This is a genomic window from Streptomyces sp. NPDC039609, assembly GCF_055596705.1.
The window spans coordinates 55,539-159,409 of sequence record NZ_JBVIUJ010000015.1 but is presented as its reverse complement, the minus strand read 5'-3'; the positions used below and the strand labels follow the sequence as shown (position 1 = coordinate 159,409).

98 protein-coding genes, 7 tRNA genes, 1 other RNA gene and 6 pseudogenes (1 of these 112 only partly in view) are annotated in these 103,871 nt (G+C 70.8%); 52 read left to right on the top strand and 60 right to left on the bottom strand.

The window, feature by feature from the left end; genetic code table 11:
- Window positions 1–284: 284 nt before the first annotated feature.
- Window positions 285–662, top strand: coding sequence for a DUF5958 family protein (locus ACZ561_RS34670; RefSeq protein WP_471002920.1), 378 nt, complete (start codon window positions 285–287; stop codon window positions 660–662).
- A gap of 110 nt (window positions 663–772) precedes the next feature.
- Here the strand turns inward: ACZ561_RS34670 and ACZ561_RS34665 are convergent, their stop codons facing one another.
- Together ACZ561_RS34665 and ACZ561_RS34660 are read right to left on the bottom strand one after the other, a co-directional pair.
- On the bottom strand, window positions 773–1,180 hold the full coding sequence (locus ACZ561_RS34665; protein WP_471002917.1) for an amphi-Trp domain-containing protein: 408 nt from the start codon (window positions 1,178–1,180) through the stop codon (window positions 773–775).
- 162 nt (window positions 1,181–1,342) lie between these two features.
- Window positions 1,343–2,227, bottom strand: coding sequence for a bifunctional DNA primase/polymerase (locus tag ACZ561_RS34660; protein WP_471002914.1), 885 nt, complete (start codon window positions 2,225–2,227; stop codon window positions 1,343–1,345).
- Between the two features lie 342 nt (window positions 2,228–2,569).
- Here ACZ561_RS34660 and ACZ561_RS34655 point away from each other — a divergent pair, with 342 nt between their 5' ends.
- From ACZ561_RS34655 to ACZ561_RS34620, 8 genes and pseudogenes are all read left to right on the top strand, one after another.
- On the top strand, window positions 2,570–2,878 hold the full coding sequence (locus ACZ561_RS34655; RefSeq protein ID WP_471002911.1) for a hypothetical protein: 309 nt from the start codon (window positions 2,570–2,572) through the stop codon (window positions 2,876–2,878).
- A 237-nt stretch (window positions 2,879–3,115) separates the two neighbouring features.
- Window positions 3,116–4,294, top strand: a complete 1,179-nt coding sequence (locus tag ACZ561_RS34650) for an acyl-CoA dehydrogenase family protein (protein ID WP_471002908.1) — start codon at window positions 3,116–3,118, stop codon at window positions 4,292–4,294.
- A gap of 68 nt (window positions 4,295–4,362) precedes the next feature.
- Window positions 4,363–5,295 (top strand): bifunctional MaoC family dehydratase N-terminal/OB-fold nucleic acid binding domain-containing protein, encoded by a 933-nt coding sequence (locus ACZ561_RS34645; protein ID WP_471002955.1) that lies wholly within the window; start codon window positions 4,363–4,365, stop codon window positions 5,293–5,295.
- 1 nt (window position 5,296) lies between these two features.
- Complete coding sequence (locus ACZ561_RS34640; protein WP_471002905.1) at window positions 5,297–6,325, top strand: acyl-CoA dehydrogenase family protein; 1,029 nt, start codon at window positions 5,297–5,299, stop codon at window positions 6,323–6,325.
- A pseudogene (locus ACZ561_RS34635) lies at window positions 6,322–6,699 on the top strand (MaoC family dehydratase); the annotation flags it as partial. The gene ACZ561_RS34640 and the pseudogene ACZ561_RS34635, both read left to right, overlap by 4 nt.
- 158 nt (window positions 6,700–6,857) lie before the next feature.
- The gene (locus ACZ561_RS34630) at window positions 6,858–8,024 is read left to right on the top strand and encodes a lipid-transfer protein (protein ID WP_471002902.1); all 1,167 of its coding nucleotides are present in this window, start codon (window positions 6,858–6,860) and stop codon (window positions 8,022–8,024) included.
- Between the two features lie 525 nt (window positions 8,025–8,549).
- Window positions 8,550–9,119 (top strand): SigE family RNA polymerase sigma factor, encoded by a 570-nt coding sequence (locus ACZ561_RS34625; protein WP_376443126.1) that lies wholly within the window; start codon window positions 8,550–8,552, stop codon window positions 9,117–9,119.
- Window positions 9,120–9,449: 330 nt separating this feature from the next.
- Window positions 9,450–11,102 (top strand): long-chain fatty acid--CoA ligase, encoded by a 1,653-nt coding sequence (locus tag ACZ561_RS34620; protein WP_471002898.1) that lies wholly within the window; start codon window positions 9,450–9,452, stop codon window positions 11,100–11,102.
- A gap of 96 nt (window positions 11,103–11,198) precedes the next feature.
- On the opposite strand, the gene ACZ561_RS34615 is transcribed toward ACZ561_RS34620, so the two are convergent.
- Together ACZ561_RS34615 and ACZ561_RS34610 are read right to left on the bottom strand one after the other, a co-directional pair.
- Window positions 11,199–14,918, bottom strand: coding sequence for a PAS domain-containing protein (locus tag ACZ561_RS34615; protein WP_471002895.1), 3,720 nt, complete (start codon window positions 14,916–14,918; stop codon window positions 11,199–11,201).
- A 159-nt stretch (window positions 14,919–15,077) separates the two neighbouring features.
- Entirely contained in the window at window positions 15,078–15,503 is a 426-nt protein-coding gene (locus tag ACZ561_RS34610; RefSeq protein WP_471002892.1) for an SSI family serine proteinase inhibitor, read from the bottom strand.
- Between the two features lie 204 nt (window positions 15,504–15,707).
- Here ACZ561_RS34610 and ACZ561_RS34605 point away from each other — a divergent pair.
- Window positions 15,708–15,798: transfer RNA gene (locus tag ACZ561_RS34605), tRNA-Ser, on the top strand.
- Between the two features lie 240 nt (window positions 15,799–16,038).
- Window positions 16,039–16,111, top strand: a tRNA-Arg gene (locus ACZ561_RS34600).
- A gap of 87 nt (window positions 16,112–16,198) precedes the next feature.
- Here the strand turns inward: ACZ561_RS34600 and ACZ561_RS34595 are convergent.
- From ACZ561_RS34595 to ACZ561_RS34565, 7 genes and pseudogenes are all read right to left on the bottom strand, one after another.
- Complete coding sequence (locus ACZ561_RS34595) at window positions 16,199–16,651, bottom strand: replication initiator (RefSeq protein WP_471002952.1); 453 nt, start codon at window positions 16,649–16,651, stop codon at window positions 16,199–16,201.
- Window positions 16,652–16,716: 65 nt separating this feature from the next.
- Window positions 16,717–16,899 carry a hypothetical protein gene (locus ACZ561_RS34590; protein ID WP_471002889.1) on the bottom strand — a complete coding sequence of 61 codons (183 nt, stop codon included), beginning with the start codon at window positions 16,897–16,899 and terminating at the stop codon, window positions 16,717–16,719.
- A gap of 89 nt (window positions 16,900–16,988) precedes the next feature.
- A complete protein-coding gene (locus ACZ561_RS34585) occupies window positions 16,989–17,174 on the bottom strand; it encodes a hypothetical protein (protein ID WP_471002886.1) in 186 nt (61 codons plus the stop codon).
- A 1-nt stretch (window position 17,175) separates the two neighbouring features.
- Window positions 17,176–17,523 (bottom strand): SpdD-like protein, encoded by a 348-nt coding sequence (locus ACZ561_RS34580; protein ID WP_471002883.1) that lies wholly within the window; start codon window positions 17,521–17,523, stop codon window positions 17,176–17,178.
- A gap of 12 nt (window positions 17,524–17,535) precedes the next feature.
- Window positions 17,536–17,694, bottom strand: coding sequence for a hypothetical protein (locus tag ACZ561_RS34575; protein WP_376440169.1), 159 nt, complete (start codon window positions 17,692–17,694; stop codon window positions 17,536–17,538).
- Between the two features lie 20 nt (window positions 17,695–17,714).
- Window positions 17,715–17,906, bottom strand: a complete 192-nt coding sequence (locus ACZ561_RS34570) for a mobile element transfer protein (RefSeq protein ID WP_383556147.1) — start codon at window positions 17,904–17,906, stop codon at window positions 17,715–17,717.
- A gap of 14 nt (window positions 17,907–17,920) precedes the next feature.
- Window positions 17,921–18,585, bottom strand: a pseudogene (locus ACZ561_RS34565) (DUF2637 domain-containing protein).
- Window positions 18,586–18,665: 80 nt separating this feature from the next.
- Between ACZ561_RS34565 and ACZ561_RS34560 the strand changes: the two are divergent.
- The 3 genes and pseudogenes from ACZ561_RS34560 to ACZ561_RS34550 all read left to right on the top strand — a co-directional run.
- Window positions 18,666–19,445 (top strand): annotated as a pseudogene (locus ACZ561_RS34560) (protein phosphatase 2C domain-containing protein); the annotation flags it as partial.
- Window positions 19,446–19,612: 167 nt separating this feature from the next.
- The gene (locus tag ACZ561_RS34555) at window positions 19,613–20,182 is read left to right on the top strand and encodes a ferredoxin (RefSeq protein ID WP_471002878.1); all 570 of its coding nucleotides are present in this window, start codon (window positions 19,613–19,615) and stop codon (window positions 20,180–20,182) included.
- Between the two features lie 743 nt (window positions 20,183–20,925).
- Window positions 20,926–21,060, top strand: coding sequence for a hypothetical protein (locus ACZ561_RS34550; RefSeq protein ID WP_471002875.1), 135 nt, complete (start codon window positions 20,926–20,928; stop codon window positions 21,058–21,060).
- Window positions 21,061–21,263: 203 nt separating this feature from the next.
- Here the strand turns inward: ACZ561_RS34550 and ACZ561_RS34545 are convergent, their stop codons facing one another.
- Entirely contained in the window at window positions 21,264–21,845 is a 582-nt protein-coding gene (locus ACZ561_RS34545; RefSeq protein WP_471002872.1) for a hypothetical protein, read from the bottom strand.
- Between the two features lie 361 nt (window positions 21,846–22,206).
- Here ACZ561_RS34545 and ACZ561_RS34540 point away from each other — a divergent pair, with 361 nt between their 5' ends.
- Complete coding sequence (locus tag ACZ561_RS34540) at window positions 22,207–22,647, top strand: DUF5959 family protein (RefSeq protein ID WP_471002869.1); 441 nt, start codon at window positions 22,207–22,209, stop codon at window positions 22,645–22,647.
- Window positions 22,648–22,654: 7 nt separating this feature from the next.
- On the opposite strand, the pseudogene ACZ561_RS34535 reads toward ACZ561_RS34540, so the two are convergent.
- Window positions 22,655–23,330 (bottom strand): annotated as a pseudogene (locus ACZ561_RS34535) (site-specific integrase); the annotation flags it as partial.
- Between the two features lie 605 nt (window positions 23,331–23,935).
- On the opposite strand from ACZ561_RS34535, the gene ACZ561_RS34530 reads away from it, so the two are divergent.
- The 4 genes from ACZ561_RS34530 to ACZ561_RS34515 all read left to right on the top strand — a co-directional run bounded on the left by ACZ561_RS34530 (window position 23,936) and on the right by ACZ561_RS34515 (window position 27,318).
- Entirely contained in the window at window positions 23,936–25,564 is a 1,629-nt protein-coding gene (locus ACZ561_RS34530) for an ice-binding family protein (RefSeq protein WP_471002866.1), read from the top strand.
- 257 nt (window positions 25,565–25,821) lie between these two features.
- Complete coding sequence (locus ACZ561_RS34525) at window positions 25,822–26,187, top strand: hypothetical protein (RefSeq protein ID WP_471002863.1); 366 nt, start codon at window positions 25,822–25,824, stop codon at window positions 26,185–26,187.
- A 145-nt stretch (window positions 26,188–26,332) separates the two neighbouring features.
- Window positions 26,333–26,773 carry a DUF6086 family protein gene (locus ACZ561_RS34520; RefSeq protein WP_471002860.1) on the top strand — a complete coding sequence of 147 codons (441 nt, stop codon included), beginning with the start codon at window positions 26,333–26,335 and terminating at the stop codon, window positions 26,771–26,773.
- A 329-nt stretch (window positions 26,774–27,102) separates the two neighbouring features.
- Complete coding sequence (locus ACZ561_RS34515; protein WP_471002857.1) at window positions 27,103–27,318, top strand: hypothetical protein; 216 nt, start codon at window positions 27,103–27,105, stop codon at window positions 27,316–27,318.
- Window positions 27,319–27,537: 219 nt separating this feature from the next.
- Here the strand turns inward: ACZ561_RS34515 and ACZ561_RS34510 are convergent, their stop codons facing one another.
- A complete protein-coding gene (locus ACZ561_RS34510) occupies window positions 27,538–27,813 on the bottom strand; it encodes a hypothetical protein (RefSeq protein WP_471002854.1) in 276 nt (91 codons plus the stop codon).
- Window positions 27,814–28,031: 218 nt separating this feature from the next.
- Here ACZ561_RS34510 and ACZ561_RS34505 point away from each other — a divergent pair, with 218 nt between their 5' ends.
- The 9 genes from ACZ561_RS34505 to ACZ561_RS34465 all read left to right on the top strand — a co-directional run bounded on the left by ACZ561_RS34505 (window position 28,032) and on the right by ACZ561_RS34465 (window position 38,755).
- Window positions 28,032–28,397, top strand: coding sequence for a PH domain-containing protein (locus ACZ561_RS34505; RefSeq protein ID WP_362360184.1), 366 nt, complete (start codon window positions 28,032–28,034; stop codon window positions 28,395–28,397).
- 113 nt (window positions 28,398–28,510) lie between these two features.
- On the top strand, window positions 28,511–29,353 hold the full coding sequence (locus ACZ561_RS34500) for a DUF2797 domain-containing protein (RefSeq protein WP_471002949.1): 843 nt from the start codon (window positions 28,511–28,513) through the stop codon (window positions 29,351–29,353).
- 286 nt (window positions 29,354–29,639) lie between these two features.
- Window positions 29,640–30,545 carry an amidohydrolase family protein gene (locus ACZ561_RS34495; RefSeq protein WP_471002850.1) on the top strand — a complete coding sequence of 302 codons (906 nt, stop codon included), beginning with the start codon at window positions 29,640–29,642 and terminating at the stop codon, window positions 30,543–30,545.
- A gap of 40 nt (window positions 30,546–30,585) precedes the next feature.
- Window positions 30,586–31,323: a response regulator transcription factor gene (locus ACZ561_RS34490; RefSeq protein WP_376443148.1), complete on the top strand. Its 738-nt coding sequence runs from the start codon at window positions 30,586–30,588 to the stop codon at window positions 31,321–31,323.
- A gap of 8 nt (window positions 31,324–31,331) precedes the next feature.
- On the top strand, window positions 31,332–32,858 hold the full coding sequence (locus ACZ561_RS34485; RefSeq protein WP_471002846.1) for a sensor histidine kinase: 1,527 nt from the start codon (window positions 31,332–31,334) through the stop codon (window positions 32,856–32,858).
- 26 nt (window positions 32,859–32,884) lie between these two features.
- Window positions 32,885–34,144 carry a bifunctional glycosyltransferase family 2/GtrA family protein gene (locus tag ACZ561_RS34480; protein WP_471002843.1) on the top strand — a complete coding sequence of 420 codons (1,260 nt, stop codon included), beginning with the start codon at window positions 32,885–32,887 and terminating at the stop codon, window positions 34,142–34,144.
- Window positions 34,141–36,342: an ArnT family glycosyltransferase gene (locus ACZ561_RS34475; RefSeq protein WP_471002840.1), complete on the top strand. Its 2,202-nt coding sequence runs from the start codon at window positions 34,141–34,143 to the stop codon at window positions 36,340–36,342. Before ACZ561_RS34480 ends, ACZ561_RS34475 begins: the two co-directional genes overlap by 4 nt.
- A 77-nt stretch (window positions 36,343–36,419) precedes the next feature.
- Window positions 36,420–37,943: an MFS transporter gene (locus ACZ561_RS34470; protein ID WP_471002837.1), complete on the top strand. Its 1,524-nt coding sequence runs from the start codon at window positions 36,420–36,422 to the stop codon at window positions 37,941–37,943.
- 44 nt (window positions 37,944–37,987) lie between these two features.
- Window positions 37,988–38,755 carry a TetR/AcrR family transcriptional regulator gene (locus tag ACZ561_RS34465; protein WP_471002834.1) on the top strand — a complete coding sequence of 256 codons (768 nt, stop codon included), beginning with the start codon at window positions 37,988–37,990 and terminating at the stop codon, window positions 38,753–38,755.
- A gap of 6 nt (window positions 38,756–38,761) precedes the next feature.
- Here ACZ561_RS34465 and ACZ561_RS34460 read toward each other — a convergent pair whose 3' ends face one another.
- The 3 genes from ACZ561_RS34460 to ACZ561_RS34450 all read right to left on the bottom strand — a co-directional run bounded on the left by ACZ561_RS34460 (window position 38,762) and on the right by ACZ561_RS34450 (window position 42,919).
- Window positions 38,762–39,565, bottom strand: a complete 804-nt coding sequence (locus tag ACZ561_RS34460) for a YceI family protein (protein ID WP_471002831.1) — start codon at window positions 39,563–39,565, stop codon at window positions 38,762–38,764.
- Between the two features lie 236 nt (window positions 39,566–39,801).
- Window positions 39,802–42,192 carry an MFS transporter gene (locus ACZ561_RS34455; RefSeq protein ID WP_471002946.1) on the bottom strand — a complete coding sequence of 797 codons (2,391 nt, stop codon included), beginning with the start codon at window positions 42,190–42,192 and terminating at the stop codon, window positions 39,802–39,804.
- A gap of 250 nt (window positions 42,193–42,442) precedes the next feature.
- Window positions 42,443–42,919, bottom strand: a complete 477-nt coding sequence (locus tag ACZ561_RS34450) for a MarR family winged helix-turn-helix transcriptional regulator (protein ID WP_471002828.1) — start codon at window positions 42,917–42,919, stop codon at window positions 42,443–42,445.
- A 374-nt stretch (window positions 42,920–43,293) separates the two neighbouring features.
- Between ACZ561_RS34450 and ACZ561_RS34445 the strand changes: the two genes are divergently transcribed.
- Together ACZ561_RS34445 and ACZ561_RS34440 are read left to right on the top strand one after the other, a co-directional pair.
- Window positions 43,294–43,521, top strand: coding sequence for a hypothetical protein (locus ACZ561_RS34445; RefSeq protein ID WP_471002825.1), 228 nt, complete (start codon window positions 43,294–43,296; stop codon window positions 43,519–43,521).
- Window positions 43,522–45,249: 1,728 nt separating this feature from the next.
- The gene (locus ACZ561_RS34440; RefSeq protein WP_471002822.1) at window positions 45,250–45,588 is read left to right on the top strand and encodes a DoxX family protein; all 339 of its coding nucleotides are present in this window, start codon (window positions 45,250–45,252) and stop codon (window positions 45,586–45,588) included.
- 27 nt (window positions 45,589–45,615) lie between these two features.
- On the opposite strand, the gene ACZ561_RS34435 is transcribed toward ACZ561_RS34440, so the two are convergent.
- From ACZ561_RS34435 to ACZ561_RS34425, 3 genes and pseudogenes are all read right to left on the bottom strand, one after another.
- The gene (locus tag ACZ561_RS34435) at window positions 45,616–45,999 is read right to left on the bottom strand and encodes a hypothetical protein (protein ID WP_471002819.1); all 384 of its coding nucleotides are present in this window, start codon (window positions 45,997–45,999) and stop codon (window positions 45,616–45,618) included.
- A gap of 2 nt (window positions 46,000–46,001) precedes the next feature.
- Window positions 46,002–46,106, bottom strand: a pseudogene (locus ACZ561_RS34430) (DUF397 domain-containing protein); the annotation flags it as partial.
- Window positions 46,075–47,019, bottom strand: a complete 945-nt coding sequence (locus tag ACZ561_RS34425; RefSeq protein WP_471002816.1) for a helix-turn-helix domain-containing protein — start codon at window positions 47,017–47,019, stop codon at window positions 46,075–46,077. The gene ACZ561_RS34425 and the pseudogene ACZ561_RS34430, both read right to left, overlap by 32 nt.
- 119 nt (window positions 47,020–47,138) lie before the next feature.
- Here ACZ561_RS34425 and ACZ561_RS34420 point away from each other — a divergent pair, with 119 nt between their 5' ends.
- On the top strand, window positions 47,139–47,540 hold the full coding sequence (locus ACZ561_RS34420) for a hypothetical protein (RefSeq protein WP_471002813.1): 402 nt from the start codon (window positions 47,139–47,141) through the stop codon (window positions 47,538–47,540).
- On the opposite strand, the gene ACZ561_RS34415 is transcribed toward ACZ561_RS34420, so the two are convergent.
- From ACZ561_RS34415 to ACZ561_RS34395, 5 genes are all read right to left on the bottom strand, one after another.
- A complete protein-coding gene (locus ACZ561_RS34415) occupies window positions 47,521–48,243 on the bottom strand; it encodes a hypothetical protein (RefSeq protein ID WP_471002810.1) in 723 nt (240 codons plus the stop codon). The two genes, ACZ561_RS34420 and ACZ561_RS34415, sit on opposite strands and share 20 nt — an antisense overlap.
- Window positions 48,244–48,293: 50 nt before the next feature.
- A complete protein-coding gene (locus ACZ561_RS34410) occupies window positions 48,294–49,196 on the bottom strand; it encodes an RNA polymerase sigma factor SigF (protein ID WP_329118247.1) in 903 nt (300 codons plus the stop codon).
- Window positions 49,197–49,431: 235 nt separating this feature from the next.
- On the bottom strand, window positions 49,432–50,337 hold the full coding sequence (locus ACZ561_RS34405; RefSeq protein WP_471002806.1) for an RNA polymerase sigma factor SigF: 906 nt from the start codon (window positions 50,335–50,337) through the stop codon (window positions 49,432–49,434).
- A gap of 210 nt (window positions 50,338–50,547) precedes the next feature.
- A complete protein-coding gene (locus tag ACZ561_RS34400; protein WP_329118243.1) occupies window positions 50,548–50,841 on the bottom strand; it encodes a Dabb family protein in 294 nt (97 codons plus the stop codon).
- 23 nt (window positions 50,842–50,864) lie between these two features.
- A complete protein-coding gene (locus ACZ561_RS34395) occupies window positions 50,865–51,029 on the bottom strand; it encodes a hypothetical protein (protein ID WP_175439350.1) in 165 nt (54 codons plus the stop codon).
- A 423-nt stretch (window positions 51,030–51,452) separates the two neighbouring features.
- Between ACZ561_RS34395 and ACZ561_RS34390 the strand changes: the two are divergent.
- Window positions 51,453–51,629, top strand: a pseudogene (locus ACZ561_RS34390) (tyrosine-type recombinase/integrase); the annotation flags it as partial.
- A gap of 49 nt (window positions 51,630–51,678) precedes the next feature.
- Here ACZ561_RS34390 and ACZ561_RS34385 read toward each other — a convergent pair.
- From ACZ561_RS34385 to ACZ561_RS34360, 6 genes are all read right to left on the bottom strand, one after another.
- On the bottom strand, window positions 51,679–51,951 hold the full coding sequence (locus ACZ561_RS34385; protein WP_471002802.1) for a hypothetical protein: 273 nt from the start codon (window positions 51,949–51,951) through the stop codon (window positions 51,679–51,681).
- Window positions 51,944–52,207 carry a hypothetical protein gene (locus tag ACZ561_RS34380; RefSeq protein ID WP_471002799.1) on the bottom strand — a complete coding sequence of 88 codons (264 nt, stop codon included), beginning with the start codon at window positions 52,205–52,207 and terminating at the stop codon, window positions 51,944–51,946. The genes ACZ561_RS34385 and ACZ561_RS34380 overlap by 8 nt, the downstream gene beginning before the upstream one ends.
- A gap of 198 nt (window positions 52,208–52,405) precedes the next feature.
- A tRNA-Ser gene (locus tag ACZ561_RS34375) sits at window positions 52,406–52,490 on the bottom strand.
- A 68-nt stretch (window positions 52,491–52,558) separates the two neighbouring features.
- Window positions 52,559–52,987 carry a tRNA adenosine(34) deaminase TadA gene (tadA, locus tag ACZ561_RS34370; RefSeq protein ID WP_471002943.1) on the bottom strand — a complete coding sequence of 143 codons (429 nt, stop codon included), beginning with the start codon at window positions 52,985–52,987 and terminating at the stop codon, window positions 52,559–52,561.
- Window positions 52,988–53,034: 47 nt separating this feature from the next.
- Window positions 53,035–53,562: a tRNA adenosine deaminase-associated protein gene (locus ACZ561_RS34365; protein ID WP_471002797.1), complete on the bottom strand. Its 528-nt coding sequence runs from the start codon at window positions 53,560–53,562 to the stop codon at window positions 53,035–53,037.
- Window positions 53,563–53,779: 217 nt separating this feature from the next.
- Entirely contained in the window at window positions 53,780–53,977 is a 198-nt protein-coding gene (locus ACZ561_RS34360) for a hypothetical protein (protein ID WP_376442942.1), read from the bottom strand.
- Between the two features lie 87 nt (window positions 53,978–54,064).
- On the opposite strand from ACZ561_RS34360, the gene upp reads away from it, so the two are divergent.
- Window positions 54,065–54,700 (top strand): uracil phosphoribosyltransferase, encoded by a 636-nt coding sequence (gene upp, locus ACZ561_RS34355; RefSeq protein ID WP_260230861.1) that lies wholly within the window; start codon window positions 54,065–54,067, stop codon window positions 54,698–54,700.
- Between the two features lie 58 nt (window positions 54,701–54,758).
- On the opposite strand, the gene ACZ561_RS34350 is transcribed toward upp, so the two are convergent.
- Together ACZ561_RS34350 and ACZ561_RS34345 are read right to left on the bottom strand one after the other, a co-directional pair.
- Window positions 54,759–55,364: a LytR C-terminal domain-containing protein gene (locus ACZ561_RS34350; RefSeq protein ID WP_471002793.1), complete on the bottom strand. Its 606-nt coding sequence runs from the start codon at window positions 55,362–55,364 to the stop codon at window positions 54,759–54,761.
- 129 nt (window positions 55,365–55,493) lie between these two features.
- On the bottom strand, window positions 55,494–55,790 hold the full coding sequence (locus tag ACZ561_RS34345) for a type II toxin-antitoxin system VapB family antitoxin (RefSeq protein ID WP_009067182.1): 297 nt from the start codon (window positions 55,788–55,790) through the stop codon (window positions 55,494–55,496).
- 97 nt (window positions 55,791–55,887) lie between these two features.
- Between ACZ561_RS34345 and ACZ561_RS34340 the strand changes: the two genes are divergently transcribed.
- Window positions 55,888–57,444, top strand: a complete 1,557-nt coding sequence (locus tag ACZ561_RS34340) for a helicase HerA-like domain-containing protein (RefSeq protein ID WP_471002789.1) — start codon at window positions 55,888–55,890, stop codon at window positions 57,442–57,444.
- A 44-nt stretch (window positions 57,445–57,488) separates the two neighbouring features.
- On the opposite strand, the gene ACZ561_RS34335 is transcribed toward ACZ561_RS34340, so the two are convergent.
- From ACZ561_RS34335 to ACZ561_RS34320, 4 genes are all read right to left on the bottom strand, one after another.
- Window positions 57,489–59,051 (bottom strand): M28 family metallopeptidase, encoded by a 1,563-nt coding sequence (locus tag ACZ561_RS34335; protein ID WP_471002786.1) that lies wholly within the window; start codon window positions 59,049–59,051, stop codon window positions 57,489–57,491.
- A 115-nt stretch (window positions 59,052–59,166) separates the two neighbouring features.
- Window positions 59,167–59,760 (bottom strand): HhH-GPD-type base excision DNA repair protein, encoded by a 594-nt coding sequence (locus tag ACZ561_RS34330; RefSeq protein WP_376442929.1) that lies wholly within the window; start codon window positions 59,758–59,760, stop codon window positions 59,167–59,169.
- Window positions 59,761–59,854: 94 nt separating this feature from the next.
- Entirely contained in the window at window positions 59,855–60,415 is a 561-nt protein-coding gene (locus ACZ561_RS34325; protein WP_471002783.1) for an RBBP9/YdeN family alpha/beta hydrolase, read from the bottom strand.
- A 135-nt stretch (window positions 60,416–60,550) separates the two neighbouring features.
- The gene (locus tag ACZ561_RS34320; RefSeq protein ID WP_471002780.1) at window positions 60,551–62,821 is read right to left on the bottom strand and encodes an ATP-binding cassette domain-containing protein; all 2,271 of its coding nucleotides are present in this window, start codon (window positions 62,819–62,821) and stop codon (window positions 60,551–60,553) included.
- A gap of 98 nt (window positions 62,822–62,919) precedes the next feature.
- On the opposite strand from ACZ561_RS34320, the gene ACZ561_RS34315 reads away from it, so the two are divergent.
- Complete coding sequence (locus ACZ561_RS34315; protein ID WP_471002777.1) at window positions 62,920–63,708, top strand: TetR/AcrR family transcriptional regulator; 789 nt, start codon at window positions 62,920–62,922, stop codon at window positions 63,706–63,708.
- On the opposite strand, the gene ACZ561_RS34310 is transcribed toward ACZ561_RS34315, so the two are convergent.
- On the bottom strand, window positions 63,680–64,468 hold the full coding sequence (locus tag ACZ561_RS34310) for a TetR/AcrR family transcriptional regulator (RefSeq protein ID WP_471002774.1): 789 nt from the start codon (window positions 64,466–64,468) through the stop codon (window positions 63,680–63,682). The genes ACZ561_RS34315 and ACZ561_RS34310 overlap by 29 nt on opposite strands.
- 172 nt (window positions 64,469–64,640) lie before the next feature.
- On the opposite strand from ACZ561_RS34310, the gene wrbA reads away from it, so the two are divergent.
- Window positions 64,641–65,249, top strand: a complete 609-nt coding sequence (gene wrbA, locus ACZ561_RS34305) for an NAD(P)H:quinone oxidoreductase (protein WP_471002771.1) — start codon at window positions 64,641–64,643, stop codon at window positions 65,247–65,249.
- A gap of 15 nt (window positions 65,250–65,264) precedes the next feature.
- On the opposite strand, the gene ACZ561_RS34300 is transcribed toward wrbA, so the two are convergent.
- From ACZ561_RS34300 to ACZ561_RS34275, 6 genes are all read right to left on the bottom strand, one after another.
- Window positions 65,265–66,479, bottom strand: a complete 1,215-nt coding sequence (locus ACZ561_RS34300) for an RNA polymerase sigma factor (protein WP_471002768.1) — start codon at window positions 66,477–66,479, stop codon at window positions 65,265–65,267.
- Between the two features lie 2 nt (window positions 66,480–66,481).
- The gene (locus ACZ561_RS34295; protein WP_471002766.1) at window positions 66,482–66,907 is read right to left on the bottom strand and encodes a YciI family protein; all 426 of its coding nucleotides are present in this window, start codon (window positions 66,905–66,907) and stop codon (window positions 66,482–66,484) included.
- Between the two features lie 22 nt (window positions 66,908–66,929).
- Window positions 66,930–68,060 carry an ATP-grasp domain-containing protein gene (locus ACZ561_RS34290; protein WP_471002763.1) on the bottom strand — a complete coding sequence of 377 codons (1,131 nt, stop codon included), beginning with the start codon at window positions 68,058–68,060 and terminating at the stop codon, window positions 66,930–66,932.
- 29 nt (window positions 68,061–68,089) lie between these two features.
- Window positions 68,090–69,271, bottom strand: coding sequence for a winged helix DNA-binding domain-containing protein (locus tag ACZ561_RS34285; RefSeq protein WP_471002760.1), 1,182 nt, complete (start codon window positions 69,269–69,271; stop codon window positions 68,090–68,092).
- Between the two features lie 139 nt (window positions 69,272–69,410).
- A complete protein-coding gene (locus ACZ561_RS34280; RefSeq protein WP_471002757.1) occupies window positions 69,411–70,466 on the bottom strand; it encodes an aldo/keto reductase in 1,056 nt (351 codons plus the stop codon).
- A gap of 335 nt (window positions 70,467–70,801) precedes the next feature.
- On the bottom strand, window positions 70,802–71,809 hold the full coding sequence (locus ACZ561_RS34275) for an ArsR/SmtB family transcription factor (protein WP_471002754.1): 1,008 nt from the start codon (window positions 71,807–71,809) through the stop codon (window positions 70,802–70,804).
- 79 nt (window positions 71,810–71,888) lie between these two features.
- Here ACZ561_RS34275 and ACZ561_RS34270 point away from each other — a divergent pair, with 79 nt between their 5' ends.
- On the top strand, window positions 71,889–73,079 hold the full coding sequence (locus ACZ561_RS34270) for an MFS transporter (RefSeq protein WP_471002751.1): 1,191 nt from the start codon (window positions 71,889–71,891) through the stop codon (window positions 73,077–73,079).
- A gap of 262 nt (window positions 73,080–73,341) precedes the next feature.
- Here the strand turns inward: ACZ561_RS34270 and ACZ561_RS34265 are convergent, their stop codons facing one another.
- The 4 genes from ACZ561_RS34265 to ACZ561_RS34250 all read right to left on the bottom strand — a co-directional run bounded on the left by ACZ561_RS34265 (window position 73,342) and on the right by ACZ561_RS34250 (window position 78,564).
- On the bottom strand, window positions 73,342–75,627 hold the full coding sequence (locus ACZ561_RS34265; RefSeq protein WP_471002748.1) for an FtsX-like permease family protein: 2,286 nt from the start codon (window positions 75,625–75,627) through the stop codon (window positions 73,342–73,344).
- On the bottom strand, window positions 75,624–76,283 hold the full coding sequence (locus ACZ561_RS34260; RefSeq protein WP_471002745.1) for an ABC transporter ATP-binding protein: 660 nt from the start codon (window positions 76,281–76,283) through the stop codon (window positions 75,624–75,626). The genes ACZ561_RS34265 and ACZ561_RS34260 overlap by 4 nt, the downstream gene beginning before the upstream one ends.
- A 65-nt stretch (window positions 76,284–76,348) precedes the next feature.
- Window positions 76,349–76,768, bottom strand: coding sequence for a hypothetical protein (locus tag ACZ561_RS34255; RefSeq protein WP_471002742.1), 420 nt, complete (start codon window positions 76,766–76,768; stop codon window positions 76,349–76,351).
- 221 nt (window positions 76,769–76,989) lie between these two features.
- Window positions 76,990–78,564 carry an MFS transporter gene (locus ACZ561_RS34250; protein ID WP_471002739.1) on the bottom strand — a complete coding sequence of 525 codons (1,575 nt, stop codon included), beginning with the start codon at window positions 78,562–78,564 and terminating at the stop codon, window positions 76,990–76,992.
- 240 nt (window positions 78,565–78,804) lie between these two features.
- On the opposite strand from ACZ561_RS34250, the gene ACZ561_RS34245 reads away from it, so the two are divergent.
- The gene (locus ACZ561_RS34245; RefSeq protein ID WP_471002737.1) at window positions 78,805–79,524 is read left to right on the top strand and encodes a TetR/AcrR family transcriptional regulator; all 720 of its coding nucleotides are present in this window, start codon (window positions 78,805–78,807) and stop codon (window positions 79,522–79,524) included.
- A gap of 212 nt (window positions 79,525–79,736) precedes the next feature.
- Here ACZ561_RS34245 and ACZ561_RS34240 read toward each other — a convergent pair whose 3' ends face one another.
- Window positions 79,737–80,480 (bottom strand): DUF4232 domain-containing protein, encoded by a 744-nt coding sequence (locus ACZ561_RS34240; protein ID WP_471002734.1) that lies wholly within the window; start codon window positions 80,478–80,480, stop codon window positions 79,737–79,739.
- Window positions 80,481–80,751: 271 nt separating this feature from the next.
- Between ACZ561_RS34240 and ACZ561_RS34235 the strand changes: the two genes are divergently transcribed.
- From ACZ561_RS34235 to ACZ561_RS34225, 3 genes are all read left to right on the top strand, one after another.
- Window positions 80,752–82,182, top strand: coding sequence for a helix-turn-helix domain-containing protein (locus ACZ561_RS34235; protein WP_471002940.1), 1,431 nt, complete (start codon window positions 80,752–80,754; stop codon window positions 82,180–82,182).
- A 275-nt stretch (window positions 82,183–82,457) separates the two neighbouring features.
- On the top strand, window positions 82,458–82,835 hold the full coding sequence (locus ACZ561_RS34230; protein ID WP_471002731.1) for a hypothetical protein: 378 nt from the start codon (window positions 82,458–82,460) through the stop codon (window positions 82,833–82,835).
- A gap of 104 nt (window positions 82,836–82,939) precedes the next feature.
- Complete coding sequence (locus ACZ561_RS34225) at window positions 82,940–83,695, top strand: S8 family serine peptidase (RefSeq protein ID WP_471002728.1); 756 nt, start codon at window positions 82,940–82,942, stop codon at window positions 83,693–83,695.
- Window positions 83,696–83,808: 113 nt separating this feature from the next.
- Here ACZ561_RS34225 and ACZ561_RS34220 read toward each other — a convergent pair whose 3' ends face one another.
- Complete coding sequence (locus ACZ561_RS34220; RefSeq protein WP_471002725.1) at window positions 83,809–85,083, bottom strand: M23 family metallopeptidase; 1,275 nt, start codon at window positions 85,081–85,083, stop codon at window positions 83,809–83,811.
- A 270-nt stretch (window positions 85,084–85,353) separates the two neighbouring features.
- Window positions 85,354–85,441, bottom strand: a tRNA-Ser gene (locus ACZ561_RS34215).
- A 108-nt stretch (window positions 85,442–85,549) separates the two neighbouring features.
- Here ACZ561_RS34215 and ffs point away from each other — a divergent pair.
- The 6 genes from ffs to ACZ561_RS34185 all read left to right on the top strand — a co-directional run bounded on the left by ffs (window position 85,550) and on the right by ACZ561_RS34185 (window position 94,183).
- An RNA gene (gene ffs, locus ACZ561_RS34210) (signal recognition particle sRNA small type) lies at window positions 85,550–85,648 on the top strand.
- 36 nt (window positions 85,649–85,684) lie between these two features.
- On the top strand, window positions 85,685–87,823 hold the full coding sequence (locus ACZ561_RS34205; protein WP_471002722.1) for a DNA polymerase III subunit gamma and tau: 2,139 nt from the start codon (window positions 85,685–85,687) through the stop codon (window positions 87,821–87,823).
- Window positions 87,824–87,884: 61 nt separating this feature from the next.
- Window positions 87,885–89,183 carry a phosphoribosylamine--glycine ligase gene (purD, locus tag ACZ561_RS34200; protein WP_471002719.1) on the top strand — a complete coding sequence of 433 codons (1,299 nt, stop codon included), beginning with the start codon at window positions 87,885–87,887 and terminating at the stop codon, window positions 89,181–89,183.
- A 217-nt stretch (window positions 89,184–89,400) separates the two neighbouring features.
- Window positions 89,401–91,458 carry a M48 family metalloprotease gene (locus tag ACZ561_RS34195; protein WP_471002716.1) on the top strand — a complete coding sequence of 686 codons (2,058 nt, stop codon included), beginning with the start codon at window positions 89,401–89,403 and terminating at the stop codon, window positions 91,456–91,458.
- Window positions 91,459–91,670: 212 nt separating this feature from the next.
- Complete coding sequence (locus tag ACZ561_RS34190; protein ID WP_471002713.1) at window positions 91,671–93,131, top strand: N,N-dimethylformamidase beta subunit family domain-containing protein; 1,461 nt, start codon at window positions 91,671–91,673, stop codon at window positions 93,129–93,131.
- A 152-nt stretch (window positions 93,132–93,283) separates the two neighbouring features.
- Window positions 93,284–94,183: a phosphoribosylaminoimidazolesuccinocarboxamide synthase gene (locus ACZ561_RS34185; protein ID WP_471002710.1), complete on the top strand. Its 900-nt coding sequence runs from the start codon at window positions 93,284–93,286 to the stop codon at window positions 94,181–94,183.
- A gap of 54 nt (window positions 94,184–94,237) precedes the next feature.
- Here ACZ561_RS34185 and ACZ561_RS34180 read toward each other — a convergent pair.
- The 8 genes from ACZ561_RS34180 to ACZ561_RS34145 all read right to left on the bottom strand — a co-directional run bounded on the left by ACZ561_RS34180 (window position 94,238) and on the right by ACZ561_RS34145 (window position 98,711).
- A tRNA-Gly gene (locus ACZ561_RS34180) sits at window positions 94,238–94,313 on the bottom strand.
- 22 nt (window positions 94,314–94,335) lie between these two features.
- A complete protein-coding gene (locus ACZ561_RS34175; RefSeq protein ID WP_471002707.1) occupies window positions 94,336–94,953 on the bottom strand; it encodes a response regulator in 618 nt (205 codons plus the stop codon).
- The gene (locus ACZ561_RS34170; protein ID WP_471002704.1) at window positions 94,950–96,176 is read right to left on the bottom strand and encodes a sensor histidine kinase; all 1,227 of its coding nucleotides are present in this window, start codon (window positions 96,174–96,176) and stop codon (window positions 94,950–94,952) included. Before ACZ561_RS34170 ends, ACZ561_RS34175 begins: the two co-directional genes overlap by 4 nt.
- A gap of 16 nt (window positions 96,177–96,192) precedes the next feature.
- Entirely contained in the window at window positions 96,193–96,957 is a 765-nt protein-coding gene (locus tag ACZ561_RS34165) for an ABC transporter permease (protein WP_471002701.1), read from the bottom strand.
- The gene (locus ACZ561_RS34160; RefSeq protein ID WP_471002698.1) at window positions 96,954–97,871 is read right to left on the bottom strand and encodes an ABC transporter ATP-binding protein; all 918 of its coding nucleotides are present in this window, start codon (window positions 97,869–97,871) and stop codon (window positions 96,954–96,956) included. The genes ACZ561_RS34165 and ACZ561_RS34160 overlap by 4 nt, the downstream gene beginning before the upstream one ends.
- A gap of 149 nt (window positions 97,872–98,020) precedes the next feature.
- Window positions 98,021–98,093: transfer RNA gene (locus ACZ561_RS34155), tRNA-Gly, on the bottom strand.
- 80 nt (window positions 98,094–98,173) lie between these two features.
- Window positions 98,174–98,245 (bottom strand) — tRNA-Gly (locus tag ACZ561_RS34150).
- A gap of 112 nt (window positions 98,246–98,357) precedes the next feature.
- Window positions 98,358–98,711 carry a histone-like nucleoid-structuring protein Lsr2 gene (locus tag ACZ561_RS34145; RefSeq protein ID WP_471002695.1) on the bottom strand — a complete coding sequence of 118 codons (354 nt, stop codon included), beginning with the start codon at window positions 98,709–98,711 and terminating at the stop codon, window positions 98,358–98,360.
- Window positions 98,712–99,034: 323 nt separating this feature from the next.
- On the opposite strand from ACZ561_RS34145, the gene purS reads away from it, so the two are divergent.
- From purS to ACZ561_RS34120, 5 genes are all read left to right on the top strand, one after another.
- Window positions 99,035–99,280 (top strand): phosphoribosylformylglycinamidine synthase subunit PurS, encoded by a 246-nt coding sequence (gene purS / locus ACZ561_RS34140; protein ID WP_015035032.1) that lies wholly within the window; start codon window positions 99,035–99,037, stop codon window positions 99,278–99,280.
- Window positions 99,277–99,957, top strand: a complete 681-nt coding sequence (purQ, locus tag ACZ561_RS34135) for a phosphoribosylformylglycinamidine synthase subunit PurQ (RefSeq protein ID WP_385143758.1) — start codon at window positions 99,277–99,279, stop codon at window positions 99,955–99,957. The genes purS and purQ overlap by 4 nt, the downstream gene beginning before the upstream one ends.
- Window positions 99,957–102,206 carry a phosphoribosylformylglycinamidine synthase subunit PurL gene (purL, locus tag ACZ561_RS34130; protein ID WP_471002690.1) on the top strand — a complete coding sequence of 750 codons (2,250 nt, stop codon included), beginning with the start codon at window positions 99,957–99,959 and terminating at the stop codon, window positions 102,204–102,206. The genes purQ and purL overlap by 1 nt, the downstream gene beginning before the upstream one ends.
- 112 nt (window positions 102,207–102,318) lie before the next feature.
- Window positions 102,319–102,825, top strand: coding sequence for an ArsR/SmtB family transcription factor (locus ACZ561_RS34125; RefSeq protein WP_471002687.1), 507 nt, complete (start codon window positions 102,319–102,321; stop codon window positions 102,823–102,825).
- Window positions 102,826–102,851: 26 nt separating this feature from the next.
- The gene (locus ACZ561_RS34120; RefSeq protein ID WP_471002684.1) at window positions 102,852–103,679 is read left to right on the top strand and encodes a M23 family metallopeptidase; all 828 of its coding nucleotides are present in this window, start codon (window positions 102,852–102,854) and stop codon (window positions 103,677–103,679) included.
- Here the strand turns inward: ACZ561_RS34120 and ACZ561_RS34115 are convergent.
- Window positions 103,667–103,871, bottom strand: partial view of a nuclear transport factor 2 family protein gene (locus tag ACZ561_RS34115; protein ID WP_471002681.1) — the 3' portion only. Its footprint extends 200 nt past the window's final position; 205 of the gene's 405 nt are visible here — the last part of the coding sequence; its start codon lies off the right edge, out of view; its stop codon occupies window positions 103,667–103,669. The genes ACZ561_RS34120 and ACZ561_RS34115 overlap by 13 nt on opposite strands.

Genomic DNA, 103,871 nt, shown 5'->3' with positions numbered 1-103,871 from the left:
CGGCGCACTACCGGTCGCGCCACCCGGCGCACTCTGCCGATCGGGTGGCGGGCCCGGGTAACGGCCGTTCTGCACGTTTCTTCGCACAGCCGACACGCACTCGAACGGGGAAGCGGCTCTGCGGCGAGATGCTGAGCGCCACGCGCGCATCCGGGGCCATGAGATCGCCGGGTTCGAGGGGGGCGGATCACTGGCGTGCGCGACGATGTGCGGCTCGCGGGCGGTCATGGACGTACGGTCGGACTGATCGCATGGGGCGGGAGGCTGTGTTGTACGCACATGAGGTGATCCTCAACGAACTCGCGCAAGGCCTCAGACCGACGGCTGAGGGTGTCGAGTGGTTCGAGGGCCTTTCGGAGGAGGACCAGCGCAAGGCCATGCACGCGCTGGTGCTGTTCTGTGGTCAGGCTCGTGCTCGCGAGGACGATGTGCCGGAGAGCATCGCGCGCTCTGGCATTCGCCCCACCCACACGCCTGCGGTGATGCTCACGAAGTGGCGCTTCGGGATGGAACACCTTCCCGCTTACGAACTCACGAAGTCGTTTCGCCTGCTCGTCGCCCTTTTCGGCATCGCCGATACGCGCCGACGGGCGCTGCACTGCGCCGGCGGATGCGGTCACGAGTGGCACAACTTGTCAGCACAGCCACAAGATCCAACCTAGGGCGCAGCCAACGGCGCCTCCTGGCGTTGGCTCCCTCGTCAGCCAAGCGGCTTGGCGCGTACCTCTACGCTCTGCCCGGCGGGGATGACGCCCTCCTTTCACGAACCGATTCAGGACGTCTTCTTGGCGGGACGCTTGGCGGTTCTGGTCCCGCTGGTCCCGGTGGTTCGTGCCGGCTTCGCGGACGTGCTCTTCGGCTTTCGGGGAGCCGCCTTCTTGGCGGGTGCGGTCTTGGTCGTCCCGGTCGCCGCGCTCTTGGCGGTCTCGGTCTTCGAGGGTGCCGTCCGGGATCGACCTGTCGACCAGGTGAGTTCGATCTCCAGCTCGATCTCCCCGTCCTCGACCTCGATCTCCACCTCGCTCTCGAGGTCGTCGGGGATCCGCAGGCTCAGGCTTCCGAAGCCGAGTTCCAGTTCGGCCTCCCCGCCCTTCCGCAGCGCGTCCGCGAGCGCGGTGAGCTGGTCGGCCGCTTCGAGGCGCGACAGCGAGCGCTTCTGCTCCAGCTTGAGGTCCGTCATGGTGACTCCGGTCGGCAGAAACAGTGGGTCGAATCAAGTCTGCTGCCAGACATCGAAGGGGACATCTCGAAGCCCGCCCGATCTGCCGTCCGATCTGCCGTCCGAAGAGCGGGACGATGACGGCCGCCCCGCGAAGGAGCGGCCGGTGCTGTCGGCGTCGGTTCAGTGGGCGGTCAGGCGGGCCGCCGACATGATCGTGGCTCGGGCCTCGCGTTCGGTCAGTCCCGTACGGATCGCCGCCGTGGTGAGCTCGTCCGTGAGCGCGTCGCCGAGGCCGTTCTCGTACGCCCGGCAGGCCGCCCAGAACAGGCGGGTGTTGCGCTGGCCCTCGTGGGCCGTCAGGACGAAGTGGACCAGGCCCCGGCCGTGGCGAGTGCCCCGGCGTGGGCCGGTCGGGTCGTCGTCGGGGCGTGGGGGTGGTGTGGGGGGCGCGATCAGGCTCAGGAGGGCGCGTGGGCAGGGAGCCGGGTCGAGGTTCGCGCTGCCCGGAGCCAGCCGGTACGCGCCCTTGGCGGTCACCGAACCAGGCCCCACGAGGTAGCCGCCGGCGCCGCGGATGTCGATGCCGGGGGCGAGGCGGCTCGCCGAGTTGGGGACCACGACGCCCGGCGGGCCGGTGAGCCACAGATGGCGGCCGCCGCTCGGGGTGAGCACCGTGACCGTGGGCGGAAGGGTGAACAGGTGCTGGAGGGCCAGGTGGCGCAGCTCGGCCGTGGCGTCCGCGGGCGTGTCCGAGTGGGTCACGTCGAGGTCGACGCCGATGAGGTGGTGTGGCGGGCGCCCGCACGCGATGCCGTAGCCGGTCGCCCAGGGGGCGGCGGCGAACAGCGCCCGTACAGCGGCGGGGTCGGTGGTCGCGTCGTGCACTCCGTGTCCCGGCCGGCCGCATTCCCCGTGGCAGGGGGCCGGGCGCGGGTCGTCCCGGTGCGGTGAGCGCAGGGCCGGGAGTTTCGTGGCGGACAGGGGGATGACGGGGAGCCCGCGCTCTGCAGCAGACAGGGCGTGGGCCAGGGCCAGGGTGGCGGAGCGCCGGTCAGAGGTGGCCATGCACCCAGTTTCGTACAAGCGTTCGAAGAAAGGAAGAGGGGAGGATTGGCTGAAAATCTGCCGGAACGCTTCCTCCCTTGCCGTGGCGCGGCTCGCGGTGGCGTGACCTCGCCATAGGGGCGGTGAGCTGGGCTTTTGGGTGCGTGAAGGGGGTTTATCGACTTGTCCTCACGCTTGAGGGGGAATCAGTCGCTGAAGGGTGGTTCGCCGGGGATTGTGTGGGCAACTCTGGAGTCGCGACGTCGAGCCCAACGACCGAGGCGGTCGGCCAACTGCCTTGGAGCAAGCCGTATTTGAGTGCTTCCGAACTTCAGCCGCAGTTCCGTTTCTGGAGGAAATGACATGGCAAGCATCCGTACCGCCCGCGTCCTCGCCGCTGCCGCCGCCCTGCCCCTGGCTGCCGCGCTCTTCAGCGGTGTGGCGCACGCCGACAACGGTGGCTTCGCGGACGACGGATCGAACACGAGCGTTGCCACCATCGTCGGCAGCGGCGTGGGTGGCGACAACTTCGGCAATTCGACCACCACGCAGCAGGTGGCCACCGGCTCCGGCGCCTCGAATCAGAACAACACCGCGAGTGTGAACGGCTCCGGGTTCACCTCCATCGGCCAGTCGAACTCGGTCGTCAACTTCCATCCCTGGTGGTACTAGCCGACAGTCGGCGGGGTCCGGCCCGACGGGGGGTATGACTGAGGGGTGAACGGCGGCCCGCGCGGCGGCACTTCGGTGCCTCGCGCGGGCCGTTCCCGTGCGTGCCGACGGTTCGGGCGGGTGCGGGCCGTCGGTGCGCGCGCCCCTGCGTGCGTCCCCCTCTCCGTGACCTTGACACGGCCAGGTTATCTGACGGACAGTCAGAAACCTTAGTCATCACCCCGGGAGGCCGTCGTCGTGCACCTCGCCCCGACCGAGCGGCAGCTACGGCTGCGCGCCGAACTCCGCGCGTACTTCCGCGACGTGATGCCCGACGGCCCGCCCTCCCCCACCGACGCCGAGGGCCAGCGCCGGCTCCTCCGCAGGATCGGCGGCGACGGCCGTCTCGGGCTCGGCTGGCCGGAGGAGTACGGAGGGCAGGGGCGCGGGCCCGACGAGCAGTTCGTCTTCTTCGACGAGGCCTACCGGGCCGGCGCGCCCGTCTCCATGGTCACCCTCAACACCGTCGGCCCGACCCTGATGCGGTACGGCACCGAGGAGCAGAAGGCGTACTTCCTGCCCCGGATCCTGCGCGGCGAGACCGTCTTCGCCATCGGGTACAGCGAGCCGGAGGCCGGCACCGACCTGGCCTCGCTCCGTACGAAGGCGGTGCGGGACGGGGACTCCTGGCGGATCGACGGGCAGAAGATCTTCACCTCGAACGCCCACAATGCCGACTGGATCTGGCTCGCCTGCCGCACGGACCCCGAGGCCCCCAAACACCGCGGGATCTCCATCGTCCTGGTCCCGACGGATTCCCCGGGGTTCTCGTGGACGCCGATCGAGACCGTCGGCGGACTGACGACGACGGCGACGTACTACGACGGGATCCGCGTCTCGGCCACGAACCTCGTCGGGGAGGAGAACGGCGGCTGGGGGCTGATCACCAACCAGCTCAACCACGAGCGGGTCGCGCTCGCCGCGATCGGGATGCAGGCCGAGGACTTCTACGAGGCGGTGCTCCGCCGGGCCGCCACACCCGATCCGGTGACGGGGCGGCGCCGCATTGACGAGCCGTGGATACGGATCCGGGCGGCCGAGGCACATGCCCGGCTCGCGGCAACACGCCTGCTCAACTGGCGTTTGGTGGGGGATGTGGGGGCGGGCCGGCTGGCCCCCGGAGACGCGAGCGGCGTGAAGTTCGCGGGAACCGAATCGGCGGTCGAGGTGTACCGAATATGTCAGGAGATCGCGGGCGGGGCGGGGACGGTGCGGGCGGGGTCGCCGGGAGAGGTCGACGGCGGTGAGCTCGAGCGGATGAACCGCGCCGCGCAGATCAACACCTTCGGGGGAGGGGTGAGCGAGGTGCAGCGCGAGATCGTCGCGACGATGCGACTCGGCATGAGCGGTACGAAGCGGGAAGGGGGGCGGCGGTGAAGGACATCCACAGCGGGGCGAAGGAGAGCCATGGCGGGGCGAAGGAGAGCCACGAAGGGGCGAAGGAGATCCATGGCGGGCTGAAGGCCTACGAAGGGCGGCCGGCCGCCACCGCGGGGGCCGGCAAGGACCTGGTCAACGAACCCATGATCAGGCACTGGTGCGAGGCCATGGGCGACACCAACCCGGCGTACGCGGGACCGGAGGCCGTCGCCCCGCCGACGATGCTCCAGGCGTGGACGATGGGTGGACTCTCCGGGCACACCGGCCGCTCCGGGGCGTACGACGAGCTGCTCGCGCTCCTCGACGTCGCCGGATACACCTCCGTGGTCGCCACCGACTGCGAGCAGGAGTATCTGCGGCCGCTGCGGCCCGGCGACGCGATCACCTTCGACGCGGTGATCGAGTCGGTGTCGGAGCGCAAGACCACCAAGCTGGGGACGGGGTACTTCGTCACGACCCGGATGGACGTCCGGGCGGACGGCGAACTCGCGGGCACGCACCGCTTCCGCATCCTCAAGTACGCGCCGGCGGCACCGAAGCCGAAGGGAGGCGGCGCGCCCGCGGCGAAGCGGCCCCGCCCGGTGATCAACCGGGACAACGCCGGATTCTGGGAGGGCGTCGCCGCGCACCGTCTGCTCGTCCAGCGCTGCGGGGACTGCGCGACGCTCCGCTTCCCCTGGCTCCCGGGCTGCAACGCCTGCGGCTCGCGGGAGTGGGACACCGTCGAGGCGAGCGGCTCGGGGACCGTCTTCTCGTACGTGGTGATGCACCACCCGCCGTTCCCCGCCTTCACGGTGTCCGATCATGCCGCTGACGCGGCGGGTCCCTACGCGGTCGGACTGATCGAACTGGCCGAGGGCGTCCGGATCGTCAGCAACGTGGTCGGCGTGCCGTACGACAAGGTCCGGATCGGGATGCCGGTCCGGCTGGAGTTCCTCCGCGTGGACGAGGAGCTGGAGCTGCCCGTGTTCCGGGCGCGGGACGGGGGTGAAGGCTGAGATGGACTTCACGCCCACGGAGGAGCAGGCCGCCGCCCAGGAGCTGGCGGCGCGGATCTTCGGCGATCTCGCCACGCACGAGCGGCTCACGACAGCCGGCACGGACACGGACGCCGAGCTGTGGAAGGCCCTGTGCGGGGCCGGGCTGCCGGGCGCGGTCGAGGAGACCGGGCTTCTCGGCCTGGTGCTGATCGCCGAGGAGCAGGGGCGGACGACGGCGCAGGTGCCGTTCACCGCGAGCTGTGTGTACGGGGTCCTCGCCGTCGCCCGGCACGGCACGGAGGAGCAGCGCGAGCGGCTGCTACCGGGGCTCCGGGACGGTACGACGGTGGTGACCGGCGCGTTCCCTCCCTCGGGGCATGTCCGGGCCGCGTGCGACGGCTCGCTCACCGGGGCCGTGGAGTGGGTGCCCTGGCTCAGGGACGCCACCCATGTCCTCGTGGCGGACGACGACGGCGCCCTCCGGCTCGTGCCGACGGCCGAGGCCGCCGTGGCACCCGTCGAGCTCACGGCGCCCTGGGCCGCCGGCCGACTCGTCCTCGACGGCGCCCGCGGCGAGCGGATCGGCGGCGCCGACGCCCGCGCGGGGGTGCTGACGGCGGCCCGGATCGCGTTTGCCGGGCTCCAGGCCGGGGTCTGTGCCGGGTCGCTGGCCCGGGCGGTGGCGTACACGTCGGTACGGCAGCAGTTCGGGCGCCCGCTCGCCACCCGTCAGGCGGTCCAACTCCGTGCCGCCGACGCCTACATGGACACCGAGGCGATCCGGGTCACCGCCTACGAGGCGGCATGGCGGTACGACCAGGGCCTGCCGGGGGCCGAACACGCGCTGACCGCCGCCTGGTGGGCGTCCGAGGCGGGCAAACGGGTCGTCCACGCGGGACAGCATCTGCACGGCGGCATGGGCGCCGACCTCGACCACCCCGTCCACCGGCACTTCCTGTGGGGCAGGCAGCTCGACGCGTATCTCGGCTGCGGTACCGAACTCCTCGCCGAACTCGGCGACCTGATCGCGAACGGAGACCTGTCGTGAAGGCCGGGGACGCACTGCCACCGCTGACCATCCCGATCACACGCACCCTCATCGTCGCCGGGGCCGTCGCATCGCGGGACTACCAGGACGTGCACCACGACGCGGAGCTGGCGAGGGAGAAGGGCTCCCCGGACATCTTCATGAACATCCTGACGACCAACGGTCTGGTGGGGCGGTACATCACCGACCACTTCGGCCCCGACGCGGTGCTCCGGAAGGTGGCGATACGACTCGGTGCACCCAACTACCCAGGCGACACGATGACGTTGACGGGGACGGTGACGGTGATCGACGGGGTCACGGTCCAGGTGCGGGTGATCGGCGCGAACGGCCTGGGTCACCACGTCACGGGCACGGTGACGCTCGACCTGCCGGGGCGTGAGCTCATGCCGGCGCGCGAGGTCACGCCGGGGCGGGAGCTCAGGCCGGAGCCGGGGGCCGGGCCTGGGTCAGGGCTGGGTCCAGGGCCAGGGCCAGGCCCTGGACCGGCGCCAGAGGCAGGGCCGGAGTCGCGAGCGAACGGAGCGGGCGTATGAGCATCCGCAGTGCTGACCGTCTCGGCGGCCGCGCCGCCATCGTCGGCATCGGGGCGACCGAGTTCTCCAAGGACTCCGGCCGCAGCGAGCTCACGCTCGCCGTCGAGGCCGTGCAGGCGGCACTCGACGATGCCGGGCTCACCCCCGCCGACGTCGACGGCATGGTCACCTTCACCATGGACACCAACCCCGAGATCACCGTCGCCCAGGCGGCCGGCATCGGCGAGCTGTCCTTCTTCTCCCGCATCCACTACGGAGGCGGGGCCGCCTGCGCCACCGTCCAGCAGGCCGCCCTCGCCGTCGCTGCCGGGGTCGCCGACGTCGTCGTCTGCTACCGGGCGTTCAACGAACGTTCCGGGCGGCGCTTCGGCTCCGGGGTCCAGCAGCGCGAGCCCTCCGCCGAAGGCGCAGCGCTCGGCTGGCAGCTCCCCTTCGGACTGCTCACCCCGGCCTCCTGGGTCGCCATGATCGCCCAGCGCTACCTCCACACGTACGGGCTGACCCCGGACGCCTTCGGGCACGTCGCCGTCACCGACCGCCGGCACGCGGCCCGTAACCCCGCCGCCTACTTCTACGGCAAACCGATCACCCTCGCCGACCACGCCGCCTCGCGCTGGATAGTCGAGCCGCTCCGGCTCCTCGACTGCTGCCAGGAGACCGACGGCGGACAGGCGATCGTCGTCACCTCCGCCGAGCGCGCCCGCGACCTGCGCCGGCCGCCCGCGGTGATCGTCGCCGCCGCCCAGGGAGCCGGCCGCAACCAGGAGGCGATGACCAGCTTCTACCGGGACGAGCTGACCGGCCTGCCGGAGATGGGGGTCGTGGCAGGACAGCTGTGGCGGACGGCGGGGCTCGCGCCCGGTGACATCGACGTGGCCATCCTCTACGACCACTTCACCCCGTTCGTCCTCATGCAGCTGGAGGAGTTCGGCTTCTGCGGACGGGGGGAGGCGGCCGACTTCGTGGCGGCGGACGCGCTGCCGCTGAACACGCACGGAGGCCAGCTGGGGGAGGCGTATCTGCACGGGATGAACGGCATCGCGGAGGCCGTGCGTCAGGTGCGGGGCACGTCCGTGAACCAGATACCCGGCGCGTCCAGGGCGCTGGTCACGGCGGGCACAGGGGTCCCCACATCGGGCCTGATCCTGGGCGCCGACGACTGAGGCCGGACAGAGGGCCCGCCCGCGCGCCGGCACCGGGCCGCCCGCGCTGACACCCGCACCCGCCCCGCGTGGCATCCGCACCCGCCGCGCCGCATCCGCCCTCGCTGGCACCCGCACCCGCCCTCGCATCCGCCCCGCGCTGGCACCCGCACCCGCCGGCGTCGGCATCCGTCCGTGCCGCACCGCATCCGCCCGTGCCGCACCGCACCCACCCGCGCCGCACCCGCCGGCGTCGGCACCCGCCCGTGCCGCACCCGCATCCGCCCCCGCCCGCGTCGGCATTCGTCCGCGGCCGGCCCCGCGCCCGACGACGTGGCCCCCCCATGGGCGCCCCGCGGCCGACGACTCACCGCCCGCTCGGCGCCGTGCCCGATGACGTGCCCGCCCGCCCCGACCCTGAGGCCCTCGTACCCCCCTCTCCACCTTCAGGAGGTCCAACCATCCCCACCCCTACAACCTGAGGCGGAGTGCGGGTCGGTCCCTGGGGCCGATCCCCGGACGAGTCCCCGCTCCTAGCGTGGAGTCATGACTCCGCCACCTTCTGGCCCCGTCTGCGCCGGCGCCTCCACGGCCGCCCTCGGGACCGCCGTGACGACCGCCGGCTACCCGTCGTTCTCCTCGTACGTCCGGGCCCGCGGGCCCGTCCTGCTGCGCACGGCGCGCTCCCTCACCGCCAACCCCTGCGACGCCGAGGATCTGCTGCAGACCGCCCTCACCAAGACGTTCGTGGCTTGGGAGCGGATCGAGGACCACCGCGCGCTGGACGGCTACGTCCGCCGGGCCCTGCTGAACACCCGGACGTCCCAGTGGCGCAAGCGCAAGGTCGACGAGTTCGCCTGCGAGGAGCTGCCGGAGCCCGCCGGGCTGCCCGAGCCGGATCCGGCCGAGCGGCAGGTACTCCACGACGCCATGTGGCGCGCGGTCATGAAGCTCCCCGACCGCCAGCGGGCGATGGTCGTCCTGCGGTACTACGAGGACCTCAGCGAGGCACAGACGGCGGAGGTGCTCGGCGTCTCGATCGGCACGGTCAAGAGCGCCGTCTCCCGCGCGCTCGGCAAGCTCCGCGAGGACCCGGAACTGACGCCCGTACGGTGACCGCGAGCACCCGTACGGTGACGGCATGCGCCCCGTACGGTGCCGGCGTGCACTTTGCACTGCGGTGACGGCACGCACCCCGCACGGTGCGGCACGCACCCCGCACGGTGCGGCACACCCCCCGCACGGTGCGACACACCCCCCGCACGGTGCGACACCCGCCCCCGAACCGTGCTGGCACGCGCCCCGTGCCGTGACCGCGCGCGGAGGACACCACATCCGCCAGTAATCACTGGCAATTTCCCTACTCCCGGGTAGTGACATACCGAGCGGTACGTGCGCAGAATCTCCACACCCTTACTGCCACGTAGCGCCCACCGGGAGGACGCCGTGCTGAGCACCATGCAGGACGTACAGCTGACCGTGACCCGCATCCTGAAGCACGGGATGACGATCCACGGGAAGTCACTGATCACCACCTGGACGGGTGAGCCCGAGCCGCAGCGCCGCACGTTCGCGGAGGCGGGAGCCCGCGCGAGCCAGCTGGCGAACGCCCTGCGCGACGAGCTCGGCGTGACCGGCGACCAGCGCGTCGCCACCCTGATGTGGAACAACGCGGAGCATGTCGAGGCGTACTTCGCGATCCCGTCCATGGGCGCGGTCCTGCACACCCTCAACCTGCGGCTTCCCCCCGAGCAGCTGGCGTTCATCGTCAACCACGCCGACGACCGGGTCGTCCTCGTCAACGGTTCGCTGCTCCCCCTCCTCGTGCCGCTCCTCCCCCACCTGCCGACCATCGAGCACATCGTGGTCGCGGGCCCCGGAGACCGCTCCGCGCTGGACGGCGTGACGCCCCGCGTGCACGACTACGAGGAGCTGATCGCGGGCCGCCCCACCACCTTCGACTGGCCCGAGATCGACGAGCGTTCGGCCGCCGCCATGTGCTACACCTCCGGCACCACCGGCGACCCGAAGGGCGTCGTCTACTCGCACCGCTCCATCTACCTGCACTCCATGCAGGTCAACATGGCCGAGTCGATGGGCCTGACGGGCAAGGACACGACCCTGGTCGTCGTCCCGCAGTTCCACGTCAACGCCTGGGGCCTGCCGCACGCCACGTTCATGACCGGCATCAACATGCTCATGCCGGACCGCTTCCTGCAGCCCGCCCCGCTCGCCGAGATGATCGAGCGCGAGAAGCCGTCCCACGCCGCAGCCGTCCCCACCATCTGGCAGGGCCTGCTCGCCGAGGTCACCGCCAACCCCCGCGACCTCTCCTCCATGAAGCAGGTCACCATCGGCGGCGCGGCCTGTCCGCCCTCCCTCATGGAGGCGTACGACAGGCTCGGCGTCCGCCTCTGTCACGCCTGGGGCATGACGGAGACCTCCCCGCTCGGCACCATGGCCCACCCGCCGGCCGGGCTGACCGCCGAGGAGGAGTGGCCGTACCGCATCACGCAGGGCCGCTTCCCGGCCGGCGTCGAGGCCCGCCTGGTCGGCCCGGGCGGCGAACACCTGCCCTGGGACGGCGAGTCGGCCGGTGAGCTGGAGGTGCGCGGTACCTGGATCGCGGGCGCGTACTTCGGCGGCGCCGACGGCGAGCCGATCCGTCCCGCCGACAAGTTCAGCGAGGACGGCTGGCTGAAGACCGGCGATGTCGGCGTCATCAGCCCGGACGGCTTCCTCACGCTCACCGACCGCGCCAAGGACGTCATCAAGTCCGGCGGCGAGTGGATCTCGAGCGTCGAGCTCGAGAACGCGATCATGGCGCACCCCGAGGTCGCCGAGGCCGCGGTCGTGGCCGTACCGGACGAGAAGTGGGGCGAGCGCCCGCTCGCGACCGTCGTGCTCAAGGACGGTGCCACGGCGGACTACGAGACGCTGAAGGCCTTCCTCGCCGACGAGGGCGGGATCGCCAAGTGGCAGCTCCCGGAGCGCTGGGCGATCGTGTCCGCGGTGCCGAAGACGAGCGTCGGCAAGTTCGACAAGAAGGTCATCCGCAGGCAGTACGCGGAGGGTGAGCTGGACGTGACCCAGCTGTAGGCCCTGAGGAAGGTCTGACGGAGGGTCTTACGGAAGGCCTGACGGAGGGTCTTACGAAGGAGGGGGAGCGGTGGTGAACACCGCTCCCCCTCCTTCTCAGTTGGTCCCTATCTTCGCGAGCAGGTCCACGATCCGGGCCTGCACCTCGTTGCTGTTCGAACGCTCGGCCAGGAAGAGGACCGTCTCGCCGGACGACAGCGTCGGCAGCTCGGCCTCGTCGAGGTCCGACGAGGTGTAGACGACGAGCGGCGTGCGGTTCAGCTGCCCGTTCGCCCGCAGCCAGTCGATGATCCCGGCCCGGCGACGGCGCACCTGCATCAGGTCCATCACCACCAGGTTCGGCCGGATCTGCGTGGCCAGTGTGACCGCGTCGGTGTCCGCCGCGGCCCGGGCCACCTGCATCCCGCGCCGCTCCAGGGTCGCCCCCAGCGCCTGCGCGATGTGGTCGTTCTCCTCGATGAGCAGCACGCGCGAGGGGTGCTGCTCGCTGTCGCGGGGCGCCAGCGCCTTGAGCAGTACGGCGGGATCGGCGCCGTACGCAGCCTCCCGCGTCGCCTGTCCGAGCCCGGCCGCGAGCAGTACGGGCACCTCTGCGGCGACCGCCGCCTGGCGCAGGGACTGGAGCGCGGTACGGGTGATGGGCCCGGTCAGCGGGTCGACGAAGAGCGCGGCCGGGAAGGCGGCGATCTGGGCGTCGACCTCCTCGCGGGAGTGGACGATCACCGGGCGGTAGCCGCGGTCGCTCAGCGCCTGCTGCGTGGAGACGTCCGGCGCGGGCCAGACGAGCAGCCGGCGCGGGTTGTCCAGCGGCTCCGGGGGCAGCTCGTCGTCGACGGGCTGCGGCAGCGGCTTGTTGGCGACCTCGACCGCGCCGCCGGGACCGTCGAGCGGTTCGGGGCCCTCGGCGGCACCCTCTGCGGGCGCCCCTATGGCGTAGGAACGGCCTTCGGGGGCCGCCTGGGCGAGCGCGGCGAGCTTCGGCTGCGCCTTGGCGGCGGGTTCCGCGGACGTCGCCGGGGCGGCAGGGGCTGCCGGTACGGGCGCGGGCGCCGGGACCGGACGGTCGCCCTCGGGCGGGGTGGCGAGCTTGCGCCGCCGCCCGGAGCCGTTGCTCTGCCCGTTCTGCGACGCACCGCCCTGCGACGCACCGCCCTGCGACGCACCGACCTGCTGTGCACCTGCCTGCTGTGCGGCGATCTGCTGGGCGAAGGGCACGCCCTGCCCGAGCGTCCGCACGCTGAACGCCCGCCCGCTGTGCGTCACGTCCTTCGGAGCGGCCGGCACCGCCGTCGCGGCGGGGGCTGGGGGCGCGGCGGGAGTAGCGGCTGCGGGTACCTCAGGAGGCAGCGGTACGGATCCGGTGCCGGTACGCGTCTCCTCGGCGACGCCCGGCCCACGACGCCGACCGGTCGGCTCGGGAAGAGGCTGCGGGTGCGGGTGGAGCTGCGGGTGGGGCTGCGGAGGTGTCTGGTCGGCGTCCGGTGCGGACTGCGCGGCGTCGTGCCGACCCTCGTCGCTCACCTGCATCGGCTGCGGGAGGGGCATGGCCTGCGGTACGGGGATGGCCTGCGGTACGGGCTGTGCCGCGGGCTCCGGAGCACGGTCCGCGTCCGCCGGGGGCAGCGCGAACGGCGTACGCGGCCCGGCCTCGGCGGCAGCGCTCCGCTCCTGCGCGGCGAGAGCGCGACGCGCCCGCCGACCGGTGGGCCGCTCCTCGGCCGCCTGATCGCCGCTCGCCACGGCAGGCAGGGCCGCCCGGGCAAGGGCGGGGGCTTCGGCGGGAACGCCCTGGGCGGGCACGGGAACACCCTGCGGAGGCACGGCGTCCCCGAGCGCGGCACGTCCCTGCGCGCCCTCGGCTGCGGTCACCACGGAGCCCTCGGCGGGCCGGCCGCGACGGCGCCCGGTCGGCTCGACAGCAGGGGCACCGCCCGCGCTCTGGGCGGGGATCAGCTCGGCGGGGGCGGCCGGAGCCTCCTCCGTACGCCCGCGGCGACGCCCGGTCGGCTCGACGGCACCGGTTCCGGCACCGGCGCCCTCGGGGGCCACCGGGCTTTCCAGGAAGGCATCGGTGGACGCCCGGCGGGCGCGCCGCCGTCCGCCGCCCTGGGTGTCCGAGGCCTGCGCGGGCAGCGCGAGCTGCGCACCGACCGGAGCGGCCTGTGCCTCGGCCTTCGAATCAGTCGCCGTCGCCGTCTCCGGGGCCGTCGGAGCGGGCGGAGCGGTGACCGTGCCCCTGCCGGCGCCGAGCGGCACCTCGAGGACGTACGCGCCGCCGCTCGTACCCGGCACTTCATGCGTCTGCACGACACCGCCGTGCGCGGCCACGATCCCGCGCACGATCGGCTGGTGGACGGGGTCGCCGCCGGCGTACGGGCCGCGCACCTCGATCCGTACGACGTCGCCGCGCTGCGCCGCCGCCACCACGATCGTCGAGTCGGCGTATCCCGCACCCGGTACGACCCGGGCCTTGCCGGTGGAGTCGACGCCTGCGACGTCCGCGACGAGATGCGCGAGCGCGGTCGCGAGCCGTCCCGCGTCCACCTCCGCTTCGATCGGCGGCGCGTGCACGGCGAACTGTGCCCGGCCGGGCCCGATGAGTTCCACGGCCCCGTCGACGCCCGCGGTCACGACCCCGTCGAGCAGGACGACGGACGTGCCGAGGGTCTCCGCCCCGGCGTCCAGCCGCTGATAGCCGAGGACGTTGTCCACGAGCGTCGTCATCCGGGCGTACCCGGCGGCCAGGTGGTGCAGGAGCTGGTTGGCCTCGGGCCACAGCTGGCCCGCGTCGTCGGCGGCGAGCGTGGCGAGCTCCGTGCGCAGCTCCTCCAGGGGCCCGCGCAGCGACTCGCCGAGGACGGCCGTCAGCTGCTGGTGCCGGCCGGCCAGGGACTCGTACCGCTCCTTGTCCGCCTTCGCGCGTTCTTCGTGGCTCTTCTTGAGCTCGGCGAGTTCGGCGGCGTGCTTCTCGGCGAGGCCGGCGCGCTCGGTCTCCTGCTCCTTGGCGAGCTGCTCGTAGGGCCGGCGGTCGGTGAAGGTCATCACCGCGCCGACGAGCTGGTCCCCGTCACGTACCGGCGCGGTCGTCAGGTCCACCGGCACCTGCGCACCGTTCTTCGCCCACAGCACCTGCCCGCGCACGCGGTGCTTGCGCCCCGACTTGAGCGTGTCCGCGAGCGGCGAGTCCTCGTACGCGAACGGCTCGCCGTCCGCCCGCGAGTGCAGGACCAGCGGGTGCAGCTCCTTGCCGCCGAGATCGCTGGCGCGGAAGCCGAGGATCTGCGCGGCGGCGGGGTTGACGAGGACGACGCGCCCGTCGGTGTCCGTGCCGACGACGCCTTCGGCGGCGGCGCGCAGGATCATCTCGGTCTGGCGCTGCGAGCGGGCGAGTTCGGCCTCGGTGTCGAGGGTGCCGGTGAGGTCTCGGACGACGAGCATGAGCAGTTCGTCGCCGGTGTACGCGCTGTACGAGTCGTAGGCCTCGCGCCCGTCCTCCAGATTGGCGCTGGTGACCTCGACGGCGAACTCGCTGCCGTCCGTCCGGCGGGCGATCATCCGGGTCGGCTTCGTACGGCCGCTCTCGTCGGTTCCCTCGGGGCGCCGCATGGAGCCGGGGATCAGGCGCGAGTCGAAGCCGGGCAGCAGATCGAGCAGCCCGCGCCCGACGAGCGCGGTGCCGGGGGTCTCGAACATGCCGAGGGCGATGGTGTTGGCGTTGACGACCGTGCCGTTGCAATTGACGAGCACGAGGCCGTCGGGGAGGGCGTCAAGTATGGCTGCGAGGCGAGCAGCGCCTCGGGATGGCCTGCTGCTCACGACGACGCTTCCTCCCTGACCCACTGCACCTTGCCCGGCTGGCCGGCCCCATCTTGCCCCTCGGGCCGCAGCCTGTCACTGCGAGGAGTCTAAAGGCAGCGCCGACGGTCGCGGGGGGAGGTCTCATGCCCCCGGCAACATCCGAACGTCATCCTCACCTCATCCCCGCACGCGGGGCAGTACGGGCTCCAGGTTCTCCCAGCGGTCGATCTCGCATCCGTTGGCCCGGGAGAAGTCGGCGTCGACGGAGCGCCCCTGCCAGTCGCCGGTGATGTGGGCGACGACGGGACCGCCGTACTGCTGCCCGCAGAAGGCGTCCTTGGTGACCGGCTTGAAGGGGTTCTGCCCCTCCTTCGCGAGCGTGGTGAGCCGCTCGCAGGCGCGGGCGGCCGCGGGGTGGTCGCCGCCGGGCTCGCCCTCGCAGTCGAGCCGGAACGTGCCGTCGGCCTTCGGGTGCCCGCTCTTGCTGATCGTCACGGTGAGCACGTCGGGCGACGACAGCAGCGACAACGGCGGCACGGGCCCGAGTCCGGTGGCGCCGGCGGCGGTGGTGGCGAGGGTGGCGAGTACGAGGCGGCGCAGCATGCGAACTCCAGGGAGGCGAGTGGGGGCCATGGGCTCGGGCCCGTCTCCTCTAACGCTCCGTACTGCCGTTCGTTGCGCAACCGGGATGGGCCGAGGGGCTTTGCTCTCGGCCCGGGAGGGCTAGTACGGTGAGAAGCGATTGGTGACACCCGGCTCGCCTGTGTCATCATCTGCACGCACCACTCGCGCCCGCGCGAGGTGCATGGAGGCGTCGCCTAGTCCGGTCTATGGCGCCGCACTGCTAATGCGGTTTGGGTCTTAAAGCCCATCGAGGGTTCAAATCCCTCCGCCTCCGCCCCACCCCGAAGCCCCGGCCCACACGGCCGGGGCTTCGGTCGTTCCGGCCCCCCTGCGGGCCCGCTGCGCCCTTGCGCGGGTCACCCACCCGGCGGAGTGCACGGATCCCGGGATGAGCCCCCAGATGGCGTTTCCGCAGGTCAGATGGGGTCTAGCTAATGGATTTCGCGCTACGGCGCAGGTCATGTAATGTTGTCCACGCAACGCCGACCGGCAAGAAAAAAGCCGAGAAGCACAAGCACTCGTAGCTTAACGGATAGAGCATCTGACTACGGATCAGAAGGTTGCAGGTTCGAATCCTGCCGAGTGCACACAGGTGAGAGGCCCGGACGAGAGTCCGGGCCTCTTGCGTTTCCAGGCGATACAGCAGCGAAGTACAGCAACCGCGTTGATCGCTGTCAGCCGGTGCCGCCCATGGCGTCGGACAGCTTGCCGATCGCGGCGCGTACAGCTTCCTCGCTCGCTTCGGCGTAGACCTCCATCGTCATTGCGATCTGCGAGTGCCGCAGGATGCGCTGTGCCACCTTCGGGTGGACCTTGAGGGCGACCAGGAGTGAGCTGCAGGTGTGACGGGTGTTCCGGAGCGGGATCACCCGGAGGCCGGCGCGGATGAGGGGGTAGGTGTCCCCGGCGTAGGTCCAGGCGCAGGCGGGGCAGCGGGAGGCACGGCGGTTGCCGCAGGCGACCCGCAGGACGCCGCCCGGTTCGGCGTCGGTGTTGTAGGCGTGGAGCACGGTCTTGGTGGCGGGGTCGAGGAGCTTGGTGCCGCCGGAGAGACGGATGGGGGCGGCGCAGCCTCCGGTGCGGCGGATCTGGTCGGTGAGGCGGTCGAAGCCGGGGGACCCGGCCACCCGGAGCAGGTCGCTCAGGGTGGCCGGGTTCAGGCCCGCCGCGGTGGCGGTGTCGGTCAAGGGGGTCACTTCCCGGCGCGGACGAGGACGGCGGGGGCGGTGCGGGTGCCGGTGCCCTTGCAGGCCGGGCAGGAGGCGGGAAGGGTGCGGCGCTGCCCTTCCGTTGTGGTGGTGCCGGTGGTGATGTGGACGACGGGGAAGCCGTCGCAGTGGGAGCAGACGCGCGGGGTGGTGGGCTGGGGCATCATGGGCTTTCCCTTTCGGGTCCGTTGGATCAGAAAGCGGTGGAGCCGTCCGGGGCGGCGGATCTTTGGCGAGAGAGCCGCCCCGGAGGGCATTACTTGATGCGTCCGCCGCGCTTCTGCGTGGCGTTGAAGATGCGCTTGTCCTCGCGGGTGGCGGTGCCGTTGCCGATCCGGTCGCGGATCTCGTTCAGGCGCCGGCCGCCTTCGCGCTTGGCCTGCTGGTACTGCCGGTCCTGTTCGGCGTGGTTGGTCTCGGGGCGCTTGCTGAAGATGCCCATGTCAGCGACCTTTCTGGTTGTTGAGGAGCGAGCGGAGCACGACGGCGCACACGGCCACGGACGTGGCGGTGATCGCGACGGCAAGGAGCATGGAGACGAGGACGGCGCCGACGACGAGGACGAGTCCGGCGCCACCGGCGACGACCGTGACGAGGCCGGTCGGGGTGAGACGGACTGCCGGCACCTGAACCCGCCGCGCGGCCGGGACCGGCGCCGGGGTGTGGTCGTGGTTGCAGACCAGCGGATCGACGTCGTGGCGGGGCTCGATGTCGCCCGTAGCAGCGGGCTGGACGAGCGGGGTGACGATGCCGGTCGGGAGCGGGTTGACCGGGATGCGCGGTCGGAGCATGACGGGGTCTCCCTACTGGTTGATGGTGTTGTCGATGAGTGGGGCGAGGACGCTGTCGGCGAGGAGGTAGCCGCCGAGGAGGATCACGGCGACGAGCCACCAGGGCGGGCGGATGAGCTTGATGCCGAGGGCGCCGACGACGATCAGGGCGAGCCAGAGCGGGACGTCCATGACGCGGTTCTCCTTCGCGGTTAGCGGGGTTGGCAGCGGTGGGTGCGGGCGGCGAGCTGGGCGGCGGACTGGTTGGAGTAGTCGGCGGACCAGCCGCAGTCATCAGCAGTGCAGGCGGCGGCGTGCTTGGTGCGGCCGTGGCGGTCGCGGTGGGTGCCGATCTGCACCGGGCCGATCCGCATCACGGAGTGGAAGAAGTCGCGGGCAGGCATCGGGCGTTCTCCTTTCAGGCGAGCTGGGCGGCGATGGCGTCGGCCATCACGGATGGGACACCGAGGCGGGCGCGCAGGGTGTCGGCATCGATCGGCGACCCGTACGGGCGTGGTGGTCGTCGGCGACCTTCCGGGCGTGAGCCACCAGCGCCGGCGGAACAGCCACAGCAGGCGGGGCGGCGATGGGCTCGGGTGCCGGGTCAGGCTCGGCGGCGGGCAGCTCGGGCGGTGATTCAGGCTCAGGCTCTGCGGGGATCTCCCGCTCGACGACCGGGTTGTCGGCGGGCGGCTCAGGTGTGACCGCCGGCGTCGGGGTGTGGACGAGGAGGGTGCCGCCGAGGAAGGCGAGGGCGGGCCATCCGGCGACCAGGATGCGCAGCCAGTCGGGAACGTGGGCGAGGTCGAGGAGTCCGGCGGTGGCGACATTCGCACCGAGCGAGGCGGCCAGGGCGACGGTGAACCAGGTCCAGGCCGAGCCAGCAGGGGCGCCGGCGGCCCGCAGGGTGCGAAGGCGGCGCCAGGCGGCGACGAGCAGGAGGTCGACGGAGACCGGGTAGGCCCACGCCTTCCAGCCCGTCTGTCCGGCGGCCGCGGCCAGGTCGTGCAGGTGGGCGAAGGACAGGGCACCGGCGATCACGGCCTGTACGAGGACGGCGTCCGGTCGCAGCGTCTGGCGCATCGCGGGTCCTCCTTCCGGTTTCGGGCATGGGTGGGGTAGGGAGTTGACGTGGATATCGCTCTGTTCGGCACCCCCGACCTGGGGGACCCAACGAGGACTTCGCCATCGGCAGCGCCGAGTGCGTCGTGGTGCTGGACGGTGCCGGGATGCCAAAGGGACTGCCCACCGGATGCATTCACGGCGTGGCTTGGTTCGTCCGGAGGCTGGGCAACTCGTTGCACAGAGAGGCCACCGAAAGCCGACGGGACTTGACTCACTGCCTCGCTACCGCCATTGAGCACACGGCGGATCTTCACCGGGAGACCTGCGATGCGAACAGTCCGTTTTCCCCGTCAGCGATGGTCGCCGTACTTCGAGTCCAGGACGAGCAAGCTGAATGGCTGGTGCTGGGAGACGGCTCACTCGTCCTCGATGAAGGGCCAGAGCCCCTAGTCGTCACTGATCAACGCCTGAAAGCGGTGGCAAGCGAGAAGCGAGCCGCGTTGCGCGCAGCCAAGCCAGGGTCACAGGAGGAACGGGCAACGCACACCTCGTTGGTCGAGGAAGAGCGGGCACTGCGCAACCGACCGGGCGGGTTTTGGGTGGCCGCCGCGGAGCCCGAAGCTGCGGCCGAGGCTCTGACAGGAAATACGCCGATCGCACACCTGAGGCGGGCGGCACTTCTCACTGACGGCGCTGCCCGGTTCGTCGACACCTTCGCTTTTGGCGACTGGTCAGATTGCCTCGACGTTCTGGAGCAGCACGGCCCAGCCTCTCTCATCGGCCAAGTCCGCGCCGCCGAGCAGAGCGACCCAGACCGTAAGCGATGGCCCCGCTCCAAGGGGCACGACGATGCAACGGTGATCTTCGCTCGCTTCTAGACGAGTTGATCCGAAGTGGCTCAGTGGTCGTAGGCGATCAGTGAGCGGGTGACGGGCGCGCTGGTGTTGTTGTTGTGCCAGATCGCGGCGGCCAGGATCGTTGCTCAGCAGCGCCGATCCTGGACACCCTCACGGTGTTTTGGTGGGGAATCGTGAAGGAGATGAGCATGAACGACCGACCGGGATACTGGGATCCGCTGCCGGCTGTGCGCGCGTCAGCGGGGACGACGCTGCCCTGGGAGGGGACGGTCACTGTCCTTGCTCAGGCAGAGACCTACCTGACGGGCCGCTGGGACGAGCGGAACTGGCGCAATGTGCCAGGACCGTTGTACGGAGCGGAGACGGACACCTGCGAGATGGGCCCCGAGGTCGCACCCCGGCACGTCATGTGCGACGAGACCGGCCAAGAGTTCGTTTTCCGCCAGCCCCGGAGACCTGCCGAGGTCAACAGCGTGCTCTTCGCGGCTTGGAACGATCCCTGCGGCGGATACGGCATGGACGGGGACCAGCGGTGGAGTACGCAATCCGTTCGGACCTGGTGGCAAGAACGCGCACGGCTCCGAGAGTGGGCCGAGCACTTCGTCACCGGCCTATCCAGTTCCCACCACTTCCAAGACGGGTTGGCCGAGCTGCTGTCCTACCTCGATGGTGACCTCCAGGCCCACCTCCGCACCTATCTCTTCTGGTTGGAAGAGGGACGCCCCCCAATCAGCTCCGAGGCTCTGCCCACGCTGTAGACCTCGCAGGCATTCGGAAACACTCGTCTAGGGCAGCTGTTACAGGTTTCTCTACCTCATCAAGGCACCCGCCGCGCAGGCGCGGCGCGTGCGGCCCGTCGCCCGGGCCTGCCCTCCTGTCTCCGCCCCGCTCCAGCCCGGCCGCCGTCCGCACGCCTACGGCTCGGGTTGATGGGGAGCGCCTCAGGCGGGCCTACATGCACGGCAACCGTCACATGGCATGCGTGGCCACGAGCGCTGCCGACTGCGGCCGGGACGGGGTTCCAAAAGACGGCCAGCGGCGAGGGAGGGGTGGCCTCTTGCGCACGGTCGGCCGGCTGCCGGACCTGAGTCGGGCCGGGCGCCGTACCCCCGCCGTCACGGATGACGGGAGCGTGAGGCGACCGCACCACCGGGGAATGGGCGGGCGGGGAGCAGCTGCTGCCGCGATATGGTGCCGGCCAGCGTGGTCGCTCCGCGTCGGTACCGGTCTCGTCGTGCCCGATGAGCGTGTCGTCTCAAGACCTGCCTGCGTTGCGGACAGTCTCGCGCCGTTGTGCGGGGGCGTTGCATCGCGATGGCTTGGGTCCATGCGTGCTGAGCGGTGGGGGAGGCGGTGCGGGACCGTGGTCAGGTCCAGGCCGCGGGTTGGGGCGTCGATGTGGTTGCTGCCGGTCGGCACCGCTGTCCTGATCCGGAGGCTGCCAGATTCCGGGAGGGGCGGTGCCCATCAGGACAGCGGCACCGACCTCGAAGGAGCACCCATGGCCTGCACCGACCCCCAGTGCGACGGCGGCGTCATCCCCAACCCGTACTCCGACGACCCCGAGGACCTCACCCTCTGCGCCGCCTGCAACCACGGCGACGACCCCCGCGACCACCACGACTACGCGGGCTGACGCTCCCGGGGCCTCGGCGCGAGTCGGGGCCCCGGCCGTCGGCTCCCGTCTCATTCAGCGCGGTACACGATCGTTCAGGGCGGAACCACAGCCGGAAACAGTTGAGCTTCCGACAGCACATGAACGCAGGTGAACCGCCTCATACACGAGGCAACGGAGCCTCATCAGGATTGGAAAGAGTGCTGTTCGCCGGCCAGACGTGGCTACAAGTGGCGGGGGTCCGGGCTGAGGATGGCTGGATCTTCGGATCGCAGCCGGAACTTTGCATGGACGCCGAGGCTGTTGCGTGCGGCAATGTAGAACTCATCACGCTTCTCCTGAAACTCCCGGAACGCCCTCATCCAGTCGTCTGACGTACCTGGGCGCATGTCTCGAACGAACTGTTCCAGTACCCAGGCGTGCCGCTGTAGCGATCTGGCTGCCGAGATGGATTCCGCGTCTCCCATAAGGAGCACGGCTTCGAACGCATAGCCACGCTCAAGCTCAGCTTCGGCCAGCAGCTCCAGGCCGGCCTCCCTGGCGAGTGGCTGAGGCAGGTCGAAGAGTCCCTTGCCTGCAGCCAGACGACCTGCCAGCGAGGTGAACCTCTTGACCGCGTCGGCAAACCGGAGATAGCACTCCAGGCGACGTTCGTCCCACCGTGTGGAAAGTTGGCGCCGCCACCGAGATCTCTCCATCAGGGCTCCACCGACGTACGACGCAACCGCGCCGACGAGCACACCGATCAAGGTGAACAATTGTCCCGACATGCCCCCGCCTATCATGTATCTGTCAGGAGAGAACATACGGCCGGAGGCTCTGACGCGTAAGGGCCTCAGGCTGGTATGAGAGCTGAACGGCCTCTCAGCGGAGCCGGGATCAACGGCCGGATGCCACTACATCTCCGGAGCCCTCGGGCAGTTGCTGTACCGCAGCGAAGTACAGCAACCCCAGCAACCGGCAGCGCCCAGTACAGGCCCTCAGGGACTTCCGGGCGGCCTGTATGACCTCAAGTGACCGATCTCGCTAGAGCTACGGATCAGAAGGTTGCAGGTTCGAATCCTGCCGAGTGCACAGCCTGAGAGGCCCCGGACGAAAGTCCGGGGCCTCTTGCGTTGTGTCGTGCAGCAGCGGAGTGCAGCAACCGTATGAGGGGGAGCGACGTCGATGGCCGAGGCCGGGGAGCCGCTGGAGTTGATCGCGCTGGAGAGCGGGACACAGAGCGTCGGGGTCCGACTGCTGTCGACCAATCCGTCCTTCACCGGGGTCTCAGGCCGCTACTTCGACGCGGAGATCCAGATCCGAAGCGACTTCGTGAACGCCTCCGTGCGGATGGGCGTCTTCGACGAAGAGGTCGAGGAGTGGGGCTACCTCCTCGACGCCCTCGAAGAAGCCATCGAGGACGCTGCCGAGGTGTTCGCCGGCGACTGGCCCAGAGAAGGCCGTACGGCGTACCTCCGCTTCGTGGCCGAGGACCCTCTCGTCATCGAAGTCTGCGACGCACCCGGCACCGGCATCTGCGTCCAGGTACCACTTGCCTTGGACGGCGACTGGATCGCAGAGGCCAGGGCCCGGTTTGCGAACGCCCGCGAAGCGCTCAAGGTCTAGAGGCAGATCACGTCTGTCCCATGGCGTCGGACAGCTTGCCGATCGCGGCACGTACCGCTTCCTCGCTCGCCTCGGTGTAGACCTCCATCGTCATCGCGATCTGAGAGTGCCGAAGGATGCGCTGTGCCACCTCCGGGCGGACCTTGAGCGCGACCAGGAGCGAGCTGCACGTGTGCCGAGTGTTCCGGAGCGGGATGACCCGGAGGCCGGCGCGGCGGGCACGCAGGGCGAACATGCGGGTGAGATTTGCCCGGCTCGATCGGGGTGCCGTACTTCGTCGTGAAGATCAGGTCATGGCCGTCCTGCCAGAGATCCCCGGCGGCTTTCCGGTCGCCGCGCTGCTGGGCGCGGCGCATCCGCAGGGCCTTGAGGCAGAGCGCCGGCAGGGGCAGGAAGTCGTCGGAGTCCTCCGTCTTGGTCTCGCGGTGGAGGATCTGACGCCCGGCGCGCTGGATCTGGTGGTCGACGTACAGCTCTCCCGTTTCCAGGTCGATGGACTTCCACGCCAGACCAAGAACCTCACCGCGGCGCAGGCCGAGGCAGAGCACGAGCACCCAGGCCGCGAAGAGGTGGTCATCGCGGGCGGCGGCATCGGTCAGGAACCGGCCCGCCTCGGCGACGGTCCACGGCTTGATCCGGTGACGGCGCGGCTTGGGGACCCTGACGAGGGAAGCGACGTTCTTTCGCCCCATGGCAGCTTCTACCCGAAGCCGCTCCACAGAGACGAGTTCGAGGGTCATGGTTTTCGGCAGGCAACGAGGCCACCGCACAATCCGTCGGCCGACCAGGGACGCGCTGAACCCCCGGCGGAGGTGCCCGCTTCGGCCGTGCCGACTGGGAGAGCGAGCGTGTTCATGCCGTTCCGGCCTTTGCCTCTGTGAGGGCTCGCCCGAACCTGCTATCAGCTTTTTCATGCACCATTCGACGACACGCCGAAAGCGAATGGGTGAACCTGAAATCGCGAAAATGAGTCACCCAATTGACCGGTGGTGACACGCCCTCACCTATGTTCATATTATCTCACCTTTAGTGAGTGGGTTTCGGTACGCCACTGCCTCGTCAGCATTGGCTCTGCGGTCGCCGCTTGGCTAAGTCCTGCTGAATACCACGTAGTTGTACGGTCGTGTGGCCCGACCGGAACTCACCACAGGGCGCTCGGAATTCCCATTCCGAGCTACTGAGCTCAACGGCCAAAAGAAAGGTCTGTCCTATGCCAGTGGATGCCGCCCTGTCCGCCCCATCAGGCCCCGCTCGAAGACACACCAGGGTCAAGAAAAAGCTCCTCCTGTTGCCCGGAGCGCTGTTGGTGGCGGCGGTCACCCTGGTCCCGAGGCTCGCTCACGCCCTGGAAGCCCCCGTGGGGCTGGGGACCGCCACCAATTACGCGGTCCTGGCCGGTTCAACGATCACCAACACGAACACCCTGACCACCATCAACGGAGACCTGGGGCTCGATCCCGGCACATCGGTGACCAACTTCCCGCCCGGCGTCGTCAACGGAACGCAGCACATCGACGACGCGCAAGCCGAGCAGGCGAAGGCCGACCTCGTCATCGCCTACAACGACGCGGCGAGTCGCGGACCCGGGGCCGCCTCTTCGGTCGACATCGGCGGACAAACGCTGGCTCCCGGCGTCTACACGTCCTCGTCGACACTGGGCATCACCGGGACGGTCACCCTTGACGGCCAGAACAACCCGGACGCCGTCTTCATCTTCCAGATCCCCGAGACCCTGATCACGGCTCCGGGGGCCGTCGTGGCCCTCATCAACGGAGCAAATGCCTGCAACGTGTTCTGGCAGGTCGGCAGCTCCGCCACCCTCGACACGACCACCCAGTTCAAGGGCAACATCCTGGCCCTGACGTCCATCACCGTGAACACCGACGCCGTGATCGAAGGTCGCGCCCTGGCGCGCAATGGCGCGGTCACGTTGGACAGAAACACCATTACGAGGGCGGCCTGCGCCGTTGGCCCGGTCGGACCTCCCGGTCCGACGGGTTCGCCCGGTCCGACGGGTTCGCCCGGGCCGGAAGGTCCGCCCGGACCGGAAGGTTCGCCCGGACCCGCCGGTTCACCTGGACCCGCCGGTTCGCCCGGTCCTGCCGGTTCGCCCGGTCCTGCCGGTTCGCCTGGACCCGCTGGTTCGCCCGGTCCTGCCGGTTCGCCTGGACCCGCTGGTTCGCCCGGTCCTGCCGGTTCGCCTGGACCTGCCGGTTCGCCTGGACCCGCTGGTTCGCCCGGTCCTGCTGGTTCGCCTGGACCCGCTGGTTCGCCTGGACCCGCTGGTTCACCCGGTCCTGCTGGTTCACCCGGACCTGCCGGGCCTGCCGGACCCACTGGTTCCGCCGGGCCTGCCGGACCCGCCGGACCCGCCGGACCCACTGGTTCCGCCGGGCCTGCCGGGCCTGCCGGACCCGCCGGACCCGCCGGGCCTGCCGGGCCTGCCGGACCTGCCGGCCCCGCGGGGCCCAAGGGACCCCAGGGCGACAAGGGTGAGAAGGGCGAGAAGGGCGAGAAGGGCGAGAAGGGCGACAAGGGCGAGGACGGCCACGGTCACGATCACGGCAAGCCCGACCACGGCAAGCCCGACCACGGTCACGACCAGGGCAAGCCCCCGCACGGTCACGACGAGGGCAAGCCCCCGTGGGCCGGGCTCGTGGACGACGCCCTCAACGATGCTCTTGGCCACGGGGGCCACGGTCGCGCCGTGTCCGACACGGTCAGTACCGTCAACGTCGCCGAGATGAGCGCCGCCACCGGCCAGCAGCCGGAGGTCAAGTTGTCAGACCACGCCGCGGCCAGCGCAAGCAGCAGTACCGGCATCATGGCCGCCTATGCGGGCGCGCTGGCACTCGTCGGAGGCTCGATCTTCGCCATGAAGAGAATTCGGCGAGGTTCAGCGACTCGACGGGACTAGCCCATCCCAGGCCCATCTGCCTTCCCGTCACACAGGCGGCTGAGCCCCTGGACACATCGTCCAGGGGCTCAGCGGTGCGCGCATCGACTCAGAACCGAACACGCAGTTACTGGAGTTGTGGGTGTGGACCTGCAGGTGGCCGGATTCACGGACGCATTCCCGGCCCGAGGCCCGTCCGGTGATCACGAACCGGACCAATGCATGGCCGTCTGGCTGACATCAGCTTGTGACATCAACGATGGTGGACGTGGAGTTACATGAGAGGTCAGGTCAAGCGCACGTGCGAGGTTCCCAGCCGTCGTCCGATCGTTGTGCCTGTCGTCAATCTCGTCGGCGACCAGCCGGGTTGTGCGGACTTCATGAGCAGCGCGCAGGGCACGGTGCTCCTCGACGGCAAGGCGATCGAGCCGGAGACGTACGAAGGCGACGCGATCACGATGCAGAGCGTTCAAGGCAACGCGGTCACCGGAGAGGGAGGGCGCTCCACGGTCACAGGGTGCGGCTTGTGGGTGCAGTTGCCCTCTCTGGCTCCCGGGGCGCATTCGCTGAAGATCCGTGGGCGGTCGGGCGACTTCTCGATCGGTGTGGACTACGCGTTGACTGTCGCGGCCTCCTCTAAGTAGGCGAGCTGCGTGGCGAAGACCCCCGGGGTGCTCCCGTTTCCCGTCAGGCTTGGCGACCAGGCGCAGGCCGCGTAGCCGTTCTTGTAGGCGTGGGTGGATCCCTCACCCCCCGCTTGCCGTTCATGACCAATTGAAAGCTGCCGTGATGAGCCAGTACTTCGACATCGGTGACGAGACGCTGTGGAACCCATCCAATGGGGCTTCTCGCCTGTTCCAGCGCCAGGTTGCGGTCTTCGAAGCGGAGCTTGAACTCCCCTCGGGCATCGGGCCGATGGAGAACGACGAGTGCCAGATCAGCCCCAACACCTTTGAGGCTTTCGTCAACGCCCTCCTGGCGAAGCACCGAAGCACGAGCCACTCCATCTGGCTCGCGCTCTCCGAAGGCTTCGTTGCCACCGTGCTGGTTCTTGCGGAGCGTGCCGGGATCAAGGTGGACTGGAGAGGGCACGCAGCCGCCTCGGAAGCCCCGCTCGAAGACGTGCAGGTGTCCACCGTCACGGGGATGTCCGCCCCTGCGGAAGGCGGAGCCTGGGCTGCCGGCCTGCGAGAGAAGGCACGGGAGCTGGGACGGCGCATGCCCCGCTGATCAGAGCACGCTCCCTTACCCCTGCAGACTCCGCCGACCTGGGGATAGCCTGTCCGCCCATGGGGCCCGCGTGATGTCATGCCAGATACCCCGACCCGTGGGTACTGGATGTGAACGAGCCGATGCCCTATGCCTGGGCGCGAGAGTCCGACGAGCCGACTGGCCGAAGGCACTCGGATTCCTGACACCCGCAGTTGACGTCAACGGGCGTGAATCTCGCCGATCGACGCCAACGTCAGCGGCAGACCAGCAGGGGCCCAGCATGGTGATCGTCCCGGCGTACGAGCGGGTGTCTGGTGTGGGGCGCAGGTGCCTGACAGGATCGGGCTGTGAACGAGCCTTCGATGTCCTCGCGGTTCAGCAGAGCGCTCGACTGGGCAGCGCTGCCCGTGTCCGTTCTTCTTCTCTGGATCGGCATCGAGGACTACCGCGCCGGTGGGTCCGTGGGGTGGCCCGTCGGCGGAGCGCTGCTGGTTCTGGTCAGCCTCTGGGTGATCTACCGCGGGATGCCTCGGCGGAACGGCAAGGCCACCGACTCACCGTAGGCGCACAGCGGCGCAACACCGCAACCCAGCCTTTCGCGCTGCCTTGGCCCGTGCCGAGGACGGCGAGCCGGTCGGTATGGCGTTCGGCCACCCGCTCAGGCCCGACACGGGGTGGTGGCACGAACGGACCGAGCCCGTGCCCGACGACATGCGGCGCGTACCTCGCTCCCGACACGCTCTACGAGCCCGAGGGCGCCGGTCCTCACATCAAGCCGGTCCTCACATCAGGGGGACGCACCTGAGTGCGTGGTCCGAGCGACGGTGCGGTGGTGAGAGCAGATGGACCACCTCGTACGATCCGCTGGGGCAGCCACCGTTGAGGATGAGAGTGTCGATCAGCACGCGGTTGACCGTGTGCCCGTCCCGTTCCATGAGGTCTCTCACGAAGCCCTCGGGATCCGCCTTGAGCGCGCTCTGTTCTTCCTCGGTCAGTTCAAGTCTGAAAACCTCGAAGGCAGATGCTTCGATTTCCGTCGGGCGATGAACGGTAGCCATGGTTCAGCCTTTCGGGGAGGCGTCATCTCCAGGATGCGCCGATCGACGCCCTGCGCAACCGCCGGCACCGGCCGGGCGGCCGGTGCCGGCGGTTCAGCGGGCCGGCGGTTCACCTGGCCTGCGGTTCACCTGGCCTGCGGTTCAGCGGGCCGGCGGGCCGTCGGTTCGGCGGAATAAAGTCGGAAGATCGTTTTTTCTTCTGATCGTGGGGGTTGGGTATGGCGCTCTTCGGGAACGCGCACAAGATCGATCCGGCGCAGGCGCAGCAGGAGTACGCGCGGCTGCTCGGGCAGGGGGAGCAGATTCACGCCGCGTATCTGCTGATCCGGGACACCATCTTCTTCACCGACCGGCGGCTCGTGCTCGTCGACAAGCAGGGCATCACCGGCAAGAAGGTCGAGTACCACTCGATTCCGTACAAGAGCATCACTCACTTCGCCGTCGAGACGGCCGGCACGTTCGACCTCGACGCCGAGCTGAAGATCTGGATCTCCGGTAACTCCGTTCCCGTCCAGAAGACCTTCACCAAGGGCGTGGACATCTACGAAGTGCAGGCGATTCTGACGCAGTTCGTCGCGCGGTAGTCCGGCAAAAGGTAGATGTGCGGAGGCCCCCGGAGTGTTTCCCGGGGGCCTCTGTCGTCGCCGCTGTCAGACCTTCGGAGGAGACTGGTTCCGTGACGTGGCGGTGTACGGGGATGCGGTGGAGCGGGGGTGTGCCCGGGCTCCGTTGGGAGGGTGGGCGGGTGTCCGTTCTCGCGTACGGGCAGCAGGTCGCCTTCCGGGCCGTCGGGCAGCGGTTGTGCCCGGGGGCCCGTGGCAATCCCTGCCCGCTCGGAGCGGTGGTGTCGGCGCGGGCCACCGGCGGGCAGTGCCCTGAGTGCGCGCGGCTCGACCGGGTCCACTCGGTCGCCGCCGACACCATCGCAGACGACCCGCGGACGTACCGCGTGTACCTCGCCTGGTTCGGGCCCGGGATGACCAAGGTCGGGATCACCGGCGAGGAGCGGGGCGACGCCAGGCTCCTCGAGCAGGGCGCCGTCGCCTTCAGCTGGCTCGGGCGGGGGCCGCTCATGGCCGCCCGGCGGACCGAGGAGCTGCTGCGGCACGCCCTGAAGGTGCCCGACCGGATTCCGTACGAGCGGAAGCGCGCCGTACGGCACGAGTTGCCCGCCCCGGACGCGCGCCGCCACGAGATCGAGGAGCTGTACCGCTCCGCCGTCGCCCTGCCGGCGTGGGGCGACACCCTGGAGACGCTTCCCTGCGAGGTGCGCGACCACGCCGAGGCCTTCGGCCTCGACGGGCTCCCCGGACTCGCCGGGACCGTCACCGAGCTCTGCGACGACGGTGTCGTCGCCGGCCGTCTCCTCGCCGCCGCCGGGCCCGACCTGCACCTTCTCGACGCCGAAGACCGGGTGCTCGCCCTCGACACCCGTATCGTCCGCGGGTGGGGGCTCGTCGCCGTCGACCCCGGTCATCGCGTCAGCGTGCCCGTCCGGAAGGCGAACACCGACGTCCAGGACGGGCTGTTCCCGACGTGAGAGCGGGAAGGTGGGGAGCGGGAAGGTGGGGAGCCGGAGGGCGTGACGACCTGAAGGCCTGACGACCTGAAGCCGGGAAAGCGTGACGACCTGAAGGCCTGACGACCTGAAGGCGTGACGACCTCAAGGCGTGACGACCTCAAGGCGTGACGCCTCAAGCCTGGAAGCCTTCCCCGCCCCGTTGTGGACATGATCGGTCCCTTCGGTGGAGGGTGATCCGCATGATCCGCATGATCCGCATGATCCGCATCATCCATGGACGTCGAAGTCGAGCGGAGTCCCGGCCGTGAGCGCCGCCGAGACCCATGCCGCCGAGGTGCACGAGATCGTCCGGCGGCTCGGCCTGCCCGGACTGATCGACGTCCACACCCACTTCATGCCCTCCAACGTCCTCGACAAGGTCTGGGCGTACTTCGACTCCGTCGGCCCCCTGACCGGCATGGAGTGGCCCATCACCTACCGCGAGGAGGAGGACCGCCGGGTCGCCCTCCTCCGCGAGTTCGGGGTCCTCGCGTTCACCTCGATGCTCTACCCGCACAAGGCCGGCATGGCCCCCTGGCTCAACGGCTGGGCCGCCGACTTCGCCGCCCGTACGCCCGACTGCCTCCACACCGCCACCCTCTACCCCGAGCCGGACGCGACCGCGTACGTCGGCCGGGCGATCGACGACGGCGCGCGCGTCTTCAAGGTCCACCTCCAGGTCGGCGACTTCGACCCCAACGACCCGCTGCTCGAGGACAGTTGGGCAACGCTCGCGGACAGTCGCACGCCCGTCGTCATCCACTGCGGCTCCGGGCCCGCCCCCGGAAAGTTCACCGGACCCGCGCCCATCGGACAGCTGCTCTCCCGCCATCCGGAGCTGCGGCTGATCGTCGCGCACATGGGGATGCCCGAGTACGCCGACTTCCTCGATCTCGCCGAGCGGTACGAAGGCGTCCACCTCGACACCACCATGGCCTTCACCGACTTCAGCGAACGCTTCGCGCCCTTCCCCGTCGCCGAACTCCCCCGGCTGCGCGCCCTGGAGAACAAGATCCTCCTCGGCTCCGACTTCCCGAACATCCCCTATCCGTACGCCCACCAGCTCCAGGCCCTCGAACGCCTCGGACTCGGGGACGACTGGATGCGCCGGGTCCTGTACGGCAACGGCGCCGCGCTCTTTCCTCAGGTTTCTCAGGGAATTCACAGCTGAGGGAAAGGAAGATCTCAGTACCTCCGGACAGCGTGGCCGTATGACTGCCACCAAGCCCCGCGGGCGTACCGACATGACCCGGCCCGACGGCTCGGCCGTCCGCGTTCTCGTCGTGGACGACGAGGCGTCGCTCGCCGAGCTCCTCTCCATGGCCCTGCGGTACGAGGGCTGGCAGGTGCACAGCGCGGGCGACGGGGCCGGAGCCCTGCGCGCGGCGCGGGAGTTCCGGCCCGACGCGGTGATCCTCGACGTGATGCTGCCCGACATGGACGGGCTCTCCGTCCTCGGCAGGCTGCGGCGCGAGCAGCCGGACGTGCCGGTGCTGTTCCTGACCGCCAAGGACGCCGTCGAGGACAGGATCGCCGGCCTCACGGCGGGCGGCGACGACTACGTGACCAAGCCGTTCAGCCTGGAGGAGGTCGTGGCGCGGCTGCGTGGGCTGATCCGGCGCTCCGGCGCCGCGCAGGCCCGCACCGAGTCGCTGCTCGCCGTCGGGGACCTGACGCTGGACGAGGACAGTCACGAGGTCACCCGCGGCGGCGAGTCGATCCATCTCACGGCCACCGAGTTCGAGCTGCTGCGCTACCTCATGCGCAATCCGCGCCGGGTGCTCAGCAAGGCGCAGATCCTCGACCGGGTGTGGTCCTACGACTTCGGCGGCCAGGCCAATGTCGTCGAGCTGTACATCTCCTACCTGCGGCGGAAGATCGACGCGGGACGGGCCCCCATGATCCACACCCGGCGCGGGGCGGGCTATCTCATCAAGCCCGGGGAGTAGGACGACCGATGCGAGGCCCCCGTTCCTGGTCGCTCCGCACGCGGCTCGTCGTCTCCGCCGTCACGCTGATCGCGATCGTCGCCACGGTGATCGGGACGGTGACGACGATCGCGTTCCGGTCCTATCTGTACGACCAGGCCGACGGGCAGCTGCAGGGCGTGGCCAACCGGGCCGCCGGGCCGCCGCAGAACATGCCGGGGCCCCTCCCCGACGGCACCCCTGAGGTGCTCGGATTCCTCACCGGCCCCGGCGCCCCGCTCGGCACGGTCGGCGCGTCCGTCGTGGACGGGGAGCTGAGGGACGCCGCCGTCTCCGAGGAGGAAGAGGAGCAGGGGAGGTACGGCCCGAAGTACCGCGCCCAGGCCCTGGACGCCGCCCAGCGCGCCGCCCTCGCCGCCGTCCCGCGCGACGGCGCGCCGCACACCGTCGAGCTGCCGGGCATGGACGACTACCGCGTCGAGTACGCCTCGGGGAGCCGTGGCGACTATCTCGTCGGCATCCCGCTGTCCGACGTCCAGGACACCCTCTCCACCCTGATCCTCGTCGAGGTGAGCGTCACCGGCGCCGGTCTCGTCGCCGCCTCGCTGGCCGGCGGCGCGCTGGTCGGGATCGCGCTGCGGCCGCTGCGGCGGGTCGCCGCGACCGCCACACAGGTCTCCGAACTGCCGCTGCACAGCGGTGAGCCGGCCCTCCACCACCGTGTCGCGGAGGCGGATCCGCGCACCGAGGTCGGGCAGGTCGGCGCGGCCATCAACCGGATGCTCGACCATGTCCACTCCGCGCTCCACTCCCGCCAGCAGAGCGAGACCCGGGTACGGCAGTTCGTCGCGGACGCCAGCCATGAGCTGCGTACGCCGCTCGCCTCCATCCGGGGGTACGCGGAGCTGACGCGGCGCGGCCGGGAGGAGTGCGGGCCCGACACCCGGCACGCGCTCGGGCGGATCGAGTCCGAGGCGACCCGGATGACGGGGCTCGTCGAAGACCTGCTGCTGCTCGCCCGACTGGACGCAGGACGCCCGCTCTCATACGAGAGCACCGATCTCGCACCGCTCGTCGTCGACGCGCTCTCCGACGCCCGCGCGGCCGGACCCGAGCACCACTGGCGGCTCGAACTGCCACCGTCCGCCGTGTCGGTACGGGCGGACGCCGCCCGCCTCCACCAGGTCCTCGTCAACCTGCTCGCCAACGCCCGCACCCACACCCCGCAAGGCACGAACGTCACCGCGCGGGTACGAACGGAGGGCGGCCGCGCCCTCGTCGAGATCGAGGACGACGGGCCCGGCATCCCGCCCGAGCTCCTCCCCGTCGTCTTCGAGCGGTTCGCCCGCGGCGACGCCTCCCGTGCGCGTCAGGCCGGCGGCAGCAGCACCGGGCTCGGGCTCGCCATCGTGCGGGCGGTGACGGTCGCCCACGGCGGGGAGGTGACCGTGCGGAGCCGGCCGGGAGAGACCGTCTTCGCCGTGGCGCTCCCCCTGGAGCCCCAGCACGCCCCGTACGACTCACAGCCAGGGCACAGGCTCATCACACAGCCGTGACAGCGGCCCCGGCGAGGGTCTGTGCCATGCGAACCCAAACGATCGCGGGCACCCTCCCCGCCCGGGAGCATCTGCCGGTGGGCATGGCCGGGCGGCCCGTCCTCGATGTGGTGATTCCCGTCTACAACGAGGAGAAGGACCTGGAGCCGTGCGTCCTGCGGCTCCACGACCACCTCTCCCGTACCTTCCCGTACGGCTTCCGCATCACGGTCGCCGACAACGCCTCCACCGACCGGACCCCCGAGGTCGCCGCCACTCTCGCGGCGATGCTGCCCGCGGTGCGTTCGGTACGGCTGGAGCAGAAGGGGCGGGGGCGGGCGCTGCGTACCGTCTGGTCGCACTCGGACGCGCCCGTCCTCGCCTACATGGACGTGGACCTCTCCACGGATCTGAACGCCCTGCTGCCGCTCGTGGCGCCGCTCATCTCCGGCCACTCCGACCTGGCCATCGGCTCCCGGCTCGCCCGCTCCTCGCGGGTCGTGCGCGGGCCGAAGCGGGAGTTCATCTCGCGGGCCTACAACCTGATCCTGCGCGGTTCGCTCGCCGCCCGGTTCTCCGACGCGCAGTGCGGTTTCAAGGCGATACGCGGTGATGTCGCCGCCCGCCTGCTGCCGATGGTCGAGGACACCGGCTGGTTCTTCGACACCGAGATGCTCGTCCTCGCCGAGCGGGCCGGGCTGCGCATCCACGAGGTGCCCGTCGACTGGGTCGACGACCCCGACTCCACGGTCCACATCGTGCGGACCGCCACCGACGACCTGAAGGGCGTCTGGCGGGTGGGCCGGGCGCTCGCCACCGGCTCGCTACCGCTCGACCGGCTCTCCCGGCCGTTCGGCGACGACCCCCGGGACCGTGAACTCGCGGGTGTCCCCCGCGGGTTGGCCCGGCAGCTGGTCGGCTTCTGTGTCGTGGGCGCGCTGTCGACGCTCTTCTACGTGGCGCTGTACTCGCTCTTCCGGCTCGGCATCGGCCCCCAACTCGCCAACGCGGGCGCACTGCTGGTGTCGGCCGTCGCCAACACCGCCGCCAACCGGCGTCTCACCTTCGGCGTACGGGGCCGGGACCGGGCCGTCCGCCACCAGGCACAGGGGCTCGTCGTCTTCGGCATCGGCCTCGCCCTGACCAGCGGTTCGCTCGCCGCGCTCGGCGCGGCCACCGGCGACCCCGCCCACTCCACCGAACTCGCCGTGCTGATCGTGGCCAACCTCGCCGCGACCGTCGTGCGCTTCCTCCTCTTCCGGCTCTGGGTCTTCCCGGACACCTCGCTCTCAAGGAACACCCGATGACCACCACGTACGACACGCCTTCCGGGCCGTCCGAGCCCTCGGCGCCCGTCGCCCGCGCGGCCCACACCGCACCGTCCGGCCGGAGCGCCCGCCTCGGCCGGCTGTGGCGCGGGCGGGCCGAGGACGCCCCCTGGGTGCGCCCCGCGTTCCTCGTCCTGCTGCTCGCCACCACCCTGCTCTACCTCTGGAACCTGAGCGCCTCCGGCTACGCCAACTCCTTCTACTCCGCCGCCGTCCAGGCCGGCAGCGAGAGCTGGAAGGCCTTCTTCTTCGGCTCGCTCGACGCGGCGAACGCCATCACCGTCGACAAGCCGCCGGCCGCGCTCTGGCCGATGGCGCTGTCCGTGCGCCTCTTCGGGCTCGGGTCCTGGCAGATCCTGCTGCCCGAGGTGCTGATGGGGGTGGCGACCGTCGCCGTCCTCTACGCGGCGGTGCGGCGCCGGTTCGGCGCGGGAGCAGGGCTGCTCGCGGGCGCGGTGCTCGCGCTCACCCCGGTCGCCGCGCTGATGTTCCGCTTCAACAACCCGGACGCGCTGCTGGCCCTGCTGATGACCGTGGCCGTGTACTGCGTGCTGCGAGCCCTTGAGGACGCGAAGAGCGGCACGAAGTGGCTGGTGTGGGCAGGAGTCGCCTTCGGCCTCGCCTTCCTCGCCAAGACGCTCCAGGCGTTCCTGATCCTGCCGCCGCTCGCGCTCGTGTACGCGGTGTGCGCCCCGGTCGGCTTCGGCCGCAGGATCGGCCGACTGGCCCTCGCCGGGCTCGCGATGGTCGCCTCCGCCGGCTGGTGGGTGGCCCTGGTCGAGCTGTGGCCGGCGTCCTCCCGTCCGTACATCGGAGGCTCGCAGAACAACAGCTTCCTGGAGCTCACCTTCGGCTACAACGGCCTCGGCCGGATCAACGGCAACGAGACCGGCAGCGTCGGCGGCGGAGGCCGCGGTGGTGGTGGCGGTCAGGGCGGCGGCTGGGGCGAGACGGGCATCGGGCGGATGTTCAACGACGCCGTCGGCGGTCAGATCTCCTGGCTGCTGCCCGCCGCGCTGATCCTGCTCGTCGCCGGGCTCGTCATCACCTGGCGTGCGCCCCGGACGGACACCGCCAGGTCCGCGTTCCTGGTCTGGGGCGGCTCGCTGCTGATGACCCTGGGCGTCTTCAGCTTCATGGCCGGCATCTTCCACGAGTACTACACGGTGGCCCTGGCCCCGTACATCGCGGCGCTCGTCGGCATGGGCGTGAGCGTCCTGTGGGAGGAGCGCACCAGGTTCCTCGCCTCGGCGGCGCTGGCCGTGACGGTCGCGGGCACGGCGGTGTGGGGGTACGTCCTGCTCGGCCGGACGCCCGACTGGATGCCGTGGCTGCGCTGGGCGGTCCTGGTCGCGGGCTCGGTCGCCGCGCTCGGGCTGTTGCTCGCAGGCCGCCTCGACCGGCGGATCGGGCTCGGCCTCGCGGGGCTCGGTCTGGCGGCGGGTCTGGCGGGCCCGGTCGCGTACACCCTCTCCACGCTGAGCACCGGCCACCAGGGGTCGATCGTGACGGCGGGCCCGTCGGGCGGCGCGATGGGCGGCCCCGGCGGTGGCCGCGGCGGGCCGCGTGCGATGTACGGGATGGTCGACGGAGGCGGGGCCGGACGCGGAGGCCAGATGGGCGGCGGCCCCGGTGGGCAGATGCCCGGCGGTCAGGGCGGGCCCGGCGGTCTGGGTGGTCAGGCCCCGGGTGGCCAGGGCGGTCAGGGCGGTCAGATGCCCGGTGGTACGCCTCCCCAGGGCAACGGCCAGGGCAATGCCCAGGGCAACGGCGGCGCGGGCATGGAGCGCGGTGCCCCCGGTGGCGGTGGCGGCATGGGCGGTCTGCTCAACGGCGCGACCGTCGGCTCCAAGGCCAAGGCCACCCTCCTCGACGGCGCCGACGACTACACCTGGGTCGCTGCGGCCATCGGCGCCCAGAACGCGGCCAGCTACCAGCTCGCCACCGGCAAGCCGGTGATGGCGATCGGCGGCTTCAACGGCAGCGACCCGTCGCCGACCCTCGCCCAGTTCAAGCAGTACGTGGCCCAGGGGAAGATCCACTACTTCGTCGGCAGCGGCACCGGCGGCGGTGGCGGAATGGGTGGCAACTCGGAGATCTCCACGTGGGTCACGGCCACCTTCGAGCAGGTCACCCTCGACGGCTCCACGTTCTACGACCTGACGCAGAAGAAATAACCGCTATACGGCGTAAGAGAGACCCTTGTACGGTGTACGAGACCTAGTCCCGTACACCGTACAAGGAGTGCTGTTCCATGACGGCGACGACCGCCGCGAACGAACCCACCACCGGGAAAGCCACCCCCGGCGGACATCCGCAGCGCTGGCTGATCCTCGGCGTCATCTGCCTCGCCCAGCTCACCGTGCTGCTCGACAACACCGTCCTGAGCGTCGCGATCCCCTCGCTGACCTCCGAACTCCACGCGACGACCACCGACATCCAGTGGATGATCAACGCGTACTCGCTCGTCCAGTCCGGCCTCCTGCTCACCGCGGGCAACGCCGCCGACCGCTACGGCCGCAAGAAGCTGCTCGCCGTCGGTCTCGCGCTCTTCGGCCTCGGCTCGCTCGCCGCCGGACTCGCCGACTCCACCGGGCAGCTGATCGCCGCCCGGGCCGGCATGGGCGTCGGCGGCGCGCTGCTGATGACCACCACCCTCGCCGTCGTCATGCAGATCTTCGACGACTCCGAGCGGGTCAAGGCCATCGCGCTCTGGTCCACCGTCAGCTCGCTCGGCTTCGCCGCCGGCCCGCTGATCGGCGGCGTGATCCTGAACCACTTCTGGTGGGGAATGATCTTCCTCATCAACATCCCGGTCGCGCTGATCGGCCTCGTCGCCGTCCTCAAGCTCGTACCGGAGTCGAAGAACCCTCAGGGGGAGCGCCCCGACCTGCTCGGCGCGCTGCTCTCCACGATCGGTATGACCGCCGTCGTGTACGCGATCATCACCGGTCCCGAGCACGGCTGGACGTCCGCCGAGGTACTGGTCCCGGCCGCCATCGGTGTCGTCGTCCTCGGCGCCTTCGCGCTCTGGGAGCTGCGCACCCCGTACCCGATGCTCGACATGCACTTCTTCCGGAACCAGAAGTTCATCGGCGCCATCGGCGGCTCGCTGCTCGTCGTCTTCGGCATGGGCGGCTCGCTCTTCCTGCTCACCCAGCACCTGCAGTTCGTGCTCGGCTACGAGCCGCTGGAGGCCGGTCTCCGCATGGCGCCTCTCGCGCTGACGATCGTGGGCCTCAACCTGACCGGTATGGGCCCCAAGCTGGTGATGAAGATCGGCACCCCGTCGGCCGTCGTCCTCGGCATGACCCTGGTCGCGGGCGGTCTCACCTCGATCGCCGTGCTCGGCGGCGGCACGGACGGCAGCTACTGGGGGATGCTCCTCGGCCTGGTCCTGATGGGCGGCGGCATCGCCGTCTCCTCCCCTGCCATGGCCAACGCCATCATGAGCGCGATCCCGCCGGAGAAGGCGGGCGTGGGCGCCGGCATCAACGGCACCCTCGCCGAGTTCGGCAACGGCCTCGGCGTCGCCGTCCTCGGCGCCGTGCTCAACGCCCGCTTCGCCGCACTCGTCGCCGTCACGGCGGCCTCGCTGCCGGCGGCCCTCGCGGCGGCCGGAAGCGACGCCGAACGGGCGGAGATCTCCGACGCGTTCGCCACCGGCCTCCAGACCAGCCAGCTGGTCGGCGCCATCGCCGTCTTCGCGGGCGGCCTGCTCGCGGCGGCGCTGCTGCGCCGGGCGGAACGGTCCGAGAAGAGGGAAGCGGCTGCATAGCATGGTGACGGACCGCTGACAGGGTGAGCTCACGGAGGAACGCGATGGTCAAGGCCGCAGACCGGGCCAAGAACCCGGCGCGCTCCTCCGTATGGCTCGAACGGCGGACCCAGCGCAGCGGAGGCGGTCCGGCCGGCCTCGACCGCGACCGGATCGTGGCGACCTCGATCCGGATGCTCGACGAGGACGGCCTGGCCGGCCTCTCGATGCGCAAGCTGGCGACCGAGCTGGGCGTCACGGCGATGTCGCTCTACTGGTACGTGGACACCAAGGACGACATCATCGAGTACGCCCTCGACGCCGTGTACGAGGGCATCGACCTGGAGGCCGTCGCCGCGGCCGAGGACTGGCGCGACCGGCTCCGTGCCCTCGCGCTCGGCTACCGCCGGATGCTGGTCCGCCACCCCTGGGTCTCGGCCTGCGTGGGCATGTACCTGAACGTCGGGCCGCGGGCGCTCGTCGTCGGGACCGCGATCCAGGACGCCGTCCGGGCCACCGGACTCCCGGTCCACGGCCAGCCGGGCACACTCGCGGCGGTGTTCCAGTTCGTGTACGGATACGGCACCATCGAGGCCCTGTTCGCCCGGCGCTCGGCCGAGGCGGGCATGACGCAGGACGAGTTCTACACGGAGTCCGTCGCCGCGTTCCGCGACGAGCCGCAGTTCGCCGAGCCGATGGCGAAGATGGCGGAGCTCTTCGACGAGCGCGCCTCGCACGGCAGCGTCAGCGACATGTGGGAACGGGACTTCGCCTACGCCCTCGACATCCTGGTCGCGGGCATCGAGGTCATGGTCGCGCGCGAGGGCGAATAGCGCCCCTCAGCTCTCCCGTACCGCCTGGACGTCCAGCGTCACCCGCAGTGTCGCGCCGATCGCCGCGATGCCCGCCGAGACCACCTGGTTGTAGTTCATCGCGAAGTCCTCGCGCCGCAGCTCCGCCTCCGCGCGGAACGCCGCCCGCACCCCGCCCCACGGATCCGCGCTCGTCCCCAGATAGGTGAGATCCAGCGGCACCTCCCGCGTGACGCCCCGCAGCGTCAGCTCGCCGTCCACGGTCCACCGGTCCGGGCCCGCCTCGCGCAGCGCCGAGCTGCGGTACGTGATCTCCGGGAAACGGTCCACGTCCAGGAAGTCCTCGGACCGCAGGTGCTTGTCCCGCAGGCCGTTGCCCGTGTCGACGGAGTCGGCCGCGATGACCGCCTCCACCCGCGAGGCCAGGACCTCCGGCGCGATCTCGATCCGGCCGGTGAACTCGGTGAACCGGCCGTGCACGCTGGAGATCCCCAGGTGCTGGGCCACCGCCCCCACCGAGGAGTGCGCCGCGTCCAGGGTCCACGCCCCGGGCGGCGGGAGCTCCGTACCGCCCGTGCGGGCCAGGACGACCGTCCCGACCTCCGCCCGCCCGGTCCCGCCCACCAGCGACGTACGCGCGTCCGGTGCGTAGCCGAGCGCGGTCACCACCACCGTGTACGGCCCCGGGGCCAGCGAGCCCTCGGCCTGTACGACTCCGTCCCCGTCCGCCGCCGCCCGCAGGACCTGCCCGCCCGAACCGTCCGTCACGGTCACCACCGCGTGCTGGACCGGCCACCCGTCGCGGGTCCGTACCTGTGCGTGCAGTCCCATCCGTACCCTCAACCCTCACTTGGAAGAACAACAGGGCGGCAGGCCGTCCCCTTTTTGCGCTCGCTCCCCTCCGGGGCGCTCAAGCCGCTGTCGACGGTCGACCGTGCTCGACCGCTCGTCCCTCGCGGTCTGTGCGCGCTCTCCCTTTCGACAGCGTCGCGCCCCTTCGGCTCGCTCGCTGTGCCTGCCGCCCCGGACCCGGTCGCGCCTCCGCTCGAAGCGCGGCCGGGAGTCGGTCACTCGCCCGGGTGGGCGAGTTCGATGTCGTGGCCGTCGACCCCGGCACCGGTCACGGTCAGCCGCCCCGCCACCGGCGGGTAGCCGGTCGCCATGAGCGTGTACTCACCGGCGTCCAGGTCCGCGAAGGCGTACGCGCCGTCCGTGTCCGTCGTCGCCGAGGCCTTCACGTTCCCGGCGGCGTCGACCAGGGTCACCCGTGCATCGGCCAGCGGCCGGTGGTCGAGGCCCGCGCGGACCGTCCCTTGGACGACCGCTCCGGCCGCCAGGGCCACGTCGAGCGCCGTCACGCCCTGCCCGCCGATCTCGACGGGCAGCGCCTGCGGGCGGTAACCGGCGGCGGTGACCGCGACCGTGACCGCGCCCGGCACCAGCTCACCGAAGGCGAAGCCGCCGTCCGCGCCGGACTTGCCGGTCGCCAGCACCTCGCCCCGTACATCCGTGATCACGACCATCGCCCCGTCCACCGGCGCGCCGCTCTCGGCCGCGGTCACCGAGCCGGTGAGGCCGCTCGTGCCGGTCAGGAGCACGTCGTGGGCGAGCGGACCGTCGTTCACGACGACCGTGGAGGCCTGCGGCTGGAAGCCGTCGGCGGAGGCGATCAGGACGTACGAACCGGCGGCCGGGGCGTCGAAGGCGTACCGGCCCTCGCTCCCGACGACCGAGCGGCCGAGCTGCTGCCCGCCCAGCGAGATCAGCGTGAGCGTCGCGCCGGGGAGGTCGGTGCCTTCGGCGGTACGGACGGTGCCGGTGATGGTCAGGCCGGTCACAGGGGCGGTGGTCACCGTGGCGGTGGTCGCAGGGGCGGTGGTCACCGTGGCGGTGGTCGCGGAGGCCGCCACGGCGGCCGTCGGCTCCTCCGGTACGTCCGGTGCCGCGTCCGCCTTGGGGGCCGAACTGCTCTTCAGCGCGACCTCCTTGATGAACAGCGTCACGAGGAAGGCGAGCAGCGCGAACGGCGCCGAGTAGAGGAAGACATCGGCGACACCGTGTCCGTACGCGTCCTCCATGACGGTACGGATCGGGGCCGGCAGCTTGTCCATGTCCGGGATGCCACCGCCCGAACCGCCGTTGCCCATCCCCGCGGCCTTCGGGCCGAGAGCGGTCATCCCGTCCTGGACGTAGTGCGTGACCCGGTTGGCCAGCACCGCGCCGAGCGCCGAGACGCCGATCGCGCCGCCGAGGGAGCGGAAGAAGGTGACGACGGAGGAGGCGGAACCGAGGTCGGCCGGGGCCACCTGGTTCTGCGTGCAGAGCACCAGGTTCTGCATCATCATGCCGAGGCCCAGACCCATGACGCCCATGAAGAGCGCGATGTGCCAGTACTCCGTGTCGTAGCGGATCGTGCCGAGCAGGCCGAGTCCGCCGGTCGTCAGAGCACCGCCGCTGACCAGCCATGCCTTCCACTTGCCGGTCTTGGTGATGACCATGCCGGAGACGGTCGAGGAGACGAACAGACCGGCGATCATCGGGATCGTGAGGACGCCGGACATCGTCGGCGACTCGTTGCGCGCCAGCTGGAAGTACTGGCTGAAGAAGACCGTCCCGGCGAACATCGCGACGCCGACGAAGAGCGAGGCGAGCGAGGCGAGGGTGATCGTGCGGTTGCGGAAGAGGCGCAGCGGGATGATCGGCTCGTCGGCCTTCGACTCGACGAAGACGAACAGCGCGCCGAGGAAGACGGAGCCGCCGACCATGGCGGCCGTCTGCCAGGACATCCAGTCGTACTTGTCGCCCGCGAAGGTCACCCAGATCAGGAGGAGGGAGACCGCGGCGCTGATGACGAAGGCACCGGTCCAGTCGACCTTGACCTTGCGCTTCACGACAGGGAGCTTCAGCGTCTTCTGGAGGACCAGGAGCGCGATCAGCGCGAAGGGCACGCCGACGTAGAAGCACCAGCGCCAGCCGAGCCAGTCGGTGTCGGTGATGACGCCGCCGAGCAGCGGGCCGCCGACGGTCGCGACGGCGAAGGTGGCGCCGAGATAGCCGCTGTACCGGCCGCGCTCACGCGGGGCGATCATCGCGGCCAGGATGATCTGGGAGAGGGCGGTCAGACCGCCGACACCGATGCCCTGCACGACACGGCAGGCGATGAGCATCCCGGTGTTCTGGGAGAGACCGGCGACGACCGAACCGGCGACGTAGATGACCAGCGCGACCTGGACGAGCAGCTTCTTGGAGAAGAGATCCGCGAGCTTGCCCCAGAGCGGGGTGGTCGCGGTCATCGACAGAAGCGCGGCTGTGACGACCCAGGTGTAGGCGGACTGGCCGCCGCCGAGGTCGGTGATGATCTGGGGGAGGGCGTTGGACACGATCGTCGACGACAGGATGGCGACGAACATGCCGAGCAGCAGCCCGGAGAGCGCCTCCATGATCTGCCGGTGCGTCATGGGCGCCGCGCCGGAGGTGTGGCCGCCCGCCTGCGTTGGCGGGGCGGGTGTTGTCGTGGCCATGAACTTCCTTTGCTGTTACGCGGGTGCTGTTACGCGGGTGCTGTTACGCGGGTGCTGTCAGGCGGGGGCTTGTTGCTGGTGCTTTGGGCCGGCGCCTTGGGCGGGTGCTTTGGGCGGGTGACTCGGGCCGCGCCTTGGGCGGGTGCTTTGGGCGGGTGCTTTGTGTGCGGGTGACTCGGGCGGGCGTTCAGGCGTGGTGGGCCCGGCAGTCTCCGAAGGAGTCGCGGAGGCGGGCGAGCAGGTGGGTGAGCAGTTCGACGTCTTCGTCGGACCAGTCCGCGAGGTTGCGGGTGAGCATGGCGGTCAGCCGGCGGTCGAGCTCGTCGAGCTTCTCCCTGCCCTCGGCGGTGAGGTGCAGGATGCGGGAGCGCTTGTCGGCGGGATCGGGCAGCCGCTCGACCCAGCCGCGGTCGACGGCGTGGGAGACGTGACGGCTGCTGACCGACATGTCGACGGCCATACGCTCCGAGATACGGCTCATGCGCATGTCCCCGTCGTGCTTGAGCAGGGCGAGGACGATGGCGGAGCCGCTGGGGCAGTCGGCGGGCAGAGAGCGGGCCATACCGCGCTTCACCGCGCCGATGGCGCTCACCTGTCGGGCGAGGTTCTCGTACCGGTTCGGCTTGTCGAGCTTGTCGAGCTTGTCCACTGCGACCCCATGCATGTTGTTGCTTAGGGCAACCATAGAGATGGATGGTTGCTCCAGGCAAACTAAATCGGTCAAACGGCGCTAAAGAATCGGCAAAGGGGGAGCGGGGGGAGGAGGGAGAGGAGGGGAGCGAGGGGTGGGAGGACGGAGGGGAGAGGGGGACGAGGGTGGGGCCGCGGGTAGGGCTGGAAGTGGGGCCGGAAGTGGGGCCAGGGGTGGGGCCGGAAGTAGGGCCAGGGGTGGGGCCGGAACCGGGGTCGAGGGTGGGGCGCCGTGCGGGGGATCGGTGCCGGAGCAGTGTCCGGGTGGTGCCCGACCGGTGCTGGACCGGTGCCCGGACCAGGCGGGGGCTTGGGCGCGGCAGCCGGGGTTCGCTAGGGTCCTGGCTCATGGCACACAACCCCCAAGCTCCGTACGGTCAGGGCCCCGGCCCCGAGGGCAACTACGACCCGGCCGGCAGCACGCAGATGTTCCGCGCCTTCGTCGACGAGGGCGCCCCGCAGGGCGGCGGCCGCACGGCGGCGCCCCAGTCCTCCGGCTCCAAGGTGGGCCTCATCGTCGGCGTGATCGCGGCAATCGTGGTCGTGGCGGCGGTGGCCTGGCTGGCGCTGGGCTGAGTCCGGAGCCTGGCGCTTTGAGGGCTTCTGGTCTCTGAGCGTCCTGGTGTGGGCGTTCTTGCGGGCTTCTGGTTCGGCCGCCCTCGTTCCGAGTGTGGCGACCGGAGTCGGTGGGTCAAGGGCGCTCCCTGCGGTCGCGTCGGCTTCGCCGATTGCGCTTCGCTTCACCCTTGACCCACCGCCTCCGGTCGCCTTTTCACACTCGGAGGGCGGCCGGGGGGCGTGGCCACGCGGGGAGCCGAGTGCGAGCCTGAGCTCGGCTCGGCGCCTGCGGCCGAGTGGGTGGGTTTGCGCGGCAGTTGAATGGGGCGGCCGGGCACCGGCTCAGCGTGTTGCGGCCGTCGGTCGGCTGGGATTCATGCCCCGCTGGTCACTCCCCGGTGGGTGGTGGGGTGAGTCGGTCGGCTGAGCGATCATAAGGCTCCACAACTCGCCTTCGGCGGGCCCTGAGGGGCGCTTTCCGGGGAAGTTACCGCGAGTAGTGGAGAGTTGGGGACGTCAGCCGTTGCTCCGACTCCGCCCCGTGTCCGTGTGGGCCGGGCGATCGGCCCACCTCGCCCGGCAGTGAGGGGTGCCCTCCGCCCTCCGTGTGGGCTGGGCGTTCCGCGCGAGTCGGCCCGCAGTGTGTGCCCACACCCCCGTGCGGGCCGGGCGTTCCGCCCACCTCGCCCCGTAGTGTGCGGGGGCCCTCCGCCCTCTCCCACGCCTCGTGTGGGCCGGGCGTTCCGTGCGAGTCACCCCCCAGTGGGCGGACGCCTACCCCCCCCCACGCTCCACCCCCGTGTGGGCAATCGTCCCGCTGGGCGGGACGGGTGGGCACACGGGACGGTGCCCTTGCCGGGCCCAGGCTCCCTGTCCGTGCGGTGCCTACGGGTGCGGCGCCGTCGTGGGTTGTGCCCACCCTCCCCCAGACTCCGTCCGGGGGACCCCCAGCCCTGCGGAACGCCTGCCCACAACGGGGGTGGCGAGGGTGGGTACCGCCCTGCGGAACGCCCTCCCCGCAACCGGGGTAACTAACGGGGGTGGGTACCCGCCCTGCGGAACGGGTGCCCACAACCCGCCGGGGGCCGGGGTGCGGGTGGGAACCGCCGTGCGGCACGCCGGCCCACAACCAGCGGGGCGGAACTCCTGCCCGCAACCCTCCGCCGGGCCGGGGCCACTGCGGTACCGGGCAGCCGATCGGGGCCGATCCCCCGGCACCACCGGTTGCGGCCCCGTGGCCGGTCGGGGTCGCCCCCCGGCGCCACCGTTGGCGGCCCTGCCAGGCTTCGGAAAGAGGCGGGGGAGTTCACCACCCACCGGGGAGTGACCAGCGGGGCATGAGTCCCAGCCGTCCCCCCACCGCAACACGCTGAGCCGGTGCCGTCACCGCCCCATTCAACTGCCGCGCCGTCCCACCCACCGGCCCGCGCGCGCTGAGCAGAGCGTGGCCACGCAACCGGCTGCCGCGTTGGCCCCCACCCCGGGCCGCCCTCCGAGTGTGAAAGGGCGGGTGGAGGCGGTGGGTCAAGGGTGGAGCGAAGCGGAATCGGCGGAGCCGACGCGACGGAGGAGCGCCCTTGATGCGCCGGTGGAACCCGCCACACTCGGAGAGAGGGCGGCCACCACCAGCAGCTCACGGGCGTGGTTCAGGCGAGTGCCTCAAGACCTGTCACACATGTGCGGTGCGCTCCGTCAGTGGGGTGTGCGAGCGGGAAACGCTCGCCACCCCGAGCTGAGGAGCCTCCGATGTCCACCACCTACATCGTCGTCACCGCCGTCGCCGCGTTCATGGTCGGCTTCTCGGCGCTCTCGATCTTCATCAAGGCCCCGTGGGTCACCCAGCCGCTGACCGAGTACGGCGTCCCCCGCTCCTGGTGGACCTGGCTCGGTCTGGCCAAGGCGGCCGGCGCGGTAGGCCTCGTCGTCGGCCTGTGGATCCCGGCGATCGGCGTCGCGGCCGGCATCGGCGTGGCTCTGTACTTCACCGGGGCCCTGATCACCGTGATCCGCGCCCGCTCGTACGCACACGTCGTCTGGCCGATGATGTACGCGGCCCCGGCCGTCGCCGCCCTGTTCCTCGCCTGATCCTGAGCCTGAGCCCCAGGCGTACGGCTACGGCTCGATCCAGCGCCGCAACGCGTCGACGGTGGTCTCCGGCGAGGTGTTGAAACAGAGCCGGATCCCGGGCACGGCCTCGATGAGGACGTTCACGAGCCGTTCGAACAGCAGGGTGTGTTCAGGAATCATGCGCACGCCGCCGCCGATCATCGCCAGCCCGAACGTATCGCCCTTGAGCAGCTCCCGGACGGCGGCCTCGGCGTCGTCCGGCGAAGGCTCCACCAGACAGGTCACGACGTCGAACCCCGCCTCGCGCAGCGCGGCGTTCCCGGCGGCGATACGTGCGGTGAGCGACGCCTCGTCGACACCGTCGGGCAGGGCGCTGTAGTCGAGTGAGCGGGGGTGAAGCCCGATGGACAGGACCTTGGTGTTCTCCACGGTCACAGGGCTCCCACGAACGAGTCCCAGGCCCGGTGGCCGAAGACGAGGGCGGGTCCTTCGGGAGCCTTGCTGTCACGTACGGGGACGAGGCCGGGGAATCCTGGGGCGACTTCGAGGCAGTTGCCGCCGTTGTCTCCGCTGTAGCTGCTCTTGATCCACGTCGCGGGGAGCAGATCGTGCCTCTCCATGCTGTCCGTACCCTTCGATCAAGTCGCTTATCAGAGCGGCAGATTGGCGGGCCGACAGCGCGTCCGCCCGCAACCCATCATAGGTCTGGGTGTGCCGGCGCAAGATGGATGGATCATCGCTGAAGTGGCCGCTGTCGAGTGACTCCGAGTAGACCCATTCGTGCCCGTCGGGGAGCTTGATCAGCGACAAAGACGTGTTCGGGCGGTGCAGCTCGGGATCGCAAGCGGGTGCGATCTGCAGGAAGACGTTGGGGAGTCTGCCCACTTGGAGCAGGTGAGCGCATTGAGCGCGCATGACTGCCGGGCCCCCAATGACGGTGTGGAGGCAGCTCTCGTCCAGTACGACCGAGTACAGCGGGCCGTCATCCAACAGGAAGCGTTGCTGGCGGCTCAACCTGGCACGGACCCGCTCTTCCAGTTCCGCGCCGCTCGTCACCCTGGAGAACAGGGCGTGGGCGTACTCCGGGGTCTGCAGCAGGCCCGGCACGACGTGCACTTGGTACTCCCGCAGGTTCACGGCCTCCGAGTCCATGCCGGCCCGCCGCTCGAACCAGTCCGGGTGCTGGACCTCCGGATACCAATCGATCCGCCCCCAAAGCCGCCCTAACACCCCTCCCGTCCCCAGCAGTTCGTCGCACGCCTTCGCGAACGTGTCCTGCGGGACCCTCGTCCCCGCCTCCACCCGTGCCACGTGCGAGCGGTCGCACGGGATCTGGCGTGCCAGGCCTTCCTGTGTCAGGCCCGCTGCCTCCCGGTAGTGGCGGAGTACCTCGCCGAAGACTCCGGCCGTCGTCGCGGCCGTACCCTCGGTGGCGTTACGTCGGCTCACTCCGTCCCCCTTTGTGACAGTGGGCCCTTGGCACGCGGCGAGCGTTGTGGCCGCCCTCTCCATTGAGCAACGCTATGAGTGCAGAGAGTAGTCGCCCGATCGGGTGGAGGAGCTGAGGAATGGCAGGGCGGATGGAGTGCGGAGGGTTCGTCTACGATCCCGCCGCCCGCAGGGTGGGCGAGTACCGGGGTGAGGCGGGGCCGTACGTCGTGCTGCGGCCCGTCGGGGGTGGGAGGGAGTGGGAGGCCGATCCGGCGCGTGTGCGGCCCGCCACGGCCGCCGAGCGGCTGAGTGCCGGGGTAAGGGCCGCGAACGAGCGGGCGGGGGCGGAGTACGAGCTGAGCCGGCCGCCCGTGCCCGTTCCGGGCTGTGGGGTCTGCGCGGAGCTCGCCGGGCGGCGGGCGGAGGCTCGGGGCCGGTTCGACTGGAGTGCGGAGACGGATGCCGATGTGCTGCTGCGCCGGCACCGTGGCGAGCGTCATCCGTCGGGCGGTTCCGCGGTCACTTCCATGTCGCCGTGACCTTCTGGGTGTCGACGTGCATGCCGAGCGGGACGCGCCAGGAGTCCACGCAGACCGTGTACGTCCGGGTCTGCGCCGTCCCGGCCGCGATGGGCGCGGGGAGGGGCTGAGTCGATTCGATCGTCGCCCAGTCGATGCCGAGTGCGCCGATGATGTGGGTGGCGAAGGTGATCGTCCCCGAAGTGGCCGCCGTGCCGCCCGTGTTGTGGAAGGTAACCGTCACGCGTTCGCACCACCGCTTGTCCGCGTCCGTGAGGATCGGGGCGGAGAGGGTGAGCATGGCGGGGGTGGTCGGGCTGGGTGGCCGCTGCGGCGGGGCGGGTGGTGAGGTCGTGCCCGGGGGTGGAGCGGTCGCGGTGCGTGGCGGGGTGGTGCCGGGCCGGGCGGGTGTCGTCCCGGGGCGCGAGGTTCCGGGGCCCGCGCCTGTGCCCGTATCCGTGTCGGTGGCCGTGTCCGTACCGTCAGGGGCCGGGGTCGTCCCTGGTGGGCGGGGTGAGGGGGATGACGTGCTGGAGGTGGTGCCGTCGGCCGACGGGGGGTCCAGGGGGATCAGCGTCACCGATCCCGACGGGCGTACCGCGTCCTTCGGGGTGGAGCCCGCGCCGACCGCCGCGTAGCCCTCGTCCTCGCCTCCGCCGCACGCGGTCAGCGCTCCGCCGAGGCAGAGCGCGACCACTGTCAGAAGTGACCTCTGTCGCCGCATGGCGCCAGTTTTGCTGACGCCATGTCAGTTGTGAACCGTAATCGCGAACTTCAGTCGGCGATCAGGCCCTGGCGGAGCTGGGCCAGGGTGCGGGTCAGGAGTCGGGAGACGTGCATCTGGGAGATGCCGACCTCCTCGCCGATCTGCGACTGCGTCATGTTGGCGAAGAAGCGCAGCATGATGATCTGCCGCTCCCGGGGCGGGAGTTTGGCGAGCAGCGGCTTCAGCGACTCGCGGTACTCGACGCCCTCCAGCGCCGTGTCCTCGTATCCGAGTCGGTCCGCCAGCGAGCCCTCGCCGCCGTCGTCCTCCGGGGAGGGCGAGTCGAGCGAGGAGGCGGTGTACGCGTTGCCGACCGCGAGGCCGTCGACGACGTCCTCCTCCGACACCCCGAGTACGGCGGCGAGTTCGGGGACGGTGGGGGAGCGGTCCAGCTTCTGCGCCAGCTCGTCGCTGGCCTTGGTCAGCGCCAGGCGCAGTTCCTGGAGCCGGCGCGGGACCCGCACCGACCAGGAGGTGTCGCGGAAGAAGCGCTTGATCTCACCGACGACGGTCGGCATCGCGAACGTCGGGAACTCCACTCCGCGTTCGCAGTCGAAGCGGTCGATCGCCTTGATCAGGCCGATGGTGCCGACCTGGACGATGTCCTCCATCGGCTCGTTGCGGGAGCGGAAGCGGGCTGCCGCGTACCGCACGAGCGGCAGGTTGAGCTCGATGAGGGTGTCGCGGACGTAGGTCCGCTCCGGGCTGTCCGCGGCGGCGCCCGCGTCGTCCAGCGCGCGGAGCCGCAGGAAGAGGGAGCGGGAGAGCGTGCGGGTGTCGATGGCTTCCGGCGTGACAACAAGCGGCGCGGCGGGCTCGGCAGTCTCCGCCGTCGGCTGGACCGGCATCGGTACCGGCGTCTGCACGGGCGTGAGCGTGAGCACCTTCGAGCTGCCCTGTTCTGCGGACATGCCACCCCCTTGAGGTCGCGGACGGTCGCGGCGGCCACGACCATCGGAGGAACGCAGCCTCCACCTGAATACCGGAGGCGGGGCTGCGGCAAACGCGGTTCCAGCAGAATGTCACATGTCGGCAACACGCTGTAGTGACTTGTCGACATGGAGTGGGTGAATATCCGCAGGAAACAAGGGGTGTACGGCATTTGGGGCGCCGTGGAACTGCTCCGAACCGGTCTACCCGTTTCAGCTACGCCTCGATCCTGTTTGCGGATCTCAATCGGGCGAAGCTCCGGGCGAGGAGCCTTGACACATGCATCTGTGAGACGCCGAGTTCCTGGCTGATCTGAGACTGGGTCAGGTTGCTGTAGTAACGGAGCATCAGGATCCGCTGTTCGCGCTCGGGCAGTTGTACGAGCAGGTGTCGTACGAGATCCCGGTGTTCGACGCCGGCGAGTGCCGGGTCCTCGTAGCCGAGCCGGTCGAGCAGTCCGGGCAGTCCGTCGCCCTCCTGGGCCGCCTCCAGCGAGGTGGCGTGGTACGAGCGTCCTGCCTCGATGCAGGCCAGCACCTCGTCCTCGCCGATCTTCAGCCGCTCGGCGATCTCGGCGGTGGTGGGGGAGCGGCCGTGGGCGGTGGTGAGGTCCTCGGTGGCGCCGTTGACCTGGACCCAGAGCTCGTGGAGGCGGCGCGGCACATGCACGGTGCGGACGTTGTCGCGGAAGTAGCGCTTGATCTCGCCGACGACGGTGGGCATCGCGAAGGTCGGGAACTGTACGCCGCGGTCGGGGTCGAAGCGGTCGATGGCGTTGATCAGGCCGATGGTGCCGACCTGGACGACGTCCTCCATGGGCTCGTTGCGGGAGCGGAAGCGGGCCGCCGCGTACCGGACGAGGGGGAGGTTGGCCTCGATCAGCGCCCCGCGGACCCGGTCGTGCTCGGGGGTGCCCGGTTCGAGCTCCTTGAGCTGTCCGAAGAGGACCTGGGTGAGCGCGCGGGTGTCGGCGCCCCGGGTGGACTGCGGCCGGGTGGAATGGGGGCGGGTGGGCTGCGGCCGGTTGGCCTGGGGTCGGGCGGACTGGGGTAGCGGGCGCGTGGGCTCCGGGTCGCCGGCCTCGTTCTGGGGCGGGACCTGAGGCGCTGTACTGGCCGGCACGTTCACGCCACCCCTTCGGCTGGTGTTGCTGGTCAACTACGGTCAAACTCATCCATCAAAAGCGGTCATAGCATCACAAGACATGTCCACTGTGTGCAAGCACCGTATAGCCACGTGTTGAGGGCAAGTTGGGGCCAAATGGGAGGCCAACACCCGGAAGGCCCCCCGCCATGACGGCGAGGGGCCTTGAAGAATCGAGTCGGGCGAACCCTAGAACGCGTAGTCCGCGATCACCCACGTGGCGATCTCGCGCCACAGCGCGACGCCCGCCTGGTGGGCCGGGTGGTCCAGGTAGCGCTGGAGCGCATCGGTGTCCTCGACCGCCGAGTTGATGGCGAAGTCGTACGCGATCGGCCGCTCGGAGATGTTCCAGCCGCACTCCCAGAAGCCCAGCTCCGGGATCTCCTTCTCCAGCCCGTCGAACGCCTCGGCGGCGGCGACGGCACGCGGGTCGTCCTTCGCGATGCCCTCGTTGAGCTTGAACAGGACCAGATGGCGGATCACAGCAGGACTCCTCGTCGGTGGTTCTAGTTGACGAGTTCGGTCATGAACTCGCCGACGCCCTGTGCGGCGGACGATATGCCCTCGAACCCTACCTGGACGAGATCGGCGGCCCTGTCGGGGGAATTGATGATCGTGTACAGCACAAAGACCACGAGCGCGTAGAGCGCGACCTTCTTCGCTTGCGCCATCTGCCGCGCCTTCCCCTGTCTGCACCCCTGCGTGGACGCGTGAGTCTAACGGAGCCACTTCAGCCACTTCACTGGGCCTTTATGGACCAAGGGCCCGGAGATCGGGGCCTTTTGCCGCCCCCCGGAAGAGTGACGGCAGAGCAGTATGGATGTCGAGCCCGGCGGATCTGGCAGGAGTCCGCGGGGCCGAGGAACCGGCCCTCACTGCGGGGTCCGCGCCGCGAGCTTCCCCCTGACCGCGGCGCAGGACTTGCAGGACCGGTTCTCATCGGGGGGAGCGGCTTGTCCCCCCGATGCCGCTCCCCCCGTCCGACGATGAGGCCCCGGCCGCGCCCACAGGCGTGGCCGGGGCCTTCGTCGTGGCATACGGGGCCCGGATACGCCGAAGGGCCTGGTGCTGTGCACCAGGCCCCTCCGATCGAAGGGCACGACGCGCGACACACGGCCGCCACGGTGCTGCTCATCCTCGGAGTGTCCGAGCGAGCCGTGATGGGGCTCATGGGCTGGTCGTCCACGGCCATGGCAGCGCGCTACCAGCACATGGTCGACACGGTCCGTACGAACGTCGCTCGACAGGTCGACGGCCTCATCTGGCAGTAGGCCACGTGGTCCCAGCGGCGCACTCCGCCCCTGGGGCCAAGGAGCGTAGTTACACAGCCTTGCCGCCGAGGAGCCCCACAATGGCCCCGAATCCCAGGTTGGCGATGGTCGAGCATGTGTCCATCGCTGACTTGGCGGCATCGGTGGGCTGCTCGACGAAGATCGCGATGGACAGGTTCGCCGCAAGCGCGCCAACGGTGATGACCACTACGGCGATGAAGACCATCTTGAAGTGGGGCGTGACCGTGGTCACGGCTGAGTTGTCTGCCGGAACAGGCTCTGTGACCGCATCCGGTGCCGGGTTGGCGACGCTGTCACTCACTGGACTCACCGCCTGCGCGGGTCGGGGAGTCTGGCTCGTGGGCAGCTTGGTTCCGTAAGTCGGCGATCAGGGCATCTAACTTCTCCTTATCGAGTGGCCCGTTCACCACCACCTTCTTGCCGTCGACCTTGATGATCACCGACTCCTCGCGGGGGCGGCGGAAGATGTCGAGCAGGACCTCTCGCACGTCGGTCCACCCCAAGGCGCCAGCGATGCCGACTGCCATCAGGGCAAGCGAGATCCATTCAATATTCATGGTCCAATCCCCAGATTCGTCGCGTATCACCCAGGCGCACGGACAGGTGGGTCGTGGACTCAGATTGTGCTCGTTGCCGGAGACCTGCATGGCCCGCTTCGGAAAAACGATCGCCTGCGGCACCACAAGTGAGACGGAAACTGAGACGGAGAACGATGAAGGGGCGGTCCCGATCGGGACCGCCCCTTCATCTACCAGCGGTAGCGGAGGGATTTGAACCCTCGGTGACTTGCGCCACACTCGCTTTCGAGGCGAGCTCCTTCGGCCGCTCGGACACGCTACCGAGAGAGAGCTTAGCCCAAAGAGGCCCCTGCGATGAAATCCGTATCGCTTCGCAGGTCGGCGCGTGGTTCAGCGCGCGCGGAAGAAGGCCGTGAGCTGCGCCGCGCACTCCTCTCCGAGGACGCCGTGGATCACCTCGGGACGGTGGTTCAGCCGTCGGTCCCGTACGAGGTCCCAGAGCGAACCGGCCGCGCCGGCCTTCTCGTCGAGCGCGCCGAACACCACCCGGCCGACCCTGGACTGCACGAGTGCGCCGGCGCACATCACGCAGGGCTCCAGGGTCACGACGAGCGTGCAGCCGGTCAGCCGCCACTCCCCGGTCTTCGCCGCGGCCCGGCGCAGGGCCAGGATCTCGGCGTGGGCGGTCGGGTCGCCGGTCGCCTCGCGCTCGTTGTGGCCGACGGCGAGGACCGTGCCGTCCGGGGACAGCACGACCGCGCCGACCGGTACGTCACCGGCCGGCACGGCCTGCTCGGCCTCCGCGAGGGCGAGCCGCATGGTCTCCCGCCAGGGATCCCGTACGGGGTCGGGTGCTGCTTCTGTCACTAGCGAACGGTCTCCAGCACCTCCGCGGCGCCCAGTGCGTCCGCGATCTCCGCCAGTGCGTCGCTCTCCAGCAGCAGCAGTCTCTTCTCGGACAGACCGAGATCCGCGAGGATCAGCCGGTCTCCGACCGGCGCGGCCGGCACGGCATCGGCTGCCGTGCTTGTGTCCTCTTCGTCGTCCCCGCGGTCGAGAGGCTCGCCGTCCTCCGTACCGTCGAGGTCGAGGGCGTCCAGGTCGTCGCCGTCCTGGTCGTCGCCGAGCAGTTCCTTGGTGAGGATCTCCCCGTACGAGGAGCGGGCGGCGGCCGCCCCGTCCGACACGTAGATGCGAGGGTCGTCCTCACCCTCGATCCGGAGGAGCCCGAACCAGGCGTCCTCCTCCTCGATGAAGACGATCACCGTGTCGTCGTCGACCGAGGCCTCACGGGCCAGTTCGGTCAGGTCCGACAGGGTCTCCACATCGTCGAGCTCTGTGTCGCTCGCTTCCCACCCGTCTTCGGTGCGCGCGAGCAGTGCGGCGAAGTACACCGTGACTCTCCCACTGATCAGAGGTGTGACGATCCGGCGGCGCGCTCCTTATGCCCCGCCCAATCGGCATCGTGGCAGAAACAGCGGCTTCAGGAGAGGTCTTCGGCTCTTGCGTCGTGCATCAGTCTGATCGTGACGGTGAACGGGTGGATGCGCGGCACCGGCGCACGGCCCCGGCGCACAGAGGGCGCACGCGCAGCGTCGGGCGCTGTGGCCGTCACCAGCGGAAGGTGCGCATCCGCATGGCCTGGCGCATCCTGGCCGCCCGCGCGCGCCGGGGCTGGACGCGCTCGCGCAGCGCCTTCGCCTCGTGCAGCTCGCGCAGGAACTGGGCGCGGCGCCTGCGACGCTCCGCGTCGGTCTCCGGCGGCGTTTCGCCGCCCCTTGCGTCGGCACGGTCTGCCGGGTCGGGCATGGGCCACACCACCCCACGACTGGGTCCTGTGCCACCACCTTCCCTCCACGGCGTGGGTTGATGCCAGTGCGGGCTACTGTTGGAGTCATGCGTCTCCACGTCGTCGATCACCCGCTGGTCGCCCACAAGCTCACCACGCTGCGCGACAAGCGCACCGACTCCCCGACCTTCCGCCGGCTCGCCGACGAGCTGGTCACCCTGCTCGCCTACGAGGCCACCAGGGACGTGCGCACCGAGCAGGTCGACATCGAGACCCCTGTGACGCCCACGACGGGTGTGAAGCTGTCGTACCCGCGGCCGCTGGTGGTCCCGATCCTCCGTGCCGGCCTCGGGATGCTCGACGGCATGGTGCGGCTGCTTCCGACCGCCGAGGTCGGTTTCCTCGGCATGATCCGCAACGAGGAGACGCTGGAGGCGTCGACCTACGCGACGCGGATGCCGGAGGACCTCTCGGGCCGCCAGGTGTACGTCCTGGACCCGATGCTGGCGACCGGTGGCACGCTCGTCGCGGCGATCCGGGAGCTGATCAAGCGCGGCGCGGACGACGTGACGGCCGTCGTGCTGCTCGCCGCCCCTGAGGGCGTCGAGATCATGGAGCGCGAGCTGGCGGGCACGCCGGTGACCGTCGTGACCGCCTCGGTCGACGAGCGCCTCAACGAGAACGGCTACATCGTCCCCGGCCTGGGCGACGCGGGCGACCGCATGTACGGCACGGCCGACTAGTCGAGCGCCTCGGTTCCGTACGGCTTCGACGCCGTACGGGACGAGGCTTCGTAGGGCGTCAGCACTTACCGGTGGGCGCGGGCTTGGGCTTGTTGAGAGCGACCAGGGCCGCGTCCGCCGTCGTTTTCGGGTCCAGGCTCTTGAAGGCCGTCCCGATGATCAGGTCCACGTCCGCCGTCGCGCGCGCGTCCGTCTTGGTCGTGGCGCCCTTCAGCTGGGTGCCCAGGACCGTGAACGCGCCCTTGGTGGCCCCGGGGGCGCCGAGCAGTATCCCGGCGCCGGGCACCTTCTTGTCGTACGCGACGGGCGCGTTGCCGACCTTGCCGATGATGAACCCGCGCTTCTTCAGCTCGTCGGCGGTCGACTTCGCGAGGCCGCTGCGCGGGGTCGCGTTGTAGACGTTCACCGTGATCTGCGCGGGCTTGGGCAGAGCGGCGACCGGCGCGGTCGTCGCCTTGGTGACGGGCTTGCAGTCGGCGCCGCGACCGGCCGTCGTCCTGGTGTCGTCGCCGCCGGAGAACACGTCGACGAGCTGCAGGGTTCCCCAACCGGCCGCGCCGAGCACGACCACGGCGGCCCCGGCCGCGAGGACGATCCTGCGCCTGTGCCGAGGGCGGCGCATACGGGGGTACTTGTCGCCCGTGATGCGGTATTTTCCGCCCATTCCGGGGGGAGTGAGCATGCTCATGGACGCAGCGTAATGCCGTCCGTCGGAGTTGGATACTTGACGATCATGTGATCGCGTCCGGATGGACGGAGAGAGCCCCCGAAAGGGTCAGAACTGCGGGCCGCGCTAGTCCATTTCCAGTACGCGGGCGTGCAGAACCTGCCGCTGCTGGAGTGCCGCGCGCACCGCGCGGTGCAGCCCGTCCTCGAGATAGAGGTCGCCCCGCCACTTCACGACGTGCGCGAAGAGGTCGCCGTAGAAGGTCGAGTCCTCGGCGAGCAGCGTTTCCAGGTCCAGCTGGCCCTTGGTGGTGACCAGCTGATCGAGGCGGACCGGGCGCGGGGCGACGTCCGCCCACTGCCGGGTGCTTTCCCGGCCGTGGTCGGGATACGGCCGGCCGTTTCCGATGCGCTTGAAGATCACACGGAAAGCCTACCGGGCGAGCGGCTCCCGGCGCAGCCACGCGAGCGTAGTGGGATGCTGGGGCAAAACGCCATAAACCGGGAATTGGGGTCCTCCGATGAGCGTCAGCGAGCAGTCTCCGGCCACCGAGATCGCCGCCGGGTACGCCTTCACCGGGGCCGCGCTCGATCTGGGGGCGCTGCTGTGGGACGGGACGTGTCACCCGGATGCGCCGATCCGTGTCCCCCTTCCGATGCTCAACCGCCACGGCCTGGTCGCCGGCGCGACCGGCACGGGCAAGACGAAGACCCTCCAGCTCATCGCCGAGCAGCTGTCGGCGAACGGTGTGCCCGTCTTCCTCGCCGACATCAAGGGGGACGTCTCGGGGATCGCGGCGCCGGGCACGGAGGGCGAGAAGGTCCGCGAGCGGGCCGGGCAGGTGGGGCAGGAGTGGGCGGCGAGGGGCTTCCCCTGCGAGTTCTACGGGCTCGGGGGCATCGGCCCCGGCATCCCCGTGCGGGCGACGGTCACCGGCTTCGGCCCGGTGCTGCTGTCGAAGGTGCTCCAGCTGAACCAGACTCAGGAGCAGTCGCTCGGCCTGATCTTCCATTACGCGGACTCCAAGGGCCTGGAGCTGGTGGACCTGAAGGATCTGCGGGCGGTGGTGGCCTTTCTGGTCTCGGACACCGGGAAGCCGGAGCTGAAGGGGATCGGCGGGCTTTCGACGGTGACGGCCGGGGTGATCCTGCGGTCGATCACGGCGTTCGAGCAGCAGGGCGCGGGCGGGTTCTTCGGGGAGCCGGAGTTCGACACGGCCGAGTTCCTGCGGACGGCGGAGGACGGGCGCGGGGTGGTGTCCGTACTGGAGCTGCCGGCCGTGCAGGACAAGCCGCAGCTCTTCTCGACGTTCCTGATGTGGATGCTCGCGGATCTCTTCAACGACCTTTCCGAGGTCGGGGATCTGGAGAAGCCGAAGCTGGTGTTCTTCTTCGATGAGGCGCATCTGCTGTTCAACGGGGCGTCGAAGGCGTTCCTGGAGTCGATCACGCAGACGGTCCGGCTGATTCGCTCGAAGGGGGTCGGGATCTTCTTCGTGACCCAGACGCCGAAGGACGTGCCGGGCGATGTGCTGGCTCAGCTGGGCAATCGGGTGCAGCACGCGCTGCGGGCGTTCACGCCGGACGACGCGAAGGCGTTGAAGGCGACGGTACGGACCTTCCCGAAGTCGCCGTACGACCTGGAGGAGGTCCTGACGGGCCTCGGGACGGGCGAGGCGGTGGTGACCGTGCTGAGCGAGACGGGCGCGCCGACCCCCGTGGCGGCGACGCGGCTGCGGGCGCCCGAGTCCCTGATGGGGCCGGTCGAGGCGGGGGTGCTGGAGGCGGCGGTGAAGGGCTCGCCGCTGTACGGGCGGTACGCGGAGGCGGTGGACCGGGAGTCGGCGTACGAGAAGCTGACGGCGGAGCAGCAGGCGGCGGAGGCGGCGGCGGTGCGGGCGGCACGGGAGGCCGAGGAGGCGAAGACGCCGGCGCGGGCGCCGCGGAACGAGGACGAGTCGCTCGCCGAGCAGGTGGTGGGGAGCGGGGTCTTCAAGTCCTTGGCGCGGTCGATCGGGACGCAGCTTGGCCGTGAGATCAGCCGCTCGATCTTCGGTACGGCCCGCAGGAAGAGGTAGGGCCCGGCCCCCTGAAGGGACCGGGCCCGCGCTCGGAGGCCGTGTTACTCGGTGACCTCGTGGCCGTGGTCCTCGTGGAGGCCGCCGCCGCTGCCCGCGTCGCCCTCGGTCGGGACGGAGACGACCGGCTTCCTCAGGGAGCTGATGTCGTGGGCGTAGGTGCCCACGGCGTTGGCGATGACGTCGATGTTGGCGTCGAAGGCCTTCATGTTGACGTTCGACAGGTTGTCACCGGCCGCGTGGTAGTTCACGTCGTACGCGACACCCGCCGTACCGCCGAACTTGGCCGCCTGCGCCGCCGTCTTGATGCCCTCGGCGCCGGTGAAGGTGCCGCCCGACGGGATGCCGATCTCGATGAACGGTCCGTAGTCCGAGCGGCCCGTGAAGTCGGTGCCCTCGTGCGGGAGTCCGCGCTTGTCCATGAACTCGTTGATGTCGCGCTCGAGCTGGGCGGAGCCCTCGGGGCCCGCGCCCGCGCCGACGTTGTCCGAGTTGTCGCCGTCGTAGACGAACAGGCCGTAGTTCGGCGAGGCGATCATGTCGAAGTTGAGGTAGAGCTTGACTTCCTTCTTGTCCAGCTCGCTCATGTTCGCGACGTAGTGCTCGGAGCCGAGCAGGCCGTTCTCCTCGGCCGACCACCAGGCGAAGCGGACCTTGTTGCGGACCTTGTCCTTCGACTCGGCGAGTTCCAGGGCGGCCTGGAGCAGACCGGCGGAGCCGGAGCCGTTGTCGTTGATGCCGGGGCCCGCGGTCACGGAGTCGAGGTGCGAGCCGAGCATCACGGTGTTGGCCGCGTTGCCGCCCTTCGTCTCCGCGATGACGTTGTTGGTGGTGCGCTTCTCCTGGAGCTGGCGGATCTCGAAGGAGATGTTCACCGGCCCCTTGGCGAGGTCGGCGGCGAGCTTCTCGCCCTCGGCCTGGGTGACGCCACCGGTCGGGATCTTCCCGGCCGCCGGGTCGCCGAGTGTGCCGGAGAGCGCGCCCTCGGTGTTGTTGTAGATGATCGCGCCCGCGGCGCCCGCCGCCGCGGCGTTCTCCTGCTTCACGGCGAAGGTGCAGCCGCCGCGCTTGATCAGGGCGACCTTGCCGGTGAAGGTCGAGGAGGCGAAGTCGGCCGGCTCGCAGCCGGTGGTGCCGTCGGCGTCGACCGGGACGGTCGCGAGGTCGGCCTTGATGCCGCCGACCGGCGTCGACTTGGTGTAGGTCATCGCCGCGATCTGGATGTCGCGGGGCGCCGGGGAGATGACGGAGGCCTTCTCGGCCAGCGTCTGGGTGTAGATGAATTCGAACTTCTGGTACGAGACGTTGTAGCCCGCCTTCTTGAGCTGCTGGTACACGTACGCCGCGGAGGCGTCGTGCCCGAGCGAGCCGGCCGCGCGGTGACCGCCGGCCGAGTCGGCTATCGCCTGGAACTTCTGCAGGTGCTTGTAGGCGTCCTTGCCGGACGTCTCGCGGACCAGCTTCTTCGCCAGCTGCGCGGCGTCCCGGGCGGGCTTGGCCCCGGGGTCCGGAGTGGCGGTGGCGGGGGAAGCGGCGGCCAGCATGAGCGGGGTCGCGAGTGCGGCTGCGGCCAGGGTGGCCGCGGCTCTGCGAGAGGATGCGTTCACAGAGGTCCTTCCCGATGCGAACGAGGTTGAGGGGAAGTTAGCGATCTCGGGTGCTCCCTGTGAACAGCTCCGCGACAATTCATGTCGCATTTAGCAGGATTGACATTCGGAACCGTCAATTCTCTGCCGATTTGGCCGCTTTTGCGGCGCGCTTCGCCTCCTGCTTGAAGGCGCGGACCTTGGCGAGCGACTCGGGTCCGGTGATGTCTGCCGCCGAACGGTACGAGCCGGTCTCGCCGTACGCGCCGGCCGCCTCCCGCCAGCCCTCCGGACGTACGCCGTACTGCTTGCCCAGCAGCGCGAGGAAGATCTGCGCCTTCTGCACCCCGAATCCGGGCAGCGCCTTCAGCCTGGCCAGCAGCTCCTTCCCGCTCCCCGCGTCCGCCCAGACGGCCTCGGCGTCCCCGCCGTACTCGTCGACGAGGAACTGGCACAGCTGCTGGATCCGCTTGGCCATCGAGCCGGGGTAGCGGTGCACGGCGGGTTTCTCGGAGAGCAGCGCGCCGAAGGCCTCCGGGTCGTACGCGGCGATCTGCCCCGCGTCGAGATCGTCCGTGCCGAGCCGCTGGGCGATCGTGTACGGCCCGGAGAACGCCCACTCCATGGGGACCTGCTGGTCGAGCAACATGCCGACGAGCGCGGCGAGCGGGGAGCGGCCGAGCAGCTCGTCGGCCTCCGGCTGCTGGGCGAGGTGGATCTCGGTGGTCATGGATCGATGGTCTCTCCGGGGTGCGGCAGGCGCACGGCCGGTCACCCGATGCGGTCACGCGGTCCCGCAGCGCTCACCCCTCCGGCGCATGCCCTTATCGGGAGCCCAGCCTCGTCGCCGGGTCCTCGCACCACCGGAGGACCGAGGGCCACTCCCCGTATCCGGAGTCCGGGGTGAGGTGCGCGCCGCCCGGGACGACGTCCATGTCGAGGCCGAGCGGGGTGCCGTAGTGCACGTCGGCGCCCTCGGGGCAGTACGGGTCCCCGGCGGCGAACACGAGCCGTACCGGCGCCTTCAGCCGGACGGCGTCCAGGTCGAGCCCCTCGGCGAAGGCGGCGATCTCGGGGATCGAGGCCGTTATGGCGGGGGAGGGCGGGGCGACCAGCAGGACCCGGTCGACATCGGGCGAGGCGGCCCGCAGCCACAGCAGGACGGACAGGCTGTGCGCGATCACGACGAACTCGCCCTCGGCCGGCCGGTGGAGCTGCGCGCGCAGCGCCGCCACCCAGTCCTCCAGGACGGGGGCGTCCGGCTCGGGCAGCTGGGGATAGCGCACCTCGTGCCCGCGCTCCCGCAGCTCCCCGGCCAGCCAGTGGTGCCAGTGGCCGGGCGGGCGGTGGTTCTGGAAGCCATGGAGGATGAGGAAGGTCGCCATGGGGCCGATGGTGCGCCGTGAGGCAGGGCGGGGTCCAGATCGTTTCAGGGGATGGACGGGTGTCGGGAGTTCGATGGGCCCCCGGGGGAGCCGTGGGTACGGGAGACGTTCGCGCCCCGCACCCACGGCGACGGCTCAGGCGCCCACGTACGCCTTGAGGTGGCGTGCCGTCAGGGTGTCACCCTTCTCGACCAGTTCGGCGGGGGTGCCCTCGAAGACGATGCTGCCGCCGTCGTGGCCCGCGCCGGGACCCAGGTCGATCAGCCAGTCGGCGTGGGCCATGACCGCCTGGTGGTGCTCGATGACCACGACCGTGTTGCCCGCCTCGACGAGCCGGTCCAGGAGGGCGAGGAGCTGGTCGACATCGGCGAGGTGCAGCCCGGTGGTCGGCTCGTCGAGGACGTAGGTCGCGCCCTTCTCGGCCATGTGGATCGCCAGCTTCAGGCGCTGCCGCTCGCCTCCCGAGAGGGTGTTGAGGGGCTGGCCGAGGCGGAGATAGCCGAGGCCGACGTCCTTCAGCCGGCCGAGGATCGTCCGGGCCTGGCCCTTCGCCGTGAAGAAGTCGTACGCCTCCTCGATCGACATCGACAGGACCTCGTGGATGTTCTTCCCGTCGAGGGTGTAGGAGAGCACCGCACTTGTGAAGCGCTTCCCCTCGCACTCCTCGCAGACCGAGGCGACGCCCGCCATCATCGCCAGGTCGGTGTAGACGAGCCCGAGCCCGTTGCACGTCGGGCACGCGCCCTCGGAATTGGCGCTGAAGAGCGCGGCCTTGACGCCGTTGGCCTTGGCGAAGGCGGTACGGATCGGGTTGAGCACTCCCGTGTACGTCGCCGGGTTCGAGCGGCGCGAGCCGCGGATCGGGGACTGGTCGGCGACGACGACACCCTCCCGGCCCGGCAGGTTCCCGTGGATGAGGGACGACTTGCCGGAGCCGGCCACGCCCGTGACGACGGTCAGGACGCCGGTCGGGATCTCGACGCTCACGTTCCGGAGGTTGTGCTGGGTCGCCCCCTCGATGGAGAGCGAGCCGGTCCGGGGCCGTACCTCGGCGCGCAGCTTCGCCCGGTGCGCGAGGTGGTCGCCGGTCAGCGTCCCGGAGGTGCGCAGGCCGGGCACGTCGCCGGAGTAGCAGATCTCGCCGCCGGCCGAGCCCGCCCGCGGACCCAGGTCCACCACGTGGTCGGCGATCTCGATGACCTCCGGCTTGTGCTCCACGACGAGGACCGTGTTGCCCTTGTCGCGCAGCCGCAGCAGCAGGTCGTTCATGCGCTGGATGTCGTGCGGGTGCAGTCCCGTGGTGGGCTCGTCGAAGACGTAGGTGACGTCGGTGAGCGAGGAGCCGAGGTGCCGCACCATCTTCACGCGCTGCGCCTCGCCGCCCGACAGCGTGCCGGAGGCCCGGTCCAGGCTGAGATAGCCGAGGCCGATCTCGACGAGGGACTCGAGCAGTTCGCGCAGGCCCGCGAGGAGCGGGGCGACGGAAGGGTCCTCGATCCGGCGGACGAAGTCGGCCAGGTCGCTGATCTGCATCGCCGAGCACTCGGCGATGTTGACCCCGTCGATACGGGAGGACAGGGCGGCCCTGGTCAGACGCGTGCCCTCGCACTCGGGGCAGGTCCGGAAGACGACGGCGCGGTCCACGAAGGCCCGGATGTGGGCCTGCATGGCTTCACGGTCCTTGGAGAGGACCGTGCGCTGGAGCTTCAGGACCAGGCCCTCGTAGGTGAAGTTGTTGGAGCCGACCTTCACCTTGCAGGACGGCTTGTGGAGGAGGTCCTCCCACTCCTGCTCGGTGAAGTCCGCCAGCTTCTTGTCGGGGTCGTAGAAGCCGGAGTTGGCCATGATCTGCCACATCCAGGAGTCGACGGCGTACCCCGGCACGGTGATGGCGCCCTCGTTGAGGGACCTGGTCCGGTCGACGAGCTCGTCGACGTCGATGTCGGAGATCTGGCCGACGCCCTCGCAGCGCGGGCACATGCCCTCGGGCAGATTGAAGCTGAAGGCGCCGGAGGTGCCGATGTGCGGGGTGCCGAGGCGGCTGAAGACGATCCGGAGCATCGTGTACGCGTCGGTCGCCGTGCCCACCGTGGAGCGGGAGTTGGCGCCCATCCGCTCCTGGTCGACGACGATCGCGGCGCTGAGGTTGTGCAGTCCGTCCACGTCCGGTCGGCCGAGGGCCGGCATGAAGGACTGGAGAAAGGCGCTGTAGGTCTCGTTGATCAGGCGCTGCGACTCGGCGGCGATGGTGCCGAAGACGAGCGAGGACTTCCCGGAGCCGGAGACACCCGTGAAGACGGTGAGGCGGCGCTTGGGGAGGTCGACGGAGACGTCCTTGAGGTTGTTCTCCCGGGCTCCGCGGACCTGGATGACGTGGTGGCTGTCCGCTGCGGCGGGGGTGGTCATGTGTGCGCCCTCCGATGGTGGTCCCGTATCAGGACCACGATACTCTATACACCGTACAAAGTAATGGGAAATAGGTCTGACCTGCGAGAATGGGTGCCATGGCGAAGGAGCGAAGCAGTGGGGCGGGCGATCCGGCGCGGACCCTGGAGCTGCTGTGGCGGGACGGCGCGCCGTCGGTCCCGGGGGGCCGGCGAGGCCCTCGGCAGGGGCTGACGGTCGACGCGGTCGTGGACGCGGCGATCGGTCTGGCCGACGAGGGCGGGCTCGACGCTCTCACCATGCGCGCGGTCGCCCAGCGGCTGGGCGTGACCCCCATGACGCTCTACACCTACGTCCCGGGCAAGGCCGAGCTGCTCGATCTGATGCTGGACTCCGTCTTCCTGGCGATGCCGCGTCCGGCCTTCGCGGCGGGCGAGCCCTGGCGGGAGCGGGTGACGGCGGTCGCCGACGCCAACCGCGCGCTGTATCTGGGCCATCCGTGGCTGGCGGAGCTCCGGGTCCACCGGCCGCCGCTCGGCCCGGGGGTGATGACGAAGTACGAGCACGAGCTCGGCGCCTTCGAGGGTGTGGGGCTCGACGACGTGGCCATGGACTCGGCGCTGACCCATGTCCTCGGCTTCGTGCAGACCGTGGCGCGGACGGAGTTGGACGCGCGGGCCGTGGAGCGGGAGAGCGTGCTGTCCGACCACGAGTGGTGGGCCGCGCACGAGCCGCTGCTGACCCGGGTGCTCGACCCGGAGCGCTTCCCGCTGGCGACGCGGGTGGGGGAGGCGTCGGCCGTGGCGTACCAGGGTCTGTACGACGCCGGCCACGCCTATGCCTTCGGTCTCGCCCGCGTCCTGGACGGGCTCGCGGGGCTCATCCCCCCAGGTTCAGCAGTGCGCTGAGTCCCTCCTTGAGCTCGTCGGCGGAGAGCTCGCGCTCGGCCGACAGGTGGTGCATCAGGCTCGGTGAGAACGGCGCGAGCAGGAGATGGGCGAGCAGCGCGCCGTTCGCCTCGGGCCGCAGCCCTGAGAGCAGCAGGGCGACATGGGTGTGCATCGCGAGGTACGCGCCGCTGGTGTAGCGCGCGCTGGGGGCGGCGGCCTGGGCGGCGAGCAGGAGTTCGCGCTGCTCGATGACCCGGTCGACGAGGGCGTCGAGGAAGGCGTGCAGCCGCTCGTCGGCGGGGGCGCCGGGGCCGAGCGGGGGCGGGCCGCCCATGTACGCCTCCTGGAACTGCCGCTCCCGGTCGTCGAGGAGGGCCCACAGGAGCTGGGAGACATCGCCGAAGCGGCGGTAGACCGTGCCGACGCCGATACCGCTGGCGTGGGCGACCTGGTTCATGGTGACGGCCTCGGGCCCCACCTCGGCGACGATCCGAGCCGCCGCGTCGAGGATCTTGCGCCGGTTGCGCGCGGCGTCGGCCCGCTCGGGGGCGGCGCGACCGGCGGTGGGGAGCAGGGTGATCCCGGGGGCGGAGGGGACGCCGGAGGCGGGGAGCGGTCCGGGGATCGGTTCGGGTCCGGGGATCGAATCGGATCCGGGGACCGGCGCGGGTCCGGGGATCGCATCGGGTCCGGGGATCGGCTCGGGTCCGGTGGCGGTCCCGGGCCCCTGCGAGGGGCCCGATGCGGGACCGGGTCCCGGTCTCTTCTTCGTGGTCATCTCGTCCGCCTGCCCTTCGCCCTTCGCCCCGAGTCGCCCCCCTCGGTCCGTCCGTGACTCGAGCATAACGGAGCGATATCCGGTTCCTCGCGGGTTCCCCTTGCAAAGTGGATTGATATCCACTTACGCTCGTCTCGTCGAACCGGAACGTAATCCGCTTAAGGGGCTCGTCATGTCCGTCAAGGTTGCTGTCATCTACTACTCGGCCACGGGGAACGTGCACGAGCTCGCCCAGGCCGTCGCCGAAGGCGCCGAGAAGGCGGGTGCGGAGGTCCGGCTGCGCCGGGTGCCCGAGCTTGCCCCCGAGGCCGCCATCGACTCGAACCCGGCCTGGCGCGCCCATGTGGACGCCACGAGCGAAGCCGAGATCGCGACGCTCGACGACCTGGAGTGGGCCGACGCCTACGCTCTCGGCTCGCCCACCCGGTTCGGCAACGTCGCCGCGCAGCTGAAGCAGTTCATCGACACCTCGGGCGGGCTGTGGCAGCAGGGCGTCATGGCCGACAAGCCGGCGACCGCCTTCACCAGCGCCCACAACGTGCACGGCGGCAACGAGTCGACGCTGCTGGCGCTCTACAACACCTTCCACCACTGGGGCTCGGTCATCGTCTCCCCCGGATTCACCGACCCGGCGGTCTACGCGGCGGGCGGCAACCCCTACGGCACGGCGCACCCGGGCGCGAACGGTGCCCCGGAGGAGAACGTGCTCCAGGCGGCGCGCTACCAGGGCGCGCGCCTCACGAAGATCGCCAAGAAGTTGAAGGGCATCGCGACGGACTGACGCGTCGGCACACGGTCACGCACCCCCGGGGAGCCGGGCCGCCCGTGTTCGCAGGTAGTGGCGTTCCGGGAGGCTCAGGGTGAGGTCGGCCGCTTCCTCGTAGGCCTCGCGGGCCGCTTCGGTCGCGCCGGTGCGTTCGAGGAGGTGGGCGCGGACCGCTGCGAGGCGGTGGTGGTCTTTCAGACGGGGTTCCAGGGCGGTGAGTTCGGTGAGGCCGGACTCGGGGCCGTGGACCATCGCGACGGCCACCGCGCGGCCCAGTTCCGCCATCGGGTCGGGGGCCTGGGCGACCAGCAGGTCGTAGAGGGCGAGGATCTGCGGCCAGTCCGTGTCCTCGGGGCGCGCCGCCTCGTCGTGGAGGGCCGAGATCGCCGCCTGGAGCTGGTACGGGCCCGGCGGGCCCTCCGCGAGGGCCTCTTCGACCAGGGCCGTGCCCTCGGCGATCGCGGCGGCGTCCCAGAGCCCGCGGTCCTGTTCGTCCAGGGGGATCAGCTCGCCGTGCGAGCCCGTGCGGGCCGCGCTGCGGGCCTCCGTCAGGAGCATCAGGGCCAGCAGGCCGGTCACCGTGCCCTCCCGGGGCAGCAGACGGCGCACGGCCCGGGTCAGCCGGATCGCCTCGCCGGCCAGGTCGCCGCGGTGGAGCGTGGGGCCCGAGGTCGCGGTGTAGCCCTCGTTGAAGATCAGGTAGAGCACCTGGAGGACGGTGGCCAGCCGGGCGTCCCGGTCGTCCGGGCCCGGAGGGTGGAAGGGGTGGTCGCGGAGCTTCGCCTTCGCCCGGCTGATCCGCTGCGCGATCGTCGCCTCGGGTACGAGATGGGCCCGGGCGATCTCCGCCGTCGTGAGGCCCCCGACCGCGCGCAGCGTCAGCGCGATCCGGGCGGCGGGCGCGAGCGCCGGGTCGCAGCAGAGGAAGAGGAGCGTGAGGGTGTCGTCGTCGGACGGGGCGGCCCGGGTCTCGCGGGGTTCCAGCCGGGCGGCCGTCTCCTCCCGCCGCGCCCGCGCCTCGTCCGCCCGCAGGTGGTCCGTCAGCCGTCGCGAGGCCACCCGGATCAGCCAGCCGCGCGGATTCGCCGGCGTCCCCGCCTCCGGCCACTGCCGCGCGGCGGCCAGCAGCGCCTCCTGTACGGCGTCCTCGGCGGCGTCGAAGTGCCCGTAACGGCGTACGAGCGCGCCGAGGACCTGCGGCGCGTGCCGGCGCAGCAGGTCCTCGACCGTCTCCTCCTCGTCCATGCTCAGCCGGCGAGGAACTCGGACTCGGACCGCTCGTCGATCTGGCGGATCACCACCGGGTACTCCGGCGCACCGTCCGGCTGCGGGCACCGGGCGACGCGCGCCGCGATCTCGGTGACCCGCTCCAGGCTCGCGCAGTCGAGCACCCAGTACCCGGCGAGCAGCTCCTTCGTCTCGCTGTACGGCCCGTCGGTGATCACCGGCTGCCCGGCCTTGTCGACGGACACGAACCGCGTCCTGGCCGGCTCGACGAGCCCCTGCGCGTCGACCAGCTCTCCCGACTCCGCGAGGTCGTTGTTGATCGACCCCATGTGCTCGAACATCGCCTTCATGTCCTGCTCGCTCCACACGGGACCCTGCCCGGGGCGCTTGCCGCTCATCACGTCGTAGTCGGCCTGGGATCCCTGCACCATGACGAGGTACTTCATGACGTTCTCCTTCGGTGGTGGCTCATCCGTTTCCCGGATGCCTTTCACAGGGGACGTCGGAGCCGGGCGCCGATCCTCGACACCTCGCGGGGGCCGATCCGGATTCTTCTCGGATTCCACCCGCAGGAAGCACGGCCCGAACCCCGGTGCGAGCCTCGGACCTCCTCGGGCGCAGGAAGCGACGGTCCCGTTCCGTGACGTGGTGCAGCGGGCCCGCCGCGCGCAGCACGACGTCGAGGACGCGGTCGGGCTCGGCCGCGTAGCTGTGCGCGAACCACGGCATGTTCGCCTCGACCACCGCCCACCGTTCCCGTCCGGTGTCCATGTCCGTGACCAGGCCGATGTCGACGGCGACCGCGCTCGGCAGCGACTCGCCCGCCGCGGCGAGGAGCCGTTCGCCGAAGCGGCGGGCACCGGCCGAGAGCGGACCCGGGTCGAGACGGCCGTACACGGCGTACCGGCTCCCCGTGACGATCCGGCCGTCGAGCGCGAACAGCCGGAACTCGGAGGCGAAGCTCACCACGTCCGAGACGAGGACCGCCGTGTCCGGCGGCAGACGCCCCGGCACCCCTTCCGTGAGCGGCCCGCCGTCCGCGTACACGGCGGGCGGGAAGGACTTGTCGCCGGGCGGCTTCACGAACGCGGGGTGCCGAAGGCTCGCTCTGGCCTCGCCCAGGGTCGTCAGGACGACGCGACGGGCGGTGAACTCCTCCGGAAGGTCCGCGAGCCACGCGTCCGCCGGTTCCAGAAGGCCCAGACCGAACGGCGGGGCGATCCGGTCGGCAAGCAGCGGGCCGCCGTACCAGTGGTGCCCCGAACGCCCGGGGACAAGCGCCTCGGGCGGCCCCTCCAGGACCCGTACCCCCATGCCCCGACGGGCCGCCGCCTCGGACATCAGGAGGGTCGTGGAGGTGCGCTGGGGCGAGGTCAGCAGGACCGACATCTCGCCTCCGGTCGTCTCGGCTCCCGACACCTTGTCCCGCGTCACCTTGTCGCGCGTCACCTTGTCTCGCGCCCGGTCGGCTCCCGACGCCTCGTCCCTCGTCGTGTCGGCTCCCGCCGCCTTGTCTCGCGCCCGGTCGGCTCCCGACGCCTCGTCCCTCGTCGTGTCGGCTCCCGACGCCTCGTCTCCCGTCCTGCCGGCTCCCGACATCCCGTCCCCCGTCGTCTCTTCTCCCGGACTCACCCCCCGGCCGCCAGTTCCCGCTCCAGCGGCGAGCGGAAGCGGGGAGTCACCCGTACGTCGCCGATCCAGCCCGCGAGCCGTTCCGCCTCCTCCGCGATGGCGGCGAGGGCCTCCGCGCCCACGTCGGCGAGCAGCCGGTGGGCGATCCCGCCGTCCGGGCGCTGGGCCCAGACGCCGACGACGCGGCCGTTCCACCACACCGTCGGGCCGATGTTCCCGCTGCGGTCGTACAACACCGGTCTGTACTCCGGATCGATGTACCAGTCGCGCTGCTGCCAGCCCATCGCCGTCGGATCGAGCGCGGGGAGCAGTGCCGCCCACGGCTCCGGCTCCGGTACGGGAGCGGTGTCGTCCGGCAGGACGTAGCCGGTGCCCTCCGCCAGCTCGACCTCCTCCGCGCCGAGCGCCGCCAGCGCCTTGCGGACGTCGGTGACCTTCCAGCCGGTCCACCACTTCAGATCGGCCTCGGTCGCCGGCCCGCAGGTCGCCAGCCAGCGCCGTACGAGTTCGGCGTGGGCGTCCGCGTCGCTGGGGTCGGGGCGTTCCGGGGTCAGCGTCCAGCGGAAGCGGCTGGAGGTCCAGGTGCCCTGCGGCCGTCCACGGGCGATCCGGCCTTCCATGCCGAGGACCCGCAGCAGCCGGCTGGAGAGCGGCTGGTTCCCCTCGTGACGGGTGCCGACCCCGTAGACGTACTGCACGCGCAGCCGCGGTACGGCCGCACCGAGCTCCGCGCCCGTCGCCTCGCCGCGCGCCGCCAGCTCCGCGGTCAGCAGACGCTCGGTCTCCGCGAGCCACTCCTCGTCGTACACGCTGCCCTTGCGCAGGTCCCTGATCAGCATGGCCCGTTCGCGGGTGGCGACGTCCCGCGTGGTGGAGGCGTGCACGGCGGGGGTGAGGTCGGTCGGGAAGACGAAGATGGTGTGCCGCATCCCGTGCATCCGGGTCAGCGTCCGGTCCTCGTACAGGGCCTGTTCCAGAGCGCGTACCGGCCCTTCGTCCCCGCGCAGCCGCGCCCCCACCGCGAGGAAGACGCTCGCCGGGTCGGTCGCGTGCAGAGCCACCAGGGACTCCGCGACCTCGGCCACGTCCACCGCCCGCGCCGTCCCGGTCAGCCGGTGCCGTACGGCCAGCCGGGCCCTGCGCTCGTCCGTCGTGATCGGACGCCTCTTCGTACCCATGCCGGTAAGCATGGCCCCTCACACCGACAGGAAGCCCCCGCCGGCCGCCGGCCGGCGGCGGTCACTCCCTTCACGCACTCGTCCTCGTCCTCGGGCCGGGGAGTCCGTCCCCCACCCCGCGACCGCTGTGGGGCCGCCCTCACCCCGCCGCGCGTTCGCCCAGCGCCCGGCGTCGCAGCATCGCGTTCGTCAGAGCCGGCGGGCGCCACACGCCGTCCGGCTGGTAGAGGTTCGTGCCCGGCGGGACGATCTCGTCGATCCGGTCGAGGGCCTCGTCGTCGAGGACCAGCGAGGCGCCCTTCAGCAGCCCCTCCAGCTGTTCCCCCGTCCGCGGCCCGATGATCACGGACGTCACGGCCGGGTGCGCCGCCGCGAAGGCGATGGCCAGTTCGGGCAGCGAGCAGCCGATGTCCTCCGCCAGGGCGACGAGTCGCTCGACGGCGTCGAGCTTCGCGGCGTTGCCGGGGATCGTCGGGTCGAAGCGGTGCGGATGGAGCGCGGGGCGCCCGCTCGTGAGGTCGATCGGCCGGTCCTTGCGGTACTTCCCGGTGAGGAACCCGGACGCCAGCGGGCTCCAGGTCAGCACCCCCATCCCGTACCGCTGCGCCACCGGCAGCACCGAGGCCTCGATGCCCCGCGCGAGCAGCGAGTACGGCGGCTGCTCGGTGCGGAAGCGGCGCAGGCCGCGCCGCTCGGCGACGGCGTGCGCCTCGACGATCTCCTCGGCGGGGAAGGTCGAGCAGCCGAACGCCCGGATCTTGCCCTGTGCCTGGAGGTCGCCGAGGACGGCGAGCGTCTCCTCGATGTCCGTACGGTGGTCGGGCCGGTGGACCTGGTAGAGGTCGATCCGGTCGGTGCCGAGCCGTGTCAGGCTGTCCTCGACGGCCCGGGTGAGCCAGCGCCGTGAGAGACCGCCGCGGGCCGGCCCTTCGCCGATCGGGAAGTACCCCTTGGTGGCGAGGACGACGCCGTCCCGCCGCCTGGGGTCGCGCAGCGCCTTGCCGACGATCTCCTCGGACTCGCCGGCCGAGTACATGTCGGCGGTGTCCACGAAGTTGATGCCGTGGTCGAGCGCGGCATGGATGACCCGTATGGAGTCCGCGTGGTCAGGGTTGCCGACGGCGCCGAACATCATCGTTCCGAGGCAGTAGGCGCTGACTTCGATCCCGGTCCCGCCGAGTACGCGATATCGCATGTGTCGGACCTCCCCGTCGGTCTTCCGGCGTGCAACCGGTTCGCGCGGCACTTTAGAAGCTGGAGTGGACTCCAACGCAAGAGCGTATGGAAGCCGGGAAGTCCCTCAGCACCACGAGAGCCGTGCTCCGCCACGTACGACGACGACCCGATCCGACCGGTATCGGGATCTGGATCTGGATCTGGATCTGCATCGGGGTGGGAGTGGGGATCGGGATCGGGTTCGGGATGGGATAGGGATTGGGGATCGGGTTCGGGATGGGATGGGGATTGGGGATTGGGGATCGGGTTCGGGATGGGATGGGGTTGGGGATCGGGATCGGGATCAGGTTCGGGTCAGACGAGCTCTTCCGAGGGGGCGAGCAGGGCGTCCGCGACGGAGGTGCGGGCGTAGAGGACGGAGCGGCCGCTGCGGTGCGCGGTGACGAGGCCCGCGTTGCGCAGGGCCGTGAGGTGTTGGGAGACGCCGGCGGCCGACAGGCCGCAGTGGGCGGCGAGTTGGGTGGTGGAGGCCGGGGTGTCGAGCTCGGTGAGGAGCAGAGTGCGGGAGCGGCCGAGGACGGCGGCGACGGCGTCGGTCGCGGCGTTCGTGCGCGGCTCCCAGAGGTTGCCGACACCCCGTGCGGGATAGGCGAGTTGGGGCGGATCCGGGGCCACCGCGCGGGTCAGGACGCGGGGCCAGGCGAACGCCGAGGGGACGAGCAGGAGCCCCGAGCCGACCTGGTCGCGGGTCATGGTGGCGCAGTGGCGACGGACCAGGTGCAGGGTGTCGTCGTCCCATCGGACGGTCTCGTGGAGTTCGCCGAGGACGCGCGCCGAGCCGTGCTCGGCGACCTGCCGGGCGCGGTGGAAGACATCGGCTTCGAGGAGCTGACGGATGCGGGCCCAGTAGGGGGCGAGGGCGAGTTCCCAGTACGTTTCGATCTCGGCGGCGACCTTCTCCAGGGCCTCCTCGGGCGCCTCGCGCAGCAGCCGCAGCCGGGGCGAGGGGCGGTGGCCGGCCGGGTCCTTGGTGCGGAGGATGTCCAGGTCGTCGCGCACCTGCGCGGGCGTGGAAGCGCGGATCGCGTCCAGTTCGGCGGCGAGGGTGGGGAAGGGGGTGGCGGGGGTCGGGTTGAGGAAGTCGGCGAGGTAGCCGTGGCCCGGGACCAGTTCGGCCAGCCAGCCGTTGTCGAGTCCCGCCTGCGTGAGCCGGGGCCGTACCTGTGCGGCCCAACGCCGGTGCAGCGGCGGATCAGTGGTGTCCCTGAGCAGCCGGAAGCTGGTGACGACCTCCCACATGGGGGAGACCGCGAACCGGGTCTGCGCCAGGTCCGCCGCCGAGAAGTTGAGCCCCGATTCCATGGGTCCCCCACACCGTTGATCGATTCGGTCTGAGCTTAATCAGTGGAGGGCAGTGGTGCCCCGGGCGCATGGTCCTCGCATGTTCTCCTCCTTCCGCGGGCTTCCGTCCACCGTGTGGACCGTCTTCGCCGGCACCGTCATCAACCGGCTCGGTTTCATGGTCACGCCCTTCCTCGTGTTCTTCCTCGCCGCGCGTGATGTGACGGGGGCCGAGACGACGTACGTCCTCGGTGCCCTGGGCGCCGGCAATCTGCTCGGCCCGGCGGTGGGCGGCGTCCTCGCCGACCGCGTCGGCCGCCGTCCGACGATGCTGATCGGGCTCGTCGGCTCGGCAGCGGCACAGGGCGCGCTCTTCGTGGCGCCGGGCGTGTGGACGATGGCGGCCGCGGCGCTGCTGATCAGCGCGATGGGGGCGCTGGTCGGCCCGGCGGCGTACGCGCTGATGGCCGACGCGGTCGACGCGGAGCGCAGGCAGCGCGCGTACGCCCTGTTCGGCTGGGGTGTGAACATCGGTACGGCGGTGGCGGGCGTGCTCGGCGGCTTCCTGGCGGCGCAGGGCTACTGGCTGCTGTTCGCGGTGGACGCGGGGACGATGCTGATCTACGCGGTGGTGGTGGCGACGCGCCTGAGCGAGCCGCCGCGCGCGAAGGCGGCGCAGGGTTCGGACGACGGCATCGGGTACGGAGTCGTCTTCCGCGACCGGCTGGCCATGGCACTGCTCCCCCTCTTCGGCGTCGAGCTCTTCGTCTACTCCCTGACGGAGGTCGCCCTGCCGCTCGCCGTCCACGACAGCGGTCTCTCGCCGGCGGTGTACGGGGCGATGGCGGCGGTCAACGCGATCCTGGTGGTCGCCCTCCAGCCCTTCGTCACGGCCTGGCTGTCCCGCCTTCCCCAGCTCCCGGTGCAGGGCGCGGGCAGCGCGCTGATCGCGATCGGCGTGGCGCTGACGGGTCTGGCGGACGGGGTCGTGGGCTTCACGGTGTCGGTGGTCGTCTGGTCGCTGGGCGAGGTGGTGGTCGCGGGCATCGCGGCGACGGTCATCGCCAACCTGGCCCCGCCCCACGCCCGCGGCCGCTACCAGGGCGCGTTCAGCTGGACCTGGGGCGTGGCCCGCTTCGCGGCCCTCACCCTGGGCGTGACCCTGTACACGAACCTGGACCCGGCGACGCTCTGGTGGACGGCCCTGACGGGCGGCCTGGCAGCGGCAACACTGACGCTGACGCTGACGGGGAGGGTAGCGAGGCGGACGGGACACGAGCTGGCGGCGTGAGGGGGGTGGGCTGGGGGGGTGCCGGGCTGGGGGTGCTTGGGACTGCAGGGGGTGCCGGGCTGGGGGGTGCCGGCTGAGGGGTGGTTGGGGCCGGGGGGCCGGACCGCGGGGTGCCGGGCTGCGGGGTGCCGGGCTGCGGGAGTGGTCGGGGGCCCTGGGGCGGTTGGGACTGAGGGGTGGTTGGGGCTGAGGGGGCCGGGGGGCCGCCCCGCGTTCGGGCGGCCCCCCGGCGGCTCAGCGGAGCCTGTGACGCACCGCCGGGTCAGTCGCGCCGGATGTGCTCCGGATCGACGTGGCGCCGTACGAGGGGCAGGGAGGCGACCGCGGCGGCGATCAGCACCCCGAGACAGCAGACGAGTAGCAGCGGAAGCCCACTCCAGTCCCAGTGCACGGCCCCACCCCCGGTGATCAGATAACTCGACTCGGCGAGCCACCCGGTGACCACGGCCGCCCCGAGCCCGACGGCGAGCGGCAGCACCACCTGCGCACACTGCACGACCCGCAAGGTCGCCGCCTTGGCCCCGAGCAACGCGAGCGCGGCGACCTGCCCCCGCCGCTCCATGGCCCGATCGGCGACGGACACGACGAAGGCGGCGACGCTGATGACGAGGCCCAGGACCATGCCGGCGGCGAGGAGGCTGCGGATGACGGTGAGTTGGGCGAGGGATTCGATGACGATGCCGACGGGTTCCACGGTCGCGGTGGGGGCGATCGTGCCGATGCCATCGAGGACAGTGCGAACGGTCTGGGGGTCGGAGGCCGAGGCGAGAACGAGTCGCCCCTCGGCGGGGAGGGTGCCGGGAGGGAGGAGTGAGGGCGGGACGAGTACTTCCGCAGCGCTCAGGTCGTACGACTCGTATGTGTGAACGGTGAGCGATTCGCGCGGAAGGACGACATTGAACTTCTGGCCATTGTCCAGAAGGATCGGAAACCTGCTGCCTGGCAGGGCATCCTCATCTTGTGGATTGCCCGGGCGAACAAGGCTGATGACCTTCCCGTCCACGCAACCCCGGAACGATTTGCTGAAGGCCTCTAGTTGGGCACAGGTGGCAACAGCCACGTCGATATCCGGGTGGGAGGCCCCATCGGCAGGCGTCCAAGAGGGTGCCCTGATGCCGCTGCCCGTGACCCCCTCCGCCTGCGTCAACCGATCTCGCTGCTGAGGCGTCAGGTCAGCGAGGCTGATGTCGTACTCCTGGATGGGCGCGGTGTTGCGGCTCACCTGGCTGAGCTCCACAAGCACGCCTTGGGTGAGCGACGTGGCGTAGACAAGCAACACGAGTCCTGTGACGACACGCAATGAGGCGCCTGGCTCGACCTCAGCGCGGCGCATCGCGAGCGCCAGTGGGAGCGACCTTGTCGTGCGCGCGAGCCGGCGGGCGAGCCACGCGGTGATCGGTGCGAGCCCGAAGACCAGCCCGGCTCCCGTCAGCAACACAGCGGCGGGAATAAGGATGGTGTTCGCGGAGCCGCCGGACGGATCTCTCCCCAACATACTCAGGGCGCAGTATCCGCCGATGACACCGAGCCCTGGGACAAGCAGAAGCGTCCCGTACATCCGGGGCGGCGTGCGTTCGGCCGTGCGACGGACGTTGAGCGGAGTTCGTGCGGCCGTTCGGGCGCTGCGCTGTCCGACGATCCAGGCGAGTGCCGGGCAGAGGATCAGGCAGGCGGCGAGCGTGGTGGCCTTGGGGCGGCCGTCGGCGGGGTACCAGTGGAGGCCGGGCAGGCCAATCCTCGCCAATAGCTCGTTGGCGACGAGGTAGCCGCCGATGCCGACCAGCGCCCCGAGGAAGGCGGCCGACACCGTCTCGCCGGCGTTGACCCGCAGGGTGTCCTTGACGCTCATACCTACGAGTCGAAGCGCCGCGAGCCTGCGGGCGCGGGACTCGGCAGAGAGCCGGGCGCATACCGAGAGGAACACGGCGAGGGGAAGCAGAACCACGCAGGCGAGCGTGAACCGCAGGATATCGAGCGTCGACTCCTCGACGACTTCGGTGATGGCGTATGGAGACCCGAAGTAGTCCACGCGCCGAAGATGTTCGTCGTTTGGGAGCTTTGTGTGGGAGGTGCCGATATACGCATAGAGCTCGTCGGCCCCGGCAAGTCCCTCTGGCCTGATCGTGCCGCTTACTTTGCCAGGCAGGAGTCCGGATACACCAGGCGCCTTGACCAGGACCTCACGCAACTGCGGCGAGACGATCACTTCCCCGGCAGCGGGCAGCCTGTCGAGGCCCGGGGGTACTGGCGCTGGGCCGGAGACCTGGCGCGCGATGAACAGGCGACGGAGCGGCTGGGATCCGTAGGCATCCTCGTAGCTGCGCGCGATTGTGTCGGCGGTCGACCACCCATCCTTCAGCTCGTAGTTGGTCTGCGGCTCACGAGCGGCGGACCGTGCATCGTGCGCGGCGAGGATTGCCGGAATGGTGAGTACGGCGGCGAGGCAGGCCACTCCGAGCGAGCAGCCGAACGTCATCAGCAGAAAGCGGGCTCGGCCTCTGCGTCCGCCCCGCCACAACAGCCGCATTCCGAGCAGGAAGGGGTTCACTTCAGGATCCCGTCGGTCATCGTGTACCGGCTGTCGGCGTGCTCGGCCACCGCTGCGTCGTGCGTGACGATGACCACGGCGGTGCCCTGGTCCCGAGCGAGCCTCAGGAACTCCTCCAATACGGCTGAGGCGTTGACGCTGTCGAGCGCGCCGGTCGGCTCGTCGGCGAACACAACGTCCGGGCGGTGGACGAGTGCCCGAGCTACGGCGACCCGCTGGCTCTGCCCGCCGGAGAGCTGAGAGGTCCTGCGTTGCAGCAGCTCGGTCATCCCGAGCCGCCCGAGGACCTCCCCGGCGGCAGTGTGCGCGGGCACCTTGCGCTGGCCGGCGAGCCGCAGCGGGAGCGCGGCGTTCTCCTCGACTGTCAGCTCGGGCAACAACTCCCCGTACTGGAAAACGAATCCGAACCGCTCCCGCCGCAGGGTGCTCAACTCTTCGTCGCTGAGTGAGGCCAACGTGATTCCGTCGAAAGCCACGGTGCCGCGCGTAGGCGCGAGTACGCCAGCCAGGCAGTACAGCAATGAGGACTTCCCGGAGCCGCTGCTTCCCATGACTGCCGTCACCTCCCCGCGCTTCAGCGAGAAGTCCACACCGCTGACTGCTTGGTGCGTTCCGTAGAAGAGATCCACGCCCTCGGCGCGAAGAATGGCGTCCATCGTGGTGCGAACTCCCTTGCTGCGGAGGCCGCATGTGAGCGGCCTCCAGAACCTTCGGCCTTCGACTACTGCTTCTTCGATCGATCGCGGTACACGGTGTCCGAGCAGTTGTCTGGGCGCAGGGAACCGCGGTCGCGGCAGGCGCGGATCCAAGCCTCCTTCGTGTACTGGGCGGCGCCGTCGTAGATCACCTTCTTCAGAGTGACGGTCTTCCTCTGCACTCCGTAGAGGCGGCTCCAGCCGTAGCCTTCGACCCTGGACTCGATGTAGACGTTGTGGCCGTCGTTAGGTTCGTCGTCCTTGAGCTTCACGTCGAAATTGAACCCGCCGTGGTTGTGTCCCTTGGGCTCCCACTTGTAGTCGCCATTAGCGATCACGCCGCGGGTCTTCATGCCGGGAAGCTTCTGCCATCCATCCGCCACGGCAACCCCCGCCCCGCCCAAGAACAACCCCGCCGCCACCGCCACCGTCGCCAACTTCCGCACGCTTCCTCCAGATTGAGAGAGCACCCCACTCGGGTGTTGCGGAAAGTGTTCCATTGATTACGGAGAGTATCACCCGCCGTAACGTCTCTGCCGCCCCGGACCCCCCGAACCGGTGACATCACCACACGAGTCGGACCATCGGTCGGTCCCCGGAAACGCCGAAGGCCCCGGCCGGTTTCCCGGGCGGGGCCTTCCGTGCGCTTGCTGGTGTGGTGGGCGTGTCAGCCGACGAGCTCCCGGTTGTCGGTGGTGCCCTCCGCGTCGACGCCCTTCGCGTCGTTCGCGCCCTCCGCGTCGACGCCCTCCGCGCCCTCCGCCTCCGCCGCCTTGTCCGCGCCCGGCTTCGTGTTGCGCATGACCACCGCCGCCAGGGCCGCCGCGGCGAGGACGCCAATCGCGCTGATCGTGAAGGTGGTCGACATCGAGGTCGTGAAGGCCTCCCGGGCCGCGTTCATCAGGCCGGCGTCGCCCTGCGCCGCCGCCAGGGCGCCGCCGATCGAACCCTTCGCCTGCTCCGACGCGTCCGCCGGCATCTCCGTGGCGAAGCGGCTCGAGAGGAGCGAGCCGAGGATCGCGATGCCGAGCGCGGTGCCGGCCTGCTGGATCGTGTCGTTCAGGGCCGAGCCGACGCCCGCCTTCTCCGCCGGGATCGTGCCCATCAGGGCGCCGACCGCGGCCGGCATCGCCAGGCCGGCGCCGAGGCCGAGCAGGCCGAGGGCGACGGCCGGGACGGTGAAGCCGGAGGAGGCGTCGACCGTGGTCAGCAGGCCGAACGAGGCGGCCATGGTGAGCATTCCGGCCAGGACCAGGACGCGGTAGCCGAGCTTCGCCGCGAGCCCGGCGCCGGCGGCGTTGCCGATCAGGGCGGCGACGGCCAGCGGCATGAACGCGAGGCCCGCCTTCACCGGCGAGTAGCCGAGGACGAACTGCAGGTACTGGGTGAGGACGAGCAGCAGGCCGCCGTTGCCGACCTGGACGAGCGTGAGCGAGAGCGAACCACCGCTGAAGTTGCGGTTCTTGAAGAGGACCAGCGGGACCATCGGCGACGGGGTGACGTTCTCCCAGATAACGAACCCGGCGAGAGCGGCGACCGCGACCACCAGGGTGATCACCCCACGGCCCTCGAAGGCGCCGTGCTGCGGGATCTCGATGATCCACCAGATCAGGGCGGTCATGCCGATCGCGGACAGCACCGCACCGAGCGGGTCCGGCTTCTGCCACGGACCCTTCGACTCCGGCATGAGAGTGAGGGCCGCGATCACGGCGAGCACGACGACCGGGACGTTGATGAGGAAGATCGACTGCCAGGAGAAGTGGTCGATGAGCACACCGCCGAGGATCGGGCTGCCGACGAGGCCGAGCATGGACACCGAGCCCCAGGCCGCCATCGCCTTGCTGCGCTCGTCCTCCTCGAAGACGGTGATGAGGATCGACAGCGTCGAGGGCATGATCAGCGCTCCGCCGACCCCCATCGCGATCCGTACGGCGATGACCTCACCGGGGTCGTTCGAGAAGGTCGCCGCCAGCGACGCCAGGCCGAAGAGCAGCAGGCCGATGATCATGACCTTCCGCCGGCCGAACCGGTCGCCGAGGCTTCCGGAGGTGAGCAGGAGTCCGGCGAAGACCAGGATGTAGGAGTCGAGGATCCACTGGATGTCCTGGGCGCTCGCGCCGATGTCCTCGGTCATCGAGGGCACCGCGACCGTCAGCGCCATGCTGTCGACGACCAGGACCAGCGTGCTGAGGCACAGCACGACGAGGATCCACCAGCGGCGTGGATTGCGGACGGTTTCCATGGGAGTTCCTCTCGGTGAAGCGCACGGTGTTCCTTCGATGCGAACACTGTACGCAGACGCGTACGCCGTGCGCAACCCTTCAATCCGTACGCAGTCGCGCACGCTGTGCGCAGCCCTGACTCCTGTACGCTGGATGCGAACGCTGTACGCATCCATGTATGCGCCTGCATGACCTGTAATGCGCTGACCTGTATGCGCCAGTACGTACCTGTGTGCATCTGTACGCACCGAAGGAGGATCATGGCCGCCAAGTCGAACCCGATCCCGTCCGTGTGGGCCCGGCAGCAGGCCGCGCCCGATCAGCCCGCGCTCAGCCGCGCCGCGATCGTCCGCGAGGCGATCGTGATGCTGGATGCCGACGGCATCGAGGCGCTGAGCATGCGCAAGCTCGGCGCCCGCCTGAACGCCGGCGCCACGTCCCTCTACCGGCACGTCGCGACCAAGGACGAGCTGATGGAGCTCGCGGTGGACGAGGTCTTCGGCGAGATCGCCGTACCTCCCGCCGACAGTCCGGACTGGCGCGCCGCCGCGACCGATGCCGCGGGCTCGTTCCGGGCGACGGCGCTGCGGCACCCCTGGCTGGCGTCGGTCCTTGGCCAGGCCGGTCTGGCCTACCTGGGCCCCAACCTCATGGCGTACTCGGAGCGGCTGGCCACCCTCTTCACGAACGTCGGCTTTCCCGAGCCGGCCCGGGCGATCGAGACCCTCCTGACGTACGTCATCGGGATGAGTACGACGGAGGCGGCCTGGCTCACGACGGTCGCCCGCTCCGGTGAGACGGAGGTCGAGTTCATCGCCCGCTTCACCCCCGGCGCCCAGGAGGCGGCGGTCGGACACGACCACCTGACCGCGGCCTACGAGGCGACCTTGAACCTCGACCCGGTCGAGATCCGCGACGCGAAGTTCACGTACGGCCTGGAGGTCGTCCTGGACGGCCTGGCCCTGCGCCTCCCGCGCTGACCACCGTCACCCACCAGCACCCACCGTCACCCACCAGCACCCACCGTCACCCACCAGCACCCACCGACCCCACCAACACCCACCGACCCCACGGACCCCACCGACACCCACCGGCGCACCGCCCGTGGGCGAGACCATGACGAAGGGCGCGACCGGTGCCGGTCGCGCCCTTCGGCGTACGTACGGATCGTGGTGCGCGTGTCGCGGTGGCGTCAGTGGACGAGCGCCTCGTCGAGGTCGCTCAGCCAGTGCGTGACCTTGGCGTCGTCGGTCTTGTAGGTGTCGGCGGGAAGCGTCAGGATCGCCGGTCGGCCGACGGATCCGGACGCGTCGCGGGAGTCGAAGTACACGCCCAGTCGGGACGTGGTGCGGCCGTTGGCCTCCTCGCCGGTGCGCTCGCCGATCAGGATGACGGAGGCGTACGCGGACTGGCCCGGGGCGAGCCGGATCACGCTCTGCTGCTGGGTCCCGTCGTCGATGGCGGTGGCGGCCTGCTCGTCGTCGAAGCGGAGCAGCGGTGCCCGGTACAGGTCGCAGGACGCGGGGCCCTTGTTGGTGGCGGTGAGCAGCAGGTGGTTGATGGGGCGGGCGGGCCGGTTGACGACGACCCTGGTGTTGTCGCCGGTGCAGGTGACGACCTTGGCCTGACCACCGCCCGGCTTCTTGACGCCACCGGTGGCCTGCTTGCCGTCCGTGCTCGTCCCGCCGTCGGTGCCCGCGCTCGTCCCGCCGTTCGCGCCTCCGGTGGTCTGCTTGCCGCCGGAGTCGGCGGCATCCGTACCCGACTGGCCGGACGAGGGCGACGGAGCCACCGTCGACGTGGCGGACGGGCCCTTGCCCGACCCTTCGGCGGACGGTGTCTTCCCGGTCTCCGTGCCACTGCAGGCGGTGGTGACGAGAGCGGCGGTCATGACGGTGGCGGCGAGGACCGTGCGGCGGATGGTGAAGGTACGCATGAGGTGGTTCCCCCGTTGTGGCAGTGGTGGTGACGGTCGATCAGCGCGAGTGCCCGGCTGATCGGTGGAAGCGCCCGGCCCGAGTGGCGGCGCTGCAACGACCTTGCGCGCCGCCTTCGCATTCGCACCAGCAGCCGGGGACAATGTCGTAGGCGCGAATGCGCAGAGTGGGGTTGACCTGGGGAAACGCGTTCCCCCTGGAACGCCTGCCTGGAACGTCGAACGGCAATGGCGAACGGCACGGCGAACGGAAGGACTGCTCGGGGTGGGGATGCAGAGTGAGGATCTGGCAGGCTTCCTACGGGAGTTGAAGGAACGGTCGGGGCTCAGCTACGGCACCCTCGCCAAGCGCCTGCACATGAGTCCGTCGACGGTCCACCGCTACTGCAACAGCGATGCCGTGCCCACGGACTTCGCACCCGTGGAGAAGATCGCCCGGCTCTGCGGGGCGCAGCGCGAGGAGCTGCTGCGGCTGCACCGCCTGTGGATCGTGGCGGACGAAACCCGCCGCCGGGCCAGGACCGCGACGACGGAGCCCGCGGCACCGAAGGCCCCTTCGGGCTCCGAGCGGCTGACGGAGCGGCCGGAGCCGTCGGAGCGGATGGAGCTGACCGAGCGGACGGAGACTGCCCCGCAGCAGGAGCACGAGCAGGGGCAGGAGCAGGCGCAGACGCCGCCTTCGGAGCCCGCCCCCACCCCCACCCATGAGTTGGTACGCGACGAGGCGGCGTCGGAGCCCCAAGGGCCCTCCACCGCCCCGACATCCCGCCAGCGCCGGCTGCTGTGGCCCGTGGCCGCCGCCGCGGCGATGGTCGTCGTCGCGGCCATCGGTACCGCGGCTGTCTGGACCAACACTTCCGACACGTCGCGGGCGGACGAGCAAGCCGCCGGGGGCCCCGCGGCCGCTTCCTCGGCGGCCCGCACCCCCGGCGGCCCGGCCGCGGGCGACGCGAAGCCCAGCCGTACGACGCCGGGCACACCGACCTCCGGCGGACCGTCGACCGGGACCGGGACGGGGACGGACGCTCCCGGCGGCGGTGCCGGCGGGAGGACGGACGGGGCGGGGGACGAGACCCCCGAGGTGCCGCTGGCGGCCAGCGTCAACCCGTATGTGTGGAAGGACCCGTGCAGCCAGTTCTACGTGGTGGACCAGGCGCCGCAGGTCGTGCCGCCGCCGCCCTCCGAGCAGGGCGCGCGCGGCTGGGTCACCGCTCTGGACGGCGTGCCCGGGGGCGAGATGGTGATCGACGTGTCGCTTCAGGGGCTCGGCGACGACACGGTCGTCCTCAAGGCCCTGCACGTACGGACGGTCGACACGTCCGAGCCGCTGCGGGGCAACGTGTACGCGATGGGCGTCGGCTGCGGAGGGGACGCCCGTATGCAGAGCCTGGACATCAACCTGGACGCGGCCCGGCCCCGGCCCGTCCCCGTGGCGGGGTGGAAGGGCGACAAGTACGTCCCGGCGTCGGACTTCCCGTACACGGTGTCCGCGAGCGACCCACAGGTACTGACGATCACCGCGCACACGCGGGGCCGGAGCGTGCGGTGGTTCCTGGAACTGGAGTGGAGCAGCGGCGACCGCAGCGGCGTGCTCCGGGTGGACGACAGGGGCAAGCCGTTCACCACGAGCGCCACGGCGAACAGGCCGACGTTCCAGTTCCCCTTGGGGGCGAGCGCCTGGGAGCCGTATCAGTTCGGATGACCGGTGGGCGCGGGGCCGCACCGGTCACGGGGCAGCGCGGGTGAACTCCGCGCTCACCTGGGACGGTGCGGAACCCGTCGACCGATCCCCCGCCGAGAGTTCGAACCCGTCGACCGATCCCCCGCCGAGAACTCGAACCTGTCGACCGATCCCCCGCCGAGAACCGAACCCCTCCACGGGCGTGATACCGGAGAGCGCTTTGGCATGCACACGAGGGCGGGGGAACTCGAGTGGGATCCACAGCACGCGCGAGAACGGGGGCTCTGGCCGCCGTAGTGGCCGGTGCACTGGTCACGGGGGCGGTATCGGCAGGGGGCCAGCCGGCGCAAGCCGCCGGCTCCGCCGCGCATGACGGGACGAAGGCCCCGGCGAAGGCCTCGGCGAAGGCGAAGGCGAAGCCACCGGCGACCGTCACGCTGATCACCGGCGACCGCGTGGTCGTCGGCTCCGACGGCCGGGTCGTTCGGCTCGAGCGAGGCAAGGGCCGCGAGGGGATCGGATTCTCGGTGCGGCGCGCGGCCGGCCACACGTACGTCGTACCGGAGGATGCCCTGCGCCTCGTCGCCGACGGCGTGCTCGACCGGCGGCTGTTCGACGTCGCGCAGCTGGTCAGGGACGGGTACGACGACGGCACCGCACCACGCTGCCCCTGATCGTCGGCTACCGGCAGGGCGGCGTCGAAGCACAGAGCGGCGTCGAAGCACAGGGCGGCGCCGAAGCAAGGGCCTTCACCAGCGCCGGCGACCCGTTCGCGGACGTGGCCGTCCGGGAGCGACGTGCGCTGCCCGCGGTCGACGGGGAGGCCTTCGAGGCGCCCAAGGTGGGTGCGCCGGCGCTGTGGGCGGCCGTCACAGGCCGCTCCACGGCCCGTACGGCAGGCGCTGCGGCCGCCCCCGCGCGGCCCGTCGCCCATGTTTGGCTGGACGCGAAGGTCCGGGCCGGCCTGGCCGAGAGCGTGCCGCAGATCGGTGCGCCCGCCATGTGGAAGTCGGGCCACACCGGCAAGGGCGTCAAGGTGGCGGTCCTGGACTCGGGCGTGGACCAGACCCATCCGGACCTCGCGGGCGTCGAGATCGAGCAGAAGAACTTCAGCGAGTCCCCCTACGCCGAGGACCGCTTCGGGCACGGAACGCACGTGGCCTCCATCCTCGCCGGGAGCGGCCCGGCCGGCGTCGGACGGCACGGCCAGGCTGCCACTGTCGACGGTGCGGCTCGCGCCGAAGCCGAGCCTGCGCGGGACTGCTCCGGCGGGCAGCACGCTCACGTGCCGCTGAAGCTGAGCGGCGCGGCCGCCGCGGCCGGGCAGGTCGCCGCGCTGACCGTGAACGTCTCCTACGACGGCGGCTGGACCTGGAAGCCGATCACCGTGACGACGGACGCGAAGGGGGCGCGCTCGGTGAGCGTGAAGCACCCGGCGAACGCCAAGGCCGTGTCCTTCCGCGTGGACCTGAAGGACAAGGGCGGCAACACCCTGCGCGAGACGATCACGAACGCCTACCGGCTCGCGCCGTGAGGTGACGCCACGGGACAAGGTCGAAGGGCCCCACTGCAAGCGGTGGGGCCCTTCGACTTCGTGTCCGGTGAGGCACTAGCGGAGGGTACGACAACGGCCCGACCGGAGTCCGGTCAGAACTCCAGCACCTCGCGGTCGAGCGGATACCGCGCACGGTGAGGGCCCTCGTACGGCGAGGGCGTGATCGGCAGGACGCCGGTCGGCTGCAGGCCCAAGTTGTCGTCCCAGATCCGGGGTTCGACCTGTCCGACGACGCGGAACTGCCGGAACGTGAACGGCGGGCTGTCGGTCGGGAAGAACTCGGCTGTCGTCATCACCTGGAAGTGCAGGTGCGGCGTGGTGGAATTGCCGCTGTTGCCGATCAGCCCGAGGAGCTGGCCGGATTCGACCCGGTCGCCCTCCCGGACCTTGAGCGAGCCGGCTTTCAGGTGGGCGTAGAGCAGATAGCGGCCCGGCGCGACTTCCAGGGTGATGTGGTTGCCGACGGTGTCCTCGATCGGCGGGGTGGGCGGTGTGACGGGCGGTGCTTGGTCCGGGAGTCCGTCCTGGACCTCCACCACCCTGCCGCCGGCCGAGGCGACGACCGGCTGACGGTAGCTCAGGTAGCTGGTGAGCTGTGCGGGGTCGCCTTCCCAGGTCTGTCCCTGCTTGCCGACCCGGTACCAGTCGATCGCGAAGCGCTGCGGCACGTAGAAGCGACCGTTGATCGGGCCGAGGCCGCGCCGGTGGTGGGTGTTGCCACAGCACGACTCGCTGGAGTACCAGGTGCCGGGGCGGACCGGCGCGCTCAGGTTCAACGGCGGAGTGCCGGCGGTCCGGGTGGTCTGCACCGTCTCCTCGAAGGGGGAGGGGCCGGAGGGGGTCAGGACTGCACCGGAGAGATGGTGTTCGAGGACCTTGGGCGCCGGCTGACCGCGGTCGAGGATCAGGTCGAGCCAGATGATCCACTGCTGGGAGCCCTGGATGACGGTTGGCGTCGGTGCCGGTGGCGCCGGGGTGTACCCATCCGCACCCGGCAGGGGGTCGCCCACCGGATTGGCGGCATCCGCCAGCGCCTGCCCGCTCAGCGAGCCGACGACCCGCTTCGTGCGGGCGTCTCGGACGTCGACACGGTCGAGCCGCACCGGCGTGCTGCTGGACAGAGAGCTCGTGGTGAGCAGTTCGTACGAGAGGTGCGTCTTGCCGTCCGTGGCGACGAACGGCGTCGGTTCGGTCATCACTGCCGCCGTCAACGGCGTGAACTGTGCGCCGGGCGCCGGAGTGGCCGTGTCGGTCCCGTATCCGGGTCCCGCTGAGGCCACCAGCATGCCGGCCACGAGCACGGCAGCGGCGAGCCCGCGAAGTAGCGGACTGAGGCCGGTGCGGTTGCGAGGGTCGCGCTCTGCCATTGCGCTCTTTCGTTCGTCGGATCCGGGCCGTGAAGGACGCCGGCGCGCCCCGCACAGAGACGCAGGCCCATGTAATCCGGCCGCGCGCCGCTTCGGATGGAGGGCGCCGGAGACAGGTGCCGAACAACACCCGTCCAGCCGCATCGACCACCGAGCCCTCGCCTCACGGCGGCTTCGGGGCGCTGCACGTATGGACAACGGGGTCTGAGAAACGAAGAAGGGCCCCACCGCGAACGGTGGGGCCCTTCGACATCGTGCCCGGTGAGGCACTGGCGGAGGATACGAGATTCGAACTCGTGAGGGGTTGCCCCCAACACGCTTTCCAAGCGTGCGCCCTAGGCCACTAGGCGAATCCTCCGCCGCAAACAATACAAGACGCTGAGGGGTGCTCGCGAACGTGATCCAGAAGAGGTTTCCGTGATCGGAATCGGGGGACCGCGGGGCCCCTGGGATCAGGTACCCTTGGCGGAGCCCCTCACGTGGCGCTATCTGACTGAACTCCCCCAGGGCCGGAAGGCAGCAAGGGTAGGTCGGCTCTGGCGGGTGCGTGAGGGGCGCTTGCGTTCCCGGGTTGTCAGTGGGCGCCTATAACCTCGTATACGTGTCGTCTCTCGCGCTGTACCGCCGCTATCGCCCCGAGTCCTTCGCCGAGGTCATCGGGCAGGAGCATGTCACCGACCCGTTGCAGCAGGCCCTGCGGAACAACCGGGTCAATCACGCGTACCTGTTCAGCGGGCCTCGCGGATGCGGAAAGACGACCAGTGCGCGCATCCTGGCGCGCTGTCTGAACTGTGAGCAGGGTCCCACTCCCACCCCCTGCGGGGAGTGCCAGTCCTGCCGCGACCTGGCGCGGAACGGGCCGGGATCGATCGACGTCATCGAGATCGACGCCGCCTCCCACGGTGGTGTGGACGACGCCCGTGACCTGCGGGAAAAGGCATTCTTCGGGCCCGCGTCCAGCCGCTACAAGATCTACATCATCGACGAGGCGCACATGGTCACCTCGGCGGGCTTCAACGCCCTGCTGAAGGTGGTCGAGGAGCCGCCGGAGCACCTCAAGTTCATCTTCGCCACCACGGAGCCGGAGAAGGTCATCGGGACGATCCGGTCCCGGACGCACCACTATCCGTTCCGGCTCGTGCCGCCCGGCACTCTGCGCGAGTACCTGGGCGAGGTCTGCGGGCGCGAGGGCATCCCCGTCGCGGACGGTGTGCTGCCGCTCGTCGTCCGCGCGGGTGCCGGATCCGTGCGTGACTCGATGTCCGTGATGGACCAGCTGCTCGCCGGTGCCGCCGACGACGGTGTGACATACGCCATGGCGACCTCTCTTCTGGGGTACACGGACGGGTCCCTGCTCGACTCGGTGGTGGACGCCTTCGCCGCCGGAGACGGCGCGGCCGCGTTCGAGGTCGTGGACCGGGTCATCGAGGGTGGCAACGACCCCCGGCGCTTCGTCGCCGACCTCCTGGAGCGGTTGCGGGACCTGGTGATCCTCGCCGCCGTGCCGGACGCCGCAGAGAAGGGGCTCATCGACGCCCCCGTGGACGTCGTGGAGCGCATGCAGGCGCAGGCGTCCGTGTTCGGCGCCGCCGAGCTCAGCCGGGCGGCCGACCTCGTCAACACCGGGCTGACCGAGATGCGTGGGGCCACCTCGCCGCGGCTCCAGCTCGAGCTGATCTGCGCGCGCGTGCTGCTGCCCGCCGCCTTCGACGACGAGCGGTCGCTCCAGGCCCGGATCGACCGCCTCGAGCGCGGCGCCGTGGCCGGCCCGGCGCCCGTCTTCACGACCGGTGCGCCCGCGCCCGCCATGGGGTACGTCCCCGGCCCCGAGGCCCATGCCCCGGCCCCGCAGGCCCCGGCTCCCCAGGCCCCCGCGCCTGCCCCCGTACACCAGCCCGCCCCCACGCAGCCCGCACCGGTACAGCAGCCCGCCCCCACGCAGCCCGCCCCCGCCGCCGAAGCTCCCCGCCCCGGCGCCTGGCCCGGTGCCGCGACCCCCGGCGCCCCCGCCGCCCCCGCCCCCGGCGCCTGGCCGGGCGCCTCCGCACCCGCGCCCCAGGCTCCTGCCCCCGTGCCGCAGGCCGCCGCCCCGGCATCCGGTCCCGTCCCCTCCGGTGACATGGCCCAGGGCGCCGCCCAGGTGCGGAACATGTGGCAGCCGATCCTCGACGCCGTGAAGAACCGGCGCCGCTTCACCTGGATCCTGCTCAGCCAGAACGCCCAGGTCGCCGGGTTCGACGGCACCACCCTCCAGCTCGGCTTCCTCAACGCCGGCGCCCGCGACAATTTCGCGAGCAGCGGCAGCGAGGACGTGCTGCGGCAGGTGCTGGCCGAGCAGTTCAACGTGCAGTGGAAGATCGAGGCGATCGTCGATCCCTCGGGCGGCGCCAACCCGCCTCCGGCGGCGGCCAACTTCGGTGGCGGACGCCCCGCCCAGGCCCCGCAGCAGCAGTGGTCTTCGCCACAGCAGCCCCAGCAGACGCAGCAGAACGCGCAGGGCCATCAGCCCCCGCAGGCGCCCCCCGCCCCGCCGGTCCAGCAGGCATCCGCGCCCACTCCCGTACCCCAGAACCAGCCCCAGGCCGCGCCGCCCGTCCACCACGCGCCGCCGCCCGTCGCGCCCGAGGACGACGTGCCCGAGGAGGACGACCCCGACCTCGTCGACTCCGCCCTCTCCGGCCACGAGCTGATCGTGCGCGAGCTCGGAGCGACGGTTGTGGAGGAATACACGAACGAGTAGGGGCGTCTCGCTCGGTGGCCCGCACAAGGGACATCCCGCCACGCGGGCTACCCTGGCTGGCGTGAAGGTCCTCGTCATCGGCGGCGGCGCCCGCGAACACGCCCTGTGCCGCTCTCTCTCCCTCGATCCCGACGTCACCGCTCTGCACTGCGCGCCCGGCAACGCCGGGATCGCGGAGGTCGCCGAGCTGCACCCCGTCGACCAGCTGGACGGCGACGCCGTCGCACGGCTGGCCGCCGACCTCCAGGCGGACCTGGTCGTCGTCGGTCCGGAGGCCCCGCTCGTCGCGGGTGTCGCCGACGCCGTCCGCGCGGCCGGCATCCCCTGCTTCGGCCCGTCCGAGCAGGCGGCGCAGCTGGAGGGCTCCAAGGCGTTCGCCAAGGACGTCATGGCCGGGGCCAACGTCCCGACCGCCCGCAGCTACGTCTGCACCACCGCCGAGGAGATCGACGAGGCGCTCGACGCCTTCGGCGCTCCGTATGTCGTCAAGGACGACGGCCTGGCGGCCGGCAAGGGCGTCGTGGTCACCTCCGACCTCGCCGAGGCCCGTGCCCACGCGCTCGCCTGTGTGTCACAGCGTCGCGAGGCGACTCGTTCCGGGGCGGTGGCGGGCGACGGGCGGGCCGTCATCGAGGAGTTCCTGGACGGCCCCGAGGTCTCCCTCTTCGCGATCACCGACGGCGTCACGGTCCTCCCCCTCACCCCGGCGCAGGACTTCAAGCGCGCGCTCGACGGCGACGAGGGCCCGAACACCGGTGGCATGGGCGCCTACTCCCCGCTGCCCTGGGCCGACCCCAAGCTGGTCGACGAGGTCATGGACACCGTCCTGCAGCCGACGGTCGACGAGCTGCGTCGCCGCGGCACCCCGTTCCAGGGCCTGCTGTACGCGGGTCTGGCGATGACCAGCCGTGGCGTACGGGTCATCGAGTTCAATGCCCGCTTCGGCGACCCGGAGACCCAGGTCGTCCTGGCCCGGCTGCGGACCCCGCTGGCGAGCGTCCTGCTGAACGCCGCCAACGGCACCCTCGACAACGAGCCGCCGCTCAACTGGCGCGAGGACGCGGCCGTGACCGTGGTCGTCGCCTCGCACAACTACCCGGGGACCCCGCGCACGGGCGACCCGATCGAGGGCCTCGACGAGGTCGCGGCGCAGGATGCCCCGCACGCGTACGTCCTGCACGCCGGGACGAAGCGCGACGGCGAGGCGATCGTCAGCGCCGGCGGCCGCGTCCTGTCGGTCACGGCGACCGGCACGGACCTGGCGCAGGCCCGCGAGCGGGCGTACGCGGCGGTCGGCCGGATCCGTCTGGACGGCTCTCAGCACCGGTCGGACATCGCGCGCAAGGCCGCGGGGGAGTGAACCTCTAACCAGCGCGAACCGTCATCACCTTTACCCAAAGCCATTCCATCGAGTGACGGCTGAGCCATCCGGATGACGCCCGCCGAAGCCCCAACTAGGGTGCGGCGAAGGCGTTCCGGCACTTGGCCCACCGGCATTGCGATGTCAGTGGCGGGTGCCACAGTGGGGGAGTGAGCAACACCGCCACAGGCAGTCCCGACGAGGGCAGGAGGGGGTGATGTACGGCGTGTCCGGTACAGGTTCCGTTGTCGGCGAGGAGATGGGTGCACGCGCCGCGCGCGCCCGAGCCCTCGCCGTGCTCCGGGTCCGCGGCAGGGCGCTCGGCCTCGCCGTGCTCCCGGCCGCGGCGGCCGTGATCCTCTACGCGGGAGGGGTCACCGGCCATTTCACGGGCGCCGGCTGGGACGCTGCCCGCTGGGTGACCACCGTGCTCGCGGTGGTCGTCCTGCTCGCCGCCGCGGCGGTCGCGCTGGTCATCGCGCGGTCCCGTCCCGCCGTCACTCCGACCGTGGCGCTCGCCGAGACCGCTGCCCCCGATCTCTACCGGATGGTCCGGGACCTCGCCGACCGGCTCGGCGTCCCCGCTCCCTCCGCGATAGCCCTGACGCCGGACTGCGACAGCTGGCTCGAGGACCGCACGCACCCGGCACATGGCACCGGCTCCGGCCGTACGGCGGGACTCCGGCGCTCCACCGACGCGCCCGTCCTCGTCATCGGCTCGCCCTTCCTGTGGTGGATGCGCGTCGGCGAGCTGCGGGCGGTCCTCGCCCCCGTCGTCGCCGGTACGGCTCCGGCCGCGCACCCCGACATAGCCGCGGCCCGCCGCTTCGTGCAGGGCCTCGACGCCGCGGTCGCCGTTCCCCGCCACGAGGGGCTCGACCCGGTCAGCAGGCTCGGCGCGCATGGGGTCGGACGGGTCGCCAGGGTCCTGCTGCGCCTCTGCCGCGGACATGCCGCCGAGATGGAGCGGGGTGTTGCCATCGCCGGCTCCGAGCGTGCACAGGCTGTGGACTACGGTGTCCGGATCGTCGCCCAGGAGCAGGTCGGCCTCGCCTACGCGGGCTGGGACCGGCTGCTCACCCGGGTCGCGCTGCCCGCCTGGCGGATGGGCCGCTGGCCCGCACGCCTGGACGTGGGCGTGGTCTCCGCCCTCACCGAACTCTCCCGTCGCGACCGCCTCGCCGAGGGCTTCACCTCCCGACTGGGCGAGCGCCCGGCCTGCGACCTGCTCGAAGAGCCCGGAGCCGTCGACGAGGCCGCCTCGCTGCTCGCCGCCCGCCTCTTCCACGGCGGCCCCGCGGAGGCCGGTCCGGACTGGTCCCCGGTGGACTGGGACCAGTACCCGGAAGAGGTGGTGGACCGTAAGTGGCGCGCCGACGCGGCCCGACTCCACCTGGTCCTGGACGAGCTGGGCGTTCTCCCCGCCGACACCGGCAGGAGGGCGGGCAGGGGCGCGAGCGTCGGTACGGCTCCGCGTGCGCGAACCGGCTCCTCGGCCGACGACGGCCCGACCCTGACCCGGGTGATGTCCTACCTCTCGACCCACGCCGAGAACGAGGCCAACCCCCAGGACGAGCCCCCTCCCGAACCGACCACGCTCAGCGCGGTCGACTCCACCGCCCCGGCGCCCGCCGACTCCCCGGCGCGCGCCGACTCCCCGGCGCGCGCCGACTCCACAGCGCGCGCCGACTTCACGGCGCCCGCACCCACGGAGCGGGGCTCCACGGCGCCGGACGACCTCACCGAGCCCGCCGGCGCCGCCGAGCCCGAGCCGGACCCTGACTCCGCCGATCCCGGCGACCTCACCGAGCCCGCCGGCGCCGCCGAGCCCGAGCCGGACCCCGACTCCACCGATCCCGACGACCTCACCGAGCCCGCCCTCGGCAACCCCGCCGCCGATGCCCTCGCCGCCGCGCTCAGCGCGCATGTCGCCCGCGAGGAGGCGGCCAGGCCCGCCGCCCCCGCTCCCGCGCCGCACGCCGCCGGACCGGGCGCGGACACGCTGCCGCTCTTCCCGCTCCAGCCGCCCCGGACCGGCCGCGATCTCCTCGCCGACCATGTGACGGCGATGGTCTGCTGCGCCGCCGTCGACACCGCGGGCGCCGCCCCGGGTCTCGACTGGCTCGACGGCCCCACGCTTTTCGTCGGCGGCGAGCGGAACACCGATCTGGCCACCCGCGTCCTCGCCCTCGTCGAGGACGGCGACCCCGAGCCCCTGCGGACCTGGCTCACCGAGACCGGCGTCCGCCCCGAAAAGCCCGTCCGCCTCGTCTGAGAAGACGTCGGCACCCCCGGAAGCTCGCCTTCCGTTCACGTCAATTCGCGACGAACGGTGACGGAGTGCGTGCGTTATGTGATGTGCTGGGGACCGGCACTGACAGCAGCACATGACAGCCCGCACCGCGGACAGCGCGCGAGGGCACACACGACGGCACACGACAGCACACGACGGAATTCGGCGCGGGGGAGTCGAGGGAGGGGTGCGACATGGGGGCGGAGCAGATCAGGCGGTGGGAATCGGGCGCGCTCGCCCACGCCGTCTCGGACCCCTTCGGACAAGGGCCCCTGCCCTGGCTGCGCGGCTCGGAGAACTACTTCGACGACACCGGGCAGGTCGTCCCCTGGTACGCCGACGAGACCCTGGCCCTCGGAGGCGGCGGCGGCCCCCGCACCGCCGACGACGTCCGCAGCCAGATCAAGGGCTTCGCGTCCAACGGGGCCGTGGCCCCCGGCGAGGCGATCGATTTCCACATCACGGTGGACCCACCGCAGCAGTTCTCGGTCGACATCTACCGGATCGGTCATTACGCGGGCGACGGCGCCGCCAAGATCACCACCAGCCCGCGCCTCTCCGGAATCGTCCAGCCGGCCCCGCTCACCGCTGACCGGACCGTCTCCTGCCACCACTGGTGGCAGTCCTGGCGGCTGCAGATCCCGTCCTTGTGGTCGATCGGCGCGTATGTCGCCGTGCTCACCACCGCCGACGGGTACCGCTCCCACATCCCCTTCACCGTGCGCGACAACCACCCCGCCGACCTCCTGCTCGTCCTCCCGGACGTGACCTGGCAGGCGTACAACCTCTACCCGGAGGACGGTCGCACCGGCGCGAGTCTCTACCACGCGTGGGACGAGCAGGGCCGGCTCCTCGGCGAGAAGGACGCGGCGTGCACGGTCTCCTTCGACCGCCCCTACGCGGGCGCGGGACTGCCCCTCCATGTCGGCCACGCCTACGACTTCATCCGATGGGCCGAGCGGTACGGCTACGACATCGCCTACGCCGAGACCCGCGATCTGCACGCCGGCCGCGTCGACCCGACCCGCTACCGGGGCCTGGTCTTCCCCGGCCACGACGAGTACTGGTCCGTCCCCATGCGCCGGACCGTCGAGCTCGCCCGGGAGCAGGGCACCTCGCTCGTCTTCCTCTCCGCCAACACCATGTACTGGCAGGTGGAGCTCGGCCCCTCGCCGTCAGGTGTCCCCGACCGGCTCCTCACCTGCCGCAAGCGCCGAGGCCCCGGCCGCCCCGCCCTGTGGCGCGAGATCGACCGTCCGGAGCAGCAGCTGCTGGGGATCCAGTACGCGGGGCGGGTCCCGGAGCCGCACCCCCTGGTCGTACGGAACGCGGAGCACTGGCTCTGGGACGCGACCGGGGCCGGGGACGGGGACGAGATCCCGGGTCTTGTCGCGGGCGAGGCCGACCGCTACTTCCCGCGCACGGCGCTGCCCCAGCACGAGGGCCGGATCCTGCTCGCCCACTCGCCCTACCAGGACAGCGAAGGCGCCCTGCGCCACCAGGAGACCTCCCTCTACCGGGCCCCGTCCGGAGCCTGGGTCTTCGCCTCCGGCACCTTCGCCTGGTCGCCCGCCCTGGACCGGCCGGGCCATGTCGACCAGCGGATCCAGCGCGCCACCGCGAATCTCCTCGACCGCATCTGCAAGAGGGACTGACCGGAAGTGGGACTGACCGGAAGACGGACTGACCGAAAGTGGGACTGATCGGCAGGAGCGACTGACCAGGCCGTTCGAGGGGCCGCTCGGCGGGCGGCCCGGAGAGTGCGAGAGAATCGAATCGTTCCTGGATCAACCTACGCGGAGGAACCGTGTCCGGATTCGTAGAAAAGCCCGAGCCTGTTCAGGTCCCGGGCCTGACCCACCTCCACACGGGCAAGGTGCGCGAGCTCTACCAGAACGAGGCGGGCGACCTCGTGATGGTGGCCAGCGACCGCATGTCCGCGTACGACTGGGTGCTGCCGACCGAGATCCCCGACAAGGGGCGGGTGCTCACCAAGCTCTCCCTGTGGTGGTTCGACCGCCTCGCCGACCTGGTCCCCAACCACGTCATCTCCACCGACCTGCCGGCCGGCGCCCCCGCCGACTGGGCCGGCCGCACCCTCATCTGCAAGTCGCTGAAGATGGTGCCGGTCGAGTGTGTGGCTCGCGGTTATCTGACCGGCTCCGGCCTGGTCGAGTACAACGAGTCCCGTACGGTCTGCGGGCTCGCGCTCCCCGAGGGCCTCAGCGACGGCTCCGAGCTGCCCGCGCCGATCTTCACGCCCGCCACCAAGGCCGCGGTCGGCGACCACGACGAGAACGTGAGCTACGAGGAGGTCGCCCGCCAGGTCGGTGCGGAGACCGCCGCCCTGCTGCGCCAGACGACCCTCGCGGTCTACGGCCGTGCCCGGGACATCGCCCGCGAGCGCGGGATCATCCTCGCCGACACCAAGTTCGAGTTCGGTTTCGACGGCGACAGCCTGATCATCGCCGACGAGGTCCTGACGCCGGACTCCTCCCGTTTCTGGCCGGCCTCGAGCTGGGAGCCGGGCCGCGCGCAGCCCTCGTACGACAAGCAGTTCGTGCGCGACTGGCTGACCTCGCCGGCGTCCGGCTGGGACCGCAAGAGCGAGCAGCCGCCGCCGGCTCTCCCGCAGGAGATCGTGGACGCGACCCGCGCCAAGTACATCGAGGCGTACGAGCTGCTCACCGGTAGAAGCTGGGAGTAGCGGCCTCGGAGCACGAAGAAGCCCCCGGTCCGAGAGGACCGGGGGCTTCTTTCATGGAGCGGACGACGAGATTCGAACTCGCGACCCTCACCTTGGCAAGGTGATGCTCTACCAACTGAGCCACGTCCGCCTGCGCCGTAGCGCGGAGCCAACTATACCCAACCTTTCTCCCGTGCGAGACGCACCGCCGTATGACGGTTCTCGGCGCCGAGCTTCGCGGCGGCGGAGGAGAGGTAGTTCCGGACCGTTCCCGGCGACAGCGAGGCCCGCTCGGCGATCTCCGCGACGGGCGCCCCGTCGGCCGCGAACTCCAGCACCTCGGCCTCGCGCGCGGTCAGCGGGGAGTCCCCTGCGGCGATCGCGTCGGCCGCCAACTCCGGGTCCACGTAACGGTTTCCGGCGTACACGGTACGGATGAGCTCGGCCAGCCGCTGGGCGCTGACGGTCTTGGGCACGAAGCCCCGCACACCGGCCGCGAGCGCCCGCTTGAGGTGTCCGGGGCGGCCGTGACTCGTCACGATCATGGTCCTGCAGTCGGGCAGTTCGTCGCGGAGGGATGTGGCCACCCTCACACCGTCGAGGCCCGGCATCTGCAGATCGAGGACGGCGACGTCGGGGCGGTGCGCGCGGGCCATGGCGAGCGCCTCGGGCCCGGTGGCGGCCTGGGCGACGACGACGAGGTCGTCCTCCAGGGCGAGGAGCGCGGCGAGGGCGCCCCGGATCAGGTGCTCGTCGTCGGCGAGCAGGACGCGTACGGTGCCGGCGGTCACGCGGCCGCCCCCGACCGCTGCACGGGCACCAGAGCCGCCACGCGGAACGTACCTCCGTCACCCGGTCCCGCCTCCAGGGTCCCGTCCACCGCCGCGAGCCGTTCCCGCAGCCCGGCCAGGCCGGAGCCGTGTCCCATCGCCGCACCTTCCCGTACGCCGTCGTTCCGTACCGTCAGCAGCACCGAACCGTCCTTCTCCCGCAGCGAGATGGCACATCGCTTCGCGTCGCCGTGCCGCAGTACGTTCGTCGTGGTCTCCCGGACGACCCAGCCGAGCACCGACTGCACGGTGCCGGGCAGTTCGACCGTCACCGGGTCTATCGCGCAGTCGATGCCGGCGGCGCCGAGCACCCCGCGCGCGCCCTCCAGTTCGACGCGCAGGTCCGCCTCGCGGTAGCCGCGCACGACGTCCCGTACCTCCCGCTGGGACTCCTGCGCGATCCGCTGCACCTCGATCATCTGGTCGACGGCCTCGGGGCGTTCGCGCCGGGCGAGCTGCACGGCGAGTTCGCTCTTGAGTGCGATGACCGACAGGTTGCGGCCCATGACGTCGTGGAGGTCGCGGCCGAAGCGGAGCCGTTCCTCGGCGACGGCGAGCCGGGCCTTCAGATCGCGGGAGCGCTCCAGCTCCCAGACCATCTTCATCAGCCAGCCGGAGAACCCGCAGGCGGCGACGAGTCCGCCACCGCCCATGAGGATCCCGACCGCGTAGCCGAACGCCTCTGCGGGGTCGATGCCCATGGCCGCGACGGCGGCGCCGGTCGCGAGCGCGGCGGCCGGGGCCACGTACAGCATGCGCCGGGGTCGGCGCACGCACAGCACGAGGCTGCCCAGGGTGAACGTGACCAGGCCGGTGACGACGGCGGCGGCGACCGAGATGTCCGCGAGCACCCCCGTGGCCCGCAGTGCGATCACGATCAGCGCACCGGCCGCCGTCAGGGCGATCAGCGCGGTCGCGAGGCGGACCGGCCGATCGCGCCGGTCCAGGGCCCAGTCCAGGGCGCGCGAGGAGAGCACGGCGTTCAGCACGGCGTGTCCGCAGACCAGCAGCGACAGCGCCAGGGCGAGCGGGGTACCGACCGGGTGGTCCCCGGCGTTGGAGAACGGAACCAGACCGATGGCGCCGATCTCGATCACCGTGAAGAAGTGGAAGCTCCACCGGGTGTACAGCTCGACCTTGGCCGCAGTGCTGCGGCGGCTCCACCACCCCGTCAACCTGGACACGCCCCGGCCCCCCTTTCTAGCGACGCGGTTCCCAGCGGAACCACCGTCGGACAGCAAACACGGTGATCACGCCCCAGGCCAATGTGTTGAGGACGGCGGTCAGCAGGTCCTTGGTGTCGCCGACGCCGAGCCAGCCGACGCGGACGAGCTCCATGACGCCGCTGAGCGGCAGCAGTCGGCAGATGTCGGCGACGAGGTCCGGGAGCACGTCGCTGGGGAGCATCAGCCCCGAGCCCACGGCGGAGACGAGGAAGAACGGCAGCGTGGTGAGGCCGGCGCTCTCCACGTTGCGGGTGATGGCCGTGGTCGCGGCGGCGAGTCCGGCGAGCAGGAGGATCGCGGCGAGCAGTCCGAGCACGAGGAGCTCCGGCCGTCGCGGCGCGGGTACGTCGAGGGCGAGGGCGCCGCCGACGGTCAGCACGGCGCACTGGGCGAGCGCGATGGCGGCGGAGGGGAGCGCGGCGCCGGCGAGGATCTCCAGGTCGCTCGCCTCGCCCGTACGCAGCCGCTTGAGGACCAGCTCCTCGCGCCGGGCCACGAGGGCGGACGTCAGCCCCATGTAGACGACGAGGACGAGGACCAGCCCCGTCCCGCCGATGAGGGTGGCGCCCGCCATGCCCATGGGCAGTTCGTCGGTGCCCATCTGCGTGAGCGAGGACCGCAGCACGAAGATCATCAGCAGCGGCATCAGGAGGGCGATGAAGAGGTTGTTCTTGTTCCGCCCGAGGAGGGTGAGTTCGGCCCGCCCCAGCGAGGTCATCCGGCGTGCGGTCGCGTTCATCGAACAGTCTCCAGGGCGTCGTTGCGGGAGGCGATCTCCAGGAACGCCTCTTCGAGGGAGGCCGAGTGGGCGTCGAGCCCGTCCAGCCGCACACCGGCCTCGCGGGCCCAGTCGAGGAGTTCGCCGAGCGCGTCCTGGAGGTGGTGCGTACGGATCTCCACGCGCCGGCCCTCGGCGGCGGCCTTGAGGCCGAGCGGGATCCGGCCGGGTGCCACGTCCTCGGGGAGGACGAAGCGGATGCGGGCGGGCCGGGCGGCGGTGACCTCCGCCGGGGTGCCCGAGAGCACGATCCGGCCCTGGTTCATGATCGCGAGCCGGTCGGCGAGCGATTCGGCCTCCTCCAGGTAGTGCGTGGTGAGGACGACGGTCGTGCCCGCGTCCCGCAGCTCCCGCACGAGCGCCCAGGTGTCGCGCCGGCCTTCGGCGTCGAGTCCGGTGGTCGGCTCGTCGAGGAAGAGGACCTCGGGGCGGCCGAGGAGGGCGAGCGCGAGGTCGAGGCGCCGCCGCTCTCCGCCGGAGAGCTGCTTGATCCGCACGTCGGCGCGGCGGCCGAGGCCGACCTGCTCCAGTGCCTCACCGGTCGGCCGGGCGTTGCTGGTGCAGCCCGCCCACATGCGTACGGTCTCGGCCACGGTCAGGTCGGAGGGGAATCCACCCTCCTGGAGCATGATCCCGATCCGGGGCCGGACGGCGGTGCGTTCGCGGTACGGGTCGTGGCCGAGGACGTGGACCGTGCCGCCGCTGGGAGCGGCGAGGCCCTCGAGGAGCTCGACCGTGGAGGTCTTGCCGGCTCCGTTGGTGCCGAGCAGGGCGAAGATCTCGCCCTGGCGGACGGCGAAGGAGATCCCGTTGACGGCTTCGAAGCCGCCGGAGTAGGTCCGGCGGAGGTCGTCGGCCTCGATCACGTTGGTCATGACGTCAGCTTCCCGGCGGTCGGAGCCGGTCGGCAGTGCGTGCTGTCATCGCTGCGCATGACAAATGTCAGATGCCGATCGGCGGACGCGAAGGCCGCTCGGCATACGACAAAGGCCCCGGTTCCTGAGAACCGGGGCCTTTGCTCCCGAGCGGACGACGAGATTCGAACTCGCGACCCTCACCTTGGCAAGGTGATGCTCTACCAACTGAGCCACGTCCGCATTGCTGCCGCTCAGCTCTCACTGGGCGGTGCGAGCACCACTGTACCTGATCCACAAGTGGAGTCGGTAATGCGATGCAGAGCGGGTGACAGGAATTGCACACTGCGCCTTCCCCCTGGAAGGGGGATGTTCTACTACTGAACTACACCCGCACGCTGCGTGAGGTCCGGCCCTGCGGCCTCGCCCCTCGGCGTGATCCAGACTCTAGCCGATCAGCGGGGGTGCAGTGCAACTCCGCTTCTGGCGCGGGGTGTCTTCTTCGGCTCAACTGGCTTCGCGGAAGGCTTCGTAGACCCGCTTGGGGATGCGTCCGCGGGCGGGCACGTCCATCTTGTTGGACTGGGCCCAGGCGCGGACCGCGGCCGGGTCGGGGGCCAGGGCGGTGTGCTTGTACGAAGTGACGGACGCGGCCGAGCCGCCGGCCCTGGCGGTGGCGGCCTTGCCGGTCAGCTTCCGGCCGGCCGCGAGGTAGGGCGCCAGCGCCTTGCGCAGTTTCTTTGCATTGGCGGGATTCAGGTCGATCTCGTACGTCTTCCCGTCGAGGCCGAACGCAACCGTTTCCGCCGCTTCTCCGCCGTCGATGTCGTCGAAGAGAGTGACCACTACTCGCTGAGCCACGGATATCGGTCCTTTCGTGTCGGTCCGCCGTGTCGTGTCGGCGTCGAGAACGCCTCTGACGTGCGGCGACACCGGCTTTTCGGCTGCCCCGGGGAAGTGCTGCTTTCCTCTGTATTCCTTTGTACAGCGGTAGGCCTCGCATTGTGAAGCCCAGCCAATTGCATCAGCGTGTCCCGCCGCAATGGGCCGCGCGATATTTCACTTGAATTTTCCGTGAGGGTCTTTGGGTCTCTTTGTAGGGTCCTCCAGATTTCTACCCGCGTAGAATTTGGAGGCAGGTACGCTGAGGGAACCGCCCACGCAACACACCACCGGGAGTGCCAGTGGCACGCGTCGTAGTCGACGTCATGCTCAAGCCGGAGATCCTCGACCCCCAGGGGCAGGCGGTGCAGCGTGCACTGCCCCGCCTGGGATTCGCCGGAATCGCCGACGTCCGCCAGGGGAAGCGCTTCGAGTTGGAGGTGGAGGGACCGGTCGACGACGCCGCCCTCGCCCGCATCCACGAGATGGCCGAAACCTTCCTTGCAAACACCGTGATCGAAGACTTCGTCGTGAAGGTCGAGTCGTGACCGCACGCATCGGGGTCGTGACGTTCCCCGGAACGCTCGACGACCAGGACGCACTGCGCGCGGCCCGCCTCGCGGGCGCCGAGCCCGTTTCGCTCTGGCACCGCGACAAGGACCTCAAGCAGGTCGACGCCGTGGTCCTGGCCGGCGGCTTCTCCTACGGCGACTATCTGCGGGCCGGAGCCATCTCCCGCTTCTCGCCGGTGATGGAGACGATCATCGAGCAGGCGAAGGCGGGCATGCCCGTCCTCGGCATCTGCAACGGCTTCCAGATCCTCACCGAGGCCCATCTGCTGCCGGGCGCGATGCTGCGCAACAACCACCTGCACTTCATCTGCCGCGACCAGAAGCTGCGGGTGGAGAACGCGGACACCGCGTGGACCGTGGACTACGAGCAGGGCCAGGAGATCCAGGTCCCGCTCAAGAACATGGACGGCCGGTACGTCGCCGACGAGCGGGTGCTCGACGAGCTGGAGGCCGAGGGGCGGGTGGCCTTCCGCTACCTGGACGTGAACCCCAACGGCTCGCTCCGTGACATCGCGGGCATCACCAACGCCGCGGGCAACGTGGTCGGCCTCATGCCGCACCCCGAGCACGCCGTCGAGCCGCTGATCGGTACGGGCCGTACCGACGGCCTCGGTTTCTTCACCTCGATCCTCAAGAAGCTGGTCAACGCCTGATGACTCTGGACACGGTCAAGCACGCGACCGAGACGCCGGACAGCGAGCAGCCCTGGAAGGAGCTCGGCCTCAAGGAGGACGAGTACGCCCGCATCCGCGAGATCCTCGGCCGCCGTCCCACCGGTGCCGAGCTCGCCATGTACTCCGTCATGTGGTCCGAGCACTGCTCCTACAAGAGCAGCAAGGTCCACCTGAAGCAGTTCGGTGAGAAGGTCCCGGAGAACGACGCCATGCTCGTCGGCATCGGCGAGAACGCGGGCGTCGTCGACGTCGGCCAGGGGTACGCGGTCACCTTCAAGGTCGAGTCGCACAACCACCCCTCGTACATCGAGCCCTACCAGGGCGCGGCCACCGGCGTCGGCGGCATCGTCCGCGACATCCTCGCCATGGGCGCCCGCCCGGTCGCGGTGGTCGACCCGCTGCGCTTCGGCGCGGCCGACCACCCCGACACCAAGCGCGTGCTCCCCGGAGTCGTCGCGGGCATCGGTGGCTACGGCAACTGCCTGGGCCTGCCGAACATCGGCGGCGAGGTCGTCTTCGACGAGTGCTACCAGGGCAACCCGCTGGTCAACGCCGGCTGCATCGGTGTCATGAAGCACGAGGACATCCACCTCGCCAAGGCCTCCGGCCCCGGCAACAAGGTGATCCTCTACGGCGCCCGTACCGGCGGCGACGGCATCGGCGGTGTCTCGGTCCTCGCGTCCGAGACCTTCGACGACACCAAGCCCACCAAGCGCCCCGCGGTCCAGGTCGGCGACCCGTTCCAGGAGAAGCTCCTCATCGAGTGCACCCTGGAGATCTTCAAGGAGAAGCTGGTCGCGGGCATCCAGGACCTGGGTGGCGCCGGACTCTCCTGCGCGACCTCGGAGCTGGCCTCCGCCGGCTCCGGCGGTATGCGGGTCGAGCTCGACCGGGTCCACCTGCGCGACGCGACGCTCTCGCCCGAGGAGATCCTCATGAGCGAGTCGCAGGAGCGCATGTGCGCGATCGTCGAGCCCGAGCACGTCGACCGCTTCCTGGAGATCTGCGAGAAGTGGGACGTCATCGCGGTCGTCATCGGTGAGGTGACCGACGGCGAGCGCCTGGAGATCTTCTGGCACGGCGAGCAGATCGTCGACGTACCGCCGCGGTCGGTGGCCCACGAGGGGCCGACCTACAACCGGCCGTACGCCCGCCCGGAGTGGCAGGACGCGCTCCAGGCCGACGACGCGAACAAGCTTCCCCGGCCGCAGAACGGCGAGGAGCTGAAGGACCAGGTCCTGAAGCTGGTCTCCTCCCCGAACCAGGCGTCGAAGTCCTGGATCACGGACCAGTACGACCGGTTCGTGCAGGGCAACACCGTCCTCGCGCAGCCCGAGGACGCGGGCATGGTCCGTATCGACGAGGAGACCAACCTCGGCGTGGCCATGGCCACGGACGGCAACGGCCGGTACGCGAAGCTCGACCCGTACACCGGTGCGCAGCTCGCGCTCGCGGAGGCGTACCGCAACGTCGCCGCCTCCGGTGCCAAGCCGCTGGCGATCTCGGACTGCCTGAACTTCGGTTCGCCCGAGGACCCGGCCGTGATGTGGCAGTTCGCCGAGGCCACCCGTGGTCTCGCGGACGGCTGCCTCCAGCTGGGCACCCCGGTGACCGGCGGCAACGTCTCGCTGTACAACCAGACCGGCGAGGTCGCCATCCATCCGACGCCGGTCGTGGCCGTGCTCGGTGTGATCGACGACGTCAACCGCCGTACGCCGATCGCCTTCGCGGAAGAGGGCCAGCTCCTCTACCTGCTCGGCGACACGCGTGAGGAGTTCGGCGGCTCGGCCTGGTCCGAGGTCGTCCACAAGCACCTGGGCGGTCTGCCGCCGGCCGTGGACCTCGACCGGGAGAAGCTGCTCGGCGAGATCCTGATCTCGGCCTCCCGCGACGGCATGATCGACGCGGCGCACGACCTGTCGGACGGCGGTCTGGTGCAGGCGGTCGTCGAGTCCTGCCTGCGTGGCGGCACGGGTGCGCGTCTGGTCGTCCCGGACGGTCTCGACGCCTTCACCTTCCTCTTCAGCGAGTCGGCCGGCCGTGCGGTCGTCGCCGTCCCGCGCAGCGAGGAGCTCCGCTTCACCGACATGTGCGGTGCGCGGGGTCTGCCCGCGACCCGGATCGGTGTCGTGGACGGCGAAGAGGTCGACGTGCAGGGCGAGTTCAGCATCTCTCTGGAGGAGCTGCGCACGGCCCACGAGGCGACCATCCCGGGCCTGCTGGTCTGAGCAGCGTCTGAGACATCGCGGTACGGGAGCCCCCGTCCGGACCTTCGGGTTCGGGCGGGGGCTTTCTCGTTCCCTGGTTGCGCGAGATTACGTAATTACGTAATCTCGATGTATGGAGCTGGAAGAGCGGGTAGCCGAGCTGGAACGCCGGATGGCGGCCCTGGAGGGCGCGGAGCGCCCCGCACCCGAGGCCGTCGACGGCACCTTCTGGGCCCTGGAGGGGCTCAAGGCGCAGCTCGCGGACACGGGCACGCAGGGCGAGGACGGCGCCGTGCTGTTCACGGGATCGGTCCGACTGCCGACCCAGGAGCGGTACGAGTGGCAGTTCGGCGCCTTCACCGAGCGGCTGCTCGACGAGGACTGGGCCGAGACCGCCGAGTCCTTCGCCGCGCTCGGCCATCCCGTACGGCTCCGGCTGCTGCGGGAGATCCTCGGCGGCCGGCGCACCGCCGCCGAACTGGCGGATCTCGAGGAGATCGGCACGACCGGCCAGATCTACCACCACCTGCGCCAACTGACCGGCGCCGGCTGGCTCCACACCATCGGACGCGGCCGCTACGAGGTCCCGGGAGCCCGGGTCGTCCCGCTCCTGGTGGTGCTCACCGCCGCCCGTCCATGACCACGATCGTTCAGGGGGAACGTTTCATGTCTTCGCGCAAGATCGCGGTGGTCCTCCACCGCACGCTCTGGCTGGTGTTCGTCGCGCAGGCGCTCGCCTCGGTCCTCGTCGACCTGCCGTATCCGTACTGGGTGGGCTGGCTGCCCGCCGTCGCCGGCGCCGCGCTCGGGATCACGCTCGCCAGGACCGCGGGCCGGCGGGTCGCGGCGGCGCCCCGGGCCACGGTCGAGGTGGATCCGCCGGTCAGCGGGAGCTGGTCCGCCCTCAACAGCCCGGCGGACCGTACGCCCAGCCACGGCACCCACCAGTTCGGCCAGACGTACGCCATCGACATCGTGGCGGAGGACGAGGCACGCCCGCGTCCCGCCTTCGCCGGGCTGTGGCCGGTGTTCCGCCGGAGCGAGGACTTCCCGGCCTTCGACGCACCGCTGCTCGCGGTCGCCGACGCGACCGTCGTCCACGCCGAGGACGGACAGCGGGACCACCTCAGCCGCAACTCGCTGCCCGCCCTGGTCTACCTGATGTTGGTCGAGTCCAGCGTGAGGGCGCTCCAGGGAGCCCGCCGGGTCACCGGGAACCACCTCGTCCTCGATCTCGGGGACGGCACCTACGCGATGTACGCGCATCTCAAGCGCGGCTCGCTCGGGGTGCGGACCGGTGACCGGGTGGTGGCCGGCCAGGAAGTCGCCCGGTGCGGGAACTCCGGCAACTCCACCGAGCCGCACGTGCACTTCCAGCTGATGGACGGCCCGGACCTGGACACGGCGCAGGGCGTGCCGTTCACCTGGCGGGGTGTCGGCGTGCCGAAGAACGGGGAGAGGTTCGTGGCGGGGCGCGAGGCCTACTCGGCCTGACCCCAGAAGGCGTCGTTCTCGTCCATGTTCTCGACGCACTCGTCGACGTCGGTGATCTTGCCGCCGACGATGGTGAAGAAGAGCGCGCCGTGCATCTCGATACCGCGGTCGCCCCGGTCGGCGTGGAACTTGTGGGCCGCTATGGCGTGCCCGCGGCCGTCGACGGTGATGCTTTCGAGGTCGACCCGCATG

Bases quoted from the DNA above. Each gene is read 5' to 3' on its own strand.
- ACZ561_RS34330 (WP_376442929.1), bottom strand. From the start codon at position 59,760: ATGACCACCGAGATCCACCTCGCCCAGCAGCCGGAGGCCGACGAGCTG.
- ACZ561_RS34475 (WP_471002840.1), top strand. From the start codon at position 34,141: ATGACCACCACGTACGACACGCCTTCCGGGCCGTCCGAGCCCTCGGCG.
- ACZ561_RS34290 (WP_471002763.1), bottom strand. From the start codon at position 68,060: ATGTCGGGAGCCGGCAGGACGGGAGACGAGGCGTCGGGAGCCGACACG.
- ACZ561_RS34575 (WP_376440169.1), bottom strand. From the start codon at position 17,694: ATGGACGTCCCGCTCTGGCTCGCCCTGATCGTCGTCGGCGCCCTCGGC.
- ACZ561_RS34545 (WP_471002872.1), bottom strand. From the start codon at position 21,845: ATGTTCTCTCCTGACAGATACATGATAGGCGGGGGCATGTCGGGACAA.
- ACZ561_RS34570 (WP_383556147.1), bottom strand. From the start codon at position 17,906: ATGCCTGCCCGCGACTTCTTCCACTCCGTGATGCGGATCGGCCCGGTG.
- ACZ561_RS34625 (WP_376443126.1), top strand. From the start codon at position 8,550: ATGACTCCGCCACCTTCTGGCCCCGTCTGCGCCGGCGCCTCCACGGCC.
- ACZ561_RS34550 (WP_471002875.1), top strand. From the start codon at position 20,926: ATGGCCTGCACCGACCCCCAGTGCGACGGCGGCGTCATCCCCAACCCG.
- ACZ561_RS34480 (WP_471002843.1), top strand. From the start codon at position 32,885: ATGCGAACCCAAACGATCGCGGGCACCCTCCCCGCCCGGGAGCATCTG.
- ACZ561_RS34310 (WP_471002774.1), bottom strand. From the start codon at position 64,468: ATGACCACGAAGAAGAGACCGGGACCCGGTCCCGCATCGGGCCCCTCG.
- upp (WP_260230861.1), top strand. From the start codon at position 54,065: ATGCGTCTCCACGTCGTCGATCACCCGCTGGTCGCCCACAAGCTCACC.
- ACZ561_RS34490 (WP_376443148.1), top strand. From the start codon at position 30,586: ATGACTGCCACCAAGCCCCGCGGGCGTACCGACATGACCCGGCCCGAC.
- ACZ561_RS34280 (WP_471002757.1), bottom strand. From the start codon at position 70,466: ATGCGATATCGCGTACTCGGCGGGACCGGGATCGAAGTCAGCGCCTAC.
- ACZ561_RS34630 (WP_471002902.1), top strand. From the start codon at position 6,858: ATGAGCATCCGCAGTGCTGACCGTCTCGGCGGCCGCGCCGCCATCGTC.
- ACZ561_RS34220 (WP_471002725.1), bottom strand. From the start codon at position 85,083: ATGGCAGAGCGCGACCCTCGCAACCGCACCGGCCTCAGTCCGCTACTT.
- ACZ561_RS34295 (WP_471002766.1), bottom strand. From the start codon at position 66,907: ATGAAGTACCTCGTCATGGTGCAGGGATCCCAGGCCGACTACGACGTG.
- ACZ561_RS34235 (WP_471002940.1), top strand. From the start codon at position 80,752: ATGCAGAGTGAGGATCTGGCAGGCTTCCTACGGGAGTTGAAGGAACGG.
- ACZ561_RS34505 (WP_362360184.1), top strand. From the start codon at position 28,032: ATGGCGCTCTTCGGGAACGCGCACAAGATCGATCCGGCGCAGGCGCAG.
- ACZ561_RS34315 (WP_471002777.1), top strand. From the start codon at position 62,920: ATGGCGAAGGAGCGAAGCAGTGGGGCGGGCGATCCGGCGCGGACCCTG.
- ACZ561_RS34540 (WP_471002869.1), top strand. From the start codon at position 22,207: ATGGCCGAGGCCGGGGAGCCGCTGGAGTTGATCGCGCTGGAGAGCGGG.
- ACZ561_RS34285 (WP_471002760.1), bottom strand. From the start codon at position 69,271: ATGGGTACGAAGAGGCGTCCGATCACGACGGACGAGCGCAGGGCCCGG.
- ACZ561_RS34120 (WP_471002684.1), top strand. From the start codon at position 102,852: ATGTCTTCGCGCAAGATCGCGGTGGTCCTCCACCGCACGCTCTGGCTG.
- ACZ561_RS34250 (WP_471002739.1), bottom strand. From the start codon at position 78,564: ATGGAAACCGTCCGCAATCCACGCCGCTGGTGGATCCTCGTCGTGCTG.
- ACZ561_RS34520 (WP_471002860.1), top strand. From the start codon at position 26,333: ATGAGCCAGTACTTCGACATCGGTGACGAGACGCTGTGGAACCCATCC.
- ACZ561_RS34610 (WP_471002892.1), bottom strand. From the start codon at position 15,503: ATGCTGCGCCGCCTCGTACTCGCCACCCTCGCCACCACCGCCGCCGGC.
- ACZ561_RS34415 (WP_471002810.1), bottom strand. From the start codon at position 48,243: ATGCGGCGACAGAGGTCACTTCTGACAGTGGTCGCGCTCTGCCTCGGC.
- ACZ561_RS34455 (WP_471002946.1), bottom strand. From the start codon at position 42,192: ATGACGCACCGGCAGATCATGGAGGCGCTCTCCGGGCTGCTGCTCGGC.
- ACZ561_RS34450 (WP_471002828.1), bottom strand. From the start codon at position 42,919: ATGCATGGGGTCGCAGTGGACAAGCTCGACAAGCTCGACAAGCCGAAC.
- ACZ561_RS34665 (WP_471002917.1), bottom strand. From the start codon at position 1,180: ATGACGGACCTCAAGCTGGAGCAGAAGCGCTCGCTGTCGCGCCTCGAA.
- ACZ561_RS34380 (WP_471002799.1), bottom strand. From the start codon at position 52,207: ATGAATATTGAATGGATCTCGCTTGCCCTGATGGCAGTCGGCATCGCT.
- ACZ561_RS34395 (WP_175439350.1), bottom strand. From the start codon at position 51,029: ATGGCGCAAGCGAAGAAGGTCGCGCTCTACGCGCTCGTGGTCTTTGTG.
- ACZ561_RS34270 (WP_471002751.1), top strand. From the start codon at position 71,889: ATGTTCTCCTCCTTCCGCGGGCTTCCGTCCACCGTGTGGACCGTCTTC.
- ACZ561_RS34190 (WP_471002713.1), top strand. From the start codon at position 91,671: ATGGGGGCGGAGCAGATCAGGCGGTGGGAATCGGGCGCGCTCGCCCAC.
- ACZ561_RS34485 (WP_471002846.1), top strand. From the start codon at position 31,332: ATGCGAGGCCCCCGTTCCTGGTCGCTCCGCACGCGGCTCGTCGTCTCC.
- ACZ561_RS34240 (WP_471002734.1), bottom strand. From the start codon at position 80,480: ATGCGTACCTTCACCATCCGCCGCACGGTCCTCGCCGCCACCGTCATG.
- tadA (WP_471002943.1), bottom strand. From the start codon at position 52,987: ATGCGGCTCGCCCTCGCGGAGGCCGAGCAGGCCGTGCCGGCCGGTGAC.
- purL (WP_471002690.1), top strand. From the start codon at position 99,957: ATGACTCTGGACACGGTCAAGCACGCGACCGAGACGCCGGACAGCGAG.
- ACZ561_RS34165 (WP_471002701.1), bottom strand. From the start codon at position 96,957: ATGAACGCGACCGCACGCCGGATGACCTCGCTGGGGCGGGCCGAACTC.
- ACZ561_RS34300 (WP_471002768.1), bottom strand. From the start codon at position 66,479: ATGGACGAGGAGGAGACGGTCGAGGACCTGCTGCGCCGGCACGCGCCG.
- ACZ561_RS34525 (WP_471002863.1), top strand. From the start codon at position 25,822: ATGAGAGGTCAGGTCAAGCGCACGTGCGAGGTTCCCAGCCGTCGTCCG.
- ACZ561_RS34585 (WP_471002886.1), bottom strand. From the start codon at position 17,174: ATGGGCATCTTCAGCAAGCGCCCCGAGACCAACCACGCCGAACAGGAC.
- ACZ561_RS34160 (WP_471002698.1), bottom strand. From the start codon at position 97,871: ATGACCAACGTGATCGAGGCCGACGACCTCCGCCGGACCTACTCCGGC.
- ACZ561_RS34260 (WP_471002745.1), bottom strand. From the start codon at position 76,283: ATGGACGCCATTCTTCGCGCCGAGGGCGTGGATCTCTTCTACGGAACG.
- ACZ561_RS34195 (WP_471002716.1), top strand. From the start codon at position 89,401: ATGTACGGCGTGTCCGGTACAGGTTCCGTTGTCGGCGAGGAGATGGGT.
- ACZ561_RS34125 (WP_471002687.1), top strand. From the start codon at position 102,319: ATGGAGCTGGAAGAGCGGGTAGCCGAGCTGGAACGCCGGATGGCGGCC.
- ACZ561_RS34410 (WP_329118247.1), bottom strand. From the start codon at position 49,196: ATGTCCGCAGAACAGGGCAGCTCGAAGGTGCTCACGCTCACGCCCGTG.
- ACZ561_RS34640 (WP_471002905.1), top strand. From the start codon at position 5,297: ATGGACTTCACGCCCACGGAGGAGCAGGCCGCCGCCCAGGAGCTGGCG.
- ACZ561_RS34350 (WP_471002793.1), bottom strand. From the start codon at position 55,364: ATGGGCGGAAAATACCGCATCACGGGCGACAAGTACCCCCGTATGCGC.
- ACZ561_RS34340 (WP_471002789.1), top strand. From the start codon at position 55,888: ATGAGCGTCAGCGAGCAGTCTCCGGCCACCGAGATCGCCGCCGGGTAC.
- ACZ561_RS34580 (WP_471002883.1), bottom strand. From the start codon at position 17,523: ATGCTCCGACCGCGCATCCCGGTCAACCCGCTCCCGACCGGCATCGTC.
- ACZ561_RS34275 (WP_471002754.1), bottom strand. From the start codon at position 71,809: ATGGAATCGGGGCTCAACTTCTCGGCGGCGGACCTGGCGCAGACCCGG.
- ACZ561_RS34245 (WP_471002737.1), top strand. From the start codon at position 78,805: ATGGCCGCCAAGTCGAACCCGATCCCGTCCGTGTGGGCCCGGCAGCAG.
- ACZ561_RS34590 (WP_471002889.1), bottom strand. From the start codon at position 16,899: ATGATGCCCCAGCCCACCACCCCGCGCGTCTGCTCCCACTGCGACGGC.
- ACZ561_RS34440 (WP_471002822.1), top strand. From the start codon at position 45,250: ATGTCCACCACCTACATCGTCGTCACCGCCGTCGCCGCGTTCATGGTC.
- ACZ561_RS34465 (WP_471002834.1), top strand. From the start codon at position 37,988: ATGGTCAAGGCCGCAGACCGGGCCAAGAACCCGGCGCGCTCCTCCGTA.
- ACZ561_RS34320 (WP_471002780.1), bottom strand. From the start codon at position 62,821: ATGACCACCCCCGCCGCAGCGGACAGCCACCACGTCATCCAGGTCCGC.
- ACZ561_RS34510 (WP_471002854.1), bottom strand. From the start codon at position 27,813: ATGGCTACCGTTCATCGCCCGACGGAAATCGAAGCATCTGCCTTCGAG.
- ACZ561_RS34460 (WP_471002831.1), bottom strand. From the start codon at position 39,565: ATGGGACTGCACGCACAGGTACGGACCCGCGACGGGTGGCCGGTCCAG.
- ACZ561_RS34420 (WP_471002813.1), top strand. From the start codon at position 47,139: ATGGCAGGGCGGATGGAGTGCGGAGGGTTCGTCTACGATCCCGCCGCC.
- ACZ561_RS34500 (WP_471002949.1), top strand. From the start codon at position 28,511: ATGCGGTGGAGCGGGGGTGTGCCCGGGCTCCGTTGGGAGGGTGGGCGG.
- ACZ561_RS34445 (WP_471002825.1), top strand. From the start codon at position 43,294: ATGGCACACAACCCCCAAGCTCCGTACGGTCAGGGCCCCGGCCCCGAG.
- ACZ561_RS34555 (WP_471002878.1), top strand. From the start codon at position 19,613: ATGAACGACCGACCGGGATACTGGGATCCGCTGCCGGCTGTGCGCGCG.
- ACZ561_RS34660 (WP_471002914.1), bottom strand. From the start codon at position 2,227: ATGGCCACCTCTGACCGGCGCTCCGCCACCCTGGCCCTGGCCCACGCC.
- wrbA (WP_471002771.1), top strand. From the start codon at position 64,641: ATGTCCGTCAAGGTTGCTGTCATCTACTACTCGGCCACGGGGAACGTG.
- ACZ561_RS34325 (WP_471002783.1), bottom strand. From the start codon at position 60,415: ATGGCGACCTTCCTCATCCTCCATGGCTTCCAGAACCACCGCCCGCCC.
- ACZ561_RS34360 (WP_376442942.1), bottom strand. From the start codon at position 53,977: ATGCCCGACCCGGCAGACCGTGCCGACGCAAGGGGCGGCGAAACGCCG.
- ACZ561_RS34655 (WP_471002911.1), top strand. From the start codon at position 2,570: ATGGCAAGCATCCGTACCGCCCGCGTCCTCGCCGCTGCCGCCGCCCTG.
- ACZ561_RS34470 (WP_471002837.1), top strand. From the start codon at position 36,420: ATGACGGCGACGACCGCCGCGAACGAACCCACCACCGGGAAAGCCACC.